Source organism: Falsiroseomonas stagni DSM 19981, assembly GCF_900114315.1.
Taxonomy (GTDB): Bacteria; Pseudomonadota; Alphaproteobacteria; order Acetobacterales; family Acetobacteraceae; genus Falsiroseomonas; species Falsiroseomonas stagni.
Map to the genome: position 1 here is coordinate 560246 of NZ_FOSQ01000002.1, position 115343 is coordinate 675588.

General features: G+C 73.1%; 59 protein-coding genes and 5 pseudogenes (2 of these 64 running past the window's edge). 40 read left to right on the top strand and 24 right to left on the bottom strand.

Features of this window, described 5'->3' with window-relative positions; genetic code table 11:
- The 5 genes from BM041_RS09475 to BM041_RS09495 form a co-directional block, all read right to left on the bottom strand.
- Positions 1–1031, bottom strand: the beginning of a protein-coding gene (locus BM041_RS09475) for an efflux RND transporter permease subunit (RefSeq protein ID WP_092958689.1). It extends 2041 nt beyond the left edge of the window; 1031 of the gene's 3072 nt are visible here — the first part of the coding sequence; its start codon is at positions 1029–1031; its stop codon lies off the left edge, out of view.
- Positions 1031–2086 (bottom strand): efflux RND transporter periplasmic adaptor subunit, encoded by a 1056-nt coding sequence (locus BM041_RS09480; protein ID WP_175533836.1) that lies wholly within the window; start codon positions 2084–2086, stop codon positions 1031–1033. The genes BM041_RS09475 and BM041_RS09480 overlap by 1 nt, the downstream gene beginning before the upstream one ends.
- A 139-nt stretch (positions 2087–2225) precedes the next feature.
- The gene (locus BM041_RS09485; RefSeq protein ID WP_092958693.1) at positions 2226–4085 is read right to left on the bottom strand and encodes an ABC1 kinase family protein; all 1860 of its coding nucleotides are present in this window, start codon (positions 4083–4085) and stop codon (positions 2226–2228) included.
- A gap of 135 nt (positions 4086–4220) precedes the next feature.
- Positions 4221–4481 carry a DUF6200 domain-containing protein gene (locus tag BM041_RS09490; protein ID WP_092958695.1) on the bottom strand — a complete coding sequence of 87 codons (261 nt, stop codon included), beginning with the start codon at positions 4479–4481 and terminating at the stop codon, positions 4221–4223.
- 69 nt (positions 4482–4550) lie between these two features.
- On the bottom strand, positions 4551–4889 hold the full coding sequence (locus BM041_RS09495) for a DUF6312 domain-containing protein (RefSeq protein ID WP_139226010.1): 339 nt from the start codon (positions 4887–4889) through the stop codon (positions 4551–4553).
- Positions 4890–5178: 289 nt separating this feature from the next.
- Here BM041_RS09495 and BM041_RS09500 point away from each other — a divergent pair, with 289 nt between their 5' ends.
- The 15 genes and pseudogenes from BM041_RS09500 to BM041_RS09550 all read left to right on the top strand — a co-directional run bounded on the left by BM041_RS09500 (position 5179) and on the right by BM041_RS09550 (position 57311).
- The gene (locus BM041_RS09500) at positions 5179–5928 is read left to right on the top strand and encodes a thioesterase II family protein (protein WP_281244523.1); all 750 of its coding nucleotides are present in this window, start codon (positions 5179–5181) and stop codon (positions 5926–5928) included.
- A 46-nt stretch (positions 5929–5974) separates the two neighbouring features.
- Positions 5975–15952, top strand: a complete 9978-nt coding sequence (locus tag BM041_RS09505) for a type I polyketide synthase (protein ID WP_175533838.1) — start codon at positions 5975–5977, stop codon at positions 15950–15952.
- Entirely contained in the window at positions 15949–21423 is a 5475-nt protein-coding gene (locus BM041_RS31175) for an SDR family NAD(P)-dependent oxidoreductase (protein WP_092958703.1), read from the top strand. The genes BM041_RS09505 and BM041_RS31175 overlap by 4 nt, the downstream gene beginning before the upstream one ends.
- Positions 21420–27497 carry a type I polyketide synthase gene (locus BM041_RS09515; RefSeq protein WP_092958705.1) on the top strand — a complete coding sequence of 2026 codons (6078 nt, stop codon included), beginning with the start codon at positions 21420–21422 and terminating at the stop codon, positions 27495–27497. Before BM041_RS31175 ends, BM041_RS09515 begins: the two co-directional genes overlap by 4 nt.
- A complete protein-coding gene (locus BM041_RS09520) occupies positions 27494–31039 on the top strand; it encodes an SDR family NAD(P)-dependent oxidoreductase (protein ID WP_092958707.1) in 3546 nt (1181 codons plus the stop codon). Before BM041_RS09515 ends, BM041_RS09520 begins: the two co-directional genes overlap by 4 nt.
- A pseudogene (locus BM041_RS32130) lies at positions 31036–32130 on the top strand (condensation domain-containing protein); the annotation flags it as partial. The gene BM041_RS09520 and the pseudogene BM041_RS32130, both read left to right, overlap by 4 nt.
- A gap of 471 nt (positions 32131–32601) precedes the next feature.
- Positions 32602–33726, top strand: a pseudogene (locus BM041_RS32135) (amino acid adenylation domain-containing protein); the annotation flags it as partial.
- A 792-nt stretch (positions 33727–34518) separates the two neighbouring features.
- Positions 34519–34770 (top strand): annotated as a pseudogene (locus tag BM041_RS32140) (acyl carrier protein); the annotation flags it as partial.
- Positions 34767–40505 carry a beta-ketoacyl synthase N-terminal-like domain-containing protein gene (locus tag BM041_RS09530; protein ID WP_092958711.1) on the top strand — a complete coding sequence of 1913 codons (5739 nt, stop codon included), beginning with the start codon at positions 34767–34769 and terminating at the stop codon, positions 40503–40505. The pseudogene BM041_RS32140 and the gene BM041_RS09530, both read left to right, overlap by 4 nt.
- Positions 40506–40552: 47 nt before the next feature.
- A pseudogene (locus BM041_RS32145) lies at positions 40553–41665 on the top strand (beta-ketoacyl [acyl carrier protein] synthase domain-containing protein); the annotation flags it as partial.
- Positions 41639–41935, top strand: a pseudogene (locus tag BM041_RS32150) (ketoacyl-synthetase C-terminal extension domain-containing protein); the annotation flags it as partial. The pseudogenes BM041_RS32145 and BM041_RS32150, both read left to right, overlap by 27 nt.
- A 210-nt stretch (positions 41936–42145) precedes the next feature.
- Positions 42146–49933, top strand: coding sequence for an SDR family NAD(P)-dependent oxidoreductase (locus BM041_RS31780; protein ID WP_456303956.1), 7788 nt, complete (start codon positions 42146–42148; stop codon positions 49931–49933).
- Entirely contained in the window at positions 49920–55952 is a 6033-nt protein-coding gene (locus tag BM041_RS09540) for a type I polyketide synthase (RefSeq protein WP_092958715.1), read from the top strand. The genes BM041_RS31780 and BM041_RS09540 overlap by 14 nt, the downstream gene beginning before the upstream one ends.
- Complete coding sequence (locus BM041_RS09545; protein WP_092958717.1) at positions 55945–56418, top strand: nitroreductase family protein; 474 nt, start codon at positions 55945–55947, stop codon at positions 56416–56418. The genes BM041_RS09540 and BM041_RS09545 overlap by 8 nt, the downstream gene beginning before the upstream one ends.
- The gene (locus BM041_RS09550; protein WP_092958720.1) at positions 56415–57311 is read left to right on the top strand and encodes a class I SAM-dependent methyltransferase; all 897 of its coding nucleotides are present in this window, start codon (positions 56415–56417) and stop codon (positions 57309–57311) included. Before BM041_RS09545 ends, BM041_RS09550 begins: the two co-directional genes overlap by 4 nt.
- Positions 57312–57337: 26 nt before the next feature.
- Here BM041_RS09550 and BM041_RS09555 read toward each other — a convergent pair whose 3' ends face one another.
- The 3 genes from BM041_RS09555 to BM041_RS09565 are packed head-to-tail and all read right to left on the bottom strand — an operon-like array spanning position 57338 to position 60765.
- Positions 57338–58657, bottom strand: coding sequence for an MBOAT family O-acyltransferase (locus tag BM041_RS09555; RefSeq protein WP_092958722.1), 1320 nt, complete (start codon positions 58655–58657; stop codon positions 57338–57340).
- A gap of 46 nt (positions 58658–58703) precedes the next feature.
- On the bottom strand, positions 58704–60326 hold the full coding sequence (locus BM041_RS09560; RefSeq protein WP_092958724.1) for a radical SAM protein: 1623 nt from the start codon (positions 60324–60326) through the stop codon (positions 58704–58706).
- Positions 60319–60765 carry a MaoC/PaaZ C-terminal domain-containing protein gene (locus BM041_RS09565; protein WP_139226011.1) on the bottom strand — a complete coding sequence of 149 codons (447 nt, stop codon included), beginning with the start codon at positions 60763–60765 and terminating at the stop codon, positions 60319–60321. Before BM041_RS09565 ends, BM041_RS09560 begins: the two co-directional genes overlap by 8 nt.
- Before the next feature lie 128 nt (positions 60766–60893).
- Between BM041_RS09565 and BM041_RS09570 the strand changes: the two genes are divergently transcribed.
- From BM041_RS09570 to BM041_RS09595, 6 genes are read left to right on the top strand one after another with little or no spacing between them, the layout of a single operon-like run.
- Entirely contained in the window at positions 60894–62759 is a 1866-nt protein-coding gene (locus BM041_RS09570; protein WP_175533840.1) for an HAD-IIIC family phosphatase, read from the top strand.
- Positions 62752–62997 carry an acyl carrier protein gene (locus tag BM041_RS09575; protein ID WP_092958730.1) on the top strand — a complete coding sequence of 82 codons (246 nt, stop codon included), beginning with the start codon at positions 62752–62754 and terminating at the stop codon, positions 62995–62997. The genes BM041_RS09570 and BM041_RS09575 overlap by 8 nt, the downstream gene beginning before the upstream one ends.
- Complete coding sequence (locus BM041_RS09580) at positions 62994–64142, top strand: hypothetical protein (RefSeq protein WP_092958732.1); 1149 nt, start codon at positions 62994–62996, stop codon at positions 64140–64142. Before BM041_RS09575 ends, BM041_RS09580 begins: the two co-directional genes overlap by 4 nt.
- Before the next feature lie 19 nt (positions 64143–64161).
- Complete coding sequence (locus BM041_RS31785) at positions 64162–74715, top strand: non-ribosomal peptide synthetase (protein ID WP_175533841.1); 10554 nt, start codon at positions 64162–64164, stop codon at positions 74713–74715.
- Positions 74712–76163 carry a cytochrome P450 gene (locus BM041_RS09590; protein WP_092958736.1) on the top strand — a complete coding sequence of 484 codons (1452 nt, stop codon included), beginning with the start codon at positions 74712–74714 and terminating at the stop codon, positions 76161–76163. Before BM041_RS31785 ends, BM041_RS09590 begins: the two co-directional genes overlap by 4 nt.
- Positions 76163–77389 carry a cytochrome P450 gene (locus BM041_RS09595; protein WP_092958738.1) on the top strand — a complete coding sequence of 409 codons (1227 nt, stop codon included), beginning with the start codon at positions 76163–76165 and terminating at the stop codon, positions 77387–77389. The genes BM041_RS09590 and BM041_RS09595 overlap by 1 nt, the downstream gene beginning before the upstream one ends.
- A gap of 6 nt (positions 77390–77395) precedes the next feature.
- Here the strand turns inward: BM041_RS09595 and BM041_RS09600 are convergent, their stop codons facing one another.
- Positions 77396–78187 (bottom strand): IclR family transcriptional regulator domain-containing protein, encoded by a 792-nt coding sequence (locus BM041_RS09600; RefSeq protein ID WP_092958740.1) that lies wholly within the window; start codon positions 78185–78187, stop codon positions 77396–77398.
- Positions 78188–78280: 93 nt separating this feature from the next.
- Here BM041_RS09600 and BM041_RS09605 point away from each other — a divergent pair, with 93 nt between their 5' ends.
- From BM041_RS09605 to BM041_RS09635, 7 genes are read left to right on the top strand one after another with little or no spacing between them, the layout of a single operon-like run.
- Positions 78281–79603: an aromatic ring-hydroxylating dioxygenase subunit alpha gene (locus BM041_RS09605; RefSeq protein ID WP_092958742.1), complete on the top strand. Its 1323-nt coding sequence runs from the start codon at positions 78281–78283 to the stop codon at positions 79601–79603.
- Positions 79600–81024, top strand: a complete 1425-nt coding sequence (locus BM041_RS09610; protein ID WP_092959033.1) for a glutamine synthetase family protein — start codon at positions 79600–79602, stop codon at positions 81022–81024. The genes BM041_RS09605 and BM041_RS09610 overlap by 4 nt, the downstream gene beginning before the upstream one ends.
- Positions 81025–81066: 42 nt before the next feature.
- The gene (locus BM041_RS09615; RefSeq protein WP_092958744.1) at positions 81067–81840 is read left to right on the top strand and encodes an ABC transporter ATP-binding protein; all 774 of its coding nucleotides are present in this window, start codon (positions 81067–81069) and stop codon (positions 81838–81840) included.
- Positions 81830–82591: an ABC transporter permease gene (locus BM041_RS09620; RefSeq protein WP_092958746.1), complete on the top strand. Its 762-nt coding sequence runs from the start codon at positions 81830–81832 to the stop codon at positions 82589–82591. Before BM041_RS09615 ends, BM041_RS09620 begins: the two co-directional genes overlap by 11 nt.
- A gap of 14 nt (positions 82592–82605) precedes the next feature.
- Entirely contained in the window at positions 82606–83571 is a 966-nt protein-coding gene (locus tag BM041_RS09625; protein ID WP_092958748.1) for an ABC transporter substrate-binding protein, read from the top strand.
- Positions 83571–84332, top strand: coding sequence for an ABC transporter permease (locus BM041_RS09630; RefSeq protein WP_092958750.1), 762 nt, complete (start codon positions 83571–83573; stop codon positions 84330–84332). Before BM041_RS09625 ends, BM041_RS09630 begins: the two co-directional genes overlap by 1 nt.
- Before the next feature lie 59 nt (positions 84333–84391).
- On the top strand, positions 84392–85348 hold the full coding sequence (locus tag BM041_RS09635) for a radical SAM protein (RefSeq protein ID WP_245761996.1): 957 nt from the start codon (positions 84392–84394) through the stop codon (positions 85346–85348).
- 81 nt (positions 85349–85429) lie between these two features.
- Here BM041_RS09635 and BM041_RS09640 read toward each other — a convergent pair whose 3' ends face one another.
- Together BM041_RS09640 and BM041_RS09645 are read right to left on the bottom strand one after the other, a co-directional pair.
- A complete protein-coding gene (locus BM041_RS09640) occupies positions 85430–86119 on the bottom strand; it encodes a cyclase family protein (RefSeq protein ID WP_092958752.1) in 690 nt (229 codons plus the stop codon).
- Between the two features lie 79 nt (positions 86120–86198).
- Positions 86199–86696 (bottom strand): MarR family winged helix-turn-helix transcriptional regulator, encoded by a 498-nt coding sequence (locus BM041_RS09645; RefSeq protein WP_092958754.1) that lies wholly within the window; start codon positions 86694–86696, stop codon positions 86199–86201.
- Positions 86697–86849: 153 nt separating this feature from the next.
- On the opposite strand from BM041_RS09645, the gene BM041_RS09650 reads away from it, so the two are divergent.
- Entirely contained in the window at positions 86850–87893 is a 1044-nt protein-coding gene (locus tag BM041_RS09650) for a glycosyltransferase family 2 protein (RefSeq protein ID WP_092958756.1), read from the top strand.
- Here BM041_RS09650 and BM041_RS09655 read toward each other — a convergent pair.
- Positions 87872–89527, bottom strand: a complete 1656-nt coding sequence (locus BM041_RS09655; protein ID WP_092958758.1) for a DUF6311 domain-containing protein — start codon at positions 89525–89527, stop codon at positions 87872–87874. The genes BM041_RS09650 and BM041_RS09655 overlap by 22 nt on opposite strands.
- Before the next feature lie 500 nt (positions 89528–90027).
- Here BM041_RS09655 and BM041_RS09660 point away from each other — a divergent pair, with 500 nt between their 5' ends.
- The 7 genes from BM041_RS09660 (at position 90028) to BM041_RS09690 (ending at position 97110) form a co-directional block, all read left to right on the top strand.
- Positions 90028–90777 carry a sugar transferase gene (locus tag BM041_RS09660; protein ID WP_092958760.1) on the top strand — a complete coding sequence of 250 codons (750 nt, stop codon included), beginning with the start codon at positions 90028–90030 and terminating at the stop codon, positions 90775–90777.
- A 72-nt stretch (positions 90778–90849) separates the two neighbouring features.
- Positions 90850–92403 carry a flippase gene (locus BM041_RS09665; RefSeq protein WP_175533842.1) on the top strand — a complete coding sequence of 518 codons (1554 nt, stop codon included), beginning with the start codon at positions 90850–90852 and terminating at the stop codon, positions 92401–92403.
- The gene (locus BM041_RS09670) at positions 92400–93458 is read left to right on the top strand and encodes a glycosyltransferase family 4 protein (RefSeq protein ID WP_092958764.1); all 1059 of its coding nucleotides are present in this window, start codon (positions 92400–92402) and stop codon (positions 93456–93458) included. The genes BM041_RS09665 and BM041_RS09670 overlap by 4 nt, the downstream gene beginning before the upstream one ends.
- On the top strand, positions 93455–94561 hold the full coding sequence (locus tag BM041_RS09675; protein WP_092958766.1) for a glycosyltransferase: 1107 nt from the start codon (positions 93455–93457) through the stop codon (positions 94559–94561). The genes BM041_RS09670 and BM041_RS09675 overlap by 4 nt, the downstream gene beginning before the upstream one ends.
- Positions 94558–95436 (top strand): glycosyltransferase family 2 protein, encoded by an 879-nt coding sequence (locus BM041_RS09680; RefSeq protein ID WP_092958768.1) that lies wholly within the window; start codon positions 94558–94560, stop codon positions 95434–95436. The genes BM041_RS09675 and BM041_RS09680 overlap by 4 nt, the downstream gene beginning before the upstream one ends.
- Positions 95436–96308, top strand: coding sequence for a glycosyltransferase family 2 protein (locus BM041_RS09685; protein ID WP_092958770.1), 873 nt, complete (start codon positions 95436–95438; stop codon positions 96306–96308). Before BM041_RS09680 ends, BM041_RS09685 begins: the two co-directional genes overlap by 1 nt.
- 4 nt (positions 96309–96312) lie before the next feature.
- Positions 96313–97110, top strand: a complete 798-nt coding sequence (locus tag BM041_RS09690; RefSeq protein ID WP_092958772.1) for a YdcF family protein — start codon at positions 96313–96315, stop codon at positions 97108–97110.
- A gap of 3 nt (positions 97111–97113) precedes the next feature.
- On the opposite strand, the gene BM041_RS09695 is transcribed toward BM041_RS09690, so the two are convergent.
- The 3 genes from BM041_RS09695 to BM041_RS09705 all read right to left on the bottom strand — a co-directional run bounded on the left by BM041_RS09695 (position 97114) and on the right by BM041_RS09705 (position 100468).
- Positions 97114–97758 (bottom strand): glutathione S-transferase family protein, encoded by a 645-nt coding sequence (locus tag BM041_RS09695; protein ID WP_092958774.1) that lies wholly within the window; start codon positions 97756–97758, stop codon positions 97114–97116.
- Between the two features lie 20 nt (positions 97759–97778).
- Entirely contained in the window at positions 97779–99332 is a 1554-nt protein-coding gene (locus tag BM041_RS09700) for an ArnT family glycosyltransferase (RefSeq protein ID WP_139226012.1), read from the bottom strand.
- Between the two features lie 140 nt (positions 99333–99472).
- Positions 99473–100468, bottom strand: a complete 996-nt coding sequence (locus tag BM041_RS09705; protein ID WP_175533843.1) for a Bug family tripartite tricarboxylate transporter substrate binding protein — start codon at positions 100466–100468, stop codon at positions 99473–99475.
- 133 nt (positions 100469–100601) lie between these two features.
- Between BM041_RS09705 and BM041_RS09710 the strand changes: the two genes are divergently transcribed.
- Positions 100602–101594: a Bug family tripartite tricarboxylate transporter substrate binding protein gene (locus BM041_RS09710; protein ID WP_175533844.1), complete on the top strand. Its 993-nt coding sequence runs from the start codon at positions 100602–100604 to the stop codon at positions 101592–101594.
- A gap of 143 nt (positions 101595–101737) precedes the next feature.
- Here BM041_RS09710 and BM041_RS09715 read toward each other — a convergent pair whose 3' ends face one another.
- The 3 genes from BM041_RS09715 to BM041_RS09725 are packed head-to-tail and all read right to left on the bottom strand — an operon-like array spanning position 101738 to position 105260.
- Positions 101738–102166, bottom strand: a complete 429-nt coding sequence (locus BM041_RS09715; RefSeq protein ID WP_175533845.1) for an acyl-CoA thioesterase — start codon at positions 102164–102166, stop codon at positions 101738–101740.
- The gene (locus BM041_RS09720) at positions 102163–103392 is read right to left on the bottom strand and encodes a thiolase family protein (protein WP_092958780.1); all 1230 of its coding nucleotides are present in this window, start codon (positions 103390–103392) and stop codon (positions 102163–102165) included. The genes BM041_RS09715 and BM041_RS09720 overlap by 4 nt, the downstream gene beginning before the upstream one ends.
- On the bottom strand, positions 103389–105260 hold the full coding sequence (locus tag BM041_RS09725; protein ID WP_092958782.1) for a feruloyl-CoA synthase: 1872 nt from the start codon (positions 105258–105260) through the stop codon (positions 103389–103391). The genes BM041_RS09720 and BM041_RS09725 overlap by 4 nt, the downstream gene beginning before the upstream one ends.
- A gap of 119 nt (positions 105261–105379) precedes the next feature.
- On the opposite strand from BM041_RS09725, the gene BM041_RS09730 reads away from it, so the two are divergent.
- From BM041_RS09730 to BM041_RS09740, 3 genes are all read left to right on the top strand, one after another.
- A complete protein-coding gene (locus tag BM041_RS09730; protein ID WP_092958784.1) occupies positions 105380–105850 on the top strand; it encodes a MarR family winged helix-turn-helix transcriptional regulator in 471 nt (156 codons plus the stop codon).
- Between the two features lie 127 nt (positions 105851–105977).
- Positions 105978–106751 carry a crotonase/enoyl-CoA hydratase family protein gene (locus BM041_RS09735; RefSeq protein ID WP_092958786.1) on the top strand — a complete coding sequence of 258 codons (774 nt, stop codon included), beginning with the start codon at positions 105978–105980 and terminating at the stop codon, positions 106749–106751.
- Between the two features lie 2 nt (positions 106752–106753).
- Complete coding sequence (locus tag BM041_RS09740) at positions 106754–107512, top strand: SDR family NAD(P)-dependent oxidoreductase (protein WP_092958788.1); 759 nt, start codon at positions 106754–106756, stop codon at positions 107510–107512.
- 175 nt (positions 107513–107687) lie between these two features.
- On the opposite strand, the gene BM041_RS09745 is transcribed toward BM041_RS09740, so the two are convergent.
- The 6 genes in view from BM041_RS09745 to tagH are tightly spaced (at most 47 nt apart) and all read right to left on the bottom strand, a layout consistent with a single transcriptional unit that may run on beyond the window.
- Positions 107688–108407, bottom strand: coding sequence for a PP2C family protein-serine/threonine phosphatase (locus tag BM041_RS09745; protein WP_092958790.1), 720 nt, complete (start codon positions 108405–108407; stop codon positions 107688–107690).
- Positions 108404–108913: a type VI secretion system-associated protein TagF gene (tagF, locus tag BM041_RS09750; RefSeq protein ID WP_092958792.1), complete on the bottom strand. Its 510-nt coding sequence runs from the start codon at positions 108911–108913 to the stop codon at positions 108404–108406. The genes BM041_RS09745 and tagF overlap by 4 nt, the downstream gene beginning before the upstream one ends.
- Before the next feature lie 2 nt (positions 108914–108915).
- Entirely contained in the window at positions 108916–112416 is a 3501-nt protein-coding gene (gene tssM, locus BM041_RS09755) for a type VI secretion system membrane subunit TssM (RefSeq protein WP_092958794.1), read from the bottom strand.
- Between the two features lies 1 nt (position 112417).
- Complete coding sequence (gene tssL, locus BM041_RS09760; protein WP_092958796.1) at positions 112418–113785, bottom strand: type VI secretion system protein TssL, long form; 1368 nt, start codon at positions 113783–113785, stop codon at positions 112418–112420.
- The gene (gene tssK / locus BM041_RS09765) at positions 113782–115122 is read right to left on the bottom strand and encodes a type VI secretion system baseplate subunit TssK (protein ID WP_092958798.1); all 1341 of its coding nucleotides are present in this window, start codon (positions 115120–115122) and stop codon (positions 113782–113784) included. Before tssK ends, tssL begins: the two co-directional genes overlap by 4 nt.
- A 47-nt stretch (positions 115123–115169) precedes the next feature.
- On the bottom strand, positions 115170–115343 hold the 3' end of the coding sequence (gene tagH / locus BM041_RS09770; RefSeq protein ID WP_092958800.1) for a type VI secretion system-associated FHA domain protein TagH. Its footprint extends 1206 nt past the window's final position; the window shows 174 of its 1380 coding nt (coding positions 1207–1380); its start codon lies beyond the right edge, outside the window; it ends in the stop codon at positions 115170–115172.

Genomic DNA, 115343 nt, shown 5'->3' on the forward strand with positions numbered 1-115343 from the left:
CCGACCGCCACGATGATCGTCTCCGCCACCTCCTTCACCGCGATCTCGATCGCCTCCGAGCGGTCGAACACCACATCCAGCGTCATGCCCGCAGGCAGCAGGCCGCGCAGCCCGGGCACCAGCGCACGAACCGCGCGCGCGACCTCGAGCGGGTTTGCGGCGGATTGGGCCAGAACCCCCACCGCGACGCCATCCCGGCCGTTCAGGCGGATGGCGTTGGTGATGCTCTCCGGCCCCACTTCCACCCGCGCGACATCGCCCAGCTTCACCAGACCATCGTCGCCAAGGCCGCGCCTGACCACCACCTCCGCGAACTGCTCCGGCCGCAGCAGGGCGGTGTCGGTATAGACCAGCGCCTTCCGGCCATCGCGCTCCAGCGTCCCGGACGGCACCGACAGGTTCTGGGAAATGATCGCGTCATGCACCTCGGGCGCGGTGACGTTATGCGCTGCCAGGGCCCAGGGATTGAGCCAGACCCTGATCGCGTAGCGGCGTTCCCCGAGCGTCTGCGACGCCGCCACGCCATCGACGGAGGCAAGCGCCGGCCTGACCACGCGAGAGACGATCTCCGTGATCTCCATCGAACTGCGGGACGGATCCGTCAGCGACAGGTAGATCACCGGCACGGCATCGAGGCTGAGCTGCGCGACGGTGGGCGCCAGGGAATCGGTCGGCAGCACATTCGCCAGCTGACCGACCTTGTCCCGGACCTGTGTCACCGCATTCAGCGGATTGGTCCCGGCGCGGAAGGCGATCTGGATCTGGCTGCTGCCCTCGCTGCTCGTGGAGACGATCGTGTCGATCCCGCCGACGGCGGAGACCGCCTGCTCGATCGGCGCCGTCACGGTCCGCTCGACAAGGTCGGGCGCGGCGCCGCTGTAGATCGTCGTGATCGACACGAAAGGCAGATCGAACTGCGGCAATTCACGGATCGCGAGCCGCGACAGGCCGAGAATGCCGACGAGCGCGACGATGAGGTTGATGACGATCGCGAAGACCGGTCGCCGGATGAACAGGTCGGAGATCGACATCAGCGCTGTCCCGGGGTCTGGGACACCGTGGTCACGCGCCTTCCGTCATCGAGGTTGAATTGTCCCGCGGTCACGACCTGGTCGCCAGGCGCCACCCCCTCCAGGATCTCCACGCGATCCGGAAGCTGCAATCCGACGCGCACCGGCGTGCGCCGCGCCCGACCGTCCACGACCTTGAACACATAGGCGCCGGTCAGCATGTAGGATACGGCGGAGGGCGGGACGACGATGGCATCCGGCCGGCTTTCGATCACCAGCCGAACCCGCGCGAAAAGGCCCGATGGCAGCATGGGCGGGTCGTTCGGTATCTCCGCGCGCACCTGGATGTCGCGGTCGTTGCTGCTCGGCCGCGGATCGAGCAGCGTGACCCGGCCGGTGAAGGTGCGGCCCGGCACCGCGTCCAGCGTCAACTCGACCGACTGGCCGATCGCCAGCTTCGGCAGGAAGCGTTCCGGCACGCGGAAACTCACGCGCAGGACCGACCGGTCCTCAAGGGTCACGAGGCGCTTGCCAGCCTCGATATACTCGCCCACCCCGAAGTCGCGCTGCCCCAGCACGCCCGCAAAGGGCGCGCGGACGCTGAGTTGCGCCAGTTGCGTCTGGCGAACGGCCACCTCGGCGGCGGCCCGGTCGATCGCCGCGCGGTCGTCGTCCAGTTGCTGCCGGGACCGGAAGCCGGATCCGGAAAGCTGCTGGCTCCGCTCGAAGCGGATCTGGGCGGCGCGCAGTTCCGTCTCGGCCGACGCCAGATTCGCGCGCGCGATCCGCTGATCGAGGTCGACCAGCAGGGCGTTGGCTTCGACCCGGGTGCCCTCCTGGAAATGGATGGCGGTGACGACACCGGGATTGAGCGACGCCAGCGGCACGCTCTCTCGTGCCTGCAACGTGCCGAGTGAATTGAGGGCCTGGTCCACCCTGCCCTGCCTGGCCCGCGCAACCTCGACAGTGGCCGGCGCAGGCTCCGTCGTGGCGATGGGCGCCTGCACCGCGGGCGTGCCGCCGATGGCCGGCCACGCATACCGTGCCACAACGGCGCCGCCAACGAGCCCAGCCAAGGCGGAAACGCCTGCGATGATCAAGCGCGACGTCATACCGACCAACCCCCTGCGCGGCAGTCAGGCCCGCGCCTTGTCGATCACAGATAACAGCGGACTGGATCGTGTTGCACCCCCGCCAGTACCACGCGCAGGGCGACTATTGGGTTGCAGACAGCGATTTCCTCGCGGTCCGTAATACATTGGAAATGAACAGCGCAACAGCGAGAAACAGCAGCCAGTAGATGCCGTCGAGGTCCGGCAGCGGCTCCAGCACGAATTGCAGCAGCCGGTGCGCCGATGGCTGCCAAGCCGGTGGCAGGTAGTCGGTGTAGCGATTGAGCAGCATGACGCCGAGCGTGCCCAGGATCAGCGTCCAGATGCCGCGGTTGAAGACACGCAGCACCGCCAGGCGGAACTGCTGCACGCGGTCCGCCATTCCCTGAAGCCGCAGGCCCTGGAAACGGACGGCGGAACCCAGCACCACATTCGCATCTGTCGCCAGCCCCATGACATCCTGAAGCGCGGACCGCAGGGGCCGCATCGCGCCCTTCAGCGTGCGCTGACGGCGCTGCCGGTCCTTGAAGTAGGCGCGCGTGAACTCGATGAAATTACCGTCCGGCACCAGCACCTGCAGCGAGGCATCGAGGGTGGACAGCGCCCGCCCCACGCGCATCAGGCCCCACCCGACCGGCACATTGTGCCGCGCCATGACGCGCGTGATCTCGTCACCCATGGAACCGACCGACTTGTCCGCATAGGAGGTGTTAGGAAACTCGCTCCGCAGTTCCCACTTGCGCAGCGCGTCCGCCAGGTCGCTGCGCAGTCGCGCGTGATCCACCACCCCAAGTCCGGGTTGCTGCAACAGGGTGTAGTCAGCCGCGCGCTCGAAGTCCCGCGTCGCCAGCGCCACCATGGTGTAGCGGTAGAGTTGCCAGGTCCGTCGATCCAGCCGACCGACACTGCCGAGATCCAGCAGCGCGATCCGGTTGTCCGCCATGACCATGATGTTGCCGGGGTGGAGATCGGCGTGGAATTCATTGTCTTCCAGGATCTGCCGCAGCACCGTGACCATCAGGCCCTTGCCGAGCTTCAGCGGATCGACGTTGTTCTCATGCTCCCATCGCCGGACGGCGGCGACGTTCTCCGTGCGCATCTGGATGTAGTGCGACATCAGGACGCCCGGTATCTCATCCATCACCAGGATGCGGGGGCCGCAATAGCGGGACAGGACGCGGGGCACGGAAACCTTGTGGCGACGCAGGTTGCGCCGCATGCGCTTGAGGTTCACAGCCTCGAACCGATAGTCGGTCTCTTCGCTGAGCACTGCACGGAGTTCGCGGAGCCCGTCAACCAGATGGAAGCGGCTGCCGATCCCCAGCACGCTGAACACGGCCACCACCCCGCGCAGCAGGCCGAGATCGCGCGCGAAGCTGCGCGACACGTCCGGCCGCATGATCTTCACGACGACCGCGCGGTTGTTGGTCAGCAGGGTCGCGCGGTGCGCCTGGCAGATCGATGCCGCCGCGAAGGGCATGGGGTCGAACCAGGAGAAGACGCGCTCGATGGGGACGCCCAGATCCTCCTCCACCACCCGCAGCGCGACCTCCGGCGGAAAGCCCGCGGCCTGGTGCTGAAGGCTGGCGAGTGCCTTGCACATCTCATCGGTCAGCAGGTCGGTGCGCAGCGACAGCAACTGCCCGGCCTTGATCCACATGCCGCCCAGGCCCTCGAACAGCGCCCGGGCCAGGGCGGCATCGCGGGCTGCCGTCATCCGGCCGGTTGCCCGCAGCCAGAGGCGCATCCACACGAAACGCAGCAACGCCGAGAAGACCGCCAGACCGCGGAAGCGCGATGGCGGCGACAGCGGCTCGATCCTGATCGCACCGGAGGAACGGCCCGATGGCAGGGGCGTCGGGACGATGGAATCGAGGTCGGGCGGGAATTCGCGCTCCGGGCTCCGAGGCTCCAGCGCGACAAGCGTGGTCGCGGCATTCCGGCGGTGCCGGATGACATCCAACCGGAACCCAGCGATACGCTTGACCAGAATGGAGCGTCTCTCCCGGACGAAGACAGCCCGCCGCCGTGGCGGCAGGTCGCTTGGCCAGGCCCGGATCACCCGGGCCCGGCTGTTCTCACGAGGCCAGGTCAGCGATCAATCGTCGTCGTCATCATCGTCGTCGTCGCGGAACATGTCGCCGAGGCGCTGTTCCTGCCGGACCACGACGACGACGGTCTGCGCCGCACCGTCCAGGACACCTTCTTCGTGCAGGGCCGCGATCGCGTCCTCCACCTTGTCCATCAGCTTGCCTTCGCCGCGGCGAAGCCGCCGCACGCGCTTGCGGGAATGCTCCCCGAGATCGAGGACGCAGACGACACCCTTCGCGTCCTTCACGTCCGCACTGGCCTCACTCATGCTCTTCCCTCGCGATTGGCGGATGGATGCGGAAGCCGGACCGCGCCGGGGCGATCCGGGCAGGCTGGGTCAGCCGCGCCGGATGACGCGCACCAGGTTGCGCCCGATGTCACGGGCCCAGCCGTTCCGGCGCTTGCGGTTCGACTGCTCGTGCAGCGCGAGATAGTGGCCGAGCGCCTTGTGCTCGCGCCGCGCCAGCTTCCTGATCTTCTTCTCGACCACCTTCAGGATGCCGGTCTGCTTCTTGCGTTCGCCCAGATCCAGGTGGACGTCGTCGCGCGTCACGCGCGTGCCCGCCACTGTCCAGACCTTCACACGCTCCGCACTTCCGGTCTCATCGTCAAGGGATGGCTTTGACAGGCGGATGGACGCGGCATGACCCGGCTTCAGAACCGTGATCCGCTTCACGCCCGAAATCATCCGTACGCGCATGGCGACGTGCTCCCTCTGCCTGGCACTGAAACGATCACGCCATCGGCGTCGTTTCAGTGCCGTGTCCACCCTCGGACTTCGGCACACAATCCTATAGCGAAAAACACCGCGCCGGGGGAAGAGCCGTCTTCGCGCTCCCACGCCAGACTCTGGCAATCCGCGATCAAAATGATGTCTCGCAGGTCTCAGCCAGCGACACAGCTCTTGGGTTGACAGGACGCCGCCATTCTTGCGCCATTGGTGGCATCGCGAATGGGGTGGGACGGTGCGTTCTGACTGGTTAACGTTTCCTCAGCCGCGACCGCGCGCGGCGTTGCAGCTTATCTGCTTCCCGCATGCGGGCGGGGGTGCATCCATGTTCCATCCCCTTGCCTCCCTGCTCCCTCCCTCCGTCGCCATGGCCGCCGTCCAACTGCCTGGCCGCGAAGCCCGGATGGCGGAGGCCCCCTTCACCCGCATGAAGCCGCTCATTACCGCGATGGCGGATGCGCTGGCCCCCGCCCTGCAGCAGCCCACCGCCTTCTTCGGCCATTCGATGGGCGCGCTGCTCGCCTATGAGTTGGCGCGGGAACTGGTGCGGCGCGGACAGGCGCCGCCCGTGTCGCTGATCGTCTCCGGCCGGCGCGCGCCGACCTTCGAGGGCAATGAAGCGCCGCTGCACCCGCTGCCCGATGATGCCTTCGTCGCCGAGCTCGTCAGGCGCTACGATGCCATCCCCCAGGCGATCCTGGCGGAGCGCGAGTTGATGGCTCTCTTCCTGCCGATCCTGAAGGCGGACTTCGCGGTATTCGAGACACATCGCCACGCGCCCGGCGCGACCCTTGCCTGCCCGATCGCCATCTATGGCGGCGACGCCGATCCCCAGACCGCTGAGATGGATGGCTGGGCGGCGCTCTGCGCCGGCCCCGCCACCCGCCGTGTCTTCCCGGGCGGCCACTTCTACCTCGTACCCCAGCGCCAGGCGCTGGCCGCCGCGCTGTCAGACGATCTCGGGGTGCTGGTTGGCACGGGCTGAACCCGGGCGCCCGGGCGGCGGAGAAGCCGCTGATCTCGTCGGGCGGTTGCGCGAACTGGCCGCGGCGCGGCTGGGCATCGCGGCTGCGGCGATCGACCCCGCCGAGCGTCTGCACCGCTACGGTCTGACCTCGCTCCTCGCCGCCGGCCTCGTCGCCGACATCGCGGCGATGACGGGCCGCGCCCTGCCACCGACCCTGGTCTGGGATCATCCCACGCTGAACCGCCTGTCCGACTGGCTCGCCGGCGCGACGGAGGAGGCAGGACCGCCCGCGGCGCGCCCCCTGCCGGCCGATGACGCGATCGCCATCACCGGCCTCGCCTGCCGCCTGCCTGGTGCCGACTCCCCCGCCGCCTTCTGGTCGATGCTGCTGGGCGGCATCGATGCCGTCGGGGAGGTGCCGGCAGATCGCTGGGACGCGGCAGGGCTGACGGATGCGGACCCGGATGCGCCCGGCCGCATGCGGACCAGCCGCGGCGGCTTCCTGGCCGATGTCGCCGGCTTCGACGCCACCTTCTTCGGCCTGTCGCCGCGGGAAGCCGCGCAGGCCGATCCGCAGCAGCGCCTGGCGCTCGAACTCGCCTGGGAAGCGCTGGAGGATGCGGGACTCCGCGCCTCCCGACTCAATGGCAGCCGCGCCGGCGTCTTCCTCGGCGCGATGTGGAGCGACTACGCCCGGCTGCTCGGCGACGCCACGGGCATCGCCGCGCATACCGCGACGGGACAGGACACCAGCATCATCAGCGCCCGCATCGCCCATGCGCTGGGGCTGATGGGGCCGGCCATCACGGTGAACACGGCCTGCTCCTCGGCCCTCGTCGCCGTCCACCAGGCCTGCCGCAGCCTGCGCGCGGGCGAATCGACCGTTGCGCTGGCGGGCGGCGTCCACCTCGTGCTCTCGCCCGACAGTTCCATCGCCATGACGAAGTTTGGCGCCATGGCACCGGATGGGCGCTGCAAGGCCTTCGATGCCACCGCCGATGGCTATGTCCGTGGCGAAGGCGGCGCGCTCCTGGTCCTCGAGTCGCTCTCCGCCGCGCGCGCCGCCGGACGGCGCGTCTTCGCCATCATCCGCGGCGGCGCCATCAACAATGACGGCCCCAGCAACGGCCTGACCGCGCCCAACCCCGCCGCGCAACGCGCCATGCTGCGCGATGCCCTGGCCGATGCGGGCCTGCCGGCCCACGACGTGGACTATGTGGAAGCCCACGGCACCGGCACGGCGCTGGGCGACCCGATCGAGGCGAATGCGCTCGGCGCCGTGCTCGGCCGGGGGCGTGCCGCCGGCCGGCCGCTCCGCATCGGCTCCGTGAAGACGAATATCGGCCATCTGGAAGCCGCGGCCGGCGCCGCGGGGCTGGCGAAGCTGGCCCTGGCGCTCCGCCATCGCCACATCCCGCGCAGCCTGCACTTCAACCAGGCGAATCCCGCCATCGACATGACGGGCATCGCGATCCAGGCGGAGGCGACGCCCTGGCCCGCGCGGGCCGATGGCCGCGCCATCGGGGGCGTCAGCGCCTTCGGCTTCGGCGGCACCAACTGCCACCTGCTGCTGGAAGCCCCGCCACCGGAAGCGGCCGCCGCCATCGCGCCCGTCTTCGTCTTCGCCGGCAATGGCGCCGCCTGGCCGGGCATGGCCCAGGCGCTGATGGCCTCGCCCGCCTTCGCGGAGTCCCTCCGCGCCTCCGATGCGCTGCTCCGTGGCCTCGGCTTCCCGGCGTCGGTGATCGATGTGCTGGGCGATGCGCGGGTCGAGGAAGTGGCCCTCGGCCAGCCCGCGCACACCGCCTTCCAACTCGCACTCGCCGACCTCCTCGCGAGCCGCGGCATCCGTCCCGCCGCCGTCATCGGGCACAGCCTCGGGGAGGTCGCCGCGGCCTGCGTCGCCGGCGCGCTGACGCGGGAGGAAGCGCTGCGCCTCGCCATGACCCGCAGCGCCTTGCAGGCGGGCTGCGCGGGCCAGGGCGCCATGGCCGTCGCCGCCGCACCGGCCGAGGCGCTGCGCGCGCTGCTGCCCGTGGGCGTCGAGATCGCGGGGGAGAACGGCCCTGCCAACACCGTGCTGTCCGGTTCGCCCGCCGCCATCGAGGCGGCGATGGCCCTGCTTGACGCAAGGGGCATCACCGCGTTGCCGGTCCGCGTGCCGGTGGCCTATCACAGCGCCCAGATGGACACCCTGGTGCCGCGGCTGGTGGCATCCCTCGCGGGGCTGTCGCCGCAGCCCGGCACGGTGCCCTTCATCTCCACGGTGACAGGCACGGTGGTCGAGGGCACGGCCCTCGATGCCGCCTACTGGGGCCGCAACCTGCGCCAGCCCGTGCTGTTCCGGCAGGGTATCGCCGCGCTGGCTGCCGCCGGCCATCGCCACTTCCTCGAACTGGGCCCGCACCCCCTGCTGGCCCTGCCCATCCGCCAGACCGTGCCCGACGCCACCGTGGCAGCACCGCTGCGCCGCAGTGCGGCGGATGAAGCGGCGCTGCTATCGGCGGTGGGCACGCCAAGGCCGGACGCACAGGGGCGCCACCTGCTGGTCCTGTCCGCCCGCAGCGCGGCGGCGCTGGAGGCGCTGGCCCGGCGCTGGGCCGATCACCTGGACAGCGCCACGGCACCCGCTTTCCCGGATCTCTGCCACACGGCGCTGGTCGGCCGGGACCGCTTCGCCCATCGCCTCGCCCTCCATGCCGCCGATGCGACGGAGGCCGCGCGCCGGCTGAGAGCGGGACAGTTCCGGCACGGCATCGTCCCCGCCGGCGGAAGCCGTGCCTTCGACGCGAGGCGCGGCGCGGCGGAAAGCCGGGAAGATTTCCTCGATCGCTGCGCCATCGCCTTCGTGGCGGGCGCCGAGATCGAGGACGCACTCCTCGAATCGGGCACGGCCGGGCGCATCGCCGACGCCCCCACCTATCCCTTCGAGCGTGAGCCCCATTGGCTGCCCCGCTCCGGCAGCAGCCTGGCCTATGCCGTGGACTGGCAACCCCTGCCGGTCCCGGCGACGGCGCTGCCACAGCCTGTCATCACCGCCCCGCCGCCGGATGACGGGCTGGAGGCGGAGGCCACCGCCTTCGCACACAAGGCGCTGGCCGCCACCCCGGCCATCGTGCCGGCGCATCGGGACCTCGCCGCGCGGCTGGCATCCTGGTCGCCCATGCCGCCGCTGCGCGCCCAGGACAGCCCGGCGGCCGCGCTGCTGCGGCGGGTCGGCGCCGCGCTGCCGGATATCCTCGCCGGCCGGACCGGGGCGCTGGACGCGCTCTTCGCGGGCGGGGACATGGAAGCCGCCGCCGCCGTCTATGCCGCGCCCCCCTTTGCCGCGGCGCAGCACGCCGTGGCCGATGCGGTCGCGACCCATGCGGCCGGCCGCGCGGTGCGCGTACTGGAGGTCGGCGCCGGCACAGGCGCGCTGACAGCCGCGCTGCTGCCACGCCTGCCGGCCGGCGGCGACGTGACCGCCACCGACGTGACGCCCGCCTTCCTGGCCGCGCTGCGCCGCCGCTTCGGCGAAGGCCTCTCCACCGCCGTCTTCGACCTCGATGACCCGAAAGGCGTCGAGGGGCCCTTCGACATCATCGTGGCCGCCAATGCGGTGCATGCGGCGGCACGCCTGGGTCCGGCACTGTCGGCGCTGCGGGCGCGGCTGGCGCCGGGCGGGTTGCTCGCCCTGGCGGAACTGGCGCGGGCACCGCGATGGGTGGATCTGGTCTTCGGCGTCACGGAGGGCTGGTGGCGCTTCCGGGGCGACAGGCTGCGGCCCGACCATGCGCTGCTGGGCGCCGAAGCCTGGCAGGCCGCGCTGGCGGAGGCCGGCTTCGGCCCCGTCGCCACCGTCCCGGATGGCGACGCGCATCTGCTGGTGCTGGCCCAGGCGCCGCGTCCCACCGCGCGCTTCCAGGTGCAGGGCGACACGGCGCTGGCCGACACGCTCGGCATCGCCCATGCGCCGGACGCCTCGGCCATCCTGTGGTGTCCCACGGAGGCACCACCGGCGCGGATCGTGGAGGATGCGCAGGCGCTGCTGGCGCGGGGCCTGCCGGTGACGCTGCTCGCCCGACCTGGCCTTCCCGGCGCGGCGGCGATCGGCGCCGCGCGGGCCATGGCTCTCGACCAGCCGGGCAGCGTCGCCGCCATCATCCACCTCGACGATGTCACGCCAGAGAGCCTCGCCGTCCTGGCGCACTCGATCGGGACGGCACGCGGCGACCTCCGCGCCCGCGCCGGCAGGCTCGAAGCGATGCGCCTCCTGCGTGCGGAGGGTTCCGGTCGCGCCTTCCGGCCGGATCCGGACGCGCTGCACGTCATCGCGGGCGGCACCGGCCGCCTCGGCCTCGCCGTTGCGCAGGAACTGTCCCGCCAGGGTGCGCGCCACCTGTTGCTGATCGGTCGCCGCAGCCCCTGCCCTGCGAGGCTGCCGCCCGGGGCACGCCACCTCGCCCTCGACCTGACCGCGGCCGATGCCGTGGCCCGGCTCACTGCCGCGCTGGATCGCCGGCCTGGCCTCGTTGTCCATGCCGCCGGCATCGCCGATGGCCCGGCGGAGGCGGTGATGGCGGCGAAGGTCGGCATCGCCCAGGTCCTCGCCGACGCGATCCCCGATCCCGACGGCATGCTGCTGTTCTCCTCCGCCGCCGGCATCTGGGGCGTGCGGGATCGCGTGGCCTATGCCGCGGCGAACCACGCGCTGGATGAATGGGCCGCCTTCGCCCGCGCGCGCGGCCTGCCGGCCACCAGCATCGCCTTCGGCCGCTTCACGGAAAAGGGCCTGCTCTCCCCAACCGAGGATGCCGCCCTCGACGCCGCCGGGATGCTCGCCATGCCACCCGCGGACGCCTTCGCCGCCGCGCTCGAGGCCCTGGGCGCTGGCGAGGCCCTGCGCATCGTCGCCCGCATCGACTGGCCCCGCTTCGCCAGCACCTATGCCGCCCGGCGGGAGGCAGGGCTGTTCGAGCACCTGCTGCCACGATCCACCCCGCCCGCCTTGCGCCCGCCGCAGAGGACGCCGCCCAGGACGCGGCTGGACCGCGATGGCCTGGCGGCGCTGGTGGCCGACCTGCTCGGCCACCCGGACGCCACGCGGCTCGATCCCGAAGCCGGGCTTTTCGCCCAGGGGCTCGACAGCCTGCTCGCCGTGGCGCTGCGGCGGCGGATCGAGGAAGCGGCCGGCGTTCCGGTGCCGGCCGCGGTGCTCTTCGCCCAGCCCACCATCGCGAGGCTCGCCGATTGGCTCGCCGGCCAGGCCCGCTCCATCCCGAGCGCGCCGGTGGCGACGATGGCCGGTGGCGATGCGATTGCCGTCATCGGCCTCGCCGGGCGCTTCCCGGGTAGCGCGGAGGATCCGGACACGCTGCTGTCCCAACTGCTCGCCGGCCAGGATGCGGTGCGCCCGCTGCCCGCCGGCCGTCCCGGCGCGGCGCATGTGGCGGGCTGGCTGGACGGGATCGACCTGTTCGACGCCGCCTTCTTCGGCATCGCGCCCCGCGATGCCGCCGCCATGGACCCGCAGCAGCGCCTGCTGCTGGAAGCCGCCTGGCGCGCGCTGGAAGCGGCGGGCATCGCGCCGGATCGGGTCGCGGGCGGGCGCGTCGGCGTCTTCCTCGGCGCCACCGGCAGCGACTACGCCACGATCGCCCGGCGGCAGGCAGAGAAGCTGGATGCGCTGAGCCTGACCGGGCAGCCGAGCAACACCCTGGCCGGCCGCATCGCCTACCAGCTTGGCCTGCATGGGCCCGCGCTGGTGGTGGACACCGCCTGCTCCTCCTCCCTCGTCGCCCTTCACCTCGCGGTGCAGTCGCTGCGGCGGGGAGAGGCGGCGATGGCGCTGGCCGGGGGCGTCAACCTCATCCTGGCGCCAGAGGATTCCGCGATGCTGGCGCGGGCCGGCCTGCTCTCCCCCACCGGCCGCTGCGCCACCTTCGATGCGGCGGCCGATGGCTATGTGCGGGCCGAGGGCGTGGGCATCGCCGTGCTGAAGCCGCTGGCGCAGGCCATGGAAGATGGCGACCGCGTGCTCGCCGTCATCCGCGGCAGCGCCGTCAACCATGATGGCCGCTCCTCCAGCTTCACCGCGCCGAACGGCACCGCGCAGGTCGCGGTGATCCGCGCGGCGCTGGCGGATGCCGGCCTCGATCCCGACGCCATCGACTATGTCGAGGCCCATGGCACCGGCACCGCCCTCGGCGACCCGGTCGAGATGGATGCGCTGGCCGAGGTGTTCGGCAGCCGGGCGACGCCCCTGCCGATCGGCGCGCTGAAGGCCAGCATCGGCCACGCGGAAGCCGCGGCCGGCATCGCGGGCCTGGCCAAGGTCACGGCCATGCTGGGCAGCGGGACCATCCCGCCGCAGCCGCATTTCCGGCAGGCCAACCCGCATGCCTCCGCCATGGACAGGCTGCTTGTCCCGACGGCGGCAAGGCGGTTCGCGGCACCCCGGCCGCGCGCGGGCCTCAGCGCCTTCGGCGCCAGCGGCACGAATGCCCATCTCGTGCTGGAAGCCCCGCCGCCACCGGCACCGCCCCGCGGGGAGGGTCCCCCGCGCCTGCTGCTGTCCGCCGCCACGCCGGAGGCGCTGGAGGCGTTGCGGGACCAGGTGCTGACACGCCTGCGGGACGGCATGCTCGACTTCGCGGATGCCTGCCACACGGCCTGGACCGGCCGCGCCCGCCTGCGCCACTGGCTGCTGGCGGACAGCGCCGCCGCCCTGGCCACCGCGCCCCTGCGGCAAGGGACGCCGCCAGCCCTCGCGCTGCCCCGCGGTCGCCGCGTGGCCCTGCCCGCGACGCCCTTCACACCGCGCCGGCACTGGCTGGATGACGCCCCCGCGCTGCCATCCTGGGTGCCGCCGCCCGCCATCCGCTCCGCCCGCAGCGGCGAAGCCGTCGCCGCCTTCCGCCTGGATGCCGCCGCGCCCTGGCTCGGGGATCATGGGGTGGATGGCGCCGTCCTGGCGCCGGCCACGGCCTTCCTGGCCTTCGCCTTCGCGGCCGGTGTGCCAGCGCTGGACGACGTCTCGCTGTTGCGCCCCCTGCCCGTGCCGCATGGGGGGCTGGAGGCGCAGTGGGTGCAGGACCGCGATGGCGGCGTCTCGCTGCATGCGGAACTCCCGGAAGGCTGGGCCATGACCGCCAGCGCCCGGCCCGGCACGCCGCAGGGCGAGCCGCCCCCGCCCCCCGCCCAGCCGGCGGCGTGGGAGGATGGCGACAGCATCGCGCGGGGCCTCGCGGCCCGCGGCTTCGCCTTCGGCCCGCTCTACCGCCGCATCACGGCGCTGCGCCGCGGCGCCAATGTCGCGGAGGCCACGCTGGCGCCGGCGGATGCGCTCGACCCCATGCTGCTGGATGCCGCGATCCAGACGCTGACCGCGCTGCTGCCCGATGATGACCAGCCCTGGCTGCCGCAGCGGATCGCCAGCGCCTGGCGTGGCGTGCCGCCCGACGGCGCGCTGGTCGCCCGCGCCCGGCTGACCGCGCTGGAGGATGGCGCCGCGACCGGCGATGCCGCGCTGCTGCGCGGCGATGGGGCGGTCGTGGCGATGCTGCATGGCATCACCCTGCGCCGCGCCGCCGCCACTCCCGGGGCCTGGCAGCATGACGTCGCCTGGCGCCCGGCAGCCGAACCCCCGCTGCCCCTGGCGGGCCTCTGGCATGCCATCGGCGCCGAGGCCGCGATGCTCGGCACCGCCAGCGTCGATCCTGTCGGCAGCGCGCCCCTGCCCCCCTGCGATGGCGTCATCGACCTGCGCCCGCTGGCCGCCACCGATCCCGCCGCCTGCATCGCCGCCATCGCCGCGCTGGTGCGCGATGCCGCGGCCCTCTCCCCGCCGCCACAGCTCATCATCGTGAGCCGGGGCGCCGCCGCCGCGCCGCCGGTCGCGCCCGGCGCGGTGCCCGCTGCCGCCGTGCTCGGCGGCCTGCTCGGCAGCATCGCGGCGGAGCATCCGGCGCTGCGCTGCCGGTGGATCGACCTCGATCCGGATGAGCCAGGGCTTCCGGCAACACTGGCAGGCCCGCCAGGCCGCTTCGCATGGCGCCACGGATCGCTACTGACGCCCGGCATCACCCGGGCAGCGCCGATCCCCGCCACGGCGGAACGCCTGGCACCCGCGCCGGACCACGCGCTGGCCGCGCTGCGTCGCCTGCCGGTGGTGCCGCGACCGCCGGGCCCCGGGGAGGTCGCCATCGCCATCGACGCCGCCGGGCTGAACTTCAAGGACACGCTGGTCGCGCTGGGGCGGGCGGAGGGCGACGCGCTCGGCCTCGAAGCCGTGGGCCGTGTGCTGGCGGTAGGCACCGGTGTCCAGGGCTTCGCGGCGGGAGACCCCGTCATCGCCTTCGCGCCCGGGCTGCTGGCCGGGGAGGCGGTGGTGCCCGCGCACCGCATCCTGGCCCGCCCGGACTGGCTCGATCCCGACGCGGCCGCCAGCCTGCCCGTCGCCACCCTCACCGCCTGGCGCGGGCTGCATGACCTGGCGGGCGTGGCGCCCGGCATGCGGGTGCTGGTCCATGCCGGCGCGGGCGGCGTCGGCGCCGCCGCCATCGCGATTGCCCGCCAGGCCGGGGCACGGGTCTTCGCCACCGCCAGCGCGGGCAAGCGGCACGCCGCGCTCGCCGCCGGGGCGGAGGCCGTCGCGGACAGCCGCTCCACCGACTTTGCGCTGGCAGCCCGGGAATGGGCCGGGGCACCGGGATTCGACATCGTCCTGCACGCCCTCTCCCCGGCCATGGCCGCGGCCTCCGCCGCCCTGCTGCGGCCCGGCGGTGTCTTCCTGGAGATCGGCAGCGCCCCGGCCCCCACGGCGCCGCACCCGATCCGCCACATCGCCTACGAACTGGAAGCGCCGCTGGCCGCCGATCCCGGCTGGTTCGCGGACCGCATGGGCCGCATCCTGGCGCTGCTGCGCGACGGCGCCATCGCCCTGCCGCGACGGACGGTGATGCCGATGGCGCTGGCCGAGGAGGCCTTCCAGGACCTCGCCCAGGGCCGCGTCATCGGCAGGATCGTGCTGCGGCCGCCCCAACCGCCCCGCATCGCCGGCACCTGGCTCGTCACCGGCGCCGGCACCGTCGGCACCGCCATCGCGGATTGGCTGGCGGCACAGGGGGCGACGCGAATCGTCATCGCCTCCCGCGCCGCCCCCGGCACGCGGCACGAAGCCGCTGCGGTCGATGTCGCGGACCGGGCGGCGCTGGCATCGCTGCTGGCCGCCCTGCCCGATCTCCGCGGCATCGTGCATGCCGCCGGCGTGGTGCGGGATGGCATGATCGCGGGTCTGTCGCCGGCCGATATCGACGCCACCCTGGCCGCCAAGGTCGAAGGCGCGCGGCATCTGGACGCGCTGACGCGCCGGCGGGCGCTGGACCATTTCATCCTGGTCTCCTCCACCGCCGCCAGCCTGGAGGCGCCGGGCCAGGCCGCCTATGCCGGCGCCAATGCGTGGCTGGACCGGCTGGCGGCGGCGCGCCGCGCGGCCGGGCTGCCGGGCCTGTCCGTCGCCTTCGGTCCCTGGGACGGCGGCATGGTCGCGGCCCTGCCGCGCGCGCAGCGGGCCCGCCTGGAAGGCCAGGGCTTCCGTGCCATGCCCCCCCGCCGCGCCGCGGCCGCGTTCGGCCAGGCGCTGGGCTCCGGCGCCGTGCAGCGCATCGTGATGGACCGCGCGGTGGTCGTCGCGCCGCCGGAGCAGGGCGACCTGCGCGCCGCGTTGCAGGCCGCGCCGGCCGACAGCCGCGCCACGCTGCTGCAGGCCGCGCTGTCCCGCCGCATCCTCGGCACGCTCGGCCTGCCGCCGGAAACGCCGCTGGCCGCGGACCGCGCGCTGCGCGACCTCGGGCTGGATTCGCTGCTTTCCGTCAGCCTCAGGAACGAAGTCGGCGCCGCGCTCGGGCTCGACCTGCCCTCGACGCTGCTGTTCGACCATCCGACGCTGGCCGCGCTGGCGGACCATCTGCTCGGCGCCCTTGGCTTCCACGATCTGGACGCGATGGACGAAGCCGAGCTATCCGCGCTGCTCGCGCAGGAACTGGCGGCGCCAGCATGAGCGGGACCGATCCCAAGGAGATTCTGCGCCGCGCGCTGCTGGAGATCCGCGCGCTGAAGGAACGCCTGGTGGCGGCGGAACGCGGGGGGACGGCATCGCCCGCCCCCATCGCCATCACCGGCATGGCCTGCCGCTTCCCCGGCGCGCCGGACCTCGCGGCCTATGCCCGCCTGCTGATGGAGGGACGGGACGCGATCGGCCCGCGCCCGCCCGGCCGGTGGCAGAGCGATGCCGATCCGCCCGGCGGCTTCCTGCCCGATGTCGAGGGTTTCGACCCCCGCTTCTTCGGCCTTTCGCACCGCGAAGCCGCCGCCATGGATCCGCAGCAGCGCCTGCTGCTGGAAGTCACCTGGGAAGCGCTGGCGGATGCGGCGACCACGCCGGAATCGCTGGCAGGCAGCCGCGCGGGCGTCTTCATCGGCCTCGCGACGCATGACTGGCTGCGCCGCGTGCCGGAAGCGGGCCTGGATCGCTTCTTCGGCAGCGGCAGCAGCCCCGCGGTCGCGGCGGGGCGCATTGCCTATCTTCTCGACCTGCGCGGACCGGCGATGACCATCGACACCGCCTGCTCCTCCTCCCTTGTCGCCATCCACCAGGCGATGCGGGCGCTGAGGGCCGGCGATTGCGATGCCGCCATCGTCGGTGGCACCGCGCTGATGCTGATGCCGTCGCTGACACGCAGCTTCCAGGAAGCCGGCATGCTGTCCCCCGACGGACGGTGCAAATCCTTCGCGGCCGGGGCGGATGGCTATGGCCGCGGGGAGGGCTGCGGCGTCGTGCTGCTGAAGCGCCTGGAGGATGCGCAGCGCGCGGCGGACCCGATCGTCGCCTTGCTGCGCGGATCCGCCATCAACCAGGATGGCCGCAGTGCCGGACTGACGGCGCCGAACGGCCCGGCCCAGACGGCACTGATCCGCGACGCGCTGCGTGACGCCGGCATGGCGCCCGACGACATCGACTATGTCGAGGCGCATGGCACGGGCACGCCACTTGGCGATCCCATCGAATGGCACGCGTTGGCCGCGGCCTTCGCGGGACGCAGCCGGCCGCTCGCACTCGGCTCCGTCAAGTCCAATATCGGGCACAGCGAAGCGGCGGCCGGCATCGCCGGGCTCATCAAGGCCGCGCTGGCGGTGCGCGACGGCGTGGCGCCACCCAGCCTGCACCACGCGCGGCGCAACCCCGCGATCAGCGGGGGCGGGGCGCCGATCACCGTGGCGACGACGCCCGTGAGCGGCGTGCGCCGCGCCGGCGTCAGCGCCTTCGGCTTTTCCGGCACCAACGCCCATGTGGTGGTCGAAGCGCCACCAGCGCGGGAGGCACCCGCGCGCGCGTCACTGCCGCCGCCGGTCTTCCAGCGGGAACGACTGCCACTGCCGCCCCTCGGCGCCGCGGAGCTTTCCGACCGGCTCCTCGCCGCCGATGACCCGCTGCTCGCCGGCACCGGCGGCTTCGCGCATCTCGGCGTGCTGCTGGCCCTGCTGGGTCCGGTGGGGCCCCTGGCGGATGTGGTCTTTCCCGCCGGCCTCGCCGTCTCCACCCCGCGCCGCATCCGGCTGCGGCGGGAGGCCGGCGGCCTGGCCCTGGAAAGCACCGCGGAGGGCGAGGAGGGCTGGACGATCCATCTGGCGGCGCGGGAGGTCACGTCCCCCGCAACGCCCGGCCCGCCCCCCGTGCTGCCGCCCGCGACCACCGATGCCGCCGGGCTCTACCGGCGCATCGCCGCGGCGGGCTTCGACTATGGCGACGCAGCGCGATGCCTGCGGCGCATCGGCCAGGCCGGGGAGACCCTCCGCGGCGTCCTGGGGGGCACGGGGCCAGGGCTGGTCGAGGCCGCCGCCCAGCTTGCCTACGCGCTGCTACCGCCTGGTGCCCCACCGGTCATGCTCTCCGCCATCCCGCGCCTTCTGCCGGGGCCGGGCCGGCACCCCGTGGAGGCATGGCTGCGCCGGACCGGCAGCTTCCCGGATGGCGGCTTCATCGCCGATTTCGGCCTGGTCGATGCCGCCGGCAGCCCCGTGCTGGTCGCGGAAAGCGCCCGCTTCGCCCCGCTGCCCGATCGCAGCGAGGCCTGGACGCGCAGCATCGCCTGGCGCCCGGTCCCCGATACGGCCACCACCGGCCTGGCGAGCGATGCCTGGATCGCGCCTTCCGGTCCTGCCGCCAGCCTGTGCGCGGCCCTTCTCGACCACCTCCGCCAGGCGGATGACCGGCCGCTGCGCATCATCACCCGGGGCGCCCAGGCCACGGGGCGGGAGACGGCGCCCCCCGATCCCGATCAGGCGGCGCTCTGGGGCCTCGCCATGGCGATCATGGCGGAACGCCCGGGCCGCGCCTGCCGCCTGATCGACCTGGACCCTGACGTGCCGGAGGCCGCGCAGCAGGCCGCGCTGGCGTCGGAACTGGCCCGCGACGACGAAACCGCGGTTGCGCTGCGCGGCGGGCAGCGCCTCGCCCGCCGGCTGGAAGCCCCGCCCCGGCCTGCCGGGCCGGCGCTGATGGCCAGGCTGCGCCATGGCCAGGTGGCCTGGGACCCGGCCCCGGCGCCGCCGCCCGGCCCCGGCGAGTTGCGGATCGCGATGGTCGCCGCGGGCCTGACCTTCCGGGACCGGCTGCTGGCCAGCGGCCTCGCCCCGGCCGGCAGCCCCCTCGGCGCCGATGGCGCGGGCATCGTGGAGGATGTCGGTCCCGGTGTGCAGGGTTTCGCGGTCGGCGACGCCGTCATCGTCCTGGCCCCCGGCGCGATCGCGGACCGGGTGACGGTGCCGGCGCTGCGCGCCGCCCGGGCGCCCTGCGCCGACCTGATCGATGCCGCGACCATGCCGGTGCCCTACCTCACCGCGCTGGCGGCGCTGCCGGCCGTCAGGCCCGGCGATCGCGTGCTGGTGCATCAGGCCACCAGCGCCACGGGGCTCGCTGCCATGGAGATCCTGCGCCGCGCCGGCGCGACCATCATCGCCACCGCCAGCCGGCCCCGCCATGCCTGGCTGGCCCGCCACGGCGTCGGGACGGTGATGGACAGCCGGGCGCTGGAGGGCTGGGACCTGCGCGGCGTCACGCTCGGCTTCGGCGCCTTCCCGCCGGACCTCGTCGCCCGGCTGGCGCCACTGCCCCTGGTCAACCTGGACAAGCGGGTCGCCGGACACTTCGACCTGGACGCGCTGCCGGCAGACCGCCTTCCCGCGCTGTTCGCCCGGCTCCAGGACATGCCACCCCTGCCGCGCCATCCGGTGGCGCGCGAGAGGCTGGAGGAGGCGCTGTCCACCGCCTCCCCGCCCGGCCGCGCCATCGTCCTTCTGGCCCCGCCTCCGTCCTTCGTCGTGGAGCCCGGCGGGACATGGATCGTCACCGGCGCGGCGAGCGGGCTTGGCCGGCTGGTGGCGGATTGGCTGGAGGATCGGGGCGCCGTCGCCTGCCGGACGGACCTGCATGCCTGCGAGGGCGCCTGCACCGCCCAGGGCGACATCGCCGATCCCGCCTTCGTCGATCCGCTGGTGGCAAGGCTGGCCTCCGGCGCCACGCCGCTGCGCGGCATCATCCACGCCGCCGCCATCACCGATGACGATGCGCTGGAGGCGTTGACGCAGGAACGCATCGCCGCCGTGCTGCATGCCAAGCTCGGCGGCGCAAGGGCGCTGGATGCCGCGACGCGGCGCCACGCGGTCCGGCTTTCCGCCTTCGTGCTGTTCTCCTCCGTCGTCGGCGTTCTGCCTTCGGCGCGCCAGGGGGCCTATGCCGCGGCCAATGCCGCCATCGACCAGGTCGCGGAAGCGCGGCGGCGGGATGGCCTGCCGGGCCTGGCCATCGCCTGGGGCCCCTGGTCGGCCGGGATCGGCGCCCGCATGGGCGCGCGCGCGGCCGCCACCTGGAAGGCCTTCGGCGTCACGCCCATCCTGCCCGCGATGGGGCTGCGCGCCCTTCCCGCCCTGCTGGCCGCGCCAGAGGCGCGCTGCCTGGTGGCCGACAGGGTTGACGCTGCCGCGCCCGCGGCGCCCGCCGCGCGCAGCGCGGTGGCGATCGACGTGCCGCTGCTGCAGGGCATCCTGGCGCCCCTTCTCGGCACGCCCGATCCGGCGATGCTGGATCCCCAGGCGCCGCTGACCGCGCTCGGCATGGATTCACTGGCGGCGGTGGAATTCGCGCGCGCCTTGTCCCGGCATCTCGGCCGCGCGATCCGGCCGGACTTCGCCTACAGCCACGCCAATCTGGCGCAGGCGGCGGCGGCGCTCTCCGTGGCGCGGGCGCCGGCACCGCGCGCATCGGACGGCTTCGCCTTGCTGGCGCCGGCGTGGGAAACGGTGACGGCGACGGCCGGGGTGGCCCGGGGCTGGACCGTCGCCGGCGATGGCCCCATCGCGACCGCCCTTCGCGACTCCCTTGGCACCGCCGACCCAACCGCGCTCCTCGATGTCACGGCACTCGCCATGACGCAGGCGGACCCCGCGGTGCTGCGGGAAGCGCTGATGCCGCCGCTGCTGGCGCGGCTTCAGCGCCTTGCCGGCCAGGCCGCGCGGATCGCCATCGCGCTGCCCGCGACCTCCCCCATCACGCCGCTCGTCGAAGCCTTCGCCATAGCGCTGGCGGCCGAGGAACCCGCCTGGGCGCTGCGCACCATCCGCCTCGACCCCGCCCTCCCCGACCCGGCGGAAGCGCTGCTGCGCGAATTGGCGGTGACGGACGGCGAGACGCAGCTGCGGCTCCTGCCCCGCCAGCGCCAGGCGATGCGGCTTCGCTCCATCCAGCAGGCCGGGGCCTGGCAGCCCGATCCCGACGGCACCTGGCTCATCACCGGCGCCAGCGGCGGCATCGGCCGGCTGGTCGCCGCGGATCTCGTCCGCCGCGGCATCCGGCGCATCATCCTCGCCAGCCGGCGCCCCGTGGCGCAGGACCTGCCCGGCACGCGCGTGGAGACACGCGCGATCGACGTGAGCGACCGCCGCGCGGTCGAGGCGCTGGTCGAGGAACTCGGCCGGGCCGCACCGCCCTTGCGCGGCATCATCCACGCCGCCGGCGTGACGGCCGATGGACGCGCCGCGACCACAGCGTGGTCCCGCTTCGCGCCCGCCTTCCCGCCGAAGGCCGATGCGGCGCACTGGCTGGACCTTGCGACACGCGCCATGGGCGATGTCGAACTGGTCCTGTTCTCCTCGACCGCCGCCTGGTTCGGCCTGGCAGGCACGACAGGCTACGCCGCGGCCAACGGGGCCCTGGCGGCGGTTGCCGCCGCCCGGCACCAGGCAGGTCTGCCGGCGCGCTGCATCGCCTGGTGCGCCTGGCAGGGGATCGGCATGGCGGCGGAGGAAAGCCTCTGGAATGACGGGCGCGCGCCGTCACTGCCAGGATCCGTGGCCCTGCAGGCCTTCGATGCGGCGATGGCCAGCGCGGCAAGCAGCCTTGTGGTCGTGGGTTCGGGCTGGCAGCCGCCGCGCGGCTCCCGCATGATGGCAGCGAGGGGAGGGCATTCAACTTGAACGCTGGGCGTGAGCCGATCGCCATCATCGGCACGGGCTGCCGCTTCGCCGGCGGCGCCGCCGATCCCGCTGCCCTCTGGTCCCTGATCGCCCGCGGCGGCAACGCGGTGCAACCGATCCGCCGCTGGGACCACGCCGCGTGGCATTCCGCCGATCCCGATGCGGCCGGCCGCACGACGCAGGCGGAAGCCGCACTCATCGACGGCATCGAGCATTTCGACGCTGCCTTCTTCGGCATCGCGCCGCGGGAGGCGGAGGCGATGGACCCGCAGCAGCGCCTGCTCATGGAAGTCGCGTGGGAAGCGCTGGAGAATGCGGCGATCCCGCCCGACCGCCTGGAGGGCGTCGCGTGCGGCGTCTATCTCGGCCTCTACAACAGCAATTACGGGCTGATCTGCCGCGGATCGCCGGACCCGTCGCTGATCGGTGCCTGGTCGGCTTCCGGCACGCATACCTCCATCGCGCCGGGCCGCATCGCCTTTCGCCTCGGGCTGACGGGGCCGGCAGTGGCGCTGGACACCGCCTGCTCCTCGTCCCTCGTCGCCGTGCACCTGGCCGTGCAGGCGTTGCGCGCAGGCGATTGCACGCTGGCCTTGGCCGGCGGCGTGCACCTGATCCTCTCCCCGCTGCCGCTGGTGGCCAGCGCGAAGCTGGGCGCTGCATCACCGACCAGCCGCTGCCGTGCCTTTGATGCCGCCGCCGATGGATTCGCGCATGGCGAAGGCTGCGGCGTGGTCGTCCTCAAGCGGCTGTCGGATGCGCTGGCCGCCGGCGATCGCGTGCTGGCGGTGATCCATGGCAGCGCGGTGAACCAGGATGGCCGCAGCGCCGGCCTCACCGCCCCTTCCGGCCCCGCGCAGGAAGCCGTGCTGCGCGCCGCCCTCGCCGATGCGTCGCTCTCCCCCGCCGACATCGACGCCATCGAGGCCCATGGCACCGGCACCGCCCTCGGCGATCCCATCGAGATGCATGCGCTCCGCAGCGTCTTCGCCGGGGATCGCGCCCGGCCGCTCGCTGTCGGCTCGGCGAAGACCAATATCGGCCATACCGAGGCCGCCGCCGGCATCGCCGGCCTCATCAAGGCCGTCCTCATGCTCCGCCACCAGCAGGTCGCCCCCAACCTCCACTTCACCCGCCTCAACCCGCATATCGACCTGACCGGCGCCCGCATCGAAGTGCCGACGCGGCTCGAACCCGCGCCTCTTCGCCATGTCGGCGTCAGCTCCTTCGGCTTCTCCGGCACCAACGCCCATATCGTCCTCGGCGCCGCGCCCGAGACGGCGACAGCCGCCGACCCCCGCCCCGCCCATCTCCTGCCGATCAGCGCCCGCGACCCCGCCGCGCTGACGGCGCTGGTCGCCCGCTGGCAGGATGCGCTCGCCGCGCCGGGCGCCGACCTCCCCGCCCTCGTCCGCACCGCCGCCACCGGCCGCGCCGCCCTGCCCCGCCGCATCGCCATCACCGCCCGCGACCCCGCCACCGCCGCCGACGCACTCCCCAAAGCCGAAGCCACCACCGCCGGCCGCCCCCGCATCGCCTTCCTCGTCACCGGCCAGGGCTCCGCCTTCCCCGGCATGGCGCGCGGCCTCGCCGAGACCGCCCCCGTCTTCCGCCGCGTCCTCGATCGCTGCGACGCCGTCATGGGCCTGCCCGCGCCGCTGTCCCGCCTGTTCGAGGACGGTGCCGCCCTCGCCCGCGCCGATATCGCCCAGCCCGCCCTCTTCGCGCTGTCCGCCGGCCTCGGCGCGCTCTGGCGCAGTTGGGGCGTGGAGCCGGTGGCGCTGCTCGGCCACAGCCTCGGCGAATACGCCGCCGCCCACCTCGCCGGTGTGCTGACCTTGGAGGACGCCGCCCGCCTCGTCGCGGCCCGCGGTCGCCTGACGCAGGCGCTGCCCGCCGGCGGCGCCATGGCCGCGGTGCTCGGCCCCGACCCGCACAGGGTGCTCGCCCGCCACCCCGCCCTCGAACTCGCCGGCGAGAACGGGCCGGAGGCCATCACCCTCGCCGGCCCGCAGGCCGCCATCGCCGCGCTGCTCGACGACACGATGCTCGCCGCCTCAGGCCTGGACGCAAGGCCGCTCGCCGTCTCCCACGCCTTCCATTCCCGCCTGCTCGACCCGATGCTCGACGCGCTGGAAGCCGAGGCGCGTGCCATCCCGCACAACCCGCCCGCCATCCCCGTCATCGGCAACCTCGCCGGCACCGTGGTGCCGCGCCACGACGCCGCCTATTGGCGCGCCCATGCCCGCCAGCCCGTGCGCTTCGCGCAGGGGTTGGCCACGCTGGCCGCCATGGGCGTCACGCATGCCGTCGAACTCGGCGCCATGCCGGTGCTGTCGGGCCTGGCGCGCAACGCCCTGCCCGCGCTGGTCACGCTGCCGTCCCTCGCCCGCGCAAGGCCCGGCCAGGACGGCGCGACACTCGGCTGGACCACCGCCATGCAGGGCGTCGCGCGCCTCTGGCAGGATGGCGCGGAGATCGACTGGCCCGCCTTCCACCAGCCCTACAGGACGCCCACCACATCAGCGCCAACCTATCCCTTCCAGCGGCAACGGTTCTGGCTGGCCGATCCGACGCTCGAACGCCCCGCCGCGCCCATCACGGCCGACCGCGCGGCGCCCGAGGTCGGTGATGCGCGCGTCACCGGCTTCTACGACGAACTCACCACCATCGCGCAACACTACGCCGATCCCGGCGATGGCAGCGAAGGGCATCTCACCTTCGGCCTGATGCCCGCAGCGCGTCCCGGCTTCTCCTGGCTCCGCGCGCTCTTCGCCGGGCCGTCGGAGCCCGAGGGCTACGCCATTCTGCGCCGCGCGCAACACGCGCTGAAGCAGGCGATCTTCGCGCCCGTCGACTTCACCCGCGCACGCCGCGTGCTGGATTTCGGCTGCGGCCATGCCGCCGATCTCTGCGACATCGCGCTCCGCCACCCGCATCTCCGCCTCGATGGCTGCACCATCTCCGCCGAACAGGTGCAGGTCGGCCGCGCCCGCGCCGCGCGCGCGGGTCTCGCCGATCGCCTGCGCATCCATCACCGCGACAGCGCCCGCGATCTCTTCCCGGGTCGCTACGACGTGATCTTCGGCGTGGAGGTCTCGGGCCTGATCGAGGACAAGGCCGGCCTCTTCGACAACATCCGGGACCATCTGGAACCCGGCGGCGCCCTGGTCATTGCGGATTTCGTCGCGGCCGGCGACGGCATCGCGGCGCCCGACACGGCCTCCTTCACCTCGACCGCCGAGGAATGGGCGCGGCTGCTCGCGGATCGTGGCCTGCGACTGACGGATTGCGTGGACACCAGCGCGGAGGTCGCGCATTTCCTCGACGATCCCGGCTTCGGGGCGGAAGTCGATCGCCTGGTGGCGGCGCATGGCCTGTCGGACCTCACCCGGCGCCACCTGCTCTCCAACGACAATATCGGCCGGGCGCTCCGCCGCGGCGTGATGCGCTACGTCCTGCTGACCGCGCGCCAGGACACGACGGCGCCGGTCGCGCGGCTGCTGGCCGCCAACCGCGCGCGCCTGGCAGCACCCGACCGCTGGGAACAGGCGGAGCCCTGGCGCGGCTGGTTCCACCACGTCACCTGGCAGCCCGATCCCGTCGCGCAGGCGGTGGAGGAGGGCGCGGCGCTGCTGGCGGATGCCGCCGATGCCGCTGCCGCGACGGACCGGCTGGCCCGCGCCTGGATCGGCGCCGCCCGGCTGGAGGATTGCGTGCCCGTGCCGGGCTTCGCGCGCCTTCACGCCCATCTCTCCCGCCTGACCGCCAGCACCGAGGATCCCGCCGCCCTCCCGGTGCCGGACCTGCCGGAAGCACGCCTCCTCGCCCGCAGCGGCCCGCATCTGCGCGCCGTGCTGGAAGGCCGGGCGGACCCGCTGGACCTGCTGTTCGGGGATGGCGGGGCGGCGGCAGAAGCGCTCTACGCCACATCGCCCGCGGCCCGCGCCGTCAACGGCATCGCCGCCGCCGCCTTTGCAGCCCTGCTGGAAGGGCGCGGCCCCGCGCGGGTGATGGAGATCGGCTGCGGCACCGGCGGCACCACCCAGGCGCTGCTGCCACGCCTGCGTGCGGGCGACAGCTACCGCGTCACCGACATCTCCCCGGGCTTCGTACAGGCCGCGCAGCGGCGCTTCGGGCTGGATGGCGCGGTGCTCGACATCAGCCTGCCGCCCGCCACCACCGGTGTCGCGGACATCCTCGTCGCCGCCAATGTGCTGCACGCCACGCCGGATTTGCGCCGCACCCTGAGTCACGCCGCCGCGCTGCTGGCGCCGGATGGCGCGCTCCTGCTGCTGGAGAATGCCGGCGAACTCGCCTGGGGCGACCTGACCTTCGGCCTCACCCACGGCATGTGGGCCTTCGCCGATACCGACCTCCGCCCCGGCCATGCCCTGCTGCCACCGGCAGCCTGGACATCATTGCTCGCGGAGCTCGGCTTCGTGGCGGAGGTTCACGCGCCCGGCGATGCGCGCACCGCCATGCTCAGCGGCCAGTTCGTCCTGGTCGCCCGGCGCCGGGCCGCGGATCGAGGCGACATCCTCTGGCCTGCGCCACGCGGCGCAACGGCAGAGGCCGTGCTGGCGGAAGCACTGCCGATGCTGCAGCAGGCAGCCGCGAGGCCGGTACCCCCGCGCGTCTGGATCGGCACGCAGGGCGCCCGCGACGTCGCAGGCGGCGAAGCGCCCGATCCCGCCCAGGCCGCGCTCTGGGGCCTCGCCAACGCGCTGGCGATCGAGGCGCCGGAGCTTCGCGTGACCCTGGTCGATTCCGACGATCCCGCGGCGCTGGAGCGTGAGGCCGCGCTGGGCGGCGGCGAGACCCGCATCGCCTGGCGCAAGGGAAGGCGGCATGTCGCGCGGCTCGGCCGCCTCGCCGCGCCGGAGGCAGCGCCGACGCTGCGCGAACCCGGCACCTGGCTCGTCACCGGCGGGCTTGCCGGCGTCGGCCTGGCCGTGGCGCGCTGGCTGGCGGCCGAGGGCGCGACGCATCTGGTCCTGCTCGGCCGCACGCCGCGGGACATCGGCCCCTTCCCGCCCGGCGTCCACGTCACCACCGTCACCGGCGACGTGGCGGATGAAGCAACCCTGGCCGCGCTGCTGGCGCGTATCGCGCATGAAGGCCCGCCGCTGGTCGGAATCATGCATGCCGCCGGCGTGCTGGATGATGGCCTGCTGGCCCAGCAGACGCCCGCGACGATGGCCGCCGTGCTGCGCCCCAAGCTGCAAGGCGCGCATCTGCTGGACCGGCTGACGCGCCGCTTCCCGCTGCGCCACTTCGTCCTCTTCTCCTCCTCCGCCGCCCTGCTGGGCTCCGCCGCCCAGGCCAACCACGCCGCGGCCAATGCGGCGATGGACGCCATCGCGGAAGCCCGGCGCGCGGAAGGCCTGCCGGCGCTCAGCATCGCCTGGGGGGCCTGGGACGAAGTGGGCGCCGCGGCGCGGGCCGGTGCCGGTGTCGCGCGGCGCGGGTTGCTGCCGATGGCGCCCGACCAGGCGCTCGCCGCGCTCGGCCTTGCCCTGTCGGCCAGCCAGGCGACGCTCGGCATCCTCGATGTCGATTGGGGGCGCTTCCTGGCGCGCTTCGCCCCGCATCCCGTGCCGCCGGTCTTCGGCGTCTTCCGCATCGCCCCCGCGATCAACCCCGTCGCGGACGCAGGAGGCCCGGCCGCCGCCGCGACGCTGCGCGACCGGATCGAAGCGGCCGCCCCGGCGGACCGCGCGGCGCTGCTGCTGGCCGCCACGCGCGACACCGTCGCCCGCATCCTCGGCCTCGCGCCGGGCGCACTGCCCCCGGCCGACGCGCCGCTTCGCGAACTCGGCCTTGATTCGCTGATGACGGTGGAACTCCGCAACGCGCTCGCCACCGCCTGCGAGACGAAGCTGCCCGCCACGCTGGTGTTCGAATACCCGAGTTGCGCGGCTCTCGCCCGGCACCTCTGCGGCACCGTCTTCGCGGACCTTCTCCCGGCCGCCGGCGGCGATGCGCTGGACGCGATGGAGGAGGACGAACTCGCCCGCCTGCTGGAAGCCGAACTCGGCGCCGCCGACGCGGCGCTCGGGGGCCGCGCATGACACTTCCCCCCGAGGATCGGATGCGGGAGGCCGTGCGGACGATCCAGGCGCTGCGACGGCGCGTGGATGAACTGGCCGCTGCGCGCAACACGCCGGTCGCCGTCATCGGCATGGCCTGCCGCTTCCCGGGTGCGGGAACGCCTGACGCGCTGTGGCACCTGCTGGCGGAAGGGCGCGACGCCATCGGCCCGATCCCGGCGGACCGCTGGGATTCCGATGCCTGGCACTCCCCCGATCCGGACCAGCCCGGCCGCATCGCCTTCCGCGAAGCCGGCTTCATCGGGGATGTCGACGCCTTCGATGCTGCCCGCTTCGGCATCGCGGCGCGGGAAGCCGCGGGGATGGACCCGCAGCACAGGCTGCTGCTGGAACTGGCCTGGCAGGCCCTGGAAGCCGCCGCGCTGCAACCCGATGCGCTCGGCGGCACGCGGGCCGGCATATTCCTCGGCCTGAATGCCGGCGATCACCTCCAGGCCGTGATGACGGACCCAGCGCGGCTCGGCACCCATGCGCTGGCCGGCGCCGTGGCCTCGCTGGCTGCCGGGCGCATCGCCTATGCGCTCGGGCTGAATGGACCGGCCCTGGTGGTGGATACCGCCTGCTCCTCCTCCCTCGTCGCCGCGCATCTGGCCGTCCAGTCGCTGCGGGCGCGGGAATGCGACATGGCGCTGGCGGGCGGCGCGCATCTGATGCTGGCGCCGCAGGTCTCCGTCGCGCTGAGCCGCGCGCGCATGATGGCGCCGGACGGGCGCTGCAAGACCTTCGATGCCAGCGCCGACGGCTTCGGCCAGGGCGAGGGCGGCGGCATGGTCGTGCTGAAGCGCCTGGCGGATGCGGAGGCAGCCGGGGATCCGGTCCTCGCCGTCATTCGCGGCAGCGCGCTGAACCAGGATGGCCGCAGCGCCGGTATCACCGCGCCGAGCCTCGGCGCCCAGCAGGCGGTGATCCGCGCGGCGCTGGCCGATGCGGGCCTCGCCCCCGCCGATATCGACGCGATCGAGGCGCATGGCACCGGCACGGCGCTCGGCGATCCGGTCGAGTTGCACGCACTCGCCGCCGTCTTCGGCCAGGATCGTCGCCGGGCGCTGCGCGTCGGATCGCTCAAGACCAATATCGGCCACACCGCCGCGGCGGCCGGCGTCGCGGGCCTCATCAAGGCCGTGCTGATGCTGGACCGCGGCGCCGTCCCGCCCAGCCTGCATTTCCGCCGCATGAACCCGCATGTCGATCTCGGCAAGGCGCCGATCGAGGTGCCGACGACCATGGTCGCGGAAGCGCCGCAGCGCGTCGGCGTCAGCGGTTTCGGCTTTTCCGGCACCAACGCGCATCTGGTGCTGGAAGCCGCGCCCACCCTGCCCGCGCGCCGCGCCGCGCTGCCCCCCACGCCGCTGAAGCGGCAGGTCTTCCCGAGGCTCCGCGCCGCGCTGCCTGAAACCGCGCTCTTCCCCGGCCGCGTCATCGAAAGCCCCGCCGCCGCGCGGCAGGTGGAGGCGGTGCTCGACCTGGCCCTGCTGCCCTGGCTGGCGGATCACCGGGTCCAGGGCCGCGTGGTGGTGCCAGGCGCGGTGATGATCGCGCTGCTGCTGGCCGCCGCCCCGCCCGGCACCACGGCGCTGGCCGACATCGCCTTCGCCGAACCCGTGGTGCTGGAAGCGGCGCCCGTCCGGCTCGTGGCGCTCGGCCAGCCCGACGGCACGCTCGCCATCTCGTCCCGCGCCGGGACCGGCTGGCTGACCCATGCGACGGCGCGCCTTGCCGTCCCGGCAGCGCCGCTGGCGCTGTCCTGCGCCCCACCTGGCAATTGGGACGCCCGCCCCGCCTGGGTCGCGCATCTCGCCGCGCTCGGCATCGATATCGGCCCGGCCTTCCAGGGCATCGCCCGCATCGCCCGCGGCGAGACGACGACCGCGACCATCGACGCGCTGCCGGAAATCCCCGGCGCGCCCTTCCACCCCGCGCTGCTCGACGCCGTCCTCCAGGCCGCCGGCGGCACGCTGCCCGCCGATCCCGTCCTGCCCATCGGCATCGCCCGGCTCGACCTGCATGGCCCGCTGGCCGGCGCGCTTTCCGTCATCGCGCAGCGCCGGGGCGATGCGATCGACCTGCTGGCGAGTGCCGATACCCCGATCGCCTCCATCCATGGCCTCGCCATCCACCGCCTGGCCGAAGCCAGCGCGACGCCGACCCTCGCCGCCCTGTCCTGGCAGCCGGCGGCGGCGCCTGCGCCCGGCACGCCGGCCACGGCGCTCGACATCGCGGCCGGTGGCGCGAACCTGGCGGAGGCCCTCGCCCTCGCGCAGCGCCACCTGGCCACCGCCACGCCGATCGCCTTCGTCACGCGGGGGGCGACGCCGCCCGTGGCCGATCCGGGCCAGGCCCTGCTGCATGGCATGGCCACCGCGCTGGCGGCGGAGCGGCCGGAACTCCGCGCCCGCGCCATCGACCTCGCGCCGGATGCGCCGCCCGCGCTGCTCACGGCCGAACTGGCGGGCGATGGGGCGGAACCCTCCGTCGCGCTCCGTGCCGGCGGGCGCTTCGTGCCGCGGCTGACGCGCCTCGAACCCCGGCCGGGGCAGGTGCGCCTTTCAGGAACCGTCCTCATCACCGGCGGCTTCGGCGGCATCGGCCGCCCGATGGCGCGCTGGGCGCTGGAACGAGGGGCGGATGCCGTGCTGCTCATCGGCCGCCGGCCCGCCGAGGCCCCCTTCGCGCAGGCCCGCATCCTGGCCTGCGACATCGCCGCGCCCGACGCCACCGCGCGGATCGCCGCCGCGCTCCAGCCCCTGCCGCCGCTGCACATGATCATCCACGCCGCTGGCGTGCTGGATGATGCGATGATCGAGGACCAGGCGCCGTCCCGCCTGCAACGGGTGATCGCGCCGAAACTGCTGGGCGCGCAGGCCCTGCACGCGCTGCCGGCAAGGCCCGAGCATGTCCTGCTGTTCGGCTCCGTCGCCAGCCTCATCGGGGCGGCCGGCCAGACCGGCTACGCCGCCGCCAATGCCGCGCTCGATGCCTTCGTCGGCTGGCGTCGCGCCCAGGGCCTGCCGGCGCAATCCATCCTCTGGGGCCGCTGGGCTGAGGTCGGGATGGCCGCAGCACTCGACAGCGCCCGCTCCACCCGCATCTCCGCCCGCGGCCTGCTGCCGATGGCGCCCGAACGCGCCCTGGCGGCACTGGATTCCGCAATCCTGTCCGGCGAAGCCGCCGTGATGATCGCCGCCTTCGACTGGGCCCGCTTCGCGGAAACCGCCCCGCCCGCCTTCCTGCCGCTTCTGCCGGCCGTCGCCGCCGCCGATGGCCCGCTGCGCGACCAGGTGCAGGACATCCTCCGCCAGATCCTGGGCGAGGTGCCGCCCCCGGGCCGCGCGCTGGTCGCCTGCGGGCTCGACAGCCTGATGGCCATGGATCTCCGCAACCGCATCAATCGCCGCTTCGGCACGGCGCTCGGCCTCGCGGACCTGCTGGGCGGCACCGATGCGGAGGGCCTGGCCGCGCGGATCGAGGCCGAGGCGGAGGAGACGGAGGTGCTGACGCTGTGACCACCGCCGCCTTCCTCCAGGACCTGGAACGCCGGGGCGTCAGCCTCTCCGCCAGCGGCGACGAATTGTCGCTGCGCGCACCGCGCGGCGTGCTGACGGAGGCCGACCGCGACCGCCTCCGCGCCGAGAAACCCGCCATCCTCGCGCTGCTGCGCGGCGAAGACGCCACGCCGGATGCACCCTTCCCGCTGACGGAGATCCAGCAGGCCTACCTGGTCGGCCGCTCCGCCGAACTCGAACTCGGCCGTGTCGGCTGCCACGCCTATCGCGAATTCGAAGCGGCGGACCTCGACCTCGACCGCCTCGAAGCCGCCTGGAACCGCCTGGTGGCGCGCCACCCGATGCTGCGCGCGGTGGTGACGCCGGATGGCCTGCAGCGCGTCCTGCCCGATGTGCCGCCCTGCCGGATCGAACGCATCGACCTCCGCCAGGCGCCGGATCCCGGCGCCGCCCTGGCGGCGGAGCGGGAGGCGCGGTCGCACCACGTCTTCGACCCCGCGCAATGGCCGCTATTCTCCCTGATGGCGGCGCTGCTGCCGGATGGCCGCGTGCGGCTCGGCGTCGGCATCGACCTGCTGGTGGCGGATGCGGCGGCGCTGGTGACGCTGTTCCGGGACTGGGGCGCGCTCTACGCGGCGCCGGAGAGAGACCTGCCCCCCCTGCCGGCACGTTTCGCCGACCATGCGCGGCGCCTGCCACAGCCGACCGATCGCGACCGCGCGTACTGGCAGGCGCGGCTGGCGGATTTCCCGCCCGGGCCCGACCTGCCGTTGCAGCCGCTGGCCGGCCCGCCGCGCTTCACCCGGCGCACGCACCGCATCCCCGCGCCCGACTGGCAGGCCCTGCGCGCCGCGGCGGCCGCGCGCGGCATCACCGCCTCGATCCTGCTCGCCACCGCCTTGGCCGATATCCTGGCGGGCTGGAGCCGTCGCGCACGCTTCGCCGTCACCCTCACGCAATTCGCCGCGCCGCCGGGGATGGAAGGCGTGGTCGGCGACTTCACCTCGACCATCCTGCTGGAAGCCGACGTCACCCCGCGCCGCTTCGAGGATCGCGCCCGCGCCTTGCAGGCCCGCCTGGCCGCCGATCTCGACCATGCCTCGATGAGCGGCGTGGCGGTGCTGCGGGAAATCCGCCGACTGCGGCCCGAAGCCGCCGCCGTCCCCGTGGTCTTCACCTCCACCATCGGCCATCCGTCGCTCGGCGGCGGCACCTCGCCCCTCGCCTGGCTGGGCGAGACGGTCTTCGCCGTGACGCAGACGCCGCAGGTGGTCCTGGACCATCATGTGTTCGAGGAAGCCGGCGCGCTCATCCTCGGCTGGGACGCGGTCGAAGCCGCCTTTCCGCCCGGCGTCCTCGACGCGATGGTCGGCGCCCATGCCGACCTGCTCTCCGCCCTGCTGACGGAGGCGGGCTGGGACCGGGATGCCAGCGCCTGCCGTCCGGCCCAGCCGCGTGCCGCCCTTCGCCCCGCCGCCACCCCACGCCTGCTGCACGCGGCGCTGGAGGAAGCGGCCCGCGCCATGCCCGACCGGCCCGCCGTGATCGATGGCGACGTCACGCTGGACCACGCCACGCTGCACGCCGCCGCCGGCCATCTCGCGGCCCGCCTCCACGCGCGCCTCGGGGAGAAGACGCGGGACCGCCTGGTGGCGATCGTGCTGCCCAAGGGCTGGCGCCAGATCGTGGCCGTCCTGGCCGTGCTGAAGGCCGGCGCCGCCTACCTGCCCGTGGACCCGGCCCTGCCGGCCGAGCGCCGCCGCCACTTGATCGCGCAGGGGGAAGCCCTTCCCCTCGATGACGCGGCAGAGATCGACACAGCCCTGGCCGCCGCGCGACAGGGGCCGCCGCCTGCGCTGCCGGCGGTGGAGGACCCGTCCCGCCTCGCCTATGTCATCTACACCTCCGGCTCCACCGGCCAGCCCAAGGGCGTGATGATCGAACACCAGGCCGCCATCGCGACGGTGGCGGAGATCAACCGCCGCTGGGCCATCGGAGCGGAGGATCGCGCCTTCGGTCTGTCCGCGCTGGGCTTCGATCTCTCGGTCTGGGACATCTTCGGCCCGCTGGCGGAGGGCGGCGCGCTGGTGCTGCCGCCGCCGGACGCCGCCCGCGATCCGGCCGCCTGGTCGGCCCTGCTGGCCCGCCATCGCGTCACGGTCTGGAACAGCGTGCCGGCGCTGATGGCGATGCAGATGGAACACGGCCTGCCGCCGGGCCACGCGCTGCGCCTGGTGATGATGTCCGGCGACTGGGTGCCGATCGAACTCGTCCGCCGCCTGCGGGATGCGATGCCGGGCACCGCGCTGGTCGCTCTGGGCGGCGCCACGGAAGCGGCGATCTGGTCCAATGCGCATGAGGTCGCTTCACTCGATCCCGCCTGGCCCAGCATCCCCTACGGCCTGCCGCTCGCCGGCCAGGTGCTGCATGTCGTCGATGCCCGCGGCGCGCCATGCCCGGACTGGGTGACGGGCGAGATCGAGATCGCCGGCGCCGGCCTCGCCCGCGGCTATTGGCGCGATCCGGTCCGCACGGCGGAGCGCTTCGTCACCAACCCCTTCACCGGCGAACGCCGCTACCGCACCGGTGACCTCGGCCGTTTCCGCCGGCATGGCGACGGCGCCGGCCCCACGCCCATCGAATTCCTCGGCCGCGAGGATTTCCAGGTGAAGATCCAGGGCTACCGGATCGAACTCGGGGAGATCGAGGCAGCCCTCGAAACCCATCCCGAAGTGGCCGCTGCCTGCGCGACGGTGGTGGATGGCCCCGGCGGCAAGGCGCTGCATGCCTTCGTGGCGCCGCGGCGCGAATCCTGGGAGCGTGCCCGCCGCGTGCTGTCCCGCCCCGGGCTCCGGCGCGGCGACGCGCCCCGCATCCCCCTGCCGCATCGCCCCGATGCCGCCAGCTACGACGCACGCCGCAGCGTCCGCCGCTTCACCGACGCCGCCCTGCCCCGCGCGGCGGTCGATGCCCTGCTGGCCGCCGCCGGCATGCCCGTCACCCTCCTCCCGCGCCGCGTGGAGGGCACGCCCCCCGCCGCCTGGCCCCGCATCGAGATTCCCGATCCCGCCACCGCCCGCGTCGCCGAAGCGGCCGCGGCGCTGCTGCTGCTCGAAGCGCCGCATGGGCGAGGCGCATTGCTCGCCGCCGGCCAGGCCGGGCAGCGCATGATGGTGGCGGCGGAAGCCCTCGGCCTCGGCCTCTGCGCCATCGGCCTGCTGCGCCGGGATGGCGCGCCCGTGCTGCACGCCTTCGCCTGCGGGATCCCGGCGACGGAGGTCTCGGGCGTCGATCTCGCCGGCGCGCTGCGCGAACACTGCGCCGCGGTCCTGCCCGCCTACATGGTGCCGCGGCACCTGCACATGCTGGAAGCGCTGCCGCTCAGCGGCAATGGCAAGGTGGACCGCAGCGCGCTCAAGCCGCCGGCCAGCGATGCCGCCGCCCCCGCCGGCGGGCTGGAAGCCGGCGTCGCGGCGCTGGTCGCCGAAGCGCTGGGCCAGCCCGTGCATCCGCAGCGAAACCTCTTCGATGCCGGCGCGACCTCCCTGCACATGGTGCGCCTGCAACGCCTGCTGGCGGACCGCATGGGCAGCCGCCTGACGGTGGTGGATCTGTTCCGCCTGCCGAGCATCAGCGCCCTTGCCGCCGCGCTGGCCGGCGACGCGGCCGAAGGCGCCGTGCAGGGCGGGCTGGACCGCGCCGCCCGACGTCGCGCGGCCCAGCGCCGATGACCGGCATCGCCATCATCGGCATGGCCGGCCGCTTCCCCGGCGCGCCGGACATCGCCAGCCTCTGGTCGCTGCTCGAAAGCGGGCGGGAGGGCATCACGCGCCTCGACCGCGCCGCGCTGCTGGCGGAAGGCGTGCCCGCCGCGACGATCGACGACCCCCGCTACATCCCCGCCGCGGCGGCGCTGGAGGGGATCGACCGCTTCGACGCCGCCTTCTGGGGCATCGCGCCGCACGAAGCCGCGCTGATGGACCCGCAGCAGCGCATCCTGCTGGAGGTCGCCTGGCACGCGCTGGAAGACGCGCATTGCGATCCCCGCCGGACCGACGCGCAGATCGGCGTCTTCATCGGCTCCGCCATCAGCACCTACCTGCTGTTCCGCCTCCGCGCGCAGATCGAGGGGCCGAGCCGCGCGGGCCAGCTCCTCGCCATGGCCGGCAACGACAAGGATTATGCCGCGACGCAACTCGCCTATCGGCTGGACCTGAAGGGCCCCGCCATCGCGGTGCAGACCGCCTGCTCCTCCTCCCTCGTCGCCATCCACCTGGCCTGCCAGAGCCTGCTGTCCGGCGAATGCGACATCGCCATCGCGGGTGGCGTCAGCATCCGCGTGCCCCACCAGGTGGGCTACCGGCATGAGGAAGGCGGCATGCTGTCGCCCGATGGGCATTGCCGCAGCTTCGCCGAGGGCGCGGCCGGCACCGTCTTCGGCAGCGGTTGCGGGCTGGTGGTGCTGCGGCGGGCGGAGGATGCGGGGCAGGACCGCATCCGCGCCCTGATCCTCGGCACCGCCGTCAACAATGACGGCAGCCACAAGGTGGGCTTCGCCGCGCCCAGCCAGGATCGCCAGGCCGCCGTGATCGCGGAAGCGATGGCCGTCGCCGGCGTCACCCCCGCCGATATCGGCCATGTCGAGGGCCACGGCACCGGCACCCCGATCGGCGATCCGATCGAGGTCGCGGCGCTCTCCGCCGCCTATCGCGGCGCGGCGCCGGGCAGCGTGGCGCTGGGCAGCCTGAAAAGCGCCATCGGCCACACGGAAACCGCCGCCGGCGTCGCGGGCCTCATCAAGACCGTGCTGATGCTGGAACGCGGCATGGTCGCGCCGACGCTGCATGCGGCCGAACCCTCCCGCCGCATCCCCTGGGCGGAGACCCCCTTCCGCCTGGCCACGGCCCTGCGGCCCTGGACGGAACGGCGGATCGGCGGCGTCAGCTCCTTCGGCATCGGCGGCACCAACGCCCATGCCGTGGTCGCGGCAGCGCCCGGGCGAGATGTCGCGGCAGCGCCCGGGCGAGATGTCGCGGCAGCGCCCGGGCGGGATGTCGCGGCCCCGCCCGCGCGCGGTGCCGTGGCCCGCCAGGCCAGCCCGCGCCTCATCCTCTCCGCACGGGACAATGCGGCGCTGGAGGCGCTGCGGGCCGCCTATGCCACGCGCCTCGCCGAGGCCGGCGCCGATTTCGCCGCCATCGCCACCGCCGCCGCCCGCCGCCCGCGCCTGCCGATCACCCTGGTGGCCGACAGCGCGGCGGCCTTGGCCGATGCGGTGCCGAGCCGCGACCCGCCGCCCGAACCCGCGCCCGCCACGGGTGTGCCGGTGGACCTCCCGCCCTACCCCTTCCAGCGCCGCCGCCACTGGGCCGCGACGCCGCGCCTCGGCGCGCCGATCCCGTTGCCATCCGGGGAGACGCTGCACATCGCCACGCCGGAGCCCTGGCTGCGGCAGCATGTGGTGGACGGCGTTCCCCTGCTGCCCGGCGCCTGGCACCTCGCCGTGCTGGCGGAAGCCGGCGCCACCGCCGTGACCGACCTGGCCTTCACCGCGCCCCTGCCGCTGGATACCGCGCAGGCCATCCAGCTGTGGCGGGATGCCGATGGCCGTTTCCGCGTGATGGCCGAGGTCGCGGGAAGCTGGCGCCAGATCGCCGAGGCACGCGCCGCGCCGGCCACCCCGTCCGGCGCCCCCTTCGCCGTGACACAAGCCGGGCAGGAGGACGGCGCCACCTGGGCGGCCGAGTTGGCGCAAGCCGGCCTGGACTTCGGCCCCGCCTTCCGCCGCATCGCCCGCCTCGGTCGCGCAACCGGCGCCGCGGTCGCGGACATCGACGACGGCGCGGAGGAGGTCGCGATCCTCGACGCCGGGTTGCAGACACTCGGCGCCGCCGTCCGCGACGCCGCGCTCGGCTTCCGGCCCGCCGCCATCGCCCGCTTCGCCCGCCATACGGCCCTCGATGGCTGCCGCCGCATCCTGGCCCGCCTGACGAATGAGACGGCTGAGGCCAAGACCGGCGACATCCTCTGGCTCGATGCCGCCGGCGCCGTGCTGGCGGAAGCGCGCGGGGTGGAGTGCCGCCGCGCCGCCGCCGGGGCCTCCGGCCTGGTCTTCACCCTGGGCTGGCGTGCCGCCGCCGACCCGGCGCTGACCGCGCCGCATGAGGCGCTTGAACGCCTCGCGGCCCGCTTCATCCGCGATGGCCTGGCCGCCATCCCGCAGCCCGTGCGCCCGGCGCTGGCGGCGCTGCTCGCCCCGCATGCAGCGGCAGCCGATCAGGCCGGGGACCCCGCCGCCGGCTGCGCCGCCCTCGCCCGCCAGTTTCCGGCGCAGGCGGCGGAAATCGCGCTGGTCGCGCGCTGCGGCGCGGCGCTGCCCGATGTGCTGGCCGGAAGGCAGGACCCGCTCGCCCTGCTGTTCGGAGACGGCGCCCCCGATGGCGCCTATCGCGAAAGCCCGCTGGCCCGACATCTCAACGCCGTGGCCGCCGCGGTGGCCGGCGGCGCGCGCCGTGTCATCGAGATCGGCGGCGGCACCGGCGCCACCACCGCCGCGCTGCGCGCGGCGCTGCCGCAGGCGGACTACCTCTTCACCGATATCGGCGCCGGCTTCCTCGACGCCGCCGCGCGCCGCTTCGGCGTCGGAACCGCGCGGCTCGACATCAGCGCCGACCCCGCCACCCAGGGCATCGCGCTGGCGGCGCATGACCTGGTCGTCGCCGCCAATGTCCTGCATGCCGCGCCGGATCTGCGTGCGGCCATCCGCCACGCCGTCACCCTGCTCGCCCCCGGCGGCCGGCTGCTGCTGGTGGAGGGCACCGGCCCGCTGGCGCGGCTCGACCTTACCTTCGGCCTGACGGAAGGCTGGACCCACCGCACCGACCACGACCTCCGCCCCGACCACCCGCTGCTGCCGGCCGCGCGCTGGTGCGAGCTGCTGCGGGAAGCCAGGCTGGAGAACCCGGTCGTCGTCGCCGAACTGGGCGGGCAGGCGGTCATCACCGCCACCAGCGCTGCCCGGCCCTGGATCAGCCTGGCGCCGGGCCAGGAACTGCCGCCGGCACCGATCGCCGGCGTGATCGCGCCCGCTTCCCTGTCGGCGGAAGCCCTCGTCGCCCTGGCCGATGCGCTCGCCGCGCGGCCGGAAGCGCCACGCCTGCTGCTGGCAACCCGCCTGGCGGAAGCGGTCGACAGCGGAGAGGTGCCGGACCAAGCCGCCGCCGGCCTCGGCGGCTTGCTTCGGACACTGGCCCGCGAATACCCCTCGCTCGCCGCTCGCACCGTCGACCTCGATGGCATCGGGGACGAGGCGGCGCTGGCGGTCGAATGTGCCCTGGCGGATGGCGAGGATCGGGTCGCCTGGCGTGGCGGCCAGCGCCATTTGGCGCGGCTGTTCCGCCCCCACCCCGCCGCCGCCACCGGACCGGCCGTGCTGACCGCGGCCCTCGACCTCGTGCCGCGCGATCCGCCGCGCCCCGCGCCCGGGCAGGTGCTGATCCGGGTCCGCGCCGCAGGGCTCAACTTCAAGGACGCGCTGGCGGCCGCTGGCCATGTGCCCGCCGTGGGCCCGGGCCTCGGCGGCGAGGCGGCAGGGGAGGTCCTGGCCCTGGGCGAGGGCGTGACGGGGCTGCGGGAGGGCGATGCCGTTCTGGCCGTCGCGCCGGGCGCGCTGGCCACCCACCTGCTGGCCGATGCGCGGCTGGTGCTGCCGCTGCCGCCCGCCCTGTCCTTCGCCCAGGCCGCCGCGCTGCCCATCGCGGGCGTGACCGCCTGGCACGCGCTGCGCCACCTGGCGCCGCTCCGGCCGGGCATGCGCGTGCTGATCCACGCCGCCACCGGCGGTGTCGGCAGCATCGCCCTGCGCCTCGCCCGCGCCTCCGGCGCCACCATCGTCGCCACCGCCGGCAGCGAGGCCCGCCGTGCCCTGCTGCGCGACGACGGCATTGCGGAGGTGCTGGATTCCCGCGCCGCCGAACTCGGCGACATCGCCCCGCTCGACGTGGTCCTCGGCGCCCTGCCGCCTGCGCTGCGCGATGCGGCGCTGGATCGCCTGCGCCCTGGCGGCACCTATGTCGAGATCGGGCGCCTCGGCATCGCGACCCCGGCCTCGGTCGCGGCGCGGCGGCCCGACCTCGCCTATCACGTCGTGGCGCTGGACCAGGTGGAGGCCCCGGTCTTCGCCGCGCTGCTGCGGGAATTGCTGGCGGCGGTGGAAGCCGACCCGTCGCTGCTGCCGCCCGTCACCGCGCTGCCGCTGTCCGCCGCGCCAGGGGCGCTGCAATCGATGCTCCGCGCCGAGCACCGCGGCAAGCTGGTCGCCATTCCCGGCCTGCCGCACCGCATCCGCGGCGACCGCAGCTACATCGTCACCGGCGCCAGCGGCGGCCTCGGCCCGGCCATCGTCGCCTGGCTCCGCCATCGCGGCGCCGGCGGCGTGCTGCGCCTGGCACGGCGTGGCGATGCGGCACCTGACCTGGTGCTGGGGGAGGTGACGGATCCCGCCGCCCTCGCCGCCGCCGATGACCGCGCCGCCACGCTCGGCCTGCCGCCCATCGGCGGCGTCATCCATGCCGCGGGGTTGCTGGAGGATGGTCTGGCGGCGCAACTCCGCCCCGGCGCCTTCGCCCGTGTCGCCGCGCCGAAATGCGGCGGCCTCTCGGCGATCCTGCGGGCATGGCCGCGGCTCGACCTGCTGGTCGGCTTCTCCTCCGCCGGCGCGCTGTTCGGCTCCTCCGGCCAGGCCGCCCATACCGCGGCCAGTGCCGCGCTGGATGCCGCGCTGCGCGCCGCCTGGGCGGGGGGCATCGGCGCCGTCGCCGTGGATTGGGGCGCCTGGCGCGGCATCGGCGCGGCGGCCGCCCGCGGCGTCGATCTCGCCGAAGCCGGCATGGGCGATTTCAGCCCGGCCGAGGCGTTCGAGGCCCTGGATCTCATCCTCGCCCAGGGCCTGCCCCAGGCCGCCGTGCTGCCGCTGCGGCCGGACGCGCTGCGCAAGGCGGGCGTGCCTCCGCTGCTGCGGGACCTGCTCGATGCGCCGCCCGCGGCGGAAGCGCCCCGCACCGCCCCCCCGGAACCCGTCCCGGTGGTCGCGCCCGAAGACCGCCGCGCCTGGCTGCGGGACCGGATCGCCGCGGAATGCGCCAGCCTGCTCTCCATCCCCGGCCCCATCGATCCGCGTCGGCCCTTGCAGGAATACGGGCTCGACAGCCTCGGCTCGCTCGAACTCCGCAACCGCCTGGGCCGCATCGCCGGCGCGGCGCTGCCGGCGACGCTGCTCTTCAACCACCCCAGCATCGCCGCCATCGCGGACCACCTGGCCGTGACGCATTTCGGCCTGCCCGCCGAAGCGGCACCCACCAGGGCGGAGGCAGCACCCACGCCGGACGACCTGACCACCGCATCGGAGGAAGACCTGGACGCCGCCCTCGCCGGCTTCGCCGCCCTGCTGGGGGAGGAGACGCCATGAGCACCGACCGCCAGGTGAAGGAACAGGCCGTTCGCCTGCTGCAGCGAATGCAGGAGAGGCTGGACGCGTCGGAGGCCCGGTTCCGCGCGCCCATCGCCATCATCGGCCTGGGCTGCCGCTTCCCGGGCGCGGAGGGCCCCGACGCCTTCTGGTCCCTGCTGGCGGAGGGCCGGAACGCCGTGCGCCCGGTGCCGCCGGATCGCTGGGCCGCCCCGGCGACGGGTGGTACCGCGCAGGGCGGTTTCCTCGATGGCATCGACCTGTTCGACGCCGCCTTCTTCGGCATCGCGCCGCGCGAGGCCGCGGCCATGGACCCGCAGCAGCGCCTCGTTCTGGAAGCCGCCTGGCGCGCCCTCGAACATTCCGGCATCGCGCCCGACCGGCTGGAGGGGACGCGCACCGGCGTCTATCTCGGCTGCTGCACGGCCGACTACGCCCGCATCGGCGACCCCGCCGCGATGTCGGAGGAAGGCTACGCCGCCACCGGCGGCGCACCCGGTGTCGCGGCCGGGCGGCTTGCCTATCTGCTCGGCCTGCAAGGCCCGGCGCTCGTCGTCGATACGGCCTGTTCCTCCTCCCTGGTCGCCACGCATCTGGCCGTGCAGGCGCTGCGGGCGGGCGAGTGTTCGCTGGCGCTTTCCGGCGGCGTGAACCTCACTCTGTTGCCTTGGGGCGCGGCGACGCTCGACCGGCTGCACATGCTCTCCCCCGACGGCCAGTGCCGCGCCTTCGACGAAGCCGCCAACGGCTTCGTCCGCGCGGAGGGCTGCGGCGTGCTGGTGCTGAAGCGCCTGGCCGATGCGCTGGCGGATAGTGACCGCGTGCTGGCCGTCATCCGCGGCAGCGCCGTCAACCAGGATGGCCGCAGCGCCGGGCTGACGGCCCCGAACGGCCCGGCGCAGGAAGCGGTCATCCGCGCGGCCCTCGACAATGCCGGGCTTGCACCCGCCGATGTCGATGCCATCGAGGCGCATGGCACCGGCACGACGCTGGGCGACCCGATCGAGATGCAGGCGCTGCGCGGCGTCTTCGGGGGGGCGCGGCCCGCGCCGCTCCGCGTCGGCTCGGTCAAGACGAATATCGGCCATGCGGAGGGCGCGGCGGGCGTCGCCGGGCTGGTCAAGGCGGCGCTGATGCTGCGCCACCAGGCGGTGGTGCCGAGCCTGCATTTCACGCGCCTCAACCCGCATATCGACCTCGGCGATGCCGCGATCGAGATCCCGGTCGCGACCGTGCCCACGCCGCTGAGGCGCGTCGGCGTCAGCAGCTTCGGCTTCTCCGGCACCAACGCGCATCTGATCCTGGAAGCCGCGCCGGAAGCGCCGCCACGCGCGTCCACCCCGGCCGAGGCGCCCCGCCTGCTGCTGAGCGCCCGCACGCCGGACGCGCTGCGCGCCATGGCGGCGGAGACACAGGCGAAACTGCGCGACGGCGCCTTCACCTTCGCCGATGCCTGCCACACCGCCGCGGTGGCGCGCCCGCGCCTGCCCTGGTGGATCATCGCCGACAGCGCCGAGGATCTCGCCGCCGCCGAGCCCTCCGACGCCCTCATGCCGGACCTGCCCGCACCACCAGGCCGGCGCGTTGACCTGCCCGGCCATCCCTTCGACCGCCAGCGCTTCTGGCTGGATGAGGCCGAGATGCTGCCCGGCCGCCGCCTGCCCCAGGCCGGCCCCGCCCCGGTGTTCGAGGCGCATCTGATGCCCGGCGCCCGCCTGCTGGCCGACCACCGCGTCCGCGGCACGGCCCTGCTGCCCGCGGCCGACATGCTGGAACGCCTTCGCACCGCGGCGGAGGCATCGGGCCAGGGCAATGCGCTGGCGGACATCACGCTGGACCGCGCGCTGCCCGTCGCCGTGCCGCGCCTGGTGCAGGTCGTGGCCGGGGACGAACTCGGCCTCTTCGCCCAGGCCGGCACGGCCTGGGACCGCCACGCAACGGCCCGCGCCACCACCGCCGATGCCCTGCCCGACCAGAAGCTGCCAGCCCTCCACGCCACCTGCACGGAGTCCCTGGACCCCAACGCCTTCCATGCCTGGCTTGCCGAGGCCGGCATCGACTTCGGTCCGCACTACCGCTGCATCGCAGCGCTCTGGCGCGGCCAGGGCCAGGCACTGGCGCAACTATCCGCCGCGCCCTTCCCGGTGCTGCTGGACGCCGCGCTGCGGACCGCCGGGGCCATCGCCTTCGGCAGCAGCGGCGCGCCCCGCCTGCCCGCCGGCGCCGCCCGCTACGCCCGCGCCGCGCGCGCACCCGGCGCCGAAAGCTGGGCCCACGCCGTCATCACCGGCGATTCCGGCGGCGTCACCACCGCCGATATCCGCCTGCTGGACGCCGACGGCACCGTGCTGGCGCTGCTGGAGGGGCTGCGCCTGGCCGCCGCGCCCGACGCCTGGCGCGGCTGGTGCCACGCCATCGCCTGGACCCCCCGCCCCGACCCCCGCGCGCGGATCGCCGCCCTGACCGCCGGACTGGAGGACCCCGCCCGCCGCCTGGCGCTGGAAGCCGCCGCCACGCGCCACGCCCGCGCCGCCATCGCCGCCGTGAAGGCAGAGGAGGTCGTGCCCCGCCACCGCCGCCTTTTCGACCACCTGGCCCGCCTCGCCGCCCGCCCACTGCCGGACGCCATCCCGCTGCCAGGGGCGGCGCCGGAGGCCGCGCTGCTGGACCGCTGCGGCGCCGCCCTGCCCGATGTGCTGCGCGGCCTGGCCGATCCGGTGAAACTGCTGTTCGAGGGCGACGGCGCCGAGCAGGTCTATCGCGACAGCCCCGCCTATGCCGCCGCCAACCAGGTCCTGGCTGTGCTGGCGGAGGCCGCCGCCCCGCCCACGGGCCGGCTGCGCGTGCTGGAGATCGGCGCCGGCACCGGCGCCACCGCCGCCGCCGTCCTCGCGGCGCTCGATCCCGATCGCGTCGAGTACTGGTTCACGGATATCGGCCGGTCCCTGGTGGAACGCGCCCGCGGGCGCATCCCGGCCCAGCGCTTCGCGGTGCTGGATATCGAGGATGATCCGCTGGCGCAGGGCCTGCCGGCAGCGGGCTTCGACCTGGTCATCGCCGCCAATGTCCTGCACGCCACGCGCGACCTGGAAGCCGCGCTCCGCCACGTCGCGCGGGTCCTCGCCCCCGATGGCCGTCTGCTGCTGCTGGAAACCGATCCAGAAGGCCTGCCCGGGGACCCCACGCCCGGCGGCTGGGTCGACCTCGTCTTCGGCCTGACGGAGGGCTGGTGGCGCTTCGCCGACCCCGCACTCCGCCACGACCATCCCCTGCTGTCCCGCCCCGCCTGGCTGGCGCTGCTGGCCCGGCTCGGCCTGGAGGCGACCGCCATCCCGGACCTGCCCGGCAACACCCTGCTGGTCGCCCGTCCGGCGGCGGAGGCCGTCACCCTCGCCGACCCCGGCGGCCCCGCCGCGGATCGCTGCGCGACCCTGCTCGCCCGCCTCCAGGCGCTCGGCCCCGAACAGCGGCGCATCACGCTGCGGACGCGCGGCGCGCTGGGGGCCGATCCGGCGGGCGCCGCCCTGTGGGGCATGATGCGCACGCTGCGGCAGGAACGGCCGGAACTCGATATCCGCCTCCTGGACGGGGATGGCGATCCGCCGCCCGCCCTGCTGCTGGCCGAGCCGGAACTGGTCCTGCGGGACGGCGCCCTCCTCGTCCCGCGCCTTGGCCGGGCCGCGGATGGGCCGCCCGCCATCATCGATCCGGACGGCGCCATCCTCGTCACCGGCGCCTTTGGCGGCCTCGGCCGCTTCGCGTCCGAATGGCTGGTCCGGCGCGGCGCGCGCCGGCTGGTGCTGGCAGGGCGCCGCATTCCCGAAGACCTGGCGTGGATGCAGGCGCTGCGCGATGCCGGCGCCACGGTCACGCTGGAAGCCTGTGACCTGGCGGATGCCGGGGCCCGGGCGGCGCTGATCGCCCGCCTGCCAGCGCTGCGCGGCATCGTCCATGCCGCCGGGACGCTGGCCGATGCCACGCTCGCCCAGGCCAGCGCGGCCGATTTCGCCACCACGCTAGCGCCGAAATTCGACGCGGCGCGGGACCTGGACGCCGCCTTCCCGGACCTCGATGTCTTCCTGCTCTTCTCCTCCGCCGTCGCGCTGTTCGGCCAGGCCGGGCAGGCCGCGCATGTCGCGGCAAGCTGCGCGATCGACGCCCTGGCGGCGACGCGGCGGGCGCGCGGTGGCCGCGCCACCAGCCTCGGCTTCGGCCTCTGGCGCGATATCGGCTCCCAGGCCGGCAACGCGGCGCTGATCGACCGCCTCGCCGCGCAGGGCCTCGGCACCATCCCCTCCGAGGCCGGGGAGGCGCTGCTCGACTGGGCCCTCTCCACGCCCGAAGCCGCCAGCGCGATCCTGCCCATCGACCGCCCCCGCTTCCTCGCGAGTTTCGAGGGGATGCGCCCGCCATCCTCCCTGCGCGGCTGGCAGGCGCCGAAGCCCGCCGCCCCGGCCCGGGCCGCCATGGCCGAAGCGCCCCCTGCCGCCGCCCTCGCGGACCTCATCGCCGGGGAAGCGGCCGCCGTGCTCGGCCTCTCGCCCGGCCAGGCGCTGGACCGTCGCGCCAACCTCTTCGAACTCGGCCTCGACAGCCTGATGGCGGTGGAACTCCGCAACCGCCTGCAATCGCGCCTCGGCCGGGGCGCCCTGAGCGCCACGCTGCTCTTCGACCACAGCAGCGTCGCCGCCCTCGCCGCCCATCTCGGCGATGCGCCGGCCGCAGCCCGCGCGACCACGCGCGCCACCGCCAGCGACGACCCCATCGCCATCATCGGCATGGGCTGTCGCTTCCCCGCGGGCGGCGAGGATCCGGACGCCTTCTGGCAGGCGCTGGCGGAAGGCCGGGATGGCATCATCCCGCGCCCGGAAGGCCGCAGCCTCGGCCCGCAGGACATCGATGGCCCGCAAGCCGGCTACCTGCCCGATGTCGCGGGCTTCGATCCGCTGGCCTTCGGCATCGCGCCGCGCGAAGCCCCCTTCATGGACCCGCAGCACCGGCTGCTGCTGGAAGTGGCCTGGGAAGCGCTGGAGGATGCGCTGCTGCCGCCCGACACGCTGGCGGGCAGCAACACCGGCGTCTTCATGGGCCTGTGCAACTACGACTACGCCCAATTGGCCGCCCATGCGGAAGGGGGCGAGGCCTTTGCCGGCACGGGCGGCGCGCCGAGCATCGCCGCGGGCCGCATCGCCTATCTCCTCGGACTCAATGGCCCGGCGCTGGTGCTGGATACCGCCTGCTCCTCCTCCCTCGTCGCGCTGCACCTGGCGGTGCAGGCGATCCGGCGCGGCGAATGCGGCATGGCGCTGGCAGGCGGCGTGAATCTGGCGCTGGGCAGCGGCACGACCAGCGCCTTGCAGGGCCTGTCGATGCTGGCCCCCGATGCGCGCTGCAAGGCCTTCGATGCCCGCGCCGATGGCTTCGTCCGTGCCGATGGCTGCGGCGTGGTGGTGCTGAAGCGCCTGTCGGAGGCCACGGCCGCCGGGGACCGCATCCTCGCCATCATCCGCGGCACGGCCGTGAACCAGGATGGCCGCAGCAGCGGCCTCACCGCCCCATCCGGCGCCGCGCAGGAAGCGGTGATCCGCGCGGCACTGGCCGATGCCGGCCTGCCGCCCGATGCCATCGACGCGATCGAGGCGCATGGCACCGGCACCGCGCTGGGCGACCCGATTGAGATGCATGCGCTGCGGAACGTCTTCGGCCCCAGCCGCGACCGCCCGCTGATGGTCGGATCAGTCAAGACCAATATCGGCCATGCCGAGGCGGCAGCGGGTATCGCGGGCCTCATCAAGGCCGTGCAGATGCTGCGCCATGGCCAGGTGCCGCCCAGCCTGCATTTCGGGGCGCTGAACCCGCATATCGACCTCGGTGGCGCCGATCTCCGCGTGCCCACTTCCCTGGCGCCGGCGGCGCTGCGCCATGTCGGCGTCAGCTCCTTCGGCTTCTCCGGCACCAATGCCCATGCGGTGCTGGAAGCGCCCCCAGCGCCCGCGCCCGCGCCGCCTCCCCCGGCCAGGCCCCTGCTGCTGCTCACGGCCCGCAGCGAGGCCGGGCTGCGCCGCCTGGTCGCCGCCTGCCAGGCCCGGCTGGCGGCAGGCGCCGATTTCGCCGCCCTCTGCGCCAGCGCCGCCCATGGCCGCGCGCGCCACCCCTGGTGGGTGCTGGTCGAGATGCCGGAGGCCCTGGCCACCGTCACGCCGAGCAACGCGCCCCTGCCCGACCTGCCCCCGCAATCCGGCGCCCGCATCGCCCTGCCGCTGACGCCCTGGGACCGCCAGCGCCACTGGGCCACCCCCGCCCGCGCCGCCCTGCCCGCCAGCGTCCACCCCCTGCTCGGCCGCCGCCTGCGCTCCCAGCGCGGTGAACGGCTCTTCGAGACCGAACTCACCTCCACGCGCCCCGCCTGGCTGGCGGACCACGCCCTGGCCGGCCGCGTCGTCCTGCCCGCCGCCGCGATGGTGGAGATGCTGCTCTCCGCCCTGCCGCCCGATGCCCCCGCGGTGCTGGAGGATGTGACCTTCGACCGCCTCCTCGCCCCCGCCGAGACACCAGTGGTGCAGACGATGCATGACGGCGGCGCCCTCACCCTCGCCGCCGCCGCCGAGGATCCTGACGCGCCCTTCATCCCCATCGCGACGGCCCGTGCCGGCACCCTGGCCCCCGGACCGGCACCGTCCCTGGCGGAAGCCCGCGCCCGTTGCCCGCGCGGCATGGATGTCGGCGCGCTCTACGCCCGCTTCGCCGAAGCCGGCCTGGCCTACGGCCCTGCCTTCCAGGGCCTCCGCGCCCTCTGGGCCGGGGATGGGGAGGCCGTCGCCGAACTCGGGGACAGCCAGCCCGGCTACCGCCTCGATCCGCGGGTGCTGGATGCCGCCTGGCAGGCCCTGGCCGCGACACTGCCGGAAGGCAGCCGGGACGCGCTGGTGCCGAAGGGCCTTGCGCGCTTCACCCTGTTGGGCGGCACGCCCCGCTTCGCCGTCCTCCGCCTCCCCGCGCCCGACCGTGCGGAGGTCGCGCTGCTGGACGCCAGCGGCGCCCCCGTCGCGCTGTGCGAGGGGCTGGCCCTCGCCGTCTCCCGCCAGGGCGCCGTGGTGCAGGAAATCGCCTGGCGGGCCCTGCCGGACGGCACGGAAACCCCCGCCTGGATCGACCTGCGGGCGGAGGCCGATGCCGTCGCCGCGACCTGGCGCGTGCTGGAAGCCGCCCGCGCCGCACCCGCCCGCCTCGCGGTGCTGGCCACGCTGGATGCCAGCCCGGCCCAGGCGGCGCTGGCCGGGTTGATGCCGACGCTGGCGCTGGAACACCCCGAACTCCGCCCCGTGCTGCTGGACCTGCCCGCCGGCGCCGTGCCGCCCCCGATCCCGGCCGAAGGCCCGGCCGTGCTGACCCTGCGCGATGGCGCCCTGCTGGCGCGGGAATTGGCGTCCCGCCCCACCCCACCCCCGCCACCCGCGCCCTTCGTGCTGGCCCGCGGCGCCGATGCGTCGCTGGAGGCGCTGCGCTGGGACCGCATGGCGGCGCCGTCGGCCACCCCCGGCCAGGTGGTGATCGAGGTCGCCGCCACCGGCATCAATTTCCGCGACGTGATGAACCTGCTCGGCGTGTATCCCGGCGATGGCGGGGCCCCGGGTGTCGAATGCGCGGGCCGCGTTGTCGCGGTCGGCGATGGTGTCGGCGGCTTCGCGCCCGGCGATGCCGTGCTGGCCATCGCGCCCGGCTGCTTCGCCAGCCATGTCAGCGCCGATGCGCGCCTCCTCCGCCCGCTGCCGGACGGCATGGGCTTCGCGGAGGCCGCCGCCCAGCCTGTCGCCTGGCTCACCGCGCGCCTCGCTCTGCTCGAAGTCGCGCGCCTCACCCGCGGCCAGCGGGTGCTGGTCCATGCCGCGACGGGCGGCGTCGGCCTCGCGGCAATCGCCGTCGCGCGGGCCGCCGGCGCCGTGGTGGTCGCCACCGCCGGCAGCGCGGAAAAGCGCGCCCGCCTCGCCGCCCTCGGCATCACGGAGGTGCATGACAGCCGCGCCCTCGGCTTCGCCGCCGCCGCGCCGGTCGATGTCGTGCTGAACAGCCTGACCGGCCCCGCCATCCCCGCGGGCCTCGGCCTGCTGAAGCCCGGCGGCGTCTTCCTTGAGATCGGCAAGGCGGAGATCTGGGACACCGACCGTGTCGACGCGATCCGCCCCGACATCCGCTACCGCCCCGTGGCGCTCGACAGCCTGATCCTTTCCAACCCCGCCCGTGTCGGCGACATGCTGGCCAGCCTCTGCGACGATTTGTCGCAGGGCCTGGCGCCCCTGCCCGTGGAACGCTGGCCCTTCGCGGAGGTGACGCCCGCCCTCCGCCGCATCCAGGCCGCGCGCCATATCGGCAAGCTCGTGCTGGCGCGCAGCCTGTTCCGCGCCGATGCGACCTACCTCCTCACCGGCGGCACCGGCGCGCTGGGCCGGCACCTGGCCCGCTGGCTGGTGGCGAACGGCGCCCGCCACCTGGTGCTGCTGGCCCGCAATCCCGCCGACGTCGCGATCGAGGGTGCCACCATCCGCAGCATCGCCGCCGACATCGCCGATCCCGCCGCGCTGCGCCGCGCACTCTCCGGCCTGCGGCACCCGCTGCGCGGCATCTTCCACCTGGCCGGCGCGCTGCATGACGGGACGGCGGCGCGGCTGGACCGCGAACGCCTGGCCGCCGCCTTCCCGGCCAAGCTGGCGGGGGCGGAGGCGCTGGACCGCATCGCCGCCGCCCATCCCGTCGAGCATTTCGTGATGTTCGGATCGCTCGCCGCCCTGCATGGCTCCGCCGGCCAGGCCAACTACGCCGCCGCCAATGCCGCCCTCGCCGCCATCGCGCAGCGCCGCCGCGCCCGGGGCGAACCGGCGCTGCTGGTGCATTGGGGGGCCTGGCAGGGGGACGGCATGGCACAAGGCCGTGCGGGCCTGTCGCCCGACACCGCCCTGGCCGCGCTGGATTCCGCGCTCTCCGCCGGGCTGGCGGAGGTCGCGATCTCCGCTGCCGCCGCGGGTGTCCCGCCGCCCCGCCTGGCGTTGCAGGAGAAGCTGGCCGCCGCCATCGGCAGCGCGAAGCGGGATGCGCTGGCGGATGCGGTGGCGGAGGCGATCAGCCGCATCCTCGGCCTCGGTGACACGCCGCTGGACCGCGCGCGGCCCCTGGCCGAACTCGGCCTCGACAGCCTGATGGCCGTCGAACTCCGCAACACCCTCTCCGCCGCCATCGGCAAGCCGCTGCGCGCCTCGCTCGTCTTCGACCATCCGAGCGCGGAGGCGCTGGTCGCGCATCTCGCCGCCGAACTGGGCCTGGGCGTCACCCCTCCTCCCGCCGAAGCCCCACCGCCCGCCCCGCCCCCTGCCGACGACCCCGACGACGACGCCCTGCTGCTGCTGGAACGGAAGCTCGCCCATGCCGGGTACTGACCCCACCGCGCGGGAGGCGAATGCCGTCCGCCGCGCCCTCGCGATGATCCAGGACCTGGAAGCGAAGCTGGACGCCGCCGGCCGCGCCGCGCGCGAACCCGTCGCGGTGATCGGCATCGGCTGCCGCTTCCCCGGCGGCGGCGAAGGCCCGGATGCCTATTGGCGGCTGCTGTCCACCGCGCGCGACGCCGTGACGGAGGTGCCGGCGGATCGCTGGGACGCCACCGCCCTCTTCGATGCCGATCCGGACGCCCCCGGCCGCGCCAGCAGCCGCTGGGGCGCCTTCCTCGACGGCATCGATCGCTTCGACGCCGCCCTCTTCGGCATCTCCCGGCGAGAGGCGGAGGCCATGGACCCGCAGCATCGCCTGCTGCTGGAGAATGCCTGGGCGGCGCTGGAGGATGCCGGCATCGCGCCGGATCGCCTCTCGGGCCAGGCGCTGGGGGTCTTCGTTGGCCTCAGCACCGCGGATTACGGCACGCTGCTCGGCCGGCAGAGGGATCTCGGCTGGATCGACGCCTATGCCAGCCTCGGCAACGCGCCCTCCATCGCCGCGGGGCGCATCGCCTATGCGCTCGGCACCCAGGGGCCGACGATGGTGGTGGACACGGCCTGTTCGTCGTCGCTGGTGGCCACGCATCTCGCGGTGCGCGCGCTGCGCAGCGGGGAATGCCGCGTGGCGCTGGCGGCGGGGGTGAATGCGACTTTGTCGCCCGAACTCACCATCGGCTTCTCCAAGGCGCACATGCTGGCCGGCGATGGGCGCTGCAAGACCTTCGATGCGGCCGCCGACGGCTATGTTCGCGGCGAGGGCTGCGGCGTGGTCGTTCTCAAGCGGCTGTCGGATGCGCGGGCGGCCGGTGATCCTGTGCTGGCGGTGATCCATGGCAGCGCGGTGAACCAGGATGGTCGCAGCGCCGGCCTCACCGCCCCTTCCGGCCCCGCGCAGGAAGCCGTGCTCCGCGCCGCCCTCGCCGATGCGGCGCTGGCGCCATCGGACATCGACGCCATCGAGGCCCATGGCACCGGCACCGCCCTTGGCGATCCCATCGAGATGCATGCGCTCCGCAGCGTCTTCGCCGGGGATCGCGCCCGGCCGCTCTCCGTCGGCTCGGCGAAGACCAATATCGGCCATACCGAGGCCGCCGCCGGCATCGCCGGCCTCATCAAGGCCGTCCTCATGCTCCGCCACCAGGCGGTCGCCCCCAGCCTCCACTTCACCCGCCTCAACCCGCATATCGACCTGACCGGCGCCCGCATCGAAGTGCCGACGCGGCTCGAACCCGCGCCGCTGCGCCACATCGGCGTCAGCTCCTTCGGCTTCTCCGGCACCAACGCCCATATCGTCCTCGGCGCCGCGCCCGAGACGGCGACAGCCGCCGACCCCCGCCCCGCCCATCTCCTGCCGATCAGCGCCCGCGACCCCGCCGCGCTGACGGCGCTGGTCGCCCGCTGGCAGGACGCGCTCGCCGCGCCCGGCGCCGACCTGCCGGCGCTGGCCCGCACCGCCGCCACCGGCCGCGCCGCCCTGCCCCGCCGCATCGCCATCACCGCCCGCGACCCCGCCACCGCCGCCGACGCACTCCCCAAAGCCGAAGCCACCACCGCCGGCCGCCCCCGCATCGCCTTCCTCGTCACCGGCCAGGGCTCCGCCTTCCCCGGCATGGCGCGCGGCCTCGCCGAGACCGCCCCCGTCTTCCGCCGCGTCCTCGATCGCTGCGACGCCGTCATGGGCCTGCCCGCACCCCTGTCCCGCCTGTTCGAGGACGGTGCCGCCCTCGCCCGCGCCGATATCGCCCAGCCCGCCCTCTTCGCCCTCTCCGCCGGCCTCGGCGCGCTCTGGCGCAGCTGGGGCGTGGAGCCGGTGGCGCTGCTCGGCCACAGCCTCGGCGAATACGCCGCCGCCCACCTCGCCGGTGTGCTGACCTTGGAGGACGCCGCCCGCCTCGTCGCGGCCCGCGGTCGCCTGACGCAGGCGCTGCCCGCCGGCGGCGCCATGGCCGCGGTGCTCGGCCCCGACCCGCACAGGGTGCTCGCCCGCCACCCTGCCCTCGAACTCGCCGGCGAGAACGGGCCGGAGGCCATCACCCTCGCCGGCCCGCAGGCCGCCATCGCCGCGCTGCTCGACGACACGATGCTCGCCGCCTCAGGCCTGGACGCAAGGCCGCTCGCCGTCTCCCACGCCTTCCATTCCCGCCTGCTGGACCCGATGCTGGACGCGCTGGAAGCCGAGGCGCGGTCCATCCCGCACAACCCGCCCGCCATCCCCGTCATCGGCAACCTCGCCGGCACCGTGGTGCCGCGCCATGACGCCGCCTATTGGCGCGCCCATGCCCGCCAGCCCGTGCGCTTCGCGCAGGGGTTGGCCACGCTGGCGGCGATGGGCGTGACGCACGCCGTCGAACTCGGCGCCATGCCGGTGCTTGCGGGGCTCGCCCGCAATGCCCTGCCGGCGCTGGTCACGCTGCCCTCGCTCGCCCGCGCGCGCCCGGGGCAGGATGGCGCGACGCTCGGCTGGACCACCGCGATGCAGGCCGGCGCCCGCCTCTGGCAGGATGGCGCGGAGATCGACTGGGCCGCCTTCCACCAGCCCTACCCCACCCGCACCACATCGGCGCCGACCTACCCGTTCCAGCGCCAGCGCTACTGGTTCGCCCAGGCAGCCGAGGCCCTGCTCGGCGAGACCACTGACCTCGCCACCGGCACCCGCCTGGCCCGCGCCCGCTTCGACACGCAGCGGCTGCCCTTCCTCGCCGACCATGTCGTCATGGGGGATCTCATCGTCCCCGGCGCCAGCCATGTCGTCGCGATGCTCGCGGCCAGCGGCGGCACCGCGCTGCGCGACATCGTCTTCGCCGCCCCCTTCAAGCTGCCCGCCACAGGCTGCGCCGTGCAGGTGCTGGTGGAGGGCGACCAGGTCTCCCTCCACGCCGATGCCGGCGGCCATTGGACGCGCCACGCCGCCGCCACCCTCGCCCCGACCCCCTCCGCACCCGCGCCCCAGGATCCCGCCGCCCTCGCCGACCGCGGGAGGGAGGAGGAAGGCGGCGCCGCTGCGCTCCACGCCATGCTGGCGGAACGCGGCATCACCCTCGGCCCCACCTTCCGCGGCATCCATCGGGTGTTCCGCGGCCAGGGGGAGGCGATCGTCGATGTCGCCCTGCCCGAGGGCACGCCCGCCATCGCGCCGCTGCACCCCGCGCTGCTGGATGCCTGCTTCCAGGCGCTGGGCGCCACCTTCAGCGGCCAGGGCGAGTCCGGCGCCTTCCTGCCCCTCGCCATCGATGCCGTCGCGCTCCACAAGCCCCATGCCGGCCCCGTCCGCGCCTGGGTCCGCGCCCGTCCCGCCACGGGCGGCGGCGTCGCCACCGGCGATGTCGAGATCATGGACCCCGATGGCAACCCGGTGATGACCGTCACCGGCCTGACCATCCGCCGCATCGAAGCCGGCCCCGCCTCCGATCCCGCCGACCGCTGGACCTATGAGGTGGAGTGGGTCGCCCAGTCGCCGGAATGGCGCGTCCCGCCCCTCGGCGAGGCCGCCGCCCGCGCCGGCGCGGCCACCGCCCCGACCGAGGAAGCCGGCTTCGCGGAGGCGCTGGAATCCCTGGCCGCCGGCTACGCCGCCAGGGCACACGCGCAGGTTCCCGCCGCCGCCGTCACCCCCGGCCTCGCCCGCCTGCACGAGCATCTGCCCCGGATGGCCGAGGGCGCCGCGCCCGATCCCAACGCACTCGCCGCCGACCTCGCCGCGCGGCTTGGCGACCGCATGGAAATCGCCCTCGCCCGCCGCGCCGGCGCAGCACTGCCGGCGGTGCTGCGCGGGGAAGCGGATGCGCTGGCCGCGATCTTCGGCGATGGCGGCTCCATCTACGCCGACCCGCCCTTCGCGCGGATGCTGAACGCCATGCTCGTCGCCGCCGTGGCGCAAGCGGTCGCGGCGCTGCCGGAAGGCCGCAAGCTCCGCCTGCTGGAAATCGGCGCCGGCACCGGGGCGCTGGTCGCGGCGCTGCACCAGGCCGGGCTGGCGGATCGCCTGGCCATCACCTTCACCGACATTTCCGCCGGTTTCCTCGATGCAGCGGCGGCGCGGTTCGGTGCGGCCATCGCCGCCGCGCTGCCGCTCGACATCGAACGCGCGCCGGACTCGCAGGGCTTCGCGCCGGGCAGCTTCGACATGGTCGTGGCCAGCAACGTCCTGCACGCCACACGGGACATCCGCGACAGCCTGCGCCACGCCGCGTCCCTGCTGGCGCCGGGCGGCGCGCTGCTGCTGCTGGAAGCCTGCCGGCGCAGCAACTGGGCCGATCTGGTCTTCGGCTCCACACCCGGCTGGTGGCGCTTCGGGGATACGGGCCTGCGCCCCGATCACCCGCTGCTGCCCCCGGATGCATGGCAGACCGTCCTGGCCGGGTTCTTCGAAGCCGTCGACCTGGTTCCCGCCCCGGGCGGCGCGCAGGCCGTCGCCATCGCACGCAGGCCCCGGCCCACCCGCCCGATCCGCTCGATCGAGCCCAATGGCACCGATGCGCTCACCTTCGCCACCCGGGCCCTCGCTGCCGCGCAGGATGCCGCCCGCGAAACACAGCCCCCCGCGCTGCACCTGGTGACGCGCGGGGCGCAGCCCGCCGCCGGTGCCGTCACGCAACCCGCCCAGGCCGCCCTCATCGGCCTCGGCCGCGTCATCGCGCTGGAGCATCCCGAACTCGACGCCCGCCTGCTGGACGTCCCCGCCGGCGACACGCCGCCGCCCCCGCCAGAGGGCGAACGCGAAGCCGCCTGGCGGGATGGCGCCTGGCATGTGCCACGGCTGAAGCGCGTCACGCTGCCGCCCGGGCCGGGCTTCGTCACATCCGGCACGCACCTCGTCACCGGCGGCCTTGGCGGCCTCGGCCCGCTGCTGGCGGCCTGGCTGCTGGACCGCGGCGCCGAACGCGTGGTGCTGATGGCCCGCCGCGCGCATGAGGGCGAGCCCCTGCCGGCGGGATGCACCGTGATGCAAGGCGATGTCGCGGATGCAGCCGCCGTCCGGCGCATCATCGCCGCCATCGATGCGGAACTGCCCCCGCTTCGCGGCGTCTTCCACCTGGCCGGCAGCCTCAGCGACGGCGCCATCCTGCGACTGTCGCGCGACGACCTCGCCAAGGTCTTCGCCGCCAAGGTCGATGGCGCCCTCAACCTGGAAGCCGCGACCATCGACCGGCCGCTTGATGCCTTCGTGCTGTTCGGCTCCTCCGCGGGTCTCCTCGGCAATGCGGGCCAGGGCGCGCATGCCGCGGCCAATGCCGTGCTCGGTGCCCTGGCCCATGCCCGCCAGGCGCGCGGCCTGCCCGGCCTCTGCATCGATTGGGGCGCCTGGGGGGAAGCCGGTGCCGTCGCCGCCACCCCGGCCGGCGCGCGCCTGACCGCCGCGGGCGCGGCGCTGATGGCCCCGAAGGACGCGCTGCAGGCACTCGGCCGGGCCATCGCCGCCGGCAAGCCGCGCCTGCTGGTGGCCGCCATCGACTGGCCGCGTTTCCTGGCGGGCTATGGCGCGGGCATCCCCGGCTTTTTCGCCGCTGTCGCGCCGCCACGCGCCGCACCACCCCGCCCCCGCCAGGCCACGACCGGCGCCGATCCCCGTGCCAGCCGCGCCGCACTTGGCGCCTTCATCGCCGCCGAAGCCGCCCGCGTGCTGCGCGTCGGCACCGGCGAGGCCCTGGCGCCCGATCTTCCCCTCAGCGATGCGGGGCTCGACAGCCTCATGGCCCTCGAACTCCGCAAGGGGCTCGGCGATGGCCTCGGCCTGACGCTGCCGGCCACCCTGCTGTTCAGCTACCCGACGGTGGAGGCGCTGGAAGCGCATCTGGCCGGCCTGCTCGGCCTGGACGCGCCGGCGCCGGAATCCGCGCCCCGCCTGCCCCCGCCCCCCCCGGACGCGGAGATCGAGGCCAGCGTCATGCGCATGTCGGAGGATGAGATGATGGCGCTCATCGCGCAGGAATTCAGCCTGGCGATGGAGGAGGGCGGCCGTGGCTGACCTTTCCACCGACAGTCTCGGCCGACTGCTCGGCGCGCTGGCCAGCCGCCCGGGCGTGCTGCCGAAATACCGCTATGCCTCCGCCGGCACGCTCTACCCCGTGCAGGCCTATCTCTCCCTGCCCGCGCCGGGCGTGCCCGGCCTGCCGCCGGGCTGCCACTACCATGACCCGGAGGCCCACGCCCTCGCCCCCGTGTCGGACCACCCCGCGGGTGACGTCCCCCTGCTGCTGCTCATCGCCCAGATGGCGGCGATCGAGCCCGTCTATGGCGCCCTTTCGGAGGATTTCTGCATGCTCGAGGCTGGCTACATGACGGCGGCGCTGGAAGACGCGGCCGCCGAGGCGGGCCTGGCGCTGGAGGATGCCGGCGATCCCGCCGGCTGGGACCGTCCCGGACTCACGACCGCGCTGGCGCTCGATGCCACCCACGCCCCCCTCCTCGCGCTGCGGATCTCGGCGCGATGACCGCCACCATCCCCGCCCGCGGCAAGCTGCGCGAAGCGCTCGACTACCTCCTCTGGTTCTACACCCCCTTCAAGCGCATGAGCGCGCGGGACATCTACGAACTCGTCTCCACCCATTCCTTCAGCAAGCGCGGCCTCTACCTCAACCTCGGCTACTGGCGTGATGCCTCGACGATCGACGAGGCCTGCGAGGCCATGGTGATGCTGGTGGCGGAAAGCGCCGGGATCGGCCCCGGCCAGGACATCGTCGATGTCGGCTTCGGCTTCGCGGACCAGGACATGCTGTGGATGCAGCGCCTGGCACCGCGGTCCATCACCGGGCTGAACGTCACGACCTCCCAGGTGCTGACAGGCCAGAAGCGCGTGGCGGAAGCGGGCATGGCAGACCGCATCACGCTCATGGAGGCCTCCGCCACCGCCATGCCGCTGCCCGATGCCAGCGCGGATGCGGTGCTGGGCGTCGAATGCGCCTTCCACTTCGACACGCGGGAACGTTTCTTCGGGGAGGCGATGCGCGTGCTGCGCCCCGGCGGCCGAATCGCCCTCGCCGACGTCATCCGCAACGACCCGGAACCCGCCGGCTTCGGCCGCCGCATGCAGGACTTCAACTGGAAGTTCTTCATGCAGAAATACGCAGTGCCGGAAGCGAATGCGGATGACCGCGCCAGCTACGCCGCCAAGCTTCGCGCCGCCGGCTTCATCGATGTGGAGGTCCGCTCCATCCGGCACGAAGTCTATCCCGGCCTGCACCGCTTCATGGCGACGGATCCGGACATGCTCAAGCGCTTCCACCCCATCGCGCGCATGCCCTACAAGCTGTCGCTGCGCTTCAGCCCTGACAAGGTCTACAGCGCCTATGACTACATCCTGGCCACCGGGCGGAAGCCGGGCTGAGCCACAGCGCGCAAGCCGGGCTGAGTTCAGAAGAACTGGTACAGCAGGGGCGGCGGCTGCAGCCCCAGCCACAGGGCGCCCAGCAGCGCCGCCAGTTGCACCAGGGCGAGCCAGCCTTGCCGGGCCGCCAGCGCCGGCCCGGCCCGATCTGCCAGCCACGCCCCCGCCGGCAGCACCACCGCCAGCACCGCGCAGACGATGATCGCCGCCAGCGGAACCGTGAGGAACAGCAGCGGCGTGACGGCCCCCGCCGGCAGCCACAGGAACATCAGCGCCAGCACGAAAGTGCCGACCGCGCCAACGGACGAGGCCAGCCCATAGCCACGCCCGCGCTTCAACGCCGCATAGCCCGCCTTGCCGAGCCGCCGCGCCAGCAGCGTCTGCGCCACCTTGTTCACCCCCGCCGCCGCGCCCAGCAGCAGTCCATAGAGCGCGAAGCGAAGGCCGATCCCATGCCAGAGCCCCATCAGCAGGAAGGTGCCGCAATAGGCGAGCGCCCCCAGCCAATGCGCCTGCTTCGTCGCGCCCGTCGCGCCCAGCAGCCATTTCAGCAGCGGGTTGAAGACATAGAGGCGAAACCAATCGGACAGGCTGATGTGCCAGCGCGACCAGACCGCCAGCATGTTCTCGGCCGCCCAGGGACAATCGAAATTCCCGGGCAGGCGCATCCCCATCAGCCCGGCCAGCGACACCGCCAGGCGCGAATACCCCGCGAAACTCAGCCAGAGCCACAGCGCGAAGCCCAGCGCAGCCCCCGCAAGGGCCACCGCCCCCGCATCAACCCGCATCGTCGCCTGCTGGAAGACCCACCAGGGCGCCGCCGCCATCACCACCAGCCCGAACAACCCGCCCGCCACGCCCACGCCGTGCCGCAACCAGGCGTCGCGCATGGGCCAGGCCGCGGGTGCCGCGAGGTCATCGAGGAAATCCTGCGCGCGCCCGATCGGCCCGGCCAGGAAACTCGGCGGGAACAGCAGCCATGCCATCAGCGACAGCAGCGGCGCCTCCGCCGGGGCCTCACCCTCCGCGACATCGACCAGAAGCTGGATCAGGCGGAACAGGACGTAGGAAAGCCCGATGCTTCCGCCAAGCCCGATGGGAGGCAGAAGGCCGAGCGCTGGCAGGACCTCCCTGACCATCAGGAAGAATCCGACCAGCGCGGCAATCGCGGGCGCCAGCAGCCGCGGCCGCGCCGCCACCGGCCTCGCCATCGCGCATCCCGCCAGCGCCATCACCGGCACCGGCAGCATCGCCGCCGGTGTCGGCGCCAGCCACGCGACCATCGCCAGCCCGCCGGCGACGAAGGCGACGGCCCGCGCGCGCACGGCCAGCACCATCGCCGCCATGACCAGCAGGAAAAACGGCGAGATCAGGTCCCAGGCGGGAGGCAGGTCACTCGGCAGCTTGCGGCAGTTCCGACGCTTCGGGCAGTTGCGCCAGGTTCCCGGCGGCCAGCTGGCGCTTCATCAGCGCGTTGATCTCCGCCTGCCATTGCCGGATCTGCGCGAAATCGTAGCCCTGGTCATACAGGTAGGCCATGTACCAGAGCGACGTATCGGGATCGATATGCGTGCTCTCGATTGCCTGGAACATCTCCAGCTTGATGCGCGATGCCTGCTCATGGCTCATCGTCGCATGGGACCATTTGTTGCCCATGCCGGTCAGGCCGTATTCCGCCCGCTTCTCATGCACCAGCGTGTGGGGCATGTAGTAGAATTCCTTCAGGGAATAGAACCGCACGCCGTTGTCGCGGATGAAGTCGATATTCTCCTGGATCGTGCCGTCATCCTCCCCCGGGAAGCCCAGCACGAAGGCGGCGAGGTAGTCGATGTCGTGCTTGTTGAGCAGCTGGACGCCCTCGGCAAATTGCCGGGACGTCGCGCGCTTGTTCATGTTCCGCAGCACCTTGTCGCTGGCGGATTCGATGCCGAGGTAGACACCCTTGCAGCCGCTGTCCTTCATCATCCGGACGGTCTCGTCATCAACGTACTGGACGCGGAGGAAGGAGAACCATTCGAAGTCGTACTCCGCGAAGATCTTGATCAGCTCGCGGAAGCGGTGCGGCGGGACGTTGAAGGTATCGTCGATGAAGATGACGCGGTCGATGCCGCCGATGCGCATCAGGCTATCCAGATGGGCGCGTACATGCTCCGCCTCCACCGTCTGCCAGGGCCCCGCGGTGGTGGGGTATGAACAGAAGGCACAGGCGAAGGGACAGCCGGAGGCCGTGCGGATCTGGATGGTGCGGTTCAGGAAAGGCAGGTGGTGCTGGTCCCAGGTGGGCGGGCAATCCTTCAGCGACAGCAGCGGCTCGTTCCAGACCTTCGGGCCGAGTTCGAAGCTCCCGCCCTCCATCCGCCCGTCGATGCGCGCCAGGTTCCGCACCGCATCCATCGTCGCCTGGCCGCGCCGCGCCGCCAGCAGGTCGCGCAGGTCGGTCTCTGAATTGAAGGCGTGCAGCACGTAGCGGATGCCGTAGCGCCGCATCCGCTGCGCGAAGGCGGCGGGATCGCCATTGATCGTCTCCGCATTCGCGAAGGCGCCGCCCAGCACGATGTCCATCTCCGGATCGAGCGCGCGCAGCCGCTTCGCCACCCCGCCCACTTCCTTCCAGGAAAGGTAGAAGGTGGAGGAGATGCCGACCAGCGGCGGCCGCCGGCAGTTCCGGTACGCCTCCTCGAACCAGTCCCACTCGCTGTCGAGGTTGTTGATGACCCGCACGCGATAGCCGAACTGGGCGAGGTAGTTGATGAGGTGGACACCCGCCATGGAGGGCAGGTTCCAGATGTTCAGCATCTCCCGCCGCTGCTGCCAGTCGCCCTGCTCGAAGTAGCGGCCATGCACACGGCGATTGATGTAGTCGAGGTGGGATCGGAAGCGCCCCTCATGCAGCACCATCCGGGGATAGACGAGGTGCTTGTAGAGGTCGCTGCGGTCCAGCGGCAGGTTGCCGAAGCCCTCATAGTCCACGACATTGGACTGCGTGACCAGGATGAGGTCGAGCTGGTCATCCATGCGCGCCGGCCTCCGTGGTGAAACCGACGGTCGCCTTGCCGCGCGCGACCACGGCGCCGGCTTCGTCCGTCGCCTCGATCCGCAGCACGAGGGAGCGCACGGCGTCCGACACCTGATCCACCGTTCCGGCGACCGTCACCCGCGTACCCACGATCACCGGCGCAACGAAGGACATGTTGACCCCCAGCAGCAAGGCGTTCCGCCCGGGCAGGACCATCCCGATCAGGCGGGAGACATAGCCCACCAGCAGCGCCCCATGCGCCACACGGCCAGCGAACCCACGGGATGTTGCGAAGCCGGCATCAACATGCAAGGGGCTGCGGTCCCCGGTCAGCGCCGCAAAGCCGTCCACGGCGTCCAAATCCATGAGACACGTGATCTCCGCCCGATGCCCGGGGACGACGTCCTCGAACTGCAGAGCCGACGCTTCGGAGGCCACGCGATTCCAGTCCCCAGCTTGATTTCCTTGTGCCACGTTACGATCCCGCCGATCAAGCGCGACGCTTTGCAATGGAGTCCGGCGCAGATATCCTGTACCGGAACATCGTGGAGGAAGGTCGGGTCAGGATGCCCTTGGATACGATGGACCGCACCCGGGTGAAGGACGGCATCGCCCGTGCCCGCGCGGCCGTCGCCGAGGGCGATGTCCCGGCCGCCCTGGCCATCCTGCGCGCGACCATCGGGGCGGAGACGGATTTCCTCGACCAGCTTCGCGCAGCCCGGCTGACCAGCGGAATCGATGGCGCCGCCCACGGCCTCAGGCCGCTGCGCCTGGCCATCGCCGGCGCCACGACGCTCGATCACCTGATCCCGCCGCTGCAACTCTGGCTGACCCTGGCCGGCTTCGCGCCCGCCATCCACCTGGCCCCCTTCGACACCGCCACTGCCTCCATTCTCGATCCCGGCAGCGAACTCCACGCCTTCCGCCCCGATCTGGTCTGGCTCTTCACCACCCATCGCGACCACGACCTGGCTCTTGCCCCCGGCGCCACGCCGGATGCCGTCCGCGCCGCCGTCTCCCGCGCCGTCGCCGCCCGCGTCGCGCTGTGGGATGCGTTGCGGGCCCGGGGCTGCCTCGTGATGGAGAACAACGCGCCGGTGCCGGCGGATGACGCTGCCGGCAACCTGTCGGGCGCGGCCTCCTGGGGCGGTCGCACGGCGCTCCGCCTCCTCAATGCCGAACTCGCCTTCGCGGCACCATCCGGCGTCGTGCTGTTCGACCTGGATCATGTCGCCGCACGGCATGGCCGCCGCGCCTGGCACGATCCGCGCTACTGGTTCCACTCCAAGCATGCGGTGGCGCCGGATGCGACCGGCGTGCTCGCCCATGCCGCGGCCCGCCTCATCGCCGGCGCGCGGGGCCTCGCCCGCAAATGCCTGGTGCTCGACCTCGACAACACGCTCTGGGGCGGCGTCATCGGTGATGACGGGCTGGCCGGCATCGCGCTCGGCAGCGGCGCGGCCGGTGAGGCCTTCGTGGCCTTCCAGGCGCATGTGAAGGCGCTGAAGGACCGCGGCATCATCCTCGCCGCCTGCTCCAAGAACGAACCCGAGACTGCTGCCCTGCCCTTCCGCGACCATCCCGACACGGTGCTGCGGCTGGAGGATTTCGCCGTCTTCCGCGCGGGCTGGGGCAACAAGGCGGATGCGGTGCGCGATATCGCCACCACGCTCGACATCGGGCTCGATGCGCTGGTCTTCATCGACGACAACCCGATGGAGCGCGACATCGTCCGCCAGCACCTGCCCGATGTCGCGGTGCCGGAGATGCCGGAGGACCCCGCCCACTACATCGCCGCCCTCGAAGCCGGCGCCTGGTTCGAGGCCACGGGCTTCAATGCGGAGGATGCCGCCCGCACGCGCCTCTATGCGGAGAATGCGCAACGCGCGGAACACCGCGCCAGCTTCGTCGACATGCAAGGCTACCTCGCCAGCCTGGAGATGGTCGCCACCACCGGCGGCGCCGATGCCTTCCACCTCCCCCGCATCGCGCAGCTCATCGGCAAGAGCAACCAGTTCCACCTGACCGGCACGCGGCCGACGGAGGCCGAGATCGCCGCCCTGGCGCGCGATCCCGCCTGGACGGTGCTGCATATCCGCCTGCGCGACCGCTTCGGCGACAACGGCCTGATCGCCGCCCTGCTCCTCCACCAGCAGGGCCCGGACCTGCTCGTCCATACCTGGGCGATGAGCTGCCGAGTCCTGGCGCGCGGCATGGAGGAATTCACCGCCAACCTCATCCTCCGCGATGCAAGGCGCCGCGGCTGCACGCGCATCCTCGGCCGCTTCGTGCCCTCGGCGAAGAACCAGCTCGTCGCCGGCCTCTATTCCCGGCTCGGCTTCACCCTGGCCGGGGAGGAACAGGGCGCAAGCCTGTTCGCCGCCCCGGCGGATCGCGACCCCTGGCCCACCATGGTGCACCACGATGCCTGACCGCGCGGCGATCCTCGAACGCCTGACCACCGTCTTCCGCGAGGTGTTCGAGGATGATGCCCTCACCATCGAGGACGCCACCACGGCGGACGACATCGATGAGTGGGACAGCCTCCAGCACATCGTGCTGGTGCTGGCGGTGGAGCGGGAGTTCAAGGTCCGCCTGAACCCCGCCGAGGTCGGCAAGCTCGAGAATGTCGGCGCCATGGCCGATTTGCTGGCTGCCCGCGCCGCATGATGCGCCTGCTGAGCCCGAACGAGACGAAGTTCTGGCTGCTGGACCAGGTGGCGCCGACCAACAGCATCGTCGTCCTGCAACGCCGATCGGCGGGCTTTCCCACCCAGGCGCCGCCGGGCTTCGACATCCCCGTCGCCCGCATCGGCCGCCGCGGCCGCCCGCGCTGGTCGGCGGCCACCACGCCGGGCGTCATCCGCCGCGTGACGCTCACCGCCGAAGCCGATTGGGTCGGGATCGCGGAACAGCTTCTCGACGCCCGCATCGGCACCGATGACAACCCGCCCTGGGAGGCTGTGGTCGCCGATCATCCCGGCGGCCAGACGCTGCTGCTCGCCGTCAGTCATGCGCTGACGGATTACCGCACCGCGCTCGCCCTCGGCCGCGCCTTCGCGGAGGGCACGCCCGTCGGCGACCTCGCCCCGGCCTGCGAGGAATTGCTGCCCGACCGCGTCTTCGGGGATGAGGATGCCGGCGCGTTGATCGAGGGCTGGTGGTCGGACCGTGCCGGCGCGCGGTGGGAGGCACTCGGCCCCTCGCGCCTCACCGCCATCCTGCCGCCGGCATCCCGCACGCGCCTCACGCTGCATCGCTACGACGAAGCGGAGACGGCCCGCATCCTCGATCGCTGCGAGGCAGAGGGCGCCAGCCTCAGCAGCGCGCTTGCCATCGCGCTGCGCGATGCGGCGGGCACGGATGCCTGCGCCTTCTCCGTCGATCTCAGCCGCTTCATTCGTCCGGCCCTGCCCGCCGGCCCGGGCATGGCCATCAGCCATGTCCATGCCGACCTCGCACCGGGCGATTTCTGGGAAGCCGCGCGCGACAACCGCGCCGTGGTCTTCGAACGGATCGAGGCCGGTGAGGCCGGCGACAGCCTCCTCATCCTGCCCCGCCTGCTGCAACGCCCCGGCACGCCGCCCGCCTGGCGCCGCTCCGGCCTCACCATCACCGGCGCCCCCACCTGGCGCGCGGCCGGGGAGGACGGCTACGACCTCCAGCTCGTGCTCAGCGCCGCGCGCGCGGGCGGCGGCGTGGTGATCCCGACGCTATGGCGGGGGCAGTTGCAGCTGCTCGGCTGTTCGCCGGAAGACGATGTCGCCATGCCCCTCGCGCCCCTCGCGGCGGCGCTCCTGCGCGCCTGCGACTGACCGGAACGGAGCGCGCCCGATGCTCGACCGCCCCGCCATGACCCCGATGCAGCAGGCCGTCGTCGCGCTGCAACGGCTGCGCGCCCGCAACGCCGAACTGGAACGCGCGAACAGCGCACCCATCGCCATCATCGGCATGGGCTGCCGCTATCCTGCGGGGTCGGACAGCCCGGACGCGATGTGGCAGGCGTTGCTGGAAGGCCGCGACGGCAGCCGGGAGGTGCCGCGGGATCGCTGGGACATCGACGCGCTCTATGATCCCGAACCCGGCCGCGCCGGGCGCATGTATGTGCGGAAAAGCTGCTTCCTCGACCGCGTCGACGGGTTCGAACCGCTGTTCTTCCGCATCTCGCCGCGGGAGGCGATCGGCATCGACCCGCAGCAGCGCCTGCTGCTGGAAGTCACCTGGGAAGCGCTGGAGGATGCGGGCATCGCGCCGCCATCGCTCGTCGGCAGCCGCACCGGCGTCTATGTCGGCATCAGCACCAACGACTATTCCGCGCTGCTGTCGCGCACGGCGCATGGGTCGGGCAGCAATGCCGCGGCGGGCGCGGGCAATGCGGCCTCCGTCGCCTCCGGCCGCATCAGCTACAGCTTCGGTTTCCAGGGCCCCTGCATGGCGGTGGACACCGCCTGCTCCTCCTCCCTCGTCGTCACGCATCTGGCCGTGCAGGCGCTGCGCGCGCGGGAATGCGGGATCGCCATCGTCGCCGGCGTGAATCTCATGCTCACGCCCGACATCACGATCAATTTCTGCCTCGGCCGCATGCTCTCCCCCGATGGCGCCTGCAAGACCTTCGATGCCGGCGCGGATGGCTATGTGCGCGGAGAGGGCTGCGGCGCTCTCGTCCTCAAGCGCCTGTCGGATGCGGTGGCGGATGGCGATCGCGTGCTCGCCGTCATCCGCGGCAGCGCCGTCAACCAGGATGGCCGCAGCGCCGGCCTGACGGCCCCGAACGGGCCCGCGCAGGAAGCGGTCATCCGCGCGGCGCTCGCCAATGCCGGCCTGACGCCCGACGACATCGACGCGATCGAGGCGCATGGCACCGGCACCGCGCTCGGCGATCCGATCGAGATGCATGCGCTGCGCGCCGTCTTCGGCACGCGCGCGGACCGCCCGCTGCATGTCGCCTCGGTGAAGACGAATATCGGCCATTGCGAGGCCGCGGCCGGCACGGCGGGCCTCATCAAGGCGGCGCTGATGCTGCAGCACCAGGTCATCCCGCCCAGCCTGCATTTCACCCGTCTCAATCCGCATATCGACCTCGCCGGCGCGGATATCCGCGTGCCCACGACGCCCGTCCATGGCGGCGTGCGGCGCGTCGGCGTCAGCAGCTTCGGCTTCTCCGGCACCAATGTGCACATCGTGCTGGAAGCGCCGCCGCCGCCGCCCGTGATCGAGGCAGAGCCCGGGGACGCGCCGGTGCTGTTCCTCTCCGCGCGGACGGAACCGGCGCTGCGGGCCCTCATCGCGCGCTACCGCGACCACCTCGCCACCACCACCGACCGCTTCGGCGACATCTGCCACACCGCGCGGGTCGGCCGCGCCCGGCTGCCCTGGTGGGTCGCGGTCCGCGCGCCGGGCGAACTCGCCACCGCCATCCCTTCCAACGCGCCGCCGCCCAGCCTGCCGCCGACGCAGGGCCGCCGCGTCGCGCTGCCAACCACGCCCTTCCAGCGGGAGCGTTTCTGGATCGACGCGCCGGCGGAAGCCCTGCCCGCCGCGACGCCCGATGATGACGGCGCGCATCCGCTGCTCGGCCGCCCGCTCTCCCTGCCGCTTTCGGCCGAACGCCGCTGGGCCTCCATCATCGACCTGAAGCGCCCCGCCACCGCCTTCCTGGCGGAACACCGCATCGAGGACCAGGCGATCCTGCCCGCCAGCGCCTATGTCGAGATGGCGCTCGCCGCCTTTCCCGGCCAGGCGATCGAGGCGCTGGAGATCACCGCGCCTCTCCGCCTGTCCGAAGCCACGCCCGCGCATCTCCACACCATCGCGGCTGATGGCGTCTTCCGCATCCTGAGCCATCGGCCGGAGGATCCCGCCGCCGCGCCCGTCATCCATGCGACCGGTCGGCTCGTCCCGCGGCCCGCGCCGGCCATGCCGCCGGCGGCGGCGGGCGACACGCCGGTCGATGCCGCCGCGCTCTACGACGCGCTGCGCCAGCGCGGCATCCAGCACGGCCCCGCATTCCGCCTGCTCGGCACCATCCGCCGCGGCCCCGGCATGGCCAGCGCCACGCTGGCGCCCGCCGCGCCGGAGCCGCGCTTCGCGCTGCATCCGGCGATGCTCGACGCCGCCTTCCAGCTCGTCGCGGCGGCCGTCGCGGCGGAGGCGGGGGTCACGCTCATCCCCGGCGGGATCGGCCATGTCGCACTGCATCGCCGCCCCGGCGCCGCGCCCCGCGCCGCGGTCACGGCGCGACCGGACGGCGATGGCATCACCGCCGACCTCGTCCTGCTGGATGATGAGGGCGTGGCGCTGGAGGTCCGTGGCCTGCGCTTCCTGCCGCGTCCCGGCAGCCGGGCCTTCTGGCAGGAAGCCCGCCACCCCGCGCCGCTGCTGGAGGGCCTGGCACCGCCCGCCTTCCTGCCCAGCACCGCCCGCCTCGGCGCGGCGCTGGCGCCGGAGGCCACGCGCCTCGCCGCCCTGCACGACATGGATGCCTATGCCCGCCAGGGCGAGGCGCTGGAATCCGTCGCCACCGCCTATGTCGTGCAGGCGCTGCGCCGGCTCGGCCTGCCCTTCAAGCCCGGCGCGCAGCTGACCTTCGGCGCGCTGTCGGAAGCGCTCGGCATCGCGGAGCGCCACCACCGCCTGTTCCGCCGCCTGCTGTCCATGCTGGCGGAGGACGGCATCCTGAAACGCGATGGCCGGCGCTGGACGGTGCTGCGCGCACCGCCCGAGGCAGCGCCGGCCATCGATGCCCTGCTGGCAGCCGCCCCCGCCATGCAGGGGGAGGTCGCGGTGCTGCGCCGCTGCGGCGATGCGCTCGCAGAGGTGCTGGCGGGCAGGGTCGAGCCGCTCTCCCTGCTGTTTCCGGCGAATGAGGCCGGCGCCGGCGCCTTCTACGAAACCTCCGCCTATGCCCATACCGTCAACGGCCTGCTGCGCGCCGCCGCCGCGCGCCTGGCCGCGGCGACTCCCAAGGGCCGCCGGCTGCGCGTGGTGGAAGTCGGCGCCGGCACGGGCGGCGCCACCGGCGCGCTGCTGGAAGCCCTGCCGGAGGCCGCGCGCCACTACCGCTTCACCGATGTGTCGCAAGCCTTCCTGGCGGCAGCCACGCGGAAATTCGCCGGCGCGAATCTCTCGACCGCGCTGCTCGACATCGAACGCGATCCCGCCGCGCAGGGTTTCGCGCCGGGCTGCGCCGATGTGGTCCTGGCCGCCAATGTCCTGCACGCCACCGCCGATCTCGGCGCGACCATCGCGCATATCCGCGGCCTGCTCGCCCCCGGCGGCGTGCTGCTGCTGGTGGAGAGTACGGCGCGGCGCCGCTGGATCGACATCGTCTTCGGCCTGACGGAGGGCTGGTGGCGCTTCACCGACACGACGCGCCGCCCCGACCATCCGCTGCTCACGCTCGATTACTGGCGCGCGCTGCTCACGGAATCGGGCTTCGAGGTGCCAGGGGATGCGACCGGGGAGGTCATCCTCGCCCGCCGCCCGCTCGAACGCCCCGCCGCGGGGCCGACCTGGCATGTCGCCGGGGAGGCCGGGCGCGCCGCGGCGCTGCTGGCGGGCGCCGGCGCGCGCCTCGCCAGCGCGTCCCAGGCGGAGTCCCTCCTGCACATCCTGCCCCCGGCCGCCGCGACGGCGCCGGGGCAGGAAGCCCTGCTGGCCGACCTCGTCTCGATCGCCCGCGAAGCCATGGCGCGGCCGATCCCGCCGCGCCTCGTCATCGTCGCCGATGGCACGCTCGGCCATGCCGGCCTGCCGGGCTTCGCCCGTTCCCTGGCGCTGGAAGCCCCAGCCCTCGCCCCCCGCCTGCTGGTCGCGCCGCCGAGTGCCGAGGCGCTGGTGGATGAGGTCCTGGCCGGCGACGGGGAGGCCGAGGTGGGCTGGGATGCGGAGGGCCGCCGCACCGTCCCCCGCCTCCGCGCGGCTCCGGCGCCCCGCGCGCCGGATCGTGTCGGCGGCGCCTGGCTTATCACCGGCGGCAGCGGCGGCCTGGCGCGGGAAATCGCGTCCTGGCTCGCCGCCCATGGCGCCACGCGGTTCATCCTGCTCAGCCGGCGCCCGGCGACGCCGCCCGCCTTGCCGATCCCCGTGCAGCACATCGCCGCCGATGCGGCCGATGCCGCGGTGATCGCGCGGCTGGTGGCCGGGACTCCGGACCTCCAGGGCATCGTCCATGCGGCCGGGCTGCTGGCGGATGCGCCGATCGCGGCGCAGGACGAAGCCACCATCGCCCCCGTGCTGCGCGCCAAGATCGCCGGCGCGCTGGCGCTGGATGCCGCCATCCGCGCCCTGCCGGACAGCGCGAGGCCGCGCCACCTGGTGTTCTGCGCCTCCGCCGCCGGCGTCATCGGCTCCGCCCGCCAGGCCAACCACGCCTTCGCCAGCGCCTTCCTCGACGGGCTGGCCAGCCTGCGGCGGGCGGAGGGGCTGCCCGTGCTCAGCCTCGACTGGGGCGTCTGGCGCGGCACCGGCTCCGCCGCGGCGCTCGGCTTCGACCGCCAGGCGGAAGGGCTCGGCCTCGGCTCCATCGCGCCGGAGGAAGGGCAGCGCCTGTTCGGCGCGGCGCTGGGTGCCGATGCCGCGCGGCTGATCCTGCTGCCCTCGGTCGATTGGCGCCGCTTCGCCGCGCTGTTCGGCGCGACGCCCCCCGGCCTGTTCCGGGACGTCGCCACGGCCCCGGCGCCGCGCGCCCCGACGCCAGCGGCAGCGAAGCCCAAGCCGCAACCCGCCGCGGCGCCCGCGATGCCGCGTGCCGATGTCGCGCGCATCGTGGCGGAGGTGCTGGGCCTCTCCGGCGCCGTCAGCCTCGACACGCCGCTGCACGATCTCGGCCTCGACAGCCTCATGGCCGTGGAGATCCGCAACCGCCTCGCCGCCGAGGCCGGCCTCGACATCTCCGTCCGCGCCCTGATCGAGGGCGCGACCATCGCCTCCCTCAGCCCCGCCGGCATCGCGCCGCCTGCCCCCGCCCCGGCGCGTGGCGACGTCACGCGCATCGTGGCGGAGGTCCTGGGCCTGTCCGGCGCGGTCAGCCTCGATACGCCGCTGCATGACCTCGGCCTCGACAGCCTGATGGCCGTGGAGATCAGGAACCGCCTCGCGGCCGAGGCGGGCATCGAAATCTCCGTCCGCGCCCTGATCGAAGGCGCCACCATCGCCTCCCTGCTGCCGGCCGCCGCGGCGCCGGCGGTGCCCGCGCGGGGCAATGTCGCGCGCATCGTCGCGGAAGTGCTGGGCCTCGCTACCCTGCCCGATGCCGGGACGCCGCTGCACGACCTCGGCCTCGACAGCCTGATGGCCGTGGAGATCAGGAACCGCTTCGCCGCCGAAGCCGGCATCGATGTCGCGGTCCGCACGTTGATCGAGGGCGCGTCCATCGCCAGCCTGCTCGGCACCGCGCCAGCCCCGGCCGCAACGCCGCCCACGGCGACGTCCAGCCAGCTCCAGCCCGATCTCGCGAACCGCCACGACCCCTTCCCGCTGACGGACATGCAGCAGGCCTATTGGCTGGGCCGCCGCGGGGACCTCGCGCTCGGCGCCACCGCCTGCACGCTCTACACCGAATTCGACAGCACGGTGATCGACCTGGCGCGCGCGGAGGCCGCGCTGAACACGCTGATCCGCCGCCATGACATGCTGCGCGCGATCATCCTGCCGGACGGCACGCAGCGCATCCTGCCGGCGGTGCCGCACTACGCCATCGACATCCTGGACATCGAGGGCGATCCGGCCCCGACCCTCGCCACCCGCCGAGAGACGCTCGCCGCCCGCGTGGCGGATACCGACCAGTGGCCGCTCTTCGACATCCGCGCCACGCGCTTCGGCGCCACCACGCGCCTGCATCTTTCCTTCGACCTCATCGCCCTCGATGCCGCCTCGATCCACGCGCTGCGCCAGGAATGGGGCCTGCTGTACGAGAATCCGGACGCCACCCTGTCGCCCATCGGCATCAGCTTCCGCGACCACGTGCTGGCGGAGATCGCCTTCCGCGACAGCGCCGCCTATCGCCGCGACCTGGCCTACTGGAACGCGCGCCGCCTGCCGCCAGGCCCGGACCTGCCGCTGCTGGGCGACATGGCCGATGGCACGCGCCGCCCCTTCCGCCGCCACCGCGCCATCCTGCCCCGCGACCAGGCGGAGGCCCTGCGGCGGGAGGCCCGCGCGCATGGGCTGACCCTGCCCACGCTCCTCGCAGCGGCTTACGCGGAAACGCTGGCGGCCTGGGCGCGGCAGGACCGCTTCTGCCTGACCGTTACCGCCTTCAACCGCCCGCCGCGCCATCCCGACATGCCGCGCGTGCTGGGCGACTTCACCTCCACCATCCTGCTGGAGGTCGATGCCCGCCCCGCCGGCTTCGCCGCCCGCGCGGAGGCCCTGGCCCGCCGCCTGGCGGAGGACATGGACCACGCCACCGTCAGCGGGATCGAGGTGCTGCGCCAGGCAGCCCGCCAATCCGGGGAGGCCGCGGCCTACAGCCCCTATGTCTTCACCAGCGCGCTCGGCTTCCGCCGCGCCGGCGATGCGCCGGCCACCGACGCCACCGGCTTCGACCGCCTGGGACAGACCGTCTTCAACGTCTCCTCCACCCCCCAGGTCGTCATCGACCACCAAGTGTCGGAGGAGGACGGCCAGCTTCTCTGTTCCTGGGACGTGGTCGAATCGCTGTTCCCGCCCGGCACGGTCCCCGCCATGGTCGCCGCCTGGCGCGGGCTGCTGGATGAACTCGCCACCGGCCGAGGCTGGAACCGCAGCGTCGCCGCCATGCTGCCCGCGCAGTCGCGCGCGCCGCTGCTGCCCGCCGCCGCGCCCGAACTCCTCCATGCCGGGTTCGAGCGCCAGGCCGCGGCCAACCCGGGCGCCACCGCCCTCCTCACGCCGGACATTGCGCTGGACTACGCGACGCTGGATGCCGCCGCCGCGCATCTCGCGGCCGTGCTGGTGCAGCGGCTGCAGGGCGACACGCGCGACCGCCTGGTCGCCATCGGCTACCCCAAGGGCTGGCGCCAGATCGTCGCCGTGCTGGCCACGCTGAAGGCCGGCGCCGCCTACCTCCCCGTCGATCCCGCCTTGCCCGCCGACCGCCGCGCCCTGCTGGTGCAGCGTGGGGAGGCCTTGCTGGTGGAGGATGACGCGCTGGCCGATGCCGCGCTCGTCGCCGCCCGTGCTGGCGCCGCGCGCCCCGCCGTGCCGCCGGTCGAGGATCCGACCCGCCTCGCCTATGTCATCTACACCTCCGGCTCCACCGGGGAGCCCAAGGGCGTGATGATCGAACACGCCGCCGCCATCGCCACGGTGGCGGAGGTGAACCGGCGCTGGGCGATCGGGCCCGGGGATCGCGCGCTCGGCCTGTCGCAGCTGGGCTTCGACCTCTCGGTCTGGGACATCTTCGGCATCCTCGCCGCCGGCGGCGCGCTGGTGCTGCCGGCGCCGGAGGCCAGCCGCGATCCCTCCCACTGGGGCGATCTCTGCGCCCGCCATGCCGTCACCGTGTGGAACAGCGTCCCCGCGCTGGTCGCGATGCAGGTGGAATACGGGCTGCCGCCGGACCACCGACTGCGCCTCGTGATGATGTCCGGCGACTGGGTGCCGCTCGACCTGATCCCCAAGCTCCGCGCCCAGGCCCCCGCCGCGCGGCTGGTGGCGCTGGGTGGCGCGACGGAAGCCGCCATCTGGTCCAATGCGCATGAGGTCGCGGCCCTCGATCCCGACTGGCCCAGCATCCCCTACGGCCTGCCCCTCGCCGGCCAGATGCTCCATGTCGTGAACGCGCGCGGGGAACCCTGCCCGGACTGGACGATAGGCGAGATCGAGATCGCCGGCGCCGGCCTGGCCCGCGGCTATTGGCGCGACCCCGCGCTGACCGCCGCGCGCTTCATCCGCAACCCGCTGACCGGCGAACGACGCTACCGCACCGGGGACCTCGGCCGCTTCCGCCGGCATGGCGACGCCACCGGCCCCACCCCCATCGAATTCCTCGGCCGCGAGGATTTCCAGGTGAAGGTGCAGGGCTACCGGATCGAGCTGGGCGAGATCGAGGCCGCGCTCGCCAGCCACCCCGCCGTGGCCCAGGCGGTCGTCACCGCCCCCGCCCTGGGCGGCGGCCGGGATCGCGTGCTGCACGGCTTCTACGTGCCGAAGCCGGACGGCGCGCCGGACGAGCTCGGCGCCGCGCTGCGCGCCCATCTGCGCCAGCGCCTGCCCGCCTACATGGTCCCCGCCAGCCTCACGCCGATCGACCATGTGCCGCTGTCCTCCAACGGCAAGGTGGACCGCAAGGCACTGGTGCCGGCGCTGCGGGACGGCGCCGCCGGACAGGGTCCGGGCCTGGCGCGGGATGTCGCGGCGGAAGTCGCCGCCGTGCTCGGCGTGGCGGTGCCGGAGCCGGACCGGTCGCTGTTCGAACTCGGCGCCACCTCGCTCTCGCTCGTCTCCATCCAGCGCCGCCTGGCGGAACGCTATGGCCGCGCCATCCCGTTGCAGGCCATCTTCGCCCGCCCCACCGTCAACGCCCTGGCCGAGGAACTGCAATCCGGCCGCGCCGCCACCAGCACCCTCGTCACCTTCGGCGCCACGGCGGATGACCGTCGCCCGCGCCTGGTGCTGATGCCGGGCATCCTGTCGCTGCCCTTCTACCTGCGGGACCTCGCCGCCGCGGTCAGCCGCTTCGCCATCGTCTCCCTCCAACTGCCCGGCATGGCGGAAGGGGAGACGCCGCTCGACAGCGTGGAGGCGCAGGCCGACCACGTGGTCGCCCGGCTGCGGCAGGAACAGCGGCACGGCCCCTACCTGCTCGCCGGCCATTCCTTCGGCGGCCTCATCGCCATCGAGGTCGCGCGCCGCCTTCGCGCGATGGGGGAGGACGTGCCCCTGCTGCTGCTGGGCGACACGCTGCGCACCACCGCGCGCTTCGATGCGGTGCAATCCGACGAGATCGCCTACACCGCCATGACCCGCGCGCTGGAAGCGCTCTATGGCGCGACAGTTCCGATGGAGGGGATGGATGCGGAAACCCGCTTCCGCCGCACCGCCGCGGCGATGCAGGAAGCCGGTCGCTTCGGCCCGCTGACCCTGCCGCTGGACCGCATGGTGGCGATGTTCAAGGCGAATTTCCGCGCCCTCGGCGCCTATCGCCCCGCACCGATCGAGGGCGATGTCGCCCTGATCCGCAGCGAGGAAGGGTTCCCCCCCGAACTCGCCGGCCTCGACAGCGCCGCCGCGGCGCAGGACCCCTTCCTCGGCTGGGGCGATGTCGTGCAGGGGCGCCTCCTGCTCCGCCGCCTGCCGGGCGACCACCTGGCCATGCTGTCAGCGGAGAACCTGCCGCTGATGGCCGCGCTGATGACCGAACTGGCGGAAGCCGCCATCGCCATCGACCCCGCCCTGCTGAAGGCCGGCACGGAGGCCGCGCGGCGCCACGGCCAACCCGTCACGGATGCGGAATTCGCCGTCACCGCCGATACCTTCCGCGACCAGGCCGCCGCCGCCGCCGCCGCCGCCATCCGCCACATCACCGGCGGCGCGCCTCCCATGGATGCCGCGACGCTCATCACGCGCCACGGGATCATCCCGCGCTACCGCTTCTGGCTGGACCGGATGCTGCCGGAGGTCGCGCGCATCGGCGCCGATGCCGTGCCGCCCTCCACCCACGCCATCATCGGCGTGGACCGCCTGGGCTTCGAACCCGCGGCGCGGGATTTCTTGGACCGCGTCATCGCCGGCCTGCCCGGCCTGCTGACGGGCAGCGAACACGCGGCCTCCATCTACCTCGCCGACGAAACGCCCGATGTCTACGGCAAGCTCTTCGCCGAGCCCAACGCCGCCATCGCCGCCATCCTGGCCCGCCTGGCCGCGCAACGCCCCATCGAGGTGCTGGAACTCGGCGGCGGCCTCGGCACGACGCTGGCGGCGATCGAGCCGCATCTGCCGCCGGGCCGCATCCGCTACCGCTTCACCGACCTCAACGCCCATCTGCTGCGCCGCGCCGCGCGGCGCTTCGCGGGAAGGGACTGGCTGGAATTCGGCACGCTGGACATGGACCAGCCACCGGCGGATGCGCGGCGCTACGACGTCGTCCTCGCCTCCTCCGCCCTCCATGCCGCGCCCGACATCGCCCGCGCGCTGCGCCATGCCCGCGCCTGGCTGAAGCCGGACGGCTTGCTGCTGCTGCTGGAGGAGACGCGCTTCTTCCCCTGGTTCGACCTCGGCATGGGTCTCCAGGCCGGCTTCGATGACCGCACCGACCTGGCCCTGCGCCCGCTCCACCCGCTGCTGTCGCGCGACCAGTGGCGCGATGCGCTGGCGGAGGCCGGGTTCCGCGCCAGCGACGTCATCGCGGCGGAGGGCAGCGTCGCCGCCCGCCTCGGCTTCGACGTCATCCTGGCTGCTCCATGACCGGCTGCCCCGTGCATTTCGACCTGCTGGACCCTGCCATCCAGGCGGACCCGCACGCCGCCTATGCGGCGCTCCGCCAGCATTCGCCGGTGCATCGCCTCGACCGCCCGCCGATGTGGCTGGTGACACGGCATGCGGATGTGGAGGCGGTGCTGCGCGATGCCGCGACCTACGCCTCCGACCTCGGCATGGACGTGCCGATCATGTCCATGGTGATGAAGGACGCGCCGGACCACACGCGGCTGCGCGGCACGGTCAACAGGGCCTTCACGCCGCGCGCCATCCAGCATTTGGCCCCCCGCATCACCGCCATCGCGGAGCAACTGGCGGCAGCGCTGCCCGACCGCGCGGAGATGGTGGAAGGCTTCGCCAACCCGCTCTCCGTCACCGTGATCTGCGAGATGCTGGGCGTGCCGCTCGACCAGCGGGATGCCCAAAGGGATGCGATGAACCGCTATGCCCGCGACGCCCTGCTGGCCGGCTTCGCCGCCACCGGCATGGGGCCGCCCGAATTGCTGGCGGAAGCGCGCATCGGCCTCGACGCGCTGATGCGCATCCTCGACACGGCCATCGAGGATCACCTGGCAAACCCGCGCGACGACATCCTCGGTACCCTGGTGCAGGAGGAAAGCCGGGGCACGCTGACGCGCGTGGAACTGCGCAACCTCTGCGCCCTGCTGCTGATCGGCGGGCATGAGACGACGGCCAACCTGATCGCCAGCGGCCTGCACTGGCTGGCGCAGGACGCCGCGCTCCTCACCCGCCTGCGCGCCCAGCCCGACCTCATCCCCCGCTTCGTCGAGGAGTTGGCCCGGCTGCGCCCGCCCCTGCAGCGCATCGCGCGCCGCACGACCCGGGCCGTGACGCTGGGCGGCACGCCGCTGCCGGAAGGCGCCATGCTCATGCTCTTCCCCGGTGCCGCGAACCGCGACGAGGCCCGCTGGCCCGATGCCGATACGCTTGACCTCGCGCGCGACAATCGCGGCCATCTCGGCTTCGGCACGGGCATCCACACCTGCCCCGGCGGTCCGCTCGCGCGGCTGGAGGCCCGGATCGCCTTCGAGGCGCTGCTGGCGCGCCTCGATGGCATCGCACTCGACCCCGCCCGCCCTGCGCGGCCCATCGTCGGCTACGCCGCGGGCAATCTCGGCTGGAACACACTCCCGCTGCTGTTGAGGAAACGCATGAGGCCCGTCATGGTGGAGGATGTCTTCGCGACGCTGCGCGCGCTGGTGGCGGAGACGCTGGAGATCGAGGAAGCCGACATCGATCGCACGACCAACGCCAAGACCACGCCGGAATGGGATTCGCTCGGCCATATGCGCATCCTGGCGGCGGTGGAGAAGCGCTTCGGCGTGAAGCTCCCGCGCCTCGCCGCCTATCGCGTCAAGGATGTGGGCGAGCTGGCGGCGCTGATCGAAACGACGCAGTCGCAGGCGGGCGCCTGATGTCCGGCCTGCGGCGGACGGTCTTCCGCCCGCTCGATCCCGATTTCGTCGAGGATCCCTACCCCACCTATGACCGCCTGCGGCGGGAACACCCGATCGGCTGGGCCACCACGCCCGCCCAGGGCTATGCCGGCTTCTGGTTCGTCAGCCGCTATGCCGACGTCAATGCCGGCCTCAAGGATGACCGCTTCGGGCGGGAGGTCGCGAAGGTCCTGCCGCCGGAAGCCTTCGTGCCGATCCTGGAAGCGCATCGCCCGCTCTACGCCATGATCGCGCAATGGATGCTGTTCAAGGATCCGCCCGACCATGCGCGGCTCCGCCGCATCGCCGCCCCCGTCTTCGCGCTGCGCCAGGTCAACGCCATGCGCCCGCGGATCGAGGCGCTGATCGAGGCCGCCTTCGCGCAGGTGCCGGAATACGGCCCCTTCGACATCATCTCCGACTTCTCCTCCCCGCTCTCGATCGACATCGTCTCCGACCTCATGGGCGTGCCGGAGGAAGACCATCCGCTGGTGCGCGGCTGGGTGCGGGAGATCACGCTCTCCCTCGACCTGGTGCGCACCCCCGAACGCATCGCCGCCGGCAGCCGCCGCGCGGCCGAACTCGTCGCCTATTTCGGCGCGCTGGTGTGCGCGCGCCGCGCGAAGCCGAAGGATGATTTCCTCGGCCTGCTCATCGCCGCGCATGACGCCGGCAGCTTCCTGACGGAGGAGGAGTTGCTCGCCTCCTGCGTCCTCTTCCTCTTCGCGGGGCATGAGGCGTCGTCGCTCCTCATCGGCAACGGGCTGCATGCGCTGGCGCAGAATCCGGCCGAATATGCGCGGCTCCGCGCCGGCGAGACGCAGGGCCGGCTCGTGGTCAGCGAATTGCTGCGCTACGACAGCCCGCAGCAGATCGCCTTCCGCCATGCGCTGGAGGATGTCGATTTCCTCGGCGTGTCCATCCGCCGCGGCCAGACGGTGGGCTTCGGCCTCGGCTCCGCGAACCGGGACCCCGATATCTTTGCCGATCCCGATCGCCTGGACCTGTCGCGCCAGGAAACCCGCCACCTCGCCTTCGGCGCCGGCATCCATACCTGCGCGGGATCGAGCCTGGCGAATATCGAGGCGGAGATGGTCTTCGCCGTGATCGCCAGGCGCTTCCCGCGCATCGAGATCATCGCGGCGCAGCGGCAGGAAAGCATCCTGGTGCGCGGCCTGACGCGCCTCGTCATCGATTGCGGCTGAGCGCCCTCACAGCAGCAGCGGCGATGCCTCCGCCGCCTCCTGCAGGAGGCGCGGCAGCCAGCGCGCGCGGAACGCCTCCCCTGTCTCGCCCTCCATCGGCATGCCGATATTGAGCGCGGCCACCACCCGCCCATCCTGCCGCGGCAGCGGCACGGCCAGCGACCGGAAGCCCAGTTCCGCCTCCTGCTCCACCAGCGCATGGCCCTCCGCCCGCGCGGCCGCCACCAGGTCCTGCAGCCGCGCCGGATCCGTCTCCGTCCGCGGCGTCACCGGGAAGGGGCGCAGCGCGGCCGCACTCTCCGCTTCCGGCAGATGCGCCAGCAGCACGCGGCCGAGCGCCGTGCAGAAGGCCGGCAGCCGGCTGCCGACCATGGTGGAGACGTTCAGCATCAGCCGCGGCCGCCCATAGGCCACGAAGACGATCTCCGCGCCATCCAACACCGCCGCCGAACAGGGCCCGCCCGCCTCCGCCGCCAGGCGCTCGCACAGCGGTTGCAGCACGGTGGAGACGCCGCTGGCGCCCAGGTAGCCCGCCGCCAGGCGCAGCACCCGCGGTGTCAGCCGGAACAGCCTTCCGTCGCTTTCCACATGGCCGAGCACCACCAGCGTGTGCAGCGCGCGCCGCACGGTGGCGCGGGGAAGGTCAACGGCCCGCGCGACCTCCGCCAGCGTCATCTGCCGGCGCTCCGGCCCGAAGGCCTGCAGCACGGCCAGGCCGCGTGCCAGCGCCTCCAGGAAATCGGCGCCATGGCCGGCCTCCCGCCGCCGCGCGGCATGTTCCTCCCCGATCCGGGGCATGGGCCCTCCAACTCTGTCTTGCCGGTTCGTCCGGGCGCGCTCTATCATCGCACAAGCGTTCGGTCAGTGAACACCTGTCCAGGAGTCACGCCCGTGATCAGTGCGGAGCAGAATGAACGGCTGACCCGGGTCGGCCCTGGCACCCCGGGCGGGAAGGTTCTGCGCCACTACTGGCAGCCCATCGCACTGGTGGATGAGCTGGAGGGCAGGCGCCCCGTGCGCCCCGTCCGTGCGCTCGGCCAGGATTTCGTGCTGTTCCGGGACGAGGCAGGCCGCATCGGCCTGCTGGACCGGGACTGCCCGCACCGCAACGCCGACCTGGCCTTCGGGCGGCTGGAGGATGGCGGGCTGCGTTGCCCCTTCCATGGCTGGCTTTTCGACGTGACGGGGAAATGCCTGGAGACGCCGGCGGAGCCCGAGGGCAGCACGCTCTGCACCCGCATCAAGCAGCGCAGCTACCCGGTCGAAATCCGCAGCGGCATCGTCTTCGCCTATCTCGGCGAGGGTGCGGCGCCCCCCTTCCCCGCCTTCGACTGCTTCGCGGCGCCGGACACCCACACCTTCGCCTTCAAGGGCCTGATCGAGTGCAACTGGCTGCAGGCGCTGGAGGTCGGCATCGACCCCGCCCATGCCAGCTTCCTGCATCGCTTCTTCGATGATGGGGACGAGAAGGAGAGCTATGGCAAGCAGTTCCGCGCCACCAGCGACGGATCGGATTTGCCGATGACCTATGTGCTGCGCGAATTCCCGCGCCCGCGGATCGAGGTGGACAACACCCCATACGGCCTGCGCGTCACCGCGCTGCGGTCCATCAACGATGCGACGACGCATGTGCGCGTCACGAATTTGTTCTTCCCCCAGGCCTTCGTCATCCCGATGAGTGCGGAGATGACCATCACCCAGTGGCACATGCCGGTGGATGACACGCGCTGCTACTGGATCGCCATCTTCACCAGCTTCGCCGGCCCCGTGGACCGCGCCCGCATGCGCGCGCAGCGTCTGGAGAACTACTCGCTCCCCGACTACCTGCCGAAGAAGGGCCGCCAGAACGACTACGGCTTCGATGCCGAGGAGCAGGCCAGCAAGACCTACACAGGCATGGGCGAGGATATCAACGTCCACGACCAATGGGCCGTCGAATCGCAGGGCGCCATCCAGGACCGCACGCGGGAGACGCTGGCCAGCAGCGACAAGGCCATCGCCGCCAATCGCCGCCTGCTGATGCGCGCCATGGCGGCCGTCGAGGAAGGCAAGCGCCCCGCGCTGCTCCAGGAGGACGCGACGGCGGACCTGACGGGCCCCGGCACCATCGACACCATGGCCCCTGCCGCGAATTGGGAAACCCATTGGCGCCAGGCCGTGGAACGCCGCCGCGGCGCCGCCCCCTGGGCACCGCCCGCCCTCGCCGCCGAATGAGCTTTTGCGAGACCCACGGCCTGCATTCGGCCGAAGCCCGCGCGGAAGTCCTCGACCGCATCGCGGAAGACGGCATCGAGGTGGTGCGCCTGGCCTGGCCCGACCAGCACGGTATCCTGCGCGGCAAGACGATCGTGGCCAGCGAGGTCGCGCGCGCCCTCGAATCCGGCGTCGCGATGACGACGACGCTGCTGCTGAAGGACACGTCGCACCGCACCGTCTTCCCGGTGTGGAGCGCCGGCGGCGGCCTTGGCGAACGTGCACTCGAAGGCGCCGCCGACGCGCTGCTGATCCCGGACCCCGCCAGCTTCCGCCGCCTGCCCTGGGCGCCCCATACCGGCTGGATGCAGTGCGAGGCCTACTACCCCGATGGCCGCGTGGTCCCCTTCTCCACCCGCCATCTCCTGAAGCAGCAGATCGCGAAGGCGGAGGCGCTGGGCTTCGACTACGTCACGGGCCTCGAGGTCGAATTCCACCTGTTCCGCGTGACGAATCCCCGCATGGCGCCGGAGGATTCCGGCCAGCCCGGCACGCCGCCCGATGTCTCCCTGCTGACGCAGGGCTACAACTACCTGACCGAGCTTCGCTACGACCAGCTCGACCCCGCGCTGGAAATCCTGCGCAAGGAAATCCAGGCCCTCGGCCTGCCGCTGCGCTCCATGGAGGTCGAGTTCGGCCCGAGCCAGGTGGAGTTCACCTTCGCCGCACAGGATGCGCTGGCCAGCGCGGATTTGATGATCCTGTTCCGCTCCGCGGTTAAGCAGGTGGCGCGCCGCCACGGCTACCACGCCACCTTCATGTGCCGCCCGCGCATCCCCAACGTGATGAGCAGCGGCTGGCACCTGCACCAATCCCTGAAATCCCGCGCCACCGGCCGCAACGTCTTCGCGACCGATGGCAACGGCCTGCTGTCACCGACGGCGAAGCACTTCCTCGGCGGCCTGCTCGCGGAAGCCCGCGCGGCGGCCGCCTTCGCGACGCCGACGCTGAACGGCTACCGCCGCTACCGCCCCAACAGCCTGGCGCCGGACCGCGCCATCTGGGGCATCGACAATCGCGGCGTCATGCTCCGCGCCCTCGGCACGCCCGGCGATGCCGCCACGCGGATCGAGAACCGCGTCGGCGAACCCGCGGCCAACCCCTATCTCTACATGGCCTCGCAACTCGCCTTCGGCCTGCACGGCATCGCGACGCAGGCGGACCCCGGCCCGCCCGCCGACACCCCCTACGAAACCCAGGCCGCCCCCCTGCCGCGCAACCTGGCGGAGGCGCTGGCGGCGCTGGAGGCCAGCACCGTCGCGCGCGAATCCTTCGGCGATGCCTTCATCAACTACTACCTCCGCCTCAAGCGCGCGGAGATCGCCCGGTTCGAGGCCGAGGTCTCGGAATGGGAACAGCGGGAATACTTCGAATTGTTCTGAGGGCGGAAAACGCCGCACGGCTTTCCCTGATCGGAAGAAACGATGCGGTTCCTGGAACTGGATGAGGTCACGAAGGAATACCCCACGCGCGGCGGCAAGCCGGCGCGCGTGATGGATCGCGTCTCGCTTTCCGTGGAGGAGGGCGAGTTCCTCGCGGTGCTGGGCCCTTCGGGATGCGGCAAATCCACCTTGTTGCAGATGGCGGCAGGGCTTCTGCCCGCCACCAGCGGCAGCGTGCGCCTGGCCGGCCGCGCCGTCACCGCGCCGCCGCCCGAAGCCGTCTATGTCTTCCAGCAATACAGCCGTTCCCTGCTGCCCTGGCGCAGCGTGCGGGACAATGTCGCCTTCGCCACCGAACACCGCCTCGGCCGCCGCCGCGCGCGTGAGGCCGCCGAGGAACCTTTGAAACAGGTCGGCCTCGATGGCTTCGGCGACCACTTCCCCTGGCAGTTGTCGGGCGGCATGCAGCAGCGCGTCGCCATCGCCCGCGCTTTGGCCGCGGGACCCGCGATGCTGCTGATGGACGAGCCCTTCAGCGCAGTGGACGCGCTGACGCGGCTCGACCTGCAATCGCTGGTCCTCGACATCTGGTCCCGCCGCCGCCTGACCATCATGCTCGTGACGCATGATGTGGAGGAGGCGATCCAGCTCGCCGACCGAATCGTCGTGCTGACGAACCGCCCGACCACGGTGGCGGAGGAGATCAAGGTCGCCCTCCCCCGCCCACGCGACCCCATCGCGACGAGGGAGCATCCGCGTTTTCTCGAGCTGCGCCACCATCTGCTGGACAAGCTGCTGGCGCGCCATGCGGGTTGAACGGCTGCTCTCGCCGCTACCGGGCCTGCTGGTGCTGGCCGCGCTGCTGCTGGGCCTTGAATGGGCCGTCGATGCCGGCCTCATCCGGCGCGCGCTGATGCCCGCGCCCAGCACCATCGCACTGCGGCTGTGGGACCTGCTGGAGGCCGGCGATGTGTGGGCGCCGATGATGCAGACGCTGCGCCTGGTCTTCACCGGCTTCGCCATCGGCAGCGCCATCGGCATCGCAGCCGGCCTGGCCATGGGGTGGTGGCCCGCGGTGTTTCGGCTGCTGGAGCCGCTGGTGGAACTCATCCGCCCGATTCCGAAATCCGCGCTGGTGCCGCCGCTGATGCTCTTCCTCGGCATCGGCTTCACCATGAAGGTCACCTCCGTCGCGCTCGTCGTCACCTTCCCCGTGCTGGTGAACACCTTGCAGGGCGTGCGCGGTGTGGACCGCGTGATGCTGGATGCCGCGCGCACCCATGGCTGGCCCGCACGCCACACCCTGCTGCACCTGGTCCTGCCCGCAGCCCTGCCGCTGGTCCTGGCCGGCATGCGCATCAGCCTCGGCCTCGCGATGGTGCTGGCCGTGCTGTCGGAGATGCTGGCCGGGGAGGGCGGCCTCGGCTTCCTCATCCTCGACATGCAGCGGAGTTTCCGCGTGCGCGACATGTATGCCTGGCTGGTGATCCTCGCCGTGCTGGGCCTCGCGCTGAACTGGCTTTTCGTCCTCGCCGAACGTCGCGCGCTGCATTGGCAGCGCCGCTGAACAGGAGAACCCGCATGAGCCTCACTCGCCGCACCGCCCTCGCCGCCGCGCTCGCGACACCGCTCGCGGCACCTGCCTTCGCGCAGGGCGCCCTCACCCGCATGCGCGTCAGCGTCATCCCCGTGCTGGACGTCGCGCCGCTGCACGCCGCCATCCGCGAAGGCTATTTCGCGGCGGAGGGGATCGAGATCGACACCTCCACCACCGCCGGCGGCGCCACCGGCCTGCCGGGGCTCGTCGCTGGCCAGTTCCGTGTCGTCTTCTCCAACGTCGTCTCCATCATGCTCGGCGTGCGGGAGGGTCTCGATTTCCGCTTCGTCTCCGGCGCCTCCCGCGCCAAGTCCAGCCCGCCGGACATCCTGGCGCTGCTGGTGCGCAAGGGCAGCGGCATCGCCAGCGGGCGGGACCTGGAGGGCAAGCGCCTGGCCTCCAACACCCGCAACAACATCGTCTGGCTGCGCGGCATGGCCTGGGTGGAGAAGACCGGCGGAGACTGGCGCCGCGTCACCACCGTCGAAGTCCCCTTCCCCCAGATGGCCGATGCCCTGGCCGGCGGCCAGGTCGATGCCGCGATCTTCTCCGAGCCCTTCGTCGCCGCCGCCCTCGAAACCCATGGCGACCGGCTGGAGCGCATCGGCTGGCCGATGAGCGAGACGGCGCCTGGCGGCACCAACGCGCAATACGTCGCCATGGCCGATGACCTGGCCCGCAACGGCGAATTGTTCGACCGTTTCGGCCGCGCGCTGCACAAGGGCGTGGACTGGGTGAACGAACGCCAGGGCCAGCCGGCGCTGCTGGAACTGATCTCGGCCTTCTCCCGCGTCCCCCTCGCGCGCCTGCAGAACACCGCGCTGCCCGCCTACCCCAAGGCGGTCACCCCGGCGGAGCTGGATGAGATCGTCGCGACCATGACGCGCTACGGCCTCGGCGGCCGCTACCCCGCCAGCGCGTCCCTCATCTTCCGCACCGCCCGCGGCTGATGAAGATCACCTCCGGCACCTGGCTCATCCTCGGCCTGCTCGCGCTGTGGGAGGCCTCCGCCCGGCTCGGCTGGGTGGAGTCGCCCAACTGGCCCGCGCTGAGCCAGGTGCTGGCGGCGTTGGCCGCCGACATGGCGACAGGCGAATTGCCCGCCCGCATCGGCGGCTCCCTCTGGCGGATGGCCGCCGGTCTGGCGGCGGGCGGCCTCGCGGGCGTGCTGACCGGCCTCGCCTTCGCCCTCATCCCCCTCACCGCCCGGCTGTTCGGGCTGGTGGTGGAACTGCTGCGCCCCATCCCCGTGCCCGCCGTCATCCCGCCGCTGGTCCTCTTCCTCGGCCTCGACGACCCCATGAAGATCACGGTGGTGGCGCTGACGGTCTTCTTCCCCGTCCTGACGAACACCCTGCAAGGCGTGCAGGCGGTGGAGCCCGATTCCATCGCCATGGGCCGCACCTTCGGCATCGGTCCGCTGCGCCGCGCCGCCTTCATCATCCTGCCCGCGGCCCTGCCGGCCATCCTCGCCGGCTTTCGCGTGGCCCTCGCCCTCGCCCTGGTCGTGACGGTGGTGGCGGAAATGATCGCGGGCGAACAGGGCATCGGCAGCTATCTCGTCCTGATGCAATTCGCCGGACGGGCGCCGGAGATGTATGGCGTTATCCTGCTGCTGGCCGCCCTCGGCTACACGCTCAACCGCGGCTTCGTTGCCCTCGAACGCCGCCTGATCCGCTGGTGGTACGCGCAGGCGCGGCAGGCGGCGTAACCCCTCCCCTATTCCCGGCGAAGCCCTATCTTCGCGACAGCCGTGCGGAGAGAACTGCCTTGTCCATCGCCCTGCCGAAGCCCCTCCTGCCCGGCAAGTTCCAGGATGCCGCCATCACGCTGAAGGGCGAACGCCGCGCCACCGTGGCCATGACGGGGCTGCGCACCCTCTGGTTCAACACCGGCACCCTCTGCAACATCACCTGCCAGGGCTGCTACATCGAAAGCAGCCCGCGCAACGATGCGCTCTCCTACCTCTCGGCCGCCGATGTCACGACCTTCCTGGATGAGGCCGAGGCCGATGGCCTGCCGCTGGAGGAGATCGGCTTCACCGGCGGCGAGCCCTTCATGAACCCGGCGATGGTGCCGATGCTGGCCGATGTGCTGGCCCGCCCGGGGCTGCGTGCCCTGGTCCTCACCAACGCCATGCAGCCGATGCGCCGCTACGCCCCGGCGCTGCTGGAATTGCGCGACCGCTTCGGGACGGATCGCCTGACGCTCCGCGTCAGCCTGGATCATTTCGACGCCGTGCATCACGACGCCGAGCGTGGCGAGGGCAGCTTCGCGAAGACGATGGAGGGCCTGGCCTGGCTCGCCCGCGAAGGTTTCCGCCTGAACGTCGCCGGCCGCGCCAGCTTCGGCGGCCAGGACGAAGCCGCGATGCGCGCCGGCTTCGCGCAGCTCTTCGCCGCCCACGCCATCCCGGTCGATGCCGCGGACCCCGTCGCGCTGATGCTGTTCCCGGAGATGGATGCCCGCCTGGACGTGCCGGAGATCACGGAAGCCTGCTGGGGCATCCTGCGCAAATCGCCGGACAGCCTGATGTGCGCGTCATCGCGCATGGTGGTGAAGCGCCGCGGCGCCGCCGCGCCGGCGGTCGTCGCCTGCACCCTGCTGCCCTACGACCCCCAGTTCGAACTGGGCGCCACCCTGGCGGAAGCCGCGCGGCCGGTCGCCCTCAACCACCCGCATTGCGCCAGGTTCTGCGTGCTCGGCGGCGCCGCCTGCAGCCGGTAGACCCCAAACCCGGCGGTCCAGGGTCCCCCCGGACCCTGGCGGGGGGTGCCGGGGGGCAGCGCCCCCCGGCGTCGCCCCATCCTATTCGAAGATCGCCACCGCCCTGATCGGGCTCGCCGTCCCGCCCCGGATCTTCAGCGGGAACGCCACGAAGCGGAACCGCCCGCGCCCCACCAGTGCCTCCAGGTTGAACAGGCATTCGATATGGGTGATGCCGCGTTCCGCGCAGGCCATATGGGCCAGGAAGTTGGGTTCACCCTCCGGCGCCGGGCTGATCGCCTCCACCCCGAACATGCCGATGCCGCGGTCGGCCAGCCAATGCACGCTCTCCAGCGCCAGGCCGGGGAAATCGTGCAGATAGCCGGGCTTGCCGAGCAGCCTGGCATTCACCCCCATATGGATCAGCACCGTGTCGCCCGGGCGGATCTCCTGCCCGCTCGCTTCCAGCGCCGCCTCCATCTCCGCCACCGTGATGGCGTGCTTCAGGGCCACATGGGACAGGTCGAGGCAGATGCCCGGGGTGTAGAACTTCTCCAGCGGCACCTGGTCGATCGAGGCCGCGCCAGGGCGCGGGTCGAAATGCACCGGCGCGTCCACATGCGTGCCGGCATGGTCGCTCATCGCCAGGGACATCGCCTTGCTGCTGAAGGTGGTCTTCCCCGCCACCTTCTTCTCCCCGTGGTCGTTCCAGACCGTCATCACCACCGGCGGGTGGGAGGGGTGGGTCTGTGTCCGGTGGAAGATCTCCCGGCTCAGATCGACGAATTCCATGCAATTCCTCCCGCGTCATCGCGCCCGCCATCAGGGCCGGTGCCGCGCGCGCCGTCCAGCCCTGCTGGGGCCTCCCCAGTCAGCCGGGCTCGCGCGGCCGCTGATCCGCGCCCTGCTCCACCAGCGCGGCCTGGCGTCGCGCCTCCGCCGTCAGCAGGCGGATCGCCTCCTCCAGCGTTGCCAGGCTTCCCGCCGGCAGGGAGGCCCGGAAGGCGGCCTCCCGTTCCCGTGCCGCCTGCATCAGCCCCTGTTCCACGCGCTTGCCCTCCGGCGACAGACGCAGGGCGACCTCCCGCGCATCGGTGGCGCCCGATTCGCGTTCCACCAGGCCGCGCTCGACCAGCGCCTTCACCGCCCGGCTGGCCTGCGCCTTGTCGAGGCCACTCTCCCGCGCCAGGTCGCGCAGCGTCAGCGGCGCGAAGCCGCCCAGCAGGGCCAGGATGCGCCATTCCATCAGGCTGACGCCGAATTCCTGCCGGTAGCGCAGCGCCGCCCCCCGGCTCAGCGCATTGGCCAGCCGATGGATCCGGTAGGACAGCAGGTCACGAATGGTGGCGGGCGATGGGGGGCTGGGCATCGGTCCGAATCGTCGCGGCAGCGCCGCCCGCCGTCAACGGCAGCCCCTCACGCCGCGCGAAAAGCCGCTCCGGCCGCATGCAAACATTGACCTGCCGCCACCCTGCCCGCAGATCGCCGTGGAACTGCCGCATGGCGGAAGGATTCAGTGCGCATGTCCACGCAACTCGCCGCCCGCCCTCCCCTGGCCGCCGCCCCCGGCCCGGCCCCCGCCCCGATCCGGCCCGCAGAGGCGCGCCCCGTCCTCTCGGTCGTGGTGCCCGCCTATAATGAGCAGGAGGTCCTGCCCAGCTTCCACGCCCGGCTCGCCCCGGTGATGGAGGCGATCGGCCTGCCCTGGGAGGTCGTCTATGTGAATGACGGCAGCCGGGACCGCACGCTGACGATCATGGAGGGGCTGAAGGCCGCCGACCCCCGCGTCGCGCTGGTCAATCTCAGCCGCAATTTCGGCAAGGAGATCGCGCTGACCGCGGGGCTCGACCACGCCGCCGCGACGGACGCGGTCATCGTCATCGATGCCGATCTGCAGGACCCGCCGGAGGTGATCCCGGACCTCGTCGCCGCCTGGCGCCAGGGCTTCGACGTCGCCTATGCAAGGCGCCGGGCGCGGGAAGGCGAGACCTGGCTGAAGAAGGCGACGGCCAAGGCCTTCTACCGGGTGATGCAGAAGGTCGGTGGCAAGGTGGAGCTGCCCGCCGATACCGGCGATTTCCGCCTGATCAGCCGCCGCGCGCTGGATGCGCTGCTGTCGCTGCGGGAACAGCACCGCTTCATGAAGGGCCTCTTCGCCTGGGTCGGCTTCCCCTCCACCCCCGTGCTGTATGACCGCGCGCCGCGCGCGGCGGGGGAGACGAAGTGGAACTACTGGCGGCTCTGGAACCTGTCGCTGGAGGGTATCACCGCCTTCACCGTCGGGCCGCTGAAGGTCGCCACCTATCTCGGCCTGTTCACCGCCATCGTCGCGGGCATCTACGGCCTCCAGCTCATCATCCGCACCATCCTCTTCGGCAACCCGGTCGCGGGCTATCCCAGCCTGATGGCGGTGGTGCTGTTCCTGGGCGGCGTGCAGCTGATGACGCTCGGCATCATCGGGGAGTATCTCGGCCGCGTCTTCAATGAGACGAAGGGCCGCCCCCTCTACATCGTCGAACGCCACGCGCCGAGCGAATCACCGGATCAGCGACAGACGACGAGCTGACCCACCGGCCCGCAGCGCAAAGCGCCATCGGGCACCAGGGGCAGCAGCGTGGGCAGCGCGGCGGGCAGGATCACCCGGACCTCGCCATCCGCCAGCGGCGCCGCGGCCAGGGCCCGGTCGCGGCAGGCAGGCGGCGTGCGCCAGCGCGCCACATACATGGTGCTGGCCGGCAGCGCCCGTTCCGACGCCAGGGCGAGCGTTTCCAGCAGCAGGCCGAAGGTCTCGCCCCCCGTCGCGTGATCGACGCAGGGCCAGGACGGCAGCAGTGTCAGCGACCGCGCATCGGCGAAGGCGTCCCGCAGGGCGGGGGCATCGATGTCCCAGGCCGGCCTGGCGCCCGCCCAGTCGGTGATCGCGCGGCGAAGCGGCGCCGCATCGGCCAGTTGCACCAGCCCCGCCACCAGGCACAGCACCGGCCCGGCACGCCCCGCCTTGGCCAGCAGCACCATGGCGCCAACCAGCAGCGCGTAGCCGACCGGCCAGAAGAAGCGGCCGGAGGCCCGGAACTGTTCCAGCGGTCCGGGCGCGGGGCCGAGGTCCAGCACGATCTCCGCCCCGAATCCGACGCGATGCGTCACCGCCAGCGCCGTCAGCCCGGCCATCACCACGGCAAGGCCGGCATGCTTGCGCAGCAGCTTCCAGGCCGCGCGCGGCGCGGCCAGAACGCCGAGGAGGAAGGCGCCGAGCAGCCCGAAGCCCAGCCAGTTGTAGCCCTCCCACCCCCCATGCCCCGTCGCGTCGAGCTGCGGGGACCAGGGCCAGCCGGACAGCCAGGACCCCGCCGGCCAGACCGGGGAGAGGAGGTTCATGGCGAACATGCCGTAGCCGCCATCCCCCTGCGCGCCGAGATAGCCGAACCCCGCCATCACGCCGACCACCGCCCCCAGCGCCACGCCCACGGCCAGGCCCGGGCCGATGAAGGCCTCCCCCCGCAGCAGCCGCGTCGCCGGAACCGCGCCCAGCAGCGCCAGCGTCATGGCGGCGAGGTAGGGGTGCACCAGCAGCGCCGCGACCTGCAACGCGCCGGCGCCGACCCAGCGCCCCACCGTCGGCCGCCTGACCAGCCGCAGGTAGAAGCCCAGGCCGAGCAGCAGAAGGAAATGCCCGCACAGCGCCGCATGGCCGAATCGCCCGATGAAGGCGGGCATGGACGCCGCCGCCAGCGCCACGCCGATGGGGGGCAGGATCCGCGTCTCCCCCGCGCCGCGCAGCGCCCAGACCGCCGCGACCGGCTGCGCCACCCAGGCCAGCCCGTAGAACAGGCCGACGCCGTGGAACCCCTCCGGCAGCCATCCGCGCAGCAGCTTCAGCGCCAGCGCCAGCAGCGGGATCGAATCGGCGAAGACGGTGTTGAGCCCACCTTCCTGCGTGTTCAGCGTCGCCACCGTCGTCGGCGGCCAGCGCCAGGCATCGGCGAGGAGGTAGCGCTGCGCCACCATGTGCTGCGCCGCATCCCCCGCCGGCCGCCAGGGCAGCCCCGCGGTGGGGAACAGGAAATCCAGCGGGAAGACGGTGAAGGCCAGGACGAGGCCGATGGCCAGCGCCGCGAGGTAGGCGGCGGCCGTTTCCGGGCCTTCGGCGGCAGGGGACGACTTCAGGGCGGCGATTCCTCGGGTGCGCGCCTCGGGGCGCAAACGCCAAGGCCCTTACGCTGCCAGCCCCGAACCTTGCTAGAGGAGGCTGGCGAGCCCGGCCCAGAACAGCGCGGAGGCCAGGACCGCAATCGCGATCCCCCGTGCCGGGGTGCCCTGTTCCGGCCTCGCCAGCGGGCGCCAGGGCTCGAAGCGAACAGGCCTCGGCGGGCTGGGTACCGGGCCTCTTCGGCCCTCCATCGTCTGCGGGTACTGGCTCATGGCGAAACTGTGGCACGGCCCGCCATGAAGTGCCCCCGAAAAGCGCGCGAGGAGCGAAATTTCAATGACTCCCCGCCAGATTGCCGCGCCGCCACAATCTCGCCCCAACCGCGTCTCAAACCCGCCCGTCAGTAAGGCTAACCCTTACCGTCGAAGGAGCGGTCCTGACGATCGATCCGCCCGCCAATCGAGGCCCGATCGCCTCGCCCAGCGGCCGGAAAGGTCCCGGATCGGACCCACTCAACCCTGAAGCGGCCCCCCCGCCGCACCACGAGGACCTCATGCCTGGCCTGGAAGCCGTCCAGACGCTCACGCCCGAGCCCGAGACGAAGCGATCCGCGCTGTCGCACCCGATCTTCGCCCCCGGCATGCCCGGCCAGGCGCGGACGGAAGCCGACTCCGCTGCCCCGGCGGAGGTCCGCCGGCTGGTGGCGAAGCGGGCGCTCGATATCCTTGGCGCGGGTGCGCTGCTCCTCGTCACCCTGCCCGTCTTCCTCATCCTCGCCATCCTGGTGAAGATGGATGGCGGCAAGGTCTTCTACGCCCATGAACGCGTGGGCCGCGGCGGGCGCCTGTTCGGCTGCCTCAAGTTCCGCTCGATGGTCGCGGATGCCGATCGCCGGCTGGCGGCGCTGGTGGAGCGCGACCCGATCGCCCGGGCGGAATGGGAATCGACCCGCAAGCTGAAGAACGACCCCCGCGTCACCTGGGTGGGCCGCTTCCTCCGCGCCTCCTCCCTGGATGAACTGCCGCAGATCATCAACGTGCTGCGCGGCGACATGAGCCTGGTCGGCCCCCGCCCCGTGCAGGCGGCGGAACTGGCGGCCTATTACGGCCAGGCCGCGCAGCACTACCTGGCGGTGCGCCCGGGCATCACCGGCCCCTGGCAGGTGAGCGGCCGCAGCGACACCTCCTACGCCCAGCGCGTGGCGCTCGATGTCGCCTATGTGATGCACCCGTCGCTGATGAACGACATCCGCATCCTGCTGCGCACCCCGGCCGCCGTCCTCGCCCGCCGCGGCGCCTACTAGCACTCCCCCCAGCAACCCGCATTCGGGCCCGCGGCACCAGCCGCGGGCCCTTTCATAGGGATGGCGCACGCCATGGCCGAAACGGCCGAACAGCGCGCCTCCGGCGTAGCCGAACAGCGCGCCTCCGGCGGCCGGCTCCTCTCCGGCACGCTCTGGAACGCGGCGGGGCGGGGCCTGCCCCTGCTACTCGCCCTCGCCCTTACGCCCGTGCTGGTCCACCAGATGGGGCTGGATCGCTGGGGCCTCTTCACCCTCGCCCTCGCGCTCGTCGGCGTCTTCGGGGTCTTCGACCTCGGCGTCGGCGCGGCGCTGACCCGCGCTCTCTCCGCCCGCATCGGGGCCGGCGAGACCTCGGGCGCCGCCGAACTCGCGGGTGCCGCGATCAGCGCGCTGTTCCTGCTGAGTGCCATCGTCGCGGCGATCGCCTTCGCCTTCATCCCCTGGCTCGTCTCCGGCCTGCTGAACACGCCGCCCGCCTTGCAGGCGGAAGCGACCGCCGCCTTCCGCGTGCTCTGCGCCGCCGCGCCGCTGGTGGTGGTGAATGCCGCGCTCTGGGGGACGCTCGCGGCGCATCAGCGCTTCCGGGAAGCCAACCTCGTCACCATTCCCGTCGCCATCTTCTACTACCTCGGCCCGGTGCTGGTGCTGCTGGTGTGGCAGAGCCTGGTCGGCGTCATCCTGGCGCTGGTGCTGTGCCGGCTGGCGAACACGATCTGCTACACATGGCTGGCGCGGAAGGACCTGCCGGGCCTGGCTCCCGCCTGGCCGCGCTGGTCGCTGGTCGGCCCGCTGGTGCGGATGGGCGGCTGGATGAGTGCATCCGGCATCCTGACCCAGGCGCTGCTCTATGCCGATCGCTTCCTGGTGGGTGCGCTGCTGACGCTGACGGCGGTGGCCTTCTACGCCACGCCGCTCGACCTCGTCATGCGCATGTGGATCCTGCCGGTCGCGGTGGCGCAGGCGCTGCTGCCCGCCATGGCGAGTGCCTTCGCGACCCATGCGGAGGCCACCGCCGGCCTGCTGCGCCGCGGCGCGCTGATGGTGATGGCCATGGTCCTGCCCGCCTGCCTGGTCCTGGTGGCGGCCGGCCCGCAGGTGCTCCAGCTCTGGCTCGGCGCCGAATTCGCCGCCGGCGGCGGCCGCGTGCTGCAGATCCTGTCCGTCGGCATCTTCTTCTCCTGCGCCGCCTTCGCCCCGGGCGCGCTGCTGGACGCGATCGGCCGGCCGGACCTGAATGCCAAGTGGCAACTCGGCCAGGCGCTGGTCTTCCTGCCGCTGTCCGCCGCGCTGCTGGTGTGGTGGGGGATCGAGGGTGCGGCCTGCGCCTGGGTGCTGCGCTGCGCCACCGATTGCCTCGGCCGCCTCGCCCTCGTCGCCCGCTTCTACCCCGCCGCCGCCGATGCCGCCCGGCGCCTCGCCTGGCCGCTGATCGCCGGCGGCGCGGGCCTCGCCCTGCTGCTGCTGCCCGTCGGGCCCTGGCCGCTGGCGTTGCTCGGCCTGCTCGCGCTGGCCGCCTTCACCGCCGCCGGCCTGCCCGCCCTCACCCCTGCCGAGCGCCGTGACGCGCGCGGCCTCATCCGCCGCCCCTGGCGCATCCGCGCCGTGCTGCGCGGGGAACCCGCATGACCATCGCCATCAATGCCCGCTTCCTGACGCAGAACATGTCCGGCGTGCAGCGCTTCGCGCGGGAGGTCACGACCGCCATGGCCGCGCTGTCGGAAGCCGGGCAGGCCCCGCGGCTGCGCCTGCTGGCGCCCCGGGGCGCGCCGCAGACCTTCGCCGGCCTGCCGGTGGAGATCATGGGCCGCCTGTCCGGCCAGGCCTGGGAACAGCTGGAACTGCCCCGCGCCGCCGGGCGGGACCTGCTGCTCAACCTCGGCAACACCGCCCCCCTGCTGCGCGCCTCCCGCCAGGCCGTGGTCATCCATGATGCCGGCGCCTTCGACACGCCCGACTCCTATTCCCTCGCCTTCCGCAGCTGGTACCGCGCCCTGCACCTGGCGCTGCCGCGCCTCGGCGCGCAGCTCATCACCGTCTCCGACTTCTCCCGCACCCGCCTCTCCCGCCGCCTCGGCGTCGATGCCGCGACGATCGGCGTGGTGGCGGAAGGGGGCGAACATGCGCTGCGCGACCCCGCGGATGAAACGGTGCTGGCGAAGCATGGCCTCGCCCCCCGCTCCTACGCGCTCGCGGTCGGCACCCGCGCGGGGCACAAGAACCTCGGCGCGCTGCGGGATGCCGTGTCGCTGCTCGCCCAACGCGGCCTGGTGCTGGCCGTGGCCGGCGCCGCCGATGCCAGCGTCTTCCGCAACGCCTCCGATGTGGACGCCGCCAGGGCGCTCGGCCGCGTCAGCGATGCGGAACTGCGCGCGCTCTACGAGAACGCGCTCTGCCTCATCTTTCCCTCCCGCTACGAAGGCTTCGGCCTGCCGCCGCTGGAGGCGATGTGGTGCCACTGCCCCGTCCTCGCCGCCTCCGCCGGCGCGGTGCCGGAGGTCTGCGGCGATGCCGCCCTCTGGTTCGACGCCGAAGGCCCGCGCACCCCGGCCGCCGCCCTCGCGCGCCTGCTGGACGAGCCGGGCCTCGCGGACCATCTCCGCGCCACCGGCCGCGCCCGCGCCGAGACCTTTTCCTGGCCCGCCGCCGCGCGGCGCCTGCTTGACCTGGTGGAGCCCCGATGAGGGTCGCGATCGTCCATGAATGGCTCGAGACCTATGCCGGGTCCGAGCGCGTGCTGGAACAACTGCTGGACATCTGGCCGGAGGCCGACCTCTTCGTCGTCTGCGACTTCCTGGCCGACAAGGACCGCCACTTCCTCCGCGGCAAGGTCCCCACCACCAGCTTCATCCAGCGCCTGCCGCGCGCGCGCCAGTGGTTCCGCTACTATCTCGGCCTGATGCCCATCGCGGTGGAGCAGTTCGACCTCTCGGCCTATGACCTCGTCCTCTCCTCCTCCCACGCGGTCGCGAAGGGCGTGCTGACGGGGCCGGCGACCTTGCACGTCTCCTACGTCCACAGCCCGATGCGCTACGCCTGGGACCTCCAGCACCAGTATCTGCGCCAGGCGCGGATGGAGACGGGCCTCAAGGGCCTGCTGACGCGCCGGCTGCTGCATGGGATGCGCGCCTGGGACCATGCCTCCGCCGCGCGGCCGGATCTGATCGCCGCCAACAGCGCCTGGATCGCGGAGCGCATCCGCAAGACCTGGCGGCGGGAGAGCACGGTCATCCACCCGCCAGTGGATATCGAGGGCTTCCCCTTCGTCGCCACCAAGGACGACTACTATTTCGTCGCCTCCCGCATGGTGCCCTACAAGCGCATCGACCTCGTCGCCGAGGCTTTTCGGCAGATGCCCGACAAGCGCCTGGTCATCGCCGGTGACGGCCCGGAGATGCCGCGCGTCCGCGAAGCCGCGGGCGACGCAAAGAACATCGAGATCCTGGGCCGCGTCCCGCAACCCGACCTCGTCCGCCTGCTGCAATCCGCCCGCGCCTTCGTCTTCGCGGCGGAGGAGGATTTCGGCATCGCGATGGTGGAGGCGCAGGCCTGCGGCACGCCGCTGATCGTCTATGGCCGCGGCGGCGCCAGCGACATCGTCGTGCCGGACAGTACGGGCGTGCTCTTCCCCGAGCAGAGCGCGGCCGGCATCCGCGATGCCGTCGCGCGCTTCGAAAGCCTGTCCATCGCCCCGGAAGCCTGCCGCGCCAATGCGGAACGCTTCAGCCACGCCGTCTTCCGCGACCGGCTCACGGCGCTGGTGCACCAGGGGCTCGCCGCCCGATGATCCGCTTCAGCCTGGTCATGGCAACGCGCGGCCGCACGACGGAGATCGCGGAATTCCTCGACAGCCTGATCGCGCAGGGCCGCGAGGATGCCGAATGCATCATCGTCGACCAGAACGACGATGACCGCCTGGCGGCGCTGCTGGCCCCCTATGCCGGGCGGCTCCGCCTGGCGCATCGCCGCTCCGCCATCGCCAATGCCAACCACGCCCGCAACCTCGGCCTGCGCGATGCGGTCGGCGAGATCGTCGCCTTCCCCGACGATGACTGCCTCTTCCCCCCCGGCACGCTGGCGATGGTGGACCAGGCCTTCGCGGCGGACCCCGCGCTGATGGTCCTGACCGGCCCCGCCGCCAGCCCGGAAGGCGGCCTCGGCAGCGGCCGCTGGCGCGCCGAAGGGGGCGCCATCACGGCGGAAAACGTCTGGACGAGCGTGATCGAGTTCAACCTCTGGCTCCGCCGCCCCGTGGCGCTGGCCATGGGTGGCTTCGATGAGGGGATGGGCCCCGGCACGCCCATCGGATCGGCGGAGGGCAATGATTTGGTGCTGCGCGCCATCCATGCCGGCCACGCCGCGCGCTACGAACCGGCGCTGCGCGTGATCCATCCCGACAAGCGCCTGTCCGATGTCGCGACGGCGCGCGCGCGCCTCTATGGCAGAGGCCTCGGCTTCGCGCTCCGCCGCCACGGCGTGGCGCCCGGCGTGTGGCTGCCCTTCGCCATCCGCCCGCTCGGCGGCGTCGTCGTCTCCCTCCTCAAGGGCCGCCCGCGGGATGCCGCCTACTACGCCATGACCTTCGCCGGCCGCGCCGCGGGTTTTCTCCGCGGCGATGCGCGGGATGGCCTGGTGCGCACCCCCATCGAGGGCCAGCCCTGATGCGCATCGCGATCGGCATCGCCACCCGCGGCCGCGCCGCCATCCTCGGCGAGGTCCTGGCCGAGCTTCGCCGCCAGACCCGCGCGCCCGACCGCGTCATCATCTGCCACGTCACCCCCGATGACGTGACGGGCCTGGCGGAACGATTCCCCGTGGTGGAATTCATCCCCTCCCCCGCCGGGCTGCCGCGGCAGCGCAACGCCATCCTCGATGCCGCGACGGATTGCGACGCGGTGCTGTTCCTCGATGACGACTTCCTGCCCGCGCCCGACTACCTCGCGGTGACGGAGCGCGTGCTGGATTTGCATCCGGATTGTGTCGTCACCACCGGCACCGTCATCGCCGACGGCGCCAAGGGACCGGGGATCGAGGTGCCGGAAGGCCGCGCCATCCTGGCCGATGACCGCTACGACGGCGATGCGCTGGCGGTCCAGGCGCATTTCAACGGCTATGGCTGCAACATGGCCTTTCGCCTGGCGCCGCTGCGCGAACACGGCATCCGGGTGGATGAGCAACTGCCCCTCTATGCCTGGTATGAGGATATCGACGTGACGCGCGCGCTGGGCCGGCACGGCTCCATCCTGCGCCTGGCCGGCGCGCGGGGCGTCCACCTCGGCAGCAAGTCGGGCCGCGTGGCCGGCAATCGCCTCGGCTACAGCCAGGTGGCGAACCCCATCTACCTCGCCCGCAAGGGGACCTTCCCCTGGAGCCATGCCATCCCCTCCGCCGCGCGTCACATCGCCATGAACGCGCTGCGATCCTTCGCGCCGGAGCCGCATGTGGACCGCTTCGGCCGCCTCAAGGGCAACCTCGTCGCGCTGTGGGACCTGCTGCGCGGCCGGGCGCATCCCATGCGGATCATGGAGTTGTAGCGACGTGGAGACGGTGACCTTCATCGCCTCCAAGGCGCTCTGGATGGTGCTGGCGCCGAACACGGCGGCGCTGCTGCTGGCGCTGCTGGGCCTGGCGCTGGTCTGGCGCGGCTGGCGCTTCGGTCGCTGGCCGCTTCTGCTCGGCCTCGGCTGGTATGCGCTGGTCTTCGCGACCCCCATCGCCGCCTGGCTGACCGTGCCGCTGGAAACCCGCTTCGCCCGCCCGGCGACGCTCCCCGGCCCCGTCACCGGCATCGTCGTGATCGGCGGCGCGGTGGACCAGGAGATGACGGAGCGCCACGGCATCCCCGCCCTGAACGGCGCGGCGGAGCGCATGACGGAAGCCGTGGCCCTGGCCCGCCGCCACCCCGGCGCCCGCCTGCTCTTCGCCGGCGGATCGGCCTCCCTGATCCCGGGCGGACCGACGGAGGCCGATACCGCGCGGCTGCTCTTCACCGATCTCGGCGTGCCCGCGGACCGCCTGGAGTTCGAGAGCGAAAGCCGCAACACGCATGAGAATGCGGTGCTGTCCTTCCGCGTCGCGCAGCCGAAGCCCGGGGAGACCTGGCTGCTGGTCACCTCCGCCAGCCACATGCCGCGCGCCATGGGCGTGTTCCGCCAGGCCGGCTGGACCGTCACGCCCTGGCCGGTGAACTACACGACGATGGGGGGCTACGGCCTCGACTATTTCGGCCCCTTCCCGACGCGGCTGAACCAGGCGGAATGGGCGCTGCGGGAATATGTGGGGCTTCTCGCCTATCGGCTCATGGGCCGGACGGATTCGCTGTTCCCGGCGCCGTGAGCGTCAATCGAGGACGCGCAATTCCTCGTAGGACAGCATGACGTGCTCCCGGAAGGGCGGGCGCGTCGCCAGCGCGTCGTAATAGCGGCGCAGCGCCGGGCGATCGCGCCGCGGGATGGCGATGTCGAAATAGCGGAACAGCACATGGCCGAACTGGATGTCGGCCAGGGTGAAATCATCGCCAGCCAGGCAGGCACCCCGCGCCAACTGCGCCTCCGCGATGTCGAGGAAGGGGTCCAGCTTCGCCAGCGCCGCCTCGATCGCCGCGGGATCGCGGCGAGAGGGCGCGGTCCGCACCACGCGCCAGAAGATGGGCGCCGTGAAGCCGAGCGTGATGTTGATCTTCGCCCATTCCGCCCATTGGTCGATGCGCGCGCGGCCGGCACCCTCCGCCGGCCAGAAGGGGGCGGCCGCGTAGCGCCCGGCCAGGTAGCGGAGGATCGCGCCGGTCTCCCAGATCGGATCGCCATCCCCGTCGAGCAGCACGGGGACGGTGCCGTTCGGGTTCATCGCCCTGAAGGCAGGCGTGTCCGTCACGCCATGGATGTGCCCGGCGTCGATCCGCCGATACGGCAGGCCGAGTTCGCCGATGCCCCACATCAGGGCCTGGACGTTGGAGGAGGTTCGGCGGCCCCAGACGGTCAGCATCGGCGCCCCTCCCGGGCTGGCTATTTCGCCCGGTAGATTTCCACCGGCCCGCGATACTCCCCGACCGTCGCGAACAGCTCGTAGCCCTGATCCACCGCGGCCATGACCTGCGCCGCCGCGGCGGGGCGCATGGTGTGCATCCAGCCGCGGTCCACGACGATGACGCGCGGGCGGGACGCCAGGACGCGCACCAGCTCCGCCTCCGTGCTGGTATCCGACAGATCCTCGAACACCCCGGTCAGGTGCGCGGGGAAGGGGAAGCGGGTGGACAGGCGCGCGCCGGAGATGACGTAGACGCTCGGGTGGTAGTTCGCGATGAAGGCGTCGCCGCCCGGCCCCGCCGCCTCCGCCACCTTGGCCGAGACCAGGCGGACGGGATCGGGGTGCATCAGCCCCGGACCGCGTTCGAGCCGCCCGGTGGCCTCCACCAGCCAGGCCTGGGCGGCGATGACGCCAACCACCGCCATGAAGGCGATCCGCGCGCGTTCCGGCCGCGCCAGCGCCGCGGCGATCCACCAGGCCCCGATCGAGGCCAGCAGCGCCAGCGGCGGCAGCCACAGCAGGAAGTAGTGCGCGAAGAAGAAGCCCGGCCCCGCGATGGCGGCCGAGGTGATGGCAAACCACATCACCGCCGCGCCGGTCAGCAGCACGACCGGCCCCGGCGCCCAGCGCGGCCGCCAGGCCAGCACCGCCACCAGCGCCGCGGCGAAGGCCAGGCCGAGTTGCAGCGCCGCCGCCCCGATCCGCCGCGCGGCCTCCGGTCCCTCGATCCGCTCCAGCGAATAGCGGAAGGGCGCCATCAGGGAGCCGTCGAGATACTGGTCCAGCCAGCCCTGCGTCCAATAGACGAAGCCCGCCAGGATGAAGGGGAAGGCGCAGAGCCCGGCATAGGCCAGCGCCATCAACGCCGCCCGCCGCCAGGGCAGCACGCCCCGCAGCAGCGCCGGCAGCACCAGGATAAGGAAGGCCAGCGACCCCTCCGGCACCACCACCTGCTTCACCACCAGCGCCGTGCCGATCAGCAGGCCCATGGCGATCAGCGGCGCCCAGCCCGGCGCGCGCGGCGCCGGCCCCACCGCCTGCGCGGCACCCCGGATGGCCAGCGCCATGGTGGCGGCGACGAAGGGCGCGATCAGGATCTCGGTATTGGTGCAGAGCCCGCCCAGCAGCACCGACAGCGCCGCGTAGATGATGCCGGCGCCGGTCCCGATCCGGGGCGGCGCCCCCGCCGCCCGCGCCGCGCCATACAGGGCGCAGGCCGTGGCGGCGACGCAGATCATGCCCAGCAGCCGCGCCGCCTCGACGGACACGCCGAAGGCCAGGAAGGCCAGCGCGAACATCGCCGGCGCACCGATCGGGTGCATGTCCCAGGCGGCCACCAGCGGCCACCCCCCGTTCAGCCATTCCCGCGCCTGCACCAGGTACAGGCCCTCATCCGTATCCACCACGGCGGGGACGAAGCTGGTCAGGCGCAGCAGCACCGTCGCGACCAGGATGACAAGGATCGCCACCGCGTCGCCCATCACGGGCGATCGGGTGCGAACGGGCGTCCGGAAACTCTGGCCGTCGGGCATGGGGCCTCACGCGGGCGTGAAAACTCCGCCCGCTCAACCCATCCCAGAGGGCGCGGGCGGATGCAACCCCGCTTCCGTTCAACCGTCCCCCCGCCGCATGGCGCCGCGCGGGCGCCACTGCGGCAGGGGCAAGGCAGGACTCAGTTCTCCGGCTGGAAGCCGCTGTCGCGCACGATCGGGCCATATTCCGCCCGTTCCCGCGCGATGAGGTCCCGGAACGCCGCCGGGCTGGCGGACACGGTCGGCAGGAATTCCAGCCGGTCCAGCGCCGCCACCAGGTCCGGCATCCGCGATGCCTGCACGATGGCGGCGTGCAGGCCGTTGACGATCGGCGCCGGGGTGTTCGCCGGCAGCAGCACGCCGAACCACTCATCCTTGGACAGGGCAGGATAGCCGAGTTCCAGGAAGGTCGGCACATCCGGGTAGCGCGGGTTCCGCTGCGGCGACGACACCGCCAGCATCCGCGCCCCCGTCCCATGCTGGGGGGAGACGTCGCCCAGCACGCCCACGAAGATCGGCAGCCGCCCGCCGATCAGGTCCTGCACCGCCGGCACCGCGCCGCGATAGGGCACATGCGTCACCGGCACGCCGATGGTCTTGCCGAAGGACACGCCGAGGAAATGTGGCGCCGACCCCGCGGCGGGGGACGCGAAGGGCACCTCCCCCCGCTGCGCCTTCATCCAGGTGACCAGCTCCGCCAGCGTCTTCGCGGGATGGTTGGCCGGCACCGCCAGGGCGAAGGGGAAGGAGCAGACGGTGGAGACGGGGATCAGGTCCGTCAGCGCGTCGTACCGCACCTCCCGCGGGAAGACGTGCGGCTGCAGGGTCAGCATGGAAGCCGGCGTCTGCAGGAAGACCGTGCCATCGGGCTCGGCGGCCTTCACCGCCTCCACCGCGATGCGGCCCGCCGCGCCGACGCGCCCGTCCACGATGACGGTGGGCGCGTAGAGGCCACGCAGCTTTTCCGCATAGAGCCGCGCCACGATGTCGGAGGACCCGCCGGGCGGGAAGCCGACGATCAGCCGCGCCGGGCGGCTGATGGCCTCGGCCCGCGCCTGGCCGGTGAAGGCGGCCCCGGTGAGGGCCGGCAGCGCAAGCGCGCCAAGCACGGCACGCCGCTTGAGCATGAGGGTCATGGAGGTTCCTTCCCTGTCCTTGCGCGAAACCGCCGCGCCACCGCGCCACGTTCCGGCTTGAATGCAACCATTATGCGCCATAAGTTTACCACTAAAGCAAGGTGCATCGGCACCCCTGGGGAGAATACGGACCATGAGCGTATCCATCAGCCGCCGCCTCGCGCTGTCCGCGCTGGCGACACCCGCCCTCGCCCCCGCCTTCATCGCCACAGGCGCCCGCGCCCAGGCGGTCAGCCGCCCCGCCCGCGTCCTGGTCGGCTTCGCAGCCGGCGGGCCCACGGACCTGGTCGCCCGCATCTATGCCGAGCGCCTCCGCGGCGCCTATGCCCCCTCCGCGCTGGTGGACAACCGACCCGGTGCCTCCGGCCGCCTGGCCGTCGATGCGACCCGGGCGGCGGACCCCGATGGTACGACGCTGCTCGTCACCCCCGCCAGCGTCATGACGCTGCAGCCCCACATCTTCCCGCGGGAGGTGCGGTACGACGCGCTGACGGATTTCGTCCCCGTCTGCACGCTGTGCGACTTCGCCTTCGCCGTGGCCGTGCCCGCCAGCCACCCCGCGCGGACCCTGGCCGACCTCACCACATGGCTGCGGGCCCAGCCGGCGGAGGTGCCCTATGGCTCCCCGGGCGCCGGGTCCGGCCCGCATTTCGTGGGCGACATGATCGGCCGCGCGGTCGGTGCGCGCCTGACCCATGTGCCCTATCGCGGCGCCGCGCCGGCGGTGCAGGACGCGCTGGCGGCACGCATCCCCCTGGTGGTGGCGGTGGTGTCGGATCTGTTGCCGCATCACGGCCAGGGCGTGCGCATCCTCGCGATCTCCTCGCGCGAACGCCTGCCCCGCCTGCCGGATGTGCCCACCCTGGCCGAAGCGGGCTACCCCGCCCTGACCATCAGCGAATGGATGGGCCTCTTCGCCCCCGCCCGCACCCCGGCGCCGGTCATCGCCGCGCTGCACCAGGCCATCCAGGCCGCGGTGCGGACGGAGGAGGTGCGCCAGGTCCTGGACCGGCTGGAATTCCAGCCGACGGTCCAGGGGCCGGAGGAATTCGCCGCCCGCATCCGCCACGACCGCGACCTCTGGGGCCCCGTGGTGCGGGCGAGCGGCTTCCAGCCGGAAACCTGATCCATGGCACGAAGGCTACGCCTTCGTGCCCCTCGGACGCCGGGCGCCGCGCATCCGCGCGGCTTGGCTTCGCCGCATTGGCGGCGGCGGCCGCTCGGCCCTTCGGGCCGCATACCGCACCTGTTCCCCGCAGGTGCGGCGTGTCAGGCCCCGAACGCCGCCACGACCTCCGCCGGGATCGGCGCCGCCTTGATCCCCTTCGGATTGTTCGGGTCCCGAGCCACCCAGACGCGGGTCTCGAACCCCTCGACGCCGAGCGCGCCATCGGCCTTCAGCAGGCGGTGCTCCACATCGAAGGAGGACCGGCGGAAGGCCGTGATGCGGCTTTCCACCACCACCTCATCCCCATAGGCCGAGGGCACGGAGAATTTGCCCCGCGTATCGACCATGGGGATGCCGACGATGCCGAACTTCTCCGTCCACTGGATCTTCGGCATCCCGAGCGCCGCCTGGAACAGCGCCGCGGTGCAGGCATCGAAGATCGCGAAGTAGCGGGGATAGAAGACGATGCCCGCGGGGTCGCAATCCCCCCATTCGATCGTCACGGGACGGCGATTCACGAGGCTGGTCACGACGCCACCTCGATCAGCAGCGCGATCCCCTGCCCGCCGCCGATGCAGGCCGAGGCGATGCCATACCGCCCGCCGCGCCGCTTCAGCGCCCGCGCGCAGGTCACGGCCAGGCGGATGCCCGTGGCCGCCAGCGGATGCCCGATGGCAATCGCGCCACCATTCGCGTTCAGCTTCGCCTCATCCAGGCCGAGTTCGCGGGAACACGCCATCACCTGCGCGCCGAAAGCCTCGTTGATCTCGATCAGGTCGATCTGGTCGAGCGTCAGGCCCGTGCGCGCCAGCAGCGCCCGGATCGCCGGCACCGGCCCGATGCCCATGATCGCCGGCGGGCAGCCGACGGCGGCGGAGGCGACGAGCCGCGCCAGCGGCGCGCGCCCTTTCGCGAAGGCCCCGCTGCACACCAGCGCCGCCGCCGCGCCATCGACGACGGCGGAGGAATTGCCGCCGGTCTGCACGCCCCCGAAGGCCGGCCTGATTTTCGCGAGTGTCTCCACCGGAGACGGCCTCGGGTGCGTGTCGGCATCGACGGACGGCGTCCGGCGGGACAGCGCGATCCCCCGATCCGCCAGCCCCTCGCGGGAGAAGGTCTCGCTCGTCACCGGCACGACCTCATCCGCGAAGAAGCCAGCCTCCCGCGCCGCCAGCGCGCGGTCGAAGCTGCGCGCCGCGAAGGCATCGACCTCCGCGCGCGAGATCCCGTGGCGCTTCGCCAGTTCCTCCGCCGTGCCACCCATGCTCAGCCCGCAGGCGGGGTCCAGCAGCGCCTCCCACAGGAAATCCTTGAACTCCACCGGCGCGCCGAGCGTGAAGCCGTTGCGATGCGTGTAGGCCGCGATGGGGTTGCGGCTCATGCTCTCCGCGCCCACGCACAACGAAACGCCCGCCCCCTGGCGCTCCACGGCATTGGCGCCCTGCGCCAGCGCCTCGATCCCCGTGCCGCAGACCCGCTGCACGAGCAGCGCGGGCACGTCTTCCCGCACCCCGGCATAGAGGCCGACATGGCGCGGCAGCATGTAGGCATCGTAGCTCGCCTGCGCGACCGATCCCGCGACGACATGCCCGATCTCGGCGGCATCGATCCCCGCCTTGCCGATGGCGGCGCGCGCCGCCTTGATGCCGAGGTCGATGGGCGAGACCAGGCCGAGCGGCCCGGCCAGGTCGGCAAAGGGCGTCCGCGCGCCGGCCAGCAGCCAGGCGTCCTGCCATTCGTTGATCAGCGCGGTCATGACAGCTCCGGGGTGATAATGACGAGGGAGGAAGGCGGATCGGCGTAGAGGTCCTCCACCAGCGCGGCGCGGGCCGCCAGCACGGCGCGCTGGTTGATGGAGCCCTTGTCCGTGATCTCACCGGCATCGAGCGAGAGCGGCGAGGTCAGCAGCACCGCCCGCGCGACGCGCTGGGACGAACCCGTGGCCTTGGCGCCCAGCGCCGCCAGCTTGTCCGCCAGCGCGGCGCGCAGCGCGGGATGCGTGGCGGCGTCCTCCCCCTTCGGCACCAGCGTCGCCACGGCTTCCGCCTCCGGCAGCAGGATGGCGCAGAGGAAATCCCGGTCCACGCCGGCGATCACGGCATCCTTCACATACGGCGCCAACGCCGCCACCAGCTTCTCCCGCAGCGGGCCGACGCTGACCCAGGTGCCGGTCGCCATCTTGAAGTCTTCGGTGATGCGGCCATCGAAGCGGAAGCCCTTGTGCAGGTCGTCGCGGTCGATCGGCGCCAGCGCATCGCCGAAGCAGTAATAGCCTTCCTCGTCGAAGGCCTTGGCCGTGGCTTCCGGGTTCCGCCAGTAGCCCGGGGTGATGGACGGCCCCTTCACCCGCGCCTCCATCTTCCCCGCGACGGGCGCCAGCTTCAGCGACAGCCCCGGCACCGGCAGGCCGACGACACCGGAGGCGCTGTGCTCCTCCCGCACGCAGATGGCGAAAGGCGCGGTTTCCGTAGCGCCGAGGCCGGTGATCATCGGGATGGTGTGCCCGCGCTCCGCCAGCGCCAGCTTGTCCAGCTCGTTCCAGATGTGCTGCGGCAGGCCGGCCGCGGAGTAGAACATCATGTGCAGCTTGCTGAAGAAGATGCGGCGCAGGGCCGCGTCCTCCTTCAGATGGTGCACCAGCTCCTCGAAGCCGCGGGGGACGTTGAAATGGATGCTGGTCGCGATCTCCCGCAGGTTGCGCAGCGATTCGCCGTAGCCGCCCGGCACCGGGCGACCATCATCCATGTACATCGTGCCGCCATTGTAGAGACAGATGCCGATATTGTGGTTGCCGCCGAAGGTGTGGTGCCAGGGCAGCCAATCCAGCAGCACCGGCGGTTCCTCCCCCATGAAGGGGAAGGCTTCCAGCAGCATCTGCTGGTTGGAACAGATCATGCGCTGCGTGTTCACCACGCCCTTGGGCAGCCCGGTGCTGCCCGAGGTGAACAGGATTTTCGCGGGCGCATCGGGATCGACCGCGGCGGCCGCTTCATCCACCGCGCGGCCAGGCACCGTCGCCAGCAATTCGTCCATGGTCGTCGCCGCGCGCCCGGCAGGCGGGTTGGCGGAGACGAGCAGTTCCACATCCGCCGCCACCACAGCCGCGATGGCATCGCCGAAGCGCGCGCCGTCATTCGCGAAAACCATTCCCGGCGTCAGCAGCGCCAGGCAGTGGCGCAATTTCTGAAAATCCTTCGCCAGCAGCGCGTAGGAGGGGGAGACGGGCGCGACCGGCACGCCGACATGCAGCGCGGCCAGCGTCAGCACCGCCTGGTCCAGGCAATTGCCGGACAGGAATACCAGCGGCCGCTCGGCGGAAAGCCCGCGATCCAGCAGCGACTGCCCCACCGCCCGCACCTTCGCCAGCATCTCGCCATAGGTGATGCGCTGCCAGTCGCCGCCCGGCTGCCCCTTGGGCGCGGGCCGTCGCTTGGCGATCAGCGTGCGGTCGGGCGCCAGCGCGGCGTGGTGTTCCAGCCGCTCCGTCAACCGGTGGGGATAGGGGCCGAGTTGCGGCACCGGCGTGACCAGCAGCGCGCCATCGGCACGCGGCTCGAACCGCACGGGGGCGGCACCAAGGCGGCGGCGTTCGGGCGCATCGCGCAGGGCATCAGGGGGGGACATTCTCTCCTCCGGCGCCGTCGGACGGCGTCACGAATTGTTATGACGCATAATAGTGTGATCGAGGGCTGCTTCCAAGGCCCCCCTTTTACGGAGACGGCCACAACGTGTATCCCACTGCCATGCCCAAGCCCCGCCGCCAGGCCAGCGCGGCCGCGCCCGCCGAGGCGCCCGACCTCTCTCCGCTCGACAGCAAGCTCGGCTTCCGCCTGCGGCTGGCGCAGCAGACTGCCTTCGATACCTTCCACCGCACCATGTCGCCGCTGGGGCTGACACCCGGGCGGCTGGCCGTGCTGCTGATGCTGGAAGCGAACCCTTCCATCCGCCAGGGTGTGCTGGCGGAAGCGCTGCGCATCAAGCCCTCCAACCTCACGGTCCTGCTGGCGTCGCTGGAGGAGGAGGGCCTGCTGAAGCGGGCGGAGGAGGAAGGCAACCGCCGCGCCAATACGCTGCAGATCACCCAGGCCGGCCGCGCGCTGCTGAAGCGCGGCAAGGTCGGAGAGGCCGAGGTGGAACGCCAATTGGCCGAGGGCATGACCCCCGAGGAACACGCCACGCTCATCACCGCCCTCCGGCTGCTGGCGCGCGGCTGAAAAGCCCCCACGCACCACAAGCCCTCTCCCCCTGAGGGGCAAGAGGGTCGGGTGGGGGCGGCCAGGTCTTGCCCCTTCCGTCCCGCGCGCCTATTGTTATGGCGCATAACTAAAAGGGGAAACGCCCGTGGACGAGGCCCTTGTCACCCTCGACATCAGCGGCAGCATCGCCCGCATCGCCCTGAACAGGCCGGGCAAGCGCAACGCCATCAGCGATGCGCTGCTGGAAGCGCTCGATGCCGCCGTGCTGCGCGCGCAGCGGGAGGCGCGGGCCATCATCATCCAGGGCAATGGCCCCTGCTTCTCCGCCGGCCTCGACCTGGGCGAACACAAGGCCCGGACGGCGGAGGAAGTGTTCCATCATTCGCGCGGCTGGCACCAGGTGTTCCGGCGCATCCGCACGGGGCGCATCCCCGCGATCGCGGCCATCCATGGCGCCTGCGTCGGCGGCGGGCTGGAACTGGCGGGCGCCTGCCACATCCGGGTCGCGGACCCCACGGCCTTCTTCGCCCTGCCGGAGGGCACGCGCGGCATCTTCGTGGGCGGCGGCGCGTCCGTGCATGTGGCCCGCCTGATCGGCCTGGGCCGGATGGCGGACATGATGCTGACCGGCCGCGCGCTGGATGCCGCGGCGGCGGAACGCGCGGGCCTCGTCACCTACGTCACCGAAGCCGGCGGCGCGCCGGCCAAGGCGGATGAACTCGCCGCCAAGGTCGCGAAGATGGCGCCGCTGACCGTGATGGGCGTGCTCCAGGCCCTCCCGCGAATCCAGGACATGAGCGAGGAGGACGGCCTCTTCGTCGAGAGCATGATGGCCGCCATGGCGCAGACGGGGCCGGAGGCGCAGGCTGGCCTCGCCGCCTTCCTGGAAAAGCGGGCGGCCAAGGCGGGGGAGCAATAGGGATGGATCTTCAGGGCGCATCGGCCGTCGTCACCGGCGGCGCATCGGGGCTCGGTGCCGCGACGGCGGAGGCGCTGGCCGCCGCCGGCGCGAAGGTCGTGGTGATGGACATCAACCAGGCCGCCGCGGAAGCCGTCGCGGCGCGCATCGGCGGCGTCGCCGTCGCCGGCGACGTGGCGGAGGAAGCGCCGGTCGCGAAGGCCATCGAGGAAGCCGCGGCGCTGGCGCCGCTTCGCCTCGCCGTCGCCTGCGCCGGCATCGCGCCCGCCGCGCGCGTCGCCGGCCGCAACGGCCCGCATGATTTGGCGCTGTTCGAACGCGTGATCCGCGTGAACCTGATCGGCACCTTCAACCTGCTGCGGCTGGCCGCCGCGCGCATGACGACGAATGCGCCGCTGCCGAACGGGGAGCGTGGCCTGGTCGTCGCCACCGCCTCCATCGCCGCCTATGAGGGCCAGATCGGGCAATGCGCCTACAGCGCCTCCAAGGGCGGCATCGTCGGGCTGACGCTGCCCGCGGCGCGGGAGTTGGCGAAGTTCGGCGTGCGCGTGGTCACCATCGCGCCGGGCCTGTTCCACACGCCGCTGATGGATACGCTGACGGAGGAGGCGCGGGAGAGCCTGGGGCGGATGCCGCTCTTCCCCTCCCGCCTCGGCCGGCCCGACGAATACGCCGCCATGGTGATGGCCATCGCCGCCAACCCGCTGCTGAACGGGGAGACGATCCGGCTGGACGGCGCGCTCCGGCTGCCGCCGGCCTGAAGCGGCCGATTTTCATGGCATCGGCCGGGGTGTTCGGGCTATGTTCCGGCCATCAGCGGCCGATCCGCGTCCAGGCTCCGGCCTTCGTCTGGAAGTCGGAGCGCCGGCCCCGGCGAAACGCGAAAACGGTGCTAAATGCACCTAATCGGCATAATCGGCTAAAAGGGGTTAGTGGCTAAAAGGCCACGCCGGCCCGCACCACCACCGCCGTCACATTGTCCCGTGCCCCGCGCGCCAGCGCGGCCTCGATCACCGCCCCGGCCCCCTGCCCGGCGGCCAGCATGGCGCCGATCTCGGCTTCCGGCACCGCCTTGAAGACACCGTCGCTGCACAGGAAGAACAGGTCGCCGGCCGCGAAGCGGGCGCTGACCTTGTCCAGCTCCAGCCCGCCCTGCCCGCCCACCGCGCGGGTGATGACATTGGCCTGCGGGTGGCCCTCCGCCGCCTCCTCGTCGATCACGCCGCCATCGACCAGGTCCTGCACCAGGGAATGGTCGCGGGTCAGCCGGGTGAAGGCGCCGTCGCGCAGCAGATAGGCCCGGCTGTCCCCGGCCCAGAGGCAGGCGTAATGCCCGCCCCGCGCCAGCAGCAGCACCAGCGTGGTGGCGATGATCCGCCCCGGCCCCGCCGCCGCGGCACGCGCCTGGAGATCGGCATGCACCGCGCCGACGCGCAGCCGCACCTGCGCCAGCAATTCCGCCGCGGAGAGCCCCGGCGGCAGGTCCCGCAACGCCTCCGCCACCGCGGCGGAGGCGACATCGCCCGCGCCATGCCCGCCCGCCCCGTCAGCGACGGCCCAGAGCCCGATATCGCCGCGATCGACGAAGGCATCCTCGTTGCGGGGACGCACGGTGCCGGGGTGGGTCACGGCCTCCCCGGCCAGGGTCAGGCTCATGCGCCACCCTCCGCCAGAACGCGGAACAGGGCGGGCGGCGGCAGGGCCGGCCAGTCCCAGCGCGCGCCGTCGAGCCGCCACCACCCCTCCCCGGGGGGTTCGTCATCGCCTGGGGGAAGGTCAGCGATGGCGGCGAGCAGGCCGTCGGCATCCTGCCCCGGCAGCCGCGCGGCGGCCTCCAGCGCGCCATACCAGGTGGCCCCGGGCGGGCCCTCCCCGGCGGAGAGCACGCGCGCGAGGGTCACGGGGAAGAGCCGGCCGACGAGGTCCTCGCTCGGCACCAGCACCCCGGCCACCGCCTCCGGCCCGCAAGCGCCCGCGGGCAGGTGGAAGCACCAGGCGGGGGCGGCGGCCCAGGCGGCGGCGAAACCGTCGCCCAGCGCATCCCGCGCTTCCGCGATGCCCGCCTGCAGCCAGGCGTCCCAGGCACTGACAAAGCCGTCCGGCAGCCCCCGGCGCACGAAATCGCCATGCGCCGGCAGCTTGCCGAAGATCCCCGTTGCCATCGCTACTGCGCCGGCAGCGCGGGGCAGCGGAACTCCGCCAGTTCCCGCAGGGCGAAGGGGTTGATGACGGAGGAGGCGCGCAGCTCGAACTCCGCGCTGCGTTCCCCCTGCACCATCCGCAGCCGGAAGCGGTCGCCCGCCGCGCCGATCTGCGTCAGCTGCCCGCGGGAGACGAAGCGCATCGCCGCCCAGGCACCATCGGTCGCGATGGGCGCGCCGCTGGCCGGCGCCGGATCGAAGGTCAGCGTCACCCCGCCCCGGCTCGGCCAGATCATCGGGATCGGCCGCGCGGCGACGGCGCCGCGGGCGATGGGCACCCGCGTGCCCTCCACCTCCAGCGTCGCGCCGGTGGCGCCGGGGTCCATGCCCTGGGGCAGCAGCTCGAACCGCAGCCCCATGGCGGCACCCACCAGGCCGGAGGGGAAGAACCCGTCCCGGATGGCTGCGGCGCGCTGGAACTGCATCAGGTCCGCCGGCGAGATCGGCGGCGCCAGCCCATCCGCCGTCACCAGGCGCCAGGGCCGCTGTGTGGTGTCCACGAAGTTCCGCAGATGCTGGGCGAAGAACTGGTCGAAGACGCCGCCGGGGCCGAAGAGGCGCACGAAGTCATCGAGCGGCATCTCCGGCGCATCCACGGTGCGGCGGAACGGGAAGCGCGTCTCCAGCCCCCGGCAGAAGGGGCCGAGCGCCTGGCCGCCCGCCGCGGCAATGCTCGCCCGCGCGCCGCCCGACCGGGCATTCGCGGTGGAGGCGGACATGGCCTGCAGCCACCGCCCCAGCGGCTCCGGCGCCCTTGCAGCCTCGGCGGCCAGGCGCTGGCCGGGGTCGAGCCCCGTGGCCGGCGGCAGCACCGTGCCGGGCGGCGCGCTCGCCAGGCGCTGCACCTGGACGAAGAGGTCGTTGACGATCTGGAGCGTGGCATCGAGCGGCTGTCCCGAGGCCTCCCGCAGCGGCCGGAACCGCTCCTCCACCACCGTCGCCACCGGTGCCGCGGAGGAGGGCTGCGCCGCCGCCCCGATGGCCGCCGCGATGCGTCCGCCGGACCCGGCAGCCGCCTGTGCCGCCGCCTGGGCAGCGCCCGCAGCAGCGGCACCCGCCGCACCGCCCGGAGGCTCGGGCGGCGTGCCCGGCGACAATTGCCGCGCCGCGCTGCGCAGCACGTCCCGGATGGGCGAATTGGGCGCGCCGAGAAGGTTCAGCGCCTCCGACGCCTGGTTCAGGTTGCGGAAGGGCGGCAACACGAGGTCCGCCAGCACGGCCTGCCAGGCGCGGGCGTAATCCTCCGCGTAAAGGCGAAGGACGGCCTGTTCGAGCTGGCGCGGATCACCCGCCAGGCCGGCAGCCGCTTCCGGCCCCAGCACCCAGCTTTCGCTGGCGGCCTCGACAATCGCGGCGGGCAGGCGCGGCAACAACCCGCGATGCAGCCCCTCAACCGTGAACAGCCCGGGCACCTGCGCCTCCGCCAGCGGACGGTTCGACGCCAGCGCGAACCAGCGCTGCCCGGCGGGGCCGAGGCTGTCGGCCGGCTTCCAGGCGGGCGCGTTGCCCGCGCTCGTGCGCAACCGCGAATACAGGCGCTCCGCCATGGGAAGGCGGGAGAAGATGCGCCGGGCCTGGTCCACCAGCGCGCCATCGACGGGATAGGTGATGAAGTCGCCCGCCAGCATCGCATCCAGGTGCACCGCCAGCGCAACCCGCACGGGTGCAGCCACGGCGCCGGGGAAGCTCTGCTGCCAGTCCAGCGCCATCCATTCCTTGACCAGCGCCCGGTCCAGCGGGCCCTGGCGGCCGAGCATCAGGTAGATGCGCGTCGCCTCATACAGGAAGTCCGGCCGCTGCATGCCGGCGCGGATCTGCGCCTCCAGCCGCGCCAGCAGGCGGGGCAGCAGCACGCGATCCAGCGCGCGCTTGTAGGCAAGCTCCCCGCCCTCGATCAGCTTGGCTTCCTGGCTGAGGCCGGGCAGCGCGCCATCCGCCCGGGCGGAGGGCGGCAGGGCGCGCACGGCGTCGAGGTAGGGCACGACGCGCGGCAATTCATCCGCCGCCATCACGCGATCCAGCGGCAGGCCCTGCGCGGCCTGTTCCGCCTTGGCCAGGGCGTCGGCCAGGCGGGCGGCGCGGGCGCTCTCCGCGTTCATCGCCATGAAGCCCCAGGCGCCACCGCCCAGCACCAGCAGCAGCGCCGCGGCCCAGGCGCCCATCTGCACCAGCCGCCCGCGCTGCGTCTGCCCGCCATCGAGGGCAGCCAGCCGCGCCTCGTTGAACACCACGTCGCGCAGCAGCCGGCCGAGGAAGTAGCTCCGCCCCTTCTGCCCCATGATCGCCGCGGGGCGGCGCGGATCGAGGCCGAAGGTGCGCGACAGCGCCCCCGTCAGCCGATCGATCGGCGTGCCTTCCTGCGTGCCGGACGTGAAATAGATGCCGCGCAGGAAGGGCGCGGGGTCGAGCTTCGATCCGCCGAAGGCCGCGTTGACGAAGGCGCCGAGCGGCGCTTCCAGCGAGGCGAATTGCGCGGGGAAGCCGCCGATCCGCGCGCGCTGCTCCGGCCCGCGCTCCGCCTGCAACCGCTCCAGCAGCCGGTCCTGCAAGCGCTTCACCAGCGCGGTGAATTCGTCCCCGAACTTTCCCGAATGCCCCTCCGGCCCTGCCTGCGCCGGAAAGGTCACGCCCCAGACCTGGGCGCGGGTTTCCTTGTCGAGATCATCGAAGAATTCGGAGAAGCCGACGATGAGGTCCGCCTTGCTCACCAGCAGATAGACCGGCAGCCGCTGGCCGAGCTTCTGTTCCAGCTCCCGGATCCGGCGCCGCACGGCCTGCGCGTGCTGGTCCCGCTGCGCGGCGTCCAGCCGGCTGATCATGTCCGCGCCAAACGCCACCACGATGCCATTCAGCGGCTGCTTCGGCCTCTGGCTGCGCAGCAACTGAAGAAAGCGTTCCCAGCCCGCCTTGTCGGCATTCGCATCGCTGTCCTGCGTCGTGTAGCGGCCGGCGGTATCGATCAGCACCGCCTGTTCGGCGATCCACCAGTCGCAATTGCGCGTGCCACCGACACCGGCGACGCGCCCGGCTGCCAGCGGAAAATCGAGCCCGCTGTTCTGGATCGCCGTCGTCTTGCCGCTGCCAGGCGGGCCGATGATGACGTACCAGGGCCGCTCATAGAGGTAGCCGCCCTTCCCGCCGCCCGCCTGCTTGAGCGCGCCCAGCGCCTCCGCCAGGCGGCCCGCGACGGCCGTTTCCTCCGCGGAGGCTTCGGCCGCGGCCTTGTTCTCGGCAGCGCGGGATTCGGTGGCGCCGGCGACCAGCGCGGCATCGCGGCCGGCCCGGCGGCGCACCACGATGATCATCACGACCAGCCAGACGAGCACGGGCAGGGCGGCCAGCAAGGCCAGCAGCCACAGCGCCTCGATCCCCAGGAAGACGGGCGCGAAGAGCCAGATGACCGGCACCAGCAGCAGCGCGCCGACCAGCCCGCCGATGGCGGGGATGGTGAGGAAGGCCTTCATGTCAGCGGCCCTCCCGCATCAGGACCACTTCGATGCGGCGGTTGGTCTCCCGCCCCTCCGGCGTCGCGTTCGTCGTCAGCGGTTCGGTATCCGCGCGGCCCACCGCGGTGAAGCGGGCGGGCGCGCCGGTCGCCGCCGCGATGATGTCCTTCGCCGCCTCCGCCCGTGCGGCGGAGAGCGCGAAGTTGGAGGGGAAGCGCACCGTGCGGATGGGCTGGTTGTCGGAATGGCCGAGCACCATCACGCGCCCGGGTTCCGTGCGCAGCGCCTGGCCGATGCGGTTGAGCAGCGGCACGAAATTCGCCTCCACGCTGGCGCTGCCGGAGGGGAACATGCCGCGCCCGGCGATGCGGACCAGCAGCCGTCCCGCATCGCCTTCGACGGTCACGAGCCCCTGCTGGATCTCCGGCGCAAGGAAGGTGCGGACCTTCTGGATCAGATCGGGTTCCGCCGTCGGCGGCGGTGGCGGTGGTGGCGCGGGCGGCACCGGCGGCGCGGTGCGGTCGATGGCGGGCGGCGCGCCCGGCGGCAGCTGCGCCAGGCGGGATTGCAGGTCATCGCCCTTCGCATTGACGCTGTCGCTGACGAAGACGTAGCCGAAGGCCAGCAGCGCCACGGCGACGGCGCCGGCGACCCAGGCCGGCACGCTGCGCCCCGGCCCGCGATGCGGCGCATCGACGCCCCGCCAGCGTGGCGAGAGTTCGCGTTCCCAATTGCCGCGCAACTGCACGAGAAGCTGGTACAGACCCTCCCGGATCCGATCCAGCTCCGCATGGCCGCGCGGCGCCAGGCGGTAGCGCCCCTGGAAGCCGAGGGCGAGGCAGAGGTAGCAGATCTCCAGCGCGTTCAGATACCGCCCTGGGTCCTTCTGCATGCCGGCGAGCAGGTCGAAGAACCGCTCCCCGCTGCGGACTTCCTGGTGGAAGGAGGAGACGAGGGACCGCGTCGCCCAGCCGCTCGCCTGCCCCCAGGGCGTGGCCAGCGCCACATCGTCCAGCGCCGCGCACAGCGCGTAATGCGCGGCGCGAAGCTGGTCCGGCGAGGCCTCCATCGCGCGGCACTCGCCCTCGAACGCCTTCAGCGCGCGCATGGCGCGTTCGCGCAACTCCTCCGAGTTCTGCACCTGCGCGGCCTGGGGCCCGGCGCCGATGCGCGCCAGCAGGTCGAGCAGCGGCGCGGCGGCGGCGGCCATGGGGGAGAGGCCGACCTTGGGCAGCGCCTCAGCCTCCCCGGCCATGCGCGGCGCCATGGGTTGCGGCGCGGCGGGCGCCGCGGTCGCGCGCGGCGGTGGCGGGGGCGGCGCGCCGGCTGGCCCGCGCACCACCGTGCGGTCGCTGTCGTCAGGCTCGGAGAAGGGATTGTCGCTCATGCCCGTATCGCCCAGAGCTCCATGCGCAGATTCGGGAATTCGCCGGAGACATGCACGGCGAAGCCGCCCGAGGACTGCATCTGCTGCCAATGCGGGGAGCCCCGATCGAGCTCGAAATAGACCGCGCCGGCGTTGAAGGGGATCTGCCGCGGCGCCACGGGCAGCGGCCGCACGGCGATGCCGGGCAGCGCCACGTTGACGAGTTCGCGGATGTGCTCGACCGCGCCGATCTTCACCTGGTTCGGGAATATTCTTCGGATCTGCTCACCGGGAAGATCGGCAGCCACGGTGAGGACGAATTGCGATGCGCGCAGCAGGTTGCGGTCGGTGATGGCGCCGACGCGGACGCCGAAATTGCGGTCCTGCAAGGGGATCGCGACCGCGTTGGTCTCCAGCACCTGCGACAGCGAACGACGGAGGTCGGCGACGACAGGCGCGAAGCTGCGTTGCAGATCGTCATGCCGATAGGCCGGATAGGCCGTCGCGCGCTTGTCCGGCGCGGTGAAGGTCGCGAGTTCGCCCGCCAGCTGCACCAGCGCGGCGAAGAGGCTTTCGGGATGCACATTCCCCGCATCCGCCCAATGCGCGATCAGCGGCTGCCAGCGATTCACCGTCTGCAACAGGAGAAAATCGGAAACCTGCGCGACGCCCTGCGCGCCGGGCTGGCCGAGGCGCGCGGCCAGCGCCTCACCCCTCTGCCCCAGCATGCCGACAAGCTCGGCCACCAGATTGTTCAGCACGAAGGCGGCGGAGATGCGGAGGCAGGGCGGAATGAAGCGTTCATCGAGGACGACGCGGCGATCCGCCTGCACCTCCACGACGCGTGCCAGGCCGAGGCACGCATAGCCCGCGCGTTCCTCCGTCTCCAGCATGTAGCGCATGCGCAGCTTCCCGATCGAAAGCTCCGCCGGCATGGTGCTGTCGGAATGGGTGTCGAAGGCTTCGAAGGCGCGTAGCGTATGGCGCGCGCGCATCGCCTCCGGCCCCGCATCGGGCGCCGCGACTTCCGGGCTGCCGGCCTGGCGCAGCGGGATGGCCAGGTAGATGACGCAGTTGCGCGTGCCCTCCGGCAGGTCGAGCGGCACGGGCGGGTCGGCGGTGCCGGGGATGGCGAAGGGGGTACCATCCTCCATCACCCCCGCAGCGCCGGAGAGCGCGAAGCGACCCGCGCCCAGCAGGTCCCGGTCCAGTGCGAAATCCGTGACGCCCCAGGGATGCGGGCGCAGCGGCGCGGCGCGGGCCTGGAGCAGATGCTCCATATGCCGGTCCTGCTGCTGGAAGTGCTGCGCGCGGAGGAACATGCCCTCCTGCCAGACCACCTTGTCGTGCCAGACCATCCGCTTCCGTCACCCCTTATCGGCCATGCCGCGGCATGGCGAACGCGTCACCGGTCCCGCTTGCCCGTTGCCTGTTCATAGGCGCGGGCGAAAGCCTTCCCGAAGGCGCTGTCGAAATCATCCTCGAACTGGTCCACGAGCTGCGCGTGGCGGCGCCTGTAGGCCTCCCACAGCCGCTTCTCCTTCGCGCCGGGCAGCAAGCCGCCGCCGGGGTCTTCCGC

What these genes read in the sequence shown, in the direction of transcription:
- BM041_RS09490 (WP_092958695.1), bottom strand. Translation starts at nt 4,481, where the DNA reads ATGAGTGAGGCCAGTGCGGACGTGAAGGACGCGAAGGGTGTCGTCTGC.
- BM041_RS31175 (WP_092958703.1), top strand. Translation starts at nt 15,949, where the DNA reads ATGAGCGGGACCGATCCCAAGGAGATTCTGCGCCGCGCGCTGCTGGAG.
- BM041_RS09520 (WP_092958707.1), top strand. Translation starts at nt 27,494, where the DNA reads ATGACACTTCCCCCCGAGGATCGGATGCGGGAGGCCGTGCGGACGATC.
- BM041_RS09530 (WP_092958711.1), top strand. Translation starts at nt 34,767, where the DNA reads ATGACCGGCATCGCCATCATCGGCATGGCCGGCCGCTTCCCCGGCGCG.
- BM041_RS31780 (WP_456303956.1), top strand. Translation starts at nt 42,146, where the DNA reads ATGCTGCCCGGCCGCCGCCTGCCCCAGGCCGGCCCCGCCCCGGTGTTC.
- BM041_RS09540 (WP_092958715.1), top strand. Translation starts at nt 49,920, where the DNA reads ATGCCGGGTACTGACCCCACCGCGCGGGAGGCGAATGCCGTCCGCCGC.
- BM041_RS09550 (WP_092958720.1), top strand. Translation starts at nt 56,415, where the DNA reads ATGACCGCCACCATCCCCGCCCGCGGCAAGCTGCGCGAAGCGCTCGAC.
- BM041_RS09555 (WP_092958722.1), bottom strand. Translation starts at nt 58,657, where the DNA reads ATGGCGGCGATGGTGCTGGCCGTGCGCGCGCGGGCCGTCGCCTTCGTC.
- BM041_RS09560 (WP_092958724.1), bottom strand. Translation starts at nt 60,326, where the DNA reads ATGGATGACCAGCTCGACCTCATCCTGGTCACGCAGTCCAATGTCGTG.
- BM041_RS09570 (WP_175533840.1), top strand. Translation starts at nt 60,894, where the DNA reads ATGCCCTTGGATACGATGGACCGCACCCGGGTGAAGGACGGCATCGCC.
- BM041_RS09575 (WP_092958730.1), top strand. Translation starts at nt 62,752, where the DNA reads ATGCCTGACCGCGCGGCGATCCTCGAACGCCTGACCACCGTCTTCCGC.
- BM041_RS09580 (WP_092958732.1), top strand. Translation starts at nt 62,994, where the DNA reads ATGATGCGCCTGCTGAGCCCGAACGAGACGAAGTTCTGGCTGCTGGAC.
- BM041_RS31785 (WP_175533841.1), top strand. Translation starts at nt 64,162, where the DNA reads ATGCTCGACCGCCCCGCCATGACCCCGATGCAGCAGGCCGTCGTCGCG.
- BM041_RS09590 (WP_092958736.1), top strand. Translation starts at nt 74,712, where the DNA reads ATGACCGGCTGCCCCGTGCATTTCGACCTGCTGGACCCTGCCATCCAG.
- BM041_RS09595 (WP_092958738.1), top strand. Translation starts at nt 76,163, where the DNA reads ATGTCCGGCCTGCGGCGGACGGTCTTCCGCCCGCTCGATCCCGATTTC.
- BM041_RS09600 (WP_092958740.1), bottom strand. Translation starts at nt 78,187, where the DNA reads ATGCCCCGGATCGGGGAGGAACATGCCGCGCGGCGGCGGGAGGCCGGC.
- BM041_RS09610 (WP_092959033.1), top strand. Translation starts at nt 79,600, where the DNA reads ATGAGCTTTTGCGAGACCCACGGCCTGCATTCGGCCGAAGCCCGCGCG.
- BM041_RS09615 (WP_092958744.1), top strand. Translation starts at nt 81,067, where the DNA reads ATGCGGTTCCTGGAACTGGATGAGGTCACGAAGGAATACCCCACGCGC.
- BM041_RS09620 (WP_092958746.1), top strand. Translation starts at nt 81,830, where the DNA reads ATGCGGGTTGAACGGCTGCTCTCGCCGCTACCGGGCCTGCTGGTGCTG.
- BM041_RS09625 (WP_092958748.1), top strand. Translation starts at nt 82,606, where the DNA reads ATGAGCCTCACTCGCCGCACCGCCCTCGCCGCCGCGCTCGCGACACCG.
- BM041_RS09630 (WP_092958750.1), top strand. Translation starts at nt 83,571, where the DNA reads ATGAAGATCACCTCCGGCACCTGGCTCATCCTCGGCCTGCTCGCGCTG.
- BM041_RS09640 (WP_092958752.1), bottom strand. Translation starts at nt 86,119, where the DNA reads ATGGAATTCGTCGATCTGAGCCGGGAGATCTTCCACCGGACACAGACC.
- BM041_RS09645 (WP_092958754.1), bottom strand. Translation starts at nt 86,696, where the DNA reads ATGCCCAGCCCCCCATCGCCCGCCACCATTCGTGACCTGCTGTCCTAC.
- BM041_RS09650 (WP_092958756.1), top strand. Translation starts at nt 86,850, where the DNA reads ATGTCCACGCAACTCGCCGCCCGCCCTCCCCTGGCCGCCGCCCCCGGC.
- BM041_RS09660 (WP_092958760.1), top strand. Translation starts at nt 90,028, where the DNA reads ATGCCTGGCCTGGAAGCCGTCCAGACGCTCACGCCCGAGCCCGAGACG.
- BM041_RS09665 (WP_175533842.1), top strand. Translation starts at nt 90,850, where the DNA reads ATGGCCGAAACGGCCGAACAGCGCGCCTCCGGCGTAGCCGAACAGCGC.
- BM041_RS09670 (WP_092958764.1), top strand. Translation starts at nt 92,400, where the DNA reads ATGACCATCGCCATCAATGCCCGCTTCCTGACGCAGAACATGTCCGGC.
- BM041_RS09675 (WP_092958766.1), top strand. Translation starts at nt 93,455, where the DNA reads ATGAGGGTCGCGATCGTCCATGAATGGCTCGAGACCTATGCCGGGTCC.
- BM041_RS09680 (WP_092958768.1), top strand. Translation starts at nt 94,558, where the DNA reads ATGATCCGCTTCAGCCTGGTCATGGCAACGCGCGGCCGCACGACGGAG.
- BM041_RS09685 (WP_092958770.1), top strand. Translation starts at nt 95,436, where the DNA reads ATGCGCATCGCGATCGGCATCGCCACCCGCGGCCGCGCCGCCATCCTC.
- BM041_RS09695 (WP_092958774.1), bottom strand. Translation starts at nt 97,758, where the DNA reads ATGCTGACCGTCTGGGGCCGCCGAACCTCCTCCAACGTCCAGGCCCTG.
- BM041_RS09700 (WP_139226012.1), bottom strand. Translation starts at nt 99,332, where the DNA reads ATGCCCGACGGCCAGAGTTTCCGGACGCCCGTTCGCACCCGATCGCCC.
- BM041_RS09705 (WP_175533843.1), bottom strand. Translation starts at nt 100,468, where the DNA reads ATGACCCTCATGCTCAAGCGGCGTGCCGTGCTTGGCGCGCTTGCGCTG.
- BM041_RS09710 (WP_175533844.1), top strand. Translation starts at nt 100,602, where the DNA reads ATGAGCGTATCCATCAGCCGCCGCCTCGCGCTGTCCGCGCTGGCGACA.
- BM041_RS09720 (WP_092958780.1), bottom strand. Translation starts at nt 103,392, where the DNA reads ATGACCGCGCTGATCAACGAATGGCAGGACGCCTGGCTGCTGGCCGGC.
- BM041_RS09725 (WP_092958782.1), bottom strand. Translation starts at nt 105,260, where the DNA reads ATGTCCCCCCCTGATGCCCTGCGCGATGCGCCCGAACGCCGCCGCCTT.
- BM041_RS09730 (WP_092958784.1), top strand. Translation starts at nt 105,380, where the DNA reads ATGCCCAAGCCCCGCCGCCAGGCCAGCGCGGCCGCGCCCGCCGAGGCG.
- BM041_RS09740 (WP_092958788.1), top strand. Translation starts at nt 106,754, where the DNA reads ATGGATCTTCAGGGCGCATCGGCCGTCGTCACCGGCGGCGCATCGGGG.
- BM041_RS09745 (WP_092958790.1), bottom strand. Translation starts at nt 108,407, where the DNA reads ATGAGCCTGACCCTGGCCGGGGAGGCCGTGACCCACCCCGGCACCGTG.
- tagF (WP_092958792.1), bottom strand. Translation starts at nt 108,913, where the DNA reads ATGGCAACGGGGATCTTCGGCAAGCTGCCGGCGCATGGCGATTTCGTG.
- tssM (WP_092958794.1), bottom strand. Translation starts at nt 112,416, where the DNA reads ATGAAGGCCTTCCTCACCATCCCCGCCATCGGCGGGCTGGTCGGCGCG.
- tssL (WP_092958796.1), bottom strand. Translation starts at nt 113,785, where the DNA reads ATGAGCGACAATCCCTTCTCCGAGCCTGACGACAGCGACCGCACGGTG.
- tssK (WP_092958798.1), bottom strand. Translation starts at nt 115,122, where the DNA reads ATGGTCTGGCACGACAAGGTGGTCTGGCAGGAGGGCATGTTCCTCCGC.